At 71.4% G+C, this 111,812-nt stretch carries 97 protein-coding genes and 7 pseudogenes (1 of these 104 running past the window's edge); 46 read left to right on the plus strand and 58 right to left on the minus strand.

The annotated features are described in order from the left end of the window. The first annotated feature begins 277 nt into the window (after nt 1–277). Nucleotides 278–1,207 carry an IS110 family RNA-guided transposase gene (locus FPZ22_RS06735; protein WP_144890969.1) on the plus strand — a complete coding sequence of 310 codons (930 nt, stop codon included), beginning with the start codon at nt 278–280 and terminating at the stop codon, nt 1,205–1,207. A 16-nt stretch (nt 1,208–1,223) separates the two neighbouring features. Here the strand turns inward: FPZ22_RS06735 and FPZ22_RS06740 are convergent, their stop codons facing one another. From FPZ22_RS06740 to FPZ22_RS06750, 3 genes are read right to left on the minus strand one after another with little or no spacing between them, the layout of a single operon-like run. Further along, nucleotides 1,224–2,141, minus strand: a complete 918-nt coding sequence (locus FPZ22_RS06740; RefSeq protein WP_144894005.1) for an alpha/beta fold hydrolase — start codon at nt 2,139–2,141, stop codon at nt 1,224–1,226. 56 nt (nt 2,142–2,197) lie between these two features. Continuing rightward, entirely contained in the window at nt 2,198–3,004 is an 807-nt protein-coding gene (locus FPZ22_RS06745) for a glucose 1-dehydrogenase (RefSeq protein WP_144891551.1), read from the minus strand. 12 nt (nt 3,005–3,016) lie between these two features. Beyond that, a complete protein-coding gene (locus FPZ22_RS06750) occupies nt 3,017–3,868 on the minus strand; it encodes a CPBP family intramembrane glutamic endopeptidase (protein WP_144891553.1) in 852 nt (283 codons plus the stop codon). Between the two features lie 130 nt (nt 3,869–3,998). Between FPZ22_RS06750 and FPZ22_RS06755 the strand changes: the two genes are divergently transcribed. Further along, nucleotides 3,999–4,727, plus strand: coding sequence for a UPF0149 family protein (locus FPZ22_RS06755; RefSeq protein WP_144891555.1), 729 nt, complete (start codon nt 3,999–4,001; stop codon nt 4,725–4,727). A 166-nt stretch (nt 4,728–4,893) separates the two neighbouring features. On the opposite strand, the gene FPZ22_RS06760 is transcribed toward FPZ22_RS06755, so the two are convergent. The 4 genes from FPZ22_RS06760 to FPZ22_RS06775 all read right to left on the minus strand — a co-directional run bounded on the left by FPZ22_RS06760 (nt 4,894) and on the right by FPZ22_RS06775 (nt 10,121). Further along, nucleotides 4,894–5,679: a TSUP family transporter gene (locus FPZ22_RS06760; RefSeq protein WP_144891557.1), complete on the minus strand. Its 786-nt coding sequence runs from the start codon at nt 5,677–5,679 to the stop codon at nt 4,894–4,896. A 107-nt stretch (nt 5,680–5,786) separates the two neighbouring features. Next, entirely contained in the window at nt 5,787–6,803 is a 1,017-nt protein-coding gene (locus FPZ22_RS06765) for a 3-oxoacyl-ACP synthase III (protein ID WP_144891559.1), read from the minus strand. 114 nt (nt 6,804–6,917) lie between these two features. Continuing rightward, a complete protein-coding gene (locus FPZ22_RS06770) occupies nt 6,918–7,223 on the minus strand; it encodes a DUF4156 domain-containing protein (protein WP_144891561.1) in 306 nt (101 codons plus the stop codon). 33 nt (nt 7,224–7,256) lie between these two features. Next, entirely contained in the window at nt 7,257–10,121 is a 2,865-nt protein-coding gene (locus FPZ22_RS06775) for a M16 family metallopeptidase (RefSeq protein WP_425462992.1), read from the minus strand. 106 nt (nt 10,122–10,227) lie between these two features. Between FPZ22_RS06775 and FPZ22_RS06780 the strand changes: the two genes are divergently transcribed. Then, the gene (locus FPZ22_RS06780) at nt 10,228–10,941 is read left to right on the plus strand and encodes an SDR family oxidoreductase (protein ID WP_144891565.1); all 714 of its coding nucleotides are present in this window, start codon (nt 10,228–10,230) and stop codon (nt 10,939–10,941) included. A gap of 29 nt (nt 10,942–10,970) precedes the next feature. Further along, nucleotides 10,971–11,435, plus strand: a complete 465-nt coding sequence (locus tag FPZ22_RS06785) for a tRNA (cytidine(34)-2'-O)-methyltransferase (RefSeq protein ID WP_144891566.1) — start codon at nt 10,971–10,973, stop codon at nt 11,433–11,435. Between the two features lie 23 nt (nt 11,436–11,458). Here the strand turns inward: FPZ22_RS06785 and FPZ22_RS14420 are convergent, their stop codons facing one another. From FPZ22_RS14420 to FPZ22_RS06800, 4 genes and pseudogenes are all read right to left on the minus strand, one after another. Further along, a complete protein-coding gene (locus tag FPZ22_RS14420) occupies nt 11,459–12,085 on the minus strand; it encodes a metallophosphoesterase family protein (protein ID WP_144891567.1) in 627 nt (208 codons plus the stop codon). Next, nucleotides 12,051–12,233, minus strand: a pseudogene (locus FPZ22_RS14425) (hypothetical protein); the annotation flags it as partial. The gene FPZ22_RS14420 and the pseudogene FPZ22_RS14425, both read right to left, overlap by 35 nt. Nucleotides 12,234–12,282: 49 nt before the next feature. Then, nucleotides 12,283–13,320: pseudogene (locus FPZ22_RS14025) on the minus strand (fibronectin type III domain-containing protein); the annotation flags it as partial. 74 nt (nt 13,321–13,394) lie between these two features. Beyond that, nucleotides 13,395–16,394, minus strand: coding sequence for a TonB-dependent receptor (locus FPZ22_RS06800; protein WP_168198960.1), 3,000 nt, complete (start codon nt 16,392–16,394; stop codon nt 13,395–13,397). A gap of 385 nt (nt 16,395–16,779) precedes the next feature. Here FPZ22_RS06800 and FPZ22_RS06805 point away from each other — a divergent pair, with 385 nt between their 5' ends. Then, a complete protein-coding gene (locus FPZ22_RS06805; RefSeq protein ID WP_144891570.1) occupies nt 16,780–17,334 on the plus strand; it encodes a porin family protein in 555 nt (184 codons plus the stop codon). A gap of 812 nt (nt 17,335–18,146) precedes the next feature. On the opposite strand, the gene FPZ22_RS06810 is transcribed toward FPZ22_RS06805, so the two are convergent. From FPZ22_RS06810 to FPZ22_RS06830, 5 genes are all read right to left on the minus strand, one after another. Further along, nucleotides 18,147–19,175 (minus strand): NAD(P)H-dependent glycerol-3-phosphate dehydrogenase, encoded by a 1,029-nt coding sequence (locus FPZ22_RS06810; protein ID WP_144894007.1) that lies wholly within the window; start codon nt 19,173–19,175, stop codon nt 18,147–18,149. Nucleotides 19,176–19,193: 18 nt separating this feature from the next. Next, the gene (gene secB, locus FPZ22_RS06815) at nt 19,194–19,736 is read right to left on the minus strand and encodes a protein-export chaperone SecB (protein ID WP_144891571.1); all 543 of its coding nucleotides are present in this window, start codon (nt 19,734–19,736) and stop codon (nt 19,194–19,196) included. A 58-nt stretch (nt 19,737–19,794) separates the two neighbouring features. After that, a complete protein-coding gene (locus FPZ22_RS06820) occupies nt 19,795–20,235 on the minus strand; it encodes a rhodanese-like domain-containing protein (protein ID WP_144891572.1) in 441 nt (146 codons plus the stop codon). A 67-nt stretch (nt 20,236–20,302) separates the two neighbouring features. Further along, a complete protein-coding gene (locus FPZ22_RS06825) occupies nt 20,303–20,734 on the minus strand; it encodes a hypothetical protein (protein WP_246120655.1) in 432 nt (143 codons plus the stop codon). Nucleotides 20,735–20,768: 34 nt separating this feature from the next. Beyond that, a complete protein-coding gene (locus FPZ22_RS06830) occupies nt 20,769–21,227 on the minus strand; it encodes a YiiD C-terminal domain-containing protein (protein ID WP_144891573.1) in 459 nt (152 codons plus the stop codon). Nucleotides 21,228–21,299: 72 nt separating this feature from the next. Here FPZ22_RS06830 and FPZ22_RS06835 point away from each other — a divergent pair, with 72 nt between their 5' ends. From FPZ22_RS06835 to FPZ22_RS14035, 4 genes and pseudogenes are all read left to right on the plus strand, one after another. Beyond that, a complete protein-coding gene (locus tag FPZ22_RS06835; RefSeq protein ID WP_144891574.1) occupies nt 21,300–22,076 on the plus strand; it encodes a uroporphyrinogen-III synthase in 777 nt (258 codons plus the stop codon). A 31-nt stretch (nt 22,077–22,107) separates the two neighbouring features. After that, nucleotides 22,108–23,175 carry a uroporphyrinogen-III C-methyltransferase gene (locus FPZ22_RS06840; RefSeq protein ID WP_246120656.1) on the plus strand — a complete coding sequence of 356 codons (1,068 nt, stop codon included), beginning with the start codon at nt 22,108–22,110 and terminating at the stop codon, nt 23,173–23,175. A gap of 55 nt (nt 23,176–23,230) precedes the next feature. After that, a pseudogene (locus tag FPZ22_RS14030) lies at nt 23,231–23,551 on the plus strand (heme biosynthesis HemY N-terminal domain-containing protein); the annotation flags it as partial. Between the two features lie 271 nt (nt 23,552–23,822). Beyond that, nucleotides 23,823–24,476, plus strand: coding sequence for a heme biosynthesis protein HemY (locus FPZ22_RS14035; RefSeq protein ID WP_246120657.1), 654 nt, complete (start codon nt 23,823–23,825; stop codon nt 24,474–24,476). A gap of 35 nt (nt 24,477–24,511) precedes the next feature. Here FPZ22_RS14035 and FPZ22_RS06850 read toward each other — a convergent pair whose 3' ends face one another. After that, nucleotides 24,512–25,789, minus strand: a complete 1,278-nt coding sequence (locus FPZ22_RS06850) for an acetyl-CoA C-acetyltransferase (RefSeq protein ID WP_144891577.1) — start codon at nt 25,787–25,789, stop codon at nt 24,512–24,514. Between the two features lie 78 nt (nt 25,790–25,867). Here FPZ22_RS06850 and FPZ22_RS06855 point away from each other — a divergent pair, with 78 nt between their 5' ends. Next, nucleotides 25,868–26,794: a hypothetical protein gene (locus FPZ22_RS06855; protein WP_144891579.1), complete on the plus strand. Its 927-nt coding sequence runs from the start codon at nt 25,868–25,870 to the stop codon at nt 26,792–26,794. A gap of 1 nt (nt 26,795) precedes the next feature. Here the strand turns inward: FPZ22_RS06855 and FPZ22_RS14430 are convergent. The 4 genes and pseudogenes from FPZ22_RS14430 to FPZ22_RS06875 form a co-directional block, all read right to left on the minus strand. Further along, nucleotides 26,796–27,423, minus strand: a pseudogene (locus FPZ22_RS14430) (superoxide dismutase family protein). Between the two features lie 5 nt (nt 27,424–27,428). After that, nucleotides 27,429–27,986: a superoxide dismutase family protein gene (locus FPZ22_RS06865; RefSeq protein WP_144891582.1), complete on the minus strand. Its 558-nt coding sequence runs from the start codon at nt 27,984–27,986 to the stop codon at nt 27,429–27,431. 71 nt (nt 27,987–28,057) lie between these two features. Beyond that, complete coding sequence (ntrC, locus tag FPZ22_RS06870; RefSeq protein WP_144891584.1) at nt 28,058–29,539, minus strand: nitrogen regulation protein NR(I); 1,482 nt, start codon at nt 29,537–29,539, stop codon at nt 28,058–28,060. After that, complete coding sequence (locus tag FPZ22_RS06875) at nt 29,526–30,581, minus strand: two-component system sensor histidine kinase NtrB (RefSeq protein ID WP_144891587.1); 1,056 nt, start codon at nt 30,579–30,581, stop codon at nt 29,526–29,528. The genes ntrC and FPZ22_RS06875 overlap by 14 nt, the downstream gene beginning before the upstream one ends. 220 nt (nt 30,582–30,801) lie before the next feature. Between FPZ22_RS06875 and FPZ22_RS06880 the strand changes: the two genes are divergently transcribed. Continuing rightward, nucleotides 30,802–31,656: a hypothetical protein gene (locus tag FPZ22_RS06880; RefSeq protein ID WP_144891589.1), complete on the plus strand. Its 855-nt coding sequence runs from the start codon at nt 30,802–30,804 to the stop codon at nt 31,654–31,656. A 13-nt stretch (nt 31,657–31,669) separates the two neighbouring features. On the opposite strand, the gene FPZ22_RS06885 is transcribed toward FPZ22_RS06880, so the two are convergent. After that, nucleotides 31,670–32,665: a GlxA family transcriptional regulator gene (locus FPZ22_RS06885; RefSeq protein ID WP_210412647.1), complete on the minus strand. Its 996-nt coding sequence runs from the start codon at nt 32,663–32,665 to the stop codon at nt 31,670–31,672. 94 nt (nt 32,666–32,759) lie between these two features. Here FPZ22_RS06885 and FPZ22_RS06890 point away from each other — a divergent pair, with 94 nt between their 5' ends. Further along, nucleotides 32,760–33,845: an alpha/beta hydrolase family protein gene (locus tag FPZ22_RS06890; RefSeq protein WP_144891591.1), complete on the plus strand. Its 1,086-nt coding sequence runs from the start codon at nt 32,760–32,762 to the stop codon at nt 33,843–33,845. Between the two features lie 58 nt (nt 33,846–33,903). On the opposite strand, the pseudogene bla reads toward FPZ22_RS06890, so the two are convergent. Beyond that, a pseudogene (gene bla / locus FPZ22_RS06895) lies at nt 33,904–34,832 on the minus strand (subclass B3 metallo-beta-lactamase). A gap of 104 nt (nt 34,833–34,936) precedes the next feature. Here bla and FPZ22_RS06900 point away from each other — a divergent pair. Continuing rightward, entirely contained in the window at nt 34,937–35,797 is an 861-nt protein-coding gene (locus FPZ22_RS06900) for a LysR substrate-binding domain-containing protein (protein WP_144891593.1), read from the plus strand. A 21-nt stretch (nt 35,798–35,818) separates the two neighbouring features. On the opposite strand, the gene FPZ22_RS06905 is transcribed toward FPZ22_RS06900, so the two are convergent. Further along, a complete protein-coding gene (locus tag FPZ22_RS06905) occupies nt 35,819–36,580 on the minus strand; it encodes an N-acetylmuramoyl-L-alanine amidase (protein ID WP_144891595.1) in 762 nt (253 codons plus the stop codon). A 700-nt stretch (nt 36,581–37,280) separates the two neighbouring features. Here FPZ22_RS06905 and FPZ22_RS14435 point away from each other — a divergent pair. Both FPZ22_RS14435 and FPZ22_RS06920 read left to right on the plus strand, forming a co-directional pair. After that, nucleotides 37,281–38,816: pseudogene (locus FPZ22_RS14435) on the plus strand (sensor domain-containing diguanylate cyclase); the annotation flags it as partial. Nucleotides 38,817–39,006: 190 nt separating this feature from the next. Continuing rightward, entirely contained in the window at nt 39,007–39,678 is a 672-nt protein-coding gene (locus FPZ22_RS06920) for an EAL domain-containing protein (protein ID WP_168198961.1), read from the plus strand. Here FPZ22_RS06920 and glnA read toward each other — a convergent pair. Beyond that, a complete protein-coding gene (glnA, locus tag FPZ22_RS06925) occupies nt 39,666–41,075 on the minus strand; it encodes a type I glutamate--ammonia ligase (RefSeq protein WP_144891599.1) in 1,410 nt (469 codons plus the stop codon). The genes FPZ22_RS06920 and glnA overlap by 13 nt on opposite strands. Before the next feature lie 266 nt (nt 41,076–41,341). On the opposite strand from glnA, the gene FPZ22_RS06930 reads away from it, so the two are divergent. After that, a complete protein-coding gene (locus FPZ22_RS06930; protein WP_144891601.1) occupies nt 41,342–42,142 on the plus strand; it encodes an undecaprenyl-diphosphate phosphatase in 801 nt (266 codons plus the stop codon). Between the two features lie 54 nt (nt 42,143–42,196). On the opposite strand, the gene FPZ22_RS06935 is transcribed toward FPZ22_RS06930, so the two are convergent. The 14 genes from FPZ22_RS06935 to FPZ22_RS07000 form a co-directional block, all read right to left on the minus strand. Then, complete coding sequence (locus tag FPZ22_RS06935) at nt 42,197–42,808, minus strand: YbhB/YbcL family Raf kinase inhibitor-like protein (RefSeq protein ID WP_144891603.1); 612 nt, start codon at nt 42,806–42,808, stop codon at nt 42,197–42,199. A gap of 17 nt (nt 42,809–42,825) precedes the next feature. Continuing rightward, complete coding sequence (locus FPZ22_RS06940) at nt 42,826–44,895, minus strand: tetratricopeptide repeat protein (RefSeq protein ID WP_144891605.1); 2,070 nt, start codon at nt 44,893–44,895, stop codon at nt 42,826–42,828. Nucleotides 44,896–44,946: 51 nt separating this feature from the next. After that, entirely contained in the window at nt 44,947–45,939 is a 993-nt protein-coding gene (locus FPZ22_RS06945) for a YheT family hydrolase (protein WP_144891607.1), read from the minus strand. Further along, a complete protein-coding gene (locus FPZ22_RS06950) occupies nt 45,936–46,736 on the minus strand; it encodes a lysophospholipid acyltransferase family protein (protein ID WP_144891609.1) in 801 nt (266 codons plus the stop codon). The genes FPZ22_RS06945 and FPZ22_RS06950 overlap by 4 nt, the downstream gene beginning before the upstream one ends. A gap of 53 nt (nt 46,737–46,789) precedes the next feature. Next, the gene (locus FPZ22_RS06955; protein WP_144891611.1) at nt 46,790–47,227 is read right to left on the minus strand and encodes a hotdog fold thioesterase; all 438 of its coding nucleotides are present in this window, start codon (nt 47,225–47,227) and stop codon (nt 46,790–46,792) included. A gap of 69 nt (nt 47,228–47,296) precedes the next feature. Continuing rightward, a complete protein-coding gene (locus FPZ22_RS06960) occupies nt 47,297–47,494 on the minus strand; it encodes a hypothetical protein (protein ID WP_144891613.1) in 198 nt (65 codons plus the stop codon). A 128-nt stretch (nt 47,495–47,622) separates the two neighbouring features. Beyond that, a complete protein-coding gene (locus tag FPZ22_RS06965; protein WP_144891615.1) occupies nt 47,623–49,494 on the minus strand; it encodes a phospholipase D family protein in 1,872 nt (623 codons plus the stop codon). Next, on the minus strand, nt 49,491–50,057 hold the full coding sequence (locus FPZ22_RS13630; RefSeq protein ID WP_168198962.1) for a YceI family protein: 567 nt from the start codon (nt 50,055–50,057) through the stop codon (nt 49,491–49,493). Before FPZ22_RS13630 ends, FPZ22_RS06965 begins: the two co-directional genes overlap by 4 nt. Then, the gene (locus tag FPZ22_RS06975) at nt 50,054–50,542 is read right to left on the minus strand and encodes a SixA phosphatase family protein (RefSeq protein ID WP_144894013.1); all 489 of its coding nucleotides are present in this window, start codon (nt 50,540–50,542) and stop codon (nt 50,054–50,056) included. Before FPZ22_RS06975 ends, FPZ22_RS13630 begins: the two co-directional genes overlap by 4 nt. Nucleotides 50,543–50,574: 32 nt before the next feature. Next, nucleotides 50,575–51,210: a ParA family protein gene (locus tag FPZ22_RS06980; protein WP_144891619.1), complete on the minus strand. Its 636-nt coding sequence runs from the start codon at nt 51,208–51,210 to the stop codon at nt 50,575–50,577. Nucleotides 51,211–51,313: 103 nt separating this feature from the next. Next, nucleotides 51,314–52,366, minus strand: a complete 1,053-nt coding sequence (locus FPZ22_RS06985; protein WP_144891621.1) for a hypothetical protein — start codon at nt 52,364–52,366, stop codon at nt 51,314–51,316. Between the two features lie 89 nt (nt 52,367–52,455). Continuing rightward, nucleotides 52,456–54,177 (minus strand): gamma-glutamyltransferase, encoded by a 1,722-nt coding sequence (gene ggt, locus FPZ22_RS06990; RefSeq protein WP_144891623.1) that lies wholly within the window; start codon nt 54,175–54,177, stop codon nt 52,456–52,458. A gap of 73 nt (nt 54,178–54,250) precedes the next feature. Further along, entirely contained in the window at nt 54,251–54,886 is a 636-nt protein-coding gene (locus FPZ22_RS06995) for a tetratricopeptide repeat protein (protein WP_144891625.1), read from the minus strand. A 63-nt stretch (nt 54,887–54,949) separates the two neighbouring features. Further along, nucleotides 54,950–56,770 (minus strand): putative bifunctional diguanylate cyclase/phosphodiesterase, encoded by a 1,821-nt coding sequence (locus tag FPZ22_RS07000; RefSeq protein WP_144891627.1) that lies wholly within the window; start codon nt 56,768–56,770, stop codon nt 54,950–54,952. Between the two features lie 174 nt (nt 56,771–56,944). On the opposite strand from FPZ22_RS07000, the gene FPZ22_RS07005 reads away from it, so the two are divergent. Continuing rightward, entirely contained in the window at nt 56,945–60,724 is a 3,780-nt protein-coding gene (locus tag FPZ22_RS07005) for an indolepyruvate ferredoxin oxidoreductase family protein (RefSeq protein WP_144891629.1), read from the plus strand. Between the two features lie 138 nt (nt 60,725–60,862). Continuing rightward, nucleotides 60,863–61,633: a DUF2189 domain-containing protein gene (locus FPZ22_RS07010; RefSeq protein ID WP_168198963.1), complete on the plus strand. Its 771-nt coding sequence runs from the start codon at nt 60,863–60,865 to the stop codon at nt 61,631–61,633. 12 nt (nt 61,634–61,645) lie between these two features. On the opposite strand, the gene FPZ22_RS07015 is transcribed toward FPZ22_RS07010, so the two are convergent. From FPZ22_RS07015 to FPZ22_RS07035, 5 genes are all read right to left on the minus strand, one after another. After that, complete coding sequence (locus FPZ22_RS07015) at nt 61,646–61,882, minus strand: hypothetical protein (protein WP_144891632.1); 237 nt, start codon at nt 61,880–61,882, stop codon at nt 61,646–61,648. A 108-nt stretch (nt 61,883–61,990) separates the two neighbouring features. Next, a complete protein-coding gene (locus FPZ22_RS07020; protein ID WP_144891634.1) occupies nt 61,991–62,938 on the minus strand; it encodes an aldo/keto reductase in 948 nt (315 codons plus the stop codon). A 54-nt stretch (nt 62,939–62,992) separates the two neighbouring features. Further along, the gene (locus tag FPZ22_RS07025; RefSeq protein WP_144891636.1) at nt 62,993–63,961 is read right to left on the minus strand and encodes a CHAD domain-containing protein; all 969 of its coding nucleotides are present in this window, start codon (nt 63,959–63,961) and stop codon (nt 62,993–62,995) included. 15 nt (nt 63,962–63,976) lie between these two features. Further along, nucleotides 63,977–64,582 (minus strand): DUF938 domain-containing protein, encoded by a 606-nt coding sequence (locus tag FPZ22_RS07030; protein ID WP_246120660.1) that lies wholly within the window; start codon nt 64,580–64,582, stop codon nt 63,977–63,979. Then, nucleotides 64,579–66,240: a M28 family peptidase gene (locus FPZ22_RS07035; protein WP_144891638.1), complete on the minus strand. Its 1,662-nt coding sequence runs from the start codon at nt 66,238–66,240 to the stop codon at nt 64,579–64,581. Before FPZ22_RS07035 ends, FPZ22_RS07030 begins: the two co-directional genes overlap by 4 nt. 128 nt (nt 66,241–66,368) lie before the next feature. Between FPZ22_RS07035 and FPZ22_RS07040 the strand changes: the two genes are divergently transcribed. Beyond that, nucleotides 66,369–66,794, plus strand: coding sequence for a barstar family protein (locus FPZ22_RS07040; RefSeq protein WP_168198964.1), 426 nt, complete (start codon nt 66,369–66,371; stop codon nt 66,792–66,794). 98 nt (nt 66,795–66,892) lie between these two features. Next, nucleotides 66,893–67,219 (plus strand): hypothetical protein, encoded by a 327-nt coding sequence (locus FPZ22_RS13635; protein WP_168198965.1) that lies wholly within the window; start codon nt 66,893–66,895, stop codon nt 67,217–67,219. A gap of 10 nt (nt 67,220–67,229) precedes the next feature. On the opposite strand, the gene folE is transcribed toward FPZ22_RS13635, so the two are convergent. After that, on the minus strand, nt 67,230–67,826 hold the full coding sequence (folE, locus tag FPZ22_RS07050; RefSeq protein ID WP_144891644.1) for a GTP cyclohydrolase I FolE: 597 nt from the start codon (nt 67,824–67,826) through the stop codon (nt 67,230–67,232). 148 nt (nt 67,827–67,974) lie between these two features. On the opposite strand from folE, the gene FPZ22_RS14050 reads away from it, so the two are divergent. From FPZ22_RS14050 to FPZ22_RS07065, 4 genes are all read left to right on the plus strand, one after another. Beyond that, nucleotides 67,975–68,307, plus strand: coding sequence for a hypothetical protein (locus FPZ22_RS14050; RefSeq protein ID WP_246120661.1), 333 nt, complete (start codon nt 67,975–67,977; stop codon nt 68,305–68,307). Beyond that, nucleotides 68,231–69,862: a DUF885 domain-containing protein gene (locus tag FPZ22_RS07055; RefSeq protein WP_246120662.1), complete on the plus strand. Its 1,632-nt coding sequence runs from the start codon at nt 68,231–68,233 to the stop codon at nt 69,860–69,862. The genes FPZ22_RS14050 and FPZ22_RS07055 overlap by 77 nt, the downstream gene beginning before the upstream one ends. 217 nt (nt 69,863–70,079) lie before the next feature. Further along, nucleotides 70,080–70,424: a YkgJ family cysteine cluster protein gene (locus tag FPZ22_RS07060; protein WP_246121015.1), complete on the plus strand. Its 345-nt coding sequence runs from the start codon at nt 70,080–70,082 to the stop codon at nt 70,422–70,424. A gap of 12 nt (nt 70,425–70,436) precedes the next feature. Next, on the plus strand, nt 70,437–70,655 hold the full coding sequence (locus FPZ22_RS07065) for a hypothetical protein (protein WP_144891646.1): 219 nt from the start codon (nt 70,437–70,439) through the stop codon (nt 70,653–70,655). A gap of 64 nt (nt 70,656–70,719) precedes the next feature. On the opposite strand, the gene FPZ22_RS07070 is transcribed toward FPZ22_RS07065, so the two are convergent. Continuing rightward, nucleotides 70,720–74,196 carry an amidohydrolase family protein gene (locus FPZ22_RS07070; protein WP_246120663.1) on the minus strand — a complete coding sequence of 1,159 codons (3,477 nt, stop codon included), beginning with the start codon at nt 74,194–74,196 and terminating at the stop codon, nt 70,720–70,722. A gap of 177 nt (nt 74,197–74,373) precedes the next feature. Between FPZ22_RS07070 and htpG the strand changes: the two genes are divergently transcribed. From htpG to FPZ22_RS07090, 4 genes are read left to right on the plus strand one after another with little or no spacing between them, the layout of a single operon-like run. Next, nucleotides 74,374–76,305, plus strand: a complete 1,932-nt coding sequence (gene htpG / locus FPZ22_RS07075; protein ID WP_144891648.1) for a molecular chaperone HtpG — start codon at nt 74,374–74,376, stop codon at nt 76,303–76,305. A gap of 28 nt (nt 76,306–76,333) precedes the next feature. After that, nucleotides 76,334–77,494, plus strand: coding sequence for a cytochrome P450 (locus FPZ22_RS07080; protein ID WP_144891650.1), 1,161 nt, complete (start codon nt 76,334–76,336; stop codon nt 77,492–77,494). Next, nucleotides 77,491–78,363 (plus strand): type II toxin-antitoxin system RelE/ParE family toxin, encoded by an 873-nt coding sequence (locus tag FPZ22_RS07085; protein ID WP_144891652.1) that lies wholly within the window; start codon nt 77,491–77,493, stop codon nt 78,361–78,363. Before FPZ22_RS07080 ends, FPZ22_RS07085 begins: the two co-directional genes overlap by 4 nt. Before the next feature lie 31 nt (nt 78,364–78,394). After that, nucleotides 78,395–79,666, plus strand: coding sequence for an amidohydrolase family protein (locus FPZ22_RS07090; protein ID WP_144891654.1), 1,272 nt, complete (start codon nt 78,395–78,397; stop codon nt 79,664–79,666). 60 nt (nt 79,667–79,726) lie between these two features. Here FPZ22_RS07090 and arsH read toward each other — a convergent pair whose 3' ends face one another. After that, nucleotides 79,727–80,485: an arsenical resistance protein ArsH gene (arsH, locus tag FPZ22_RS07095; protein ID WP_281287393.1), complete on the minus strand. Its 759-nt coding sequence runs from the start codon at nt 80,483–80,485 to the stop codon at nt 79,727–79,729. 17 nt (nt 80,486–80,502) lie between these two features. On the opposite strand from arsH, the gene FPZ22_RS07100 reads away from it, so the two are divergent. The 5 genes from FPZ22_RS07100 (at nt 80,503) to FPZ22_RS07120 (ending at nt 85,471) form a co-directional block, all read left to right on the plus strand. Continuing rightward, nucleotides 80,503–80,835: an ArsR/SmtB family transcription factor gene (locus FPZ22_RS07100; RefSeq protein ID WP_144891655.1), complete on the plus strand. Its 333-nt coding sequence runs from the start codon at nt 80,503–80,505 to the stop codon at nt 80,833–80,835. A gap of 36 nt (nt 80,836–80,871) precedes the next feature. Next, entirely contained in the window at nt 80,872–81,411 is a 540-nt protein-coding gene (locus FPZ22_RS07105) for an arsenate reductase ArsC (RefSeq protein WP_144891657.1), read from the plus strand. A 3-nt stretch (nt 81,412–81,414) separates the two neighbouring features. Next, nucleotides 81,415–82,701 (plus strand): arsenic transporter, encoded by a 1,287-nt coding sequence (locus tag FPZ22_RS07110; RefSeq protein WP_144891659.1) that lies wholly within the window; start codon nt 81,415–81,417, stop codon nt 82,699–82,701. A gap of 93 nt (nt 82,702–82,794) precedes the next feature. Next, complete coding sequence (gene dcp / locus FPZ22_RS07115; protein ID WP_144891660.1) at nt 82,795–84,948, plus strand: peptidyl-dipeptidase Dcp; 2,154 nt, start codon at nt 82,795–82,797, stop codon at nt 84,946–84,948. Between the two features lie 169 nt (nt 84,949–85,117). Beyond that, nucleotides 85,118–85,471 (plus strand): VOC family protein, encoded by a 354-nt coding sequence (locus FPZ22_RS07120; RefSeq protein ID WP_342779207.1) that lies wholly within the window; start codon nt 85,118–85,120, stop codon nt 85,469–85,471. Between the two features lie 43 nt (nt 85,472–85,514). Here FPZ22_RS07120 and FPZ22_RS07125 read toward each other — a convergent pair whose 3' ends face one another. Further along, on the minus strand, nt 85,515–86,525 hold the full coding sequence (locus FPZ22_RS07125) for a zinc-dependent alcohol dehydrogenase family protein (protein ID WP_144891664.1): 1,011 nt from the start codon (nt 86,523–86,525) through the stop codon (nt 85,515–85,517). A gap of 103 nt (nt 86,526–86,628) precedes the next feature. Then, on the minus strand, nt 86,629–87,846 hold the full coding sequence (locus FPZ22_RS07130; protein WP_168198966.1) for an RtcB family protein: 1,218 nt from the start codon (nt 87,844–87,846) through the stop codon (nt 86,629–86,631). 159 nt (nt 87,847–88,005) lie between these two features. On the opposite strand from FPZ22_RS07130, the gene FPZ22_RS07135 reads away from it, so the two are divergent. The 3 genes from FPZ22_RS07135 to FPZ22_RS07145 are packed head-to-tail and all read left to right on the plus strand — an operon-like array spanning nt 88,006 to nt 89,371. Continuing rightward, a complete protein-coding gene (locus tag FPZ22_RS07135; protein ID WP_144891668.1) occupies nt 88,006–88,371 on the plus strand; it encodes an ArsR/SmtB family transcription factor in 366 nt (121 codons plus the stop codon). Further along, complete coding sequence (locus tag FPZ22_RS07140; RefSeq protein ID WP_144891670.1) at nt 88,368–88,919, plus strand: SRPBCC family protein; 552 nt, start codon at nt 88,368–88,370, stop codon at nt 88,917–88,919. The genes FPZ22_RS07135 and FPZ22_RS07140 overlap by 4 nt, the downstream gene beginning before the upstream one ends. A 26-nt stretch (nt 88,920–88,945) precedes the next feature. Next, a complete protein-coding gene (locus FPZ22_RS07145) occupies nt 88,946–89,371 on the plus strand; it encodes a hypothetical protein (RefSeq protein WP_144891672.1) in 426 nt (141 codons plus the stop codon). On the opposite strand, the gene FPZ22_RS14055 is transcribed toward FPZ22_RS07145, so the two are convergent. The 7 genes from FPZ22_RS14055 to FPZ22_RS13785 form a co-directional block, all read right to left on the minus strand. After that, nucleotides 89,334–89,471, minus strand: coding sequence for a hypothetical protein (locus tag FPZ22_RS14055; protein WP_246120664.1), 138 nt, complete (start codon nt 89,469–89,471; stop codon nt 89,334–89,336). The genes FPZ22_RS07145 and FPZ22_RS14055 overlap by 38 nt on opposite strands. 276 nt (nt 89,472–89,747) lie before the next feature. After that, the gene (locus tag FPZ22_RS07155; RefSeq protein ID WP_144891676.1) at nt 89,748–91,028 is read right to left on the minus strand and encodes an AAA family ATPase; all 1,281 of its coding nucleotides are present in this window, start codon (nt 91,026–91,028) and stop codon (nt 89,748–89,750) included. A 272-nt stretch (nt 91,029–91,300) separates the two neighbouring features. After that, the gene (gene recD / locus FPZ22_RS07160; RefSeq protein ID WP_144891678.1) at nt 91,301–93,196 is read right to left on the minus strand and encodes an exodeoxyribonuclease V subunit alpha; all 1,896 of its coding nucleotides are present in this window, start codon (nt 93,194–93,196) and stop codon (nt 91,301–91,303) included. Next, nucleotides 93,193–96,822 (minus strand): UvrD-helicase domain-containing protein, encoded by a 3,630-nt coding sequence (locus FPZ22_RS07165; protein WP_144891680.1) that lies wholly within the window; start codon nt 96,820–96,822, stop codon nt 93,193–93,195. Before FPZ22_RS07165 ends, recD begins: the two co-directional genes overlap by 4 nt. Then, nucleotides 96,819–100,199: an exodeoxyribonuclease V subunit gamma gene (recC, locus tag FPZ22_RS07170; RefSeq protein WP_144891682.1), complete on the minus strand. Its 3,381-nt coding sequence runs from the start codon at nt 100,197–100,199 to the stop codon at nt 96,819–96,821. Before recC ends, FPZ22_RS07165 begins: the two co-directional genes overlap by 4 nt. 20 nt (nt 100,200–100,219) lie before the next feature. Further along, nucleotides 100,220–100,897, minus strand: coding sequence for a hypothetical protein (locus FPZ22_RS07175; RefSeq protein WP_144891684.1), 678 nt, complete (start codon nt 100,895–100,897; stop codon nt 100,220–100,222). Beyond that, nucleotides 100,894–101,439 carry a hypothetical protein gene (locus tag FPZ22_RS13785; RefSeq protein ID WP_210412650.1) on the minus strand — a complete coding sequence of 182 codons (546 nt, stop codon included), beginning with the start codon at nt 101,437–101,439 and terminating at the stop codon, nt 100,894–100,896. Before FPZ22_RS13785 ends, FPZ22_RS07175 begins: the two co-directional genes overlap by 4 nt. 175 nt (nt 101,440–101,614) lie before the next feature. Here FPZ22_RS13785 and FPZ22_RS07185 point away from each other — a divergent pair. From FPZ22_RS07185 to FPZ22_RS07210, 6 genes and pseudogenes are all read left to right on the plus strand, one after another. Continuing rightward, nucleotides 101,615–102,394 (plus strand): annotated as a pseudogene (locus tag FPZ22_RS07185) (ABC transporter ATP-binding protein); the annotation flags it as partial. A 107-nt stretch (nt 102,395–102,501) separates the two neighbouring features. After that, nucleotides 102,502–103,251, plus strand: coding sequence for an MlaE family lipid ABC transporter permease subunit (locus FPZ22_RS07190; protein ID WP_144891688.1), 750 nt, complete (start codon nt 102,502–102,504; stop codon nt 103,249–103,251). Nucleotides 103,252–103,282: 31 nt separating this feature from the next. Beyond that, complete coding sequence (gene mlaD, locus FPZ22_RS07195; protein WP_425462993.1) at nt 103,283–103,819, plus strand: outer membrane lipid asymmetry maintenance protein MlaD; 537 nt, start codon at nt 103,283–103,285, stop codon at nt 103,817–103,819. A 14-nt stretch (nt 103,820–103,833) separates the two neighbouring features. Continuing rightward, entirely contained in the window at nt 103,834–104,490 is a 657-nt protein-coding gene (locus FPZ22_RS07200; protein ID WP_425463039.1) for an MlaC/ttg2D family ABC transporter substrate-binding protein, read from the plus strand. Continuing rightward, nucleotides 104,471–104,767 (plus strand): STAS domain-containing protein, encoded by a 297-nt coding sequence (locus FPZ22_RS07205; protein ID WP_144891691.1) that lies wholly within the window; start codon nt 104,471–104,473, stop codon nt 104,765–104,767. Before FPZ22_RS07200 ends, FPZ22_RS07205 begins: the two co-directional genes overlap by 20 nt. Before the next feature lie 22 nt (nt 104,768–104,789). Beyond that, a complete protein-coding gene (locus FPZ22_RS07210; protein WP_144891693.1) occupies nt 104,790–105,911 on the plus strand; it encodes an MlaA family lipoprotein in 1,122 nt (373 codons plus the stop codon). Between the two features lie 165 nt (nt 105,912–106,076). Here the strand turns inward: FPZ22_RS07210 and FPZ22_RS07215 are convergent, their stop codons facing one another. Then, a complete protein-coding gene (locus tag FPZ22_RS07215; protein WP_144891695.1) occupies nt 106,077–107,456 on the minus strand; it encodes a DNA recombination protein RmuC in 1,380 nt (459 codons plus the stop codon). Between the two features lie 53 nt (nt 107,457–107,509). Here FPZ22_RS07215 and FPZ22_RS07220 point away from each other — a divergent pair, with 53 nt between their 5' ends. After that, entirely contained in the window at nt 107,510–107,863 is a 354-nt protein-coding gene (locus FPZ22_RS07220) for a DUF488 domain-containing protein (RefSeq protein ID WP_144891696.1), read from the plus strand. Nucleotides 107,864–108,380: 517 nt separating this feature from the next. Here the strand turns inward: FPZ22_RS07220 and FPZ22_RS07225 are convergent. Next, nucleotides 108,381–109,547, minus strand: a complete 1,167-nt coding sequence (locus tag FPZ22_RS07225; RefSeq protein ID WP_144891698.1) for a class I SAM-dependent rRNA methyltransferase — start codon at nt 109,545–109,547, stop codon at nt 108,381–108,383. Between the two features lie 127 nt (nt 109,548–109,674). Here FPZ22_RS07225 and FPZ22_RS07230 point away from each other — a divergent pair, with 127 nt between their 5' ends. The 3 genes from FPZ22_RS07230 to FPZ22_RS07240 all read left to right on the plus strand — a co-directional run. Continuing rightward, nucleotides 109,675–110,457 (plus strand): rhomboid family intramembrane serine protease, encoded by a 783-nt coding sequence (locus FPZ22_RS07230; RefSeq protein WP_144891700.1) that lies wholly within the window; start codon nt 109,675–109,677, stop codon nt 110,455–110,457. Between the two features lie 79 nt (nt 110,458–110,536). After that, the gene (locus FPZ22_RS07235) at nt 110,537–111,733 is read left to right on the plus strand and encodes a serine hydrolase domain-containing protein (RefSeq protein WP_144891702.1); all 1,197 of its coding nucleotides are present in this window, start codon (nt 110,537–110,539) and stop codon (nt 111,731–111,733) included. A gap of 29 nt (nt 111,734–111,762) precedes the next feature. Continuing rightward, nucleotides 111,763–111,812 carry the 5' end (the start) of a M28 family metallopeptidase gene (locus FPZ22_RS07240; RefSeq protein ID WP_144891704.1) on the plus strand. The gene runs 1,648 nt beyond the window's last position, so 50 of the gene's 1,698 nt are visible here — the first part of the coding sequence; it begins with the start codon at nt 111,763–111,765; its stop codon lies beyond the right edge, outside the window.

A 111,812-nucleotide genomic window follows, 5' to 3' on the forward strand; every position in this document is an offset into this window, starting at 1 on the left:
GATGCGCGGCATCCGATCCCGCAGGAGCAGCGACAGCTGTGATCCCTGGCGGCCATCGCAGCTATAGCTGCTTGTGTCTTCGCTTTGGCCTAGCGTGCAGGTGAGAGCGGAGTGCGGGACGCCGACAAGCTGGGGTGCCCTGAAGCACGTGTAGGAGCCAGGGCGCCCGCACTCCACGCTCTTGCCAGAGCCCGAACAGTTGAACGAGTCAGCAGCTCGCACTGCACAAGCATGGGCCGGCAAGAGTGCTCTCCCGTCCAGTCTAGGAGAGAAGCAGATGTCTGTGTTCGTGGGGATCGACGTGGCCAAGGCCACGCTGGCGGTGGCGCTGCGGCCCAACGGAGAGGTGTTCGAGGTGGCCAACAGCTCGGCCGGGCACCGGTCGCTGGCGCAGCGGCTGCGGAAGCTGCCGGTGGAACGGGTGCTGCTGGAGGCGACCGGCGGCTACGAGCGGGCGGTGATGGCTGCCCTGCAGGATGAATGGCCGGTGGTGCGCGTGCCACCGCACCGGGCGCGCTCGTTTGCCACTGCGATGGGCCGGACCGCCAAGACCGACCCGATCGACGCGGCCATGCTGGCCCATATGGCGGAGGTGACCGAAATGCCGCCGGCCGCTGCGGAAACGCCGCAACAGCAGCGGCTGCAGGCGTTGGTGCAACGCCGTGCGCAGGTGGTGCAGCAACGCGACGACGATCGGCGTCGGCTGCAGCAGGTACAGGGCCAGCCGCTGGTGGTGGCCAGCCTGAAGCGCCTGCTGCGCGCGCAGCAGGCGGAGATCGCGCTGCTGGACAAGGCCATCACCCAAGCCGTGGCTGACGCCGACAGCGAGCGTTCCGCCCAACTGCGGGCCGTACCCGGGATCGGCCCGGTGACCGCCGCCACCCTGATCGCCTTCCTGCCCGAGCTGGGGCAGATCGAACGCCGGCAGATCGCCGCCCTGGTCGGCGTTGCTCCCTACAACGCCGACAGCGGCGGCAAGCGCGGCTTGCGGCGCATCCAGGGCGGCCGTGCCGGAATCCGGCGCGTGCTGTACATGGCCACATGGAGCGCCATCCGCGCCCAGCCCGCCCTGAAGCGACGCTATGAGGCTCTAAGGAGCCGCGGCAAATGCGCCAAGGTGGCCCTGGTTGCCTGCATGCGCGCCTTCCTCGGGCAGATCAACGCCATGCTCAGGGATGGCAAACCCTGGCAGCCAGCCTCGGTCTGAAAAAAGACAGTTGCTCCTACAGGGGGTTGCGGTCCAGGAACGCGCGGATCGCCGGCACCAGCACCTCGTGCCTGTCCTCCAGAACGTAGTGCGCGGCGTCCTCGAACGCCATCACCTCCGCGCCCGGCAGTTCGGCCTGGAAGCGCTCCAGGAAGTGTCGATCGAACACGAAGTCCTTCAGCCCCCAGCCGATGAAGACCGGCAGGCCCGCGTACTCGTGCAGGCGACGGCCCGATTCTTCCAGCAGCGGCCACGCGCGGTCCTTCGGCGACAGCGGGATGTCCTGCATGAAGCGGATCGTTGCGATGCGGTTCTTCCAGCTGTCGTAGGGCGCGACATAGGCGCGGCGCACCTCGGGCGGCATCCGCCGCGCCACGCCCAACCACGACGCGCCGGCGGAGAACGCGTTGAAGCCACGGATCACCATCTCGCCGAGGTCGTAGTCGCGGCCGAGCGCGATCTGCCAGGGCATGGCCTTGGCCCCCGGCATCGGGAACGCCGCCGTGTTGAGGATCACCAGCCGCTTCACCTGCGCCTGGTGCGACAGCGCCCAGCCGAAGCCGACCATCCCGCCCCAGTCGTGCACAGCCAGCGTCACCGGGCCGTCGATGCCGAGATGGTCGAGCAGGGTGGCCAGGTCCTCGACGCGCGACTGCAGCGTGTAGTCGTAGCGCGGCACCGCGTTGCGCGCGTCGTCGGGCTTGTCGGACAGGCCCATGCCGACGTGGTCGGGGACGATGCAGCGGTACCCCTTGCCGGAAGCGGGATCGGACAGTCCCGCCACCAGCGTGCGCCAGTAGTAGCTCCATGACGGGTTGCCGTGGAGCATGACCACGACCTCGCCGTCACGCGGGCCCTCGTCGAGATAGCTCATCTCGATGCCCGGGCGGACCTGGAGGCGGTGGCGGGTGGCGGGGTAACCGGGGAGATGCATCGGCGCGCGGAAGACTGCAGTGGCCGCCATTGTAAGTCCGCGGCCGCGGGCCGGGCCTAGTGCGAAGGGACGGCCACGGAACCGGCCAGGATGCCGCCGTCGATGTTGAGCTCGGCGCCAGTGATGTAGCAGGCCTCGTCCGAGGCCAGCATCACCGCCATCGCCGCGACCTCCTCCGGCGTGCCGAAGCGCCTGAGCGGCGTGTCCTGGACGAACATCGCCATGTTCGCGTCGCGCTCGGGGCCCGTCCCCAGCATCGGCTCCCACATCGGCGTGAGGATGGCGGCCGGATGGATCGAATTGCACCGCACCTGCATGCCCTGCCCGGCGCAATACAGCGCGACCGTCTTGGTGTGGTTGCGCACGCCGGCCTTGCTCGACGCATAAGCCGCCGCCGCGGGGATGCCGACCAGGCCGGAGCGCGACGAAATGTTGATGATCGACCCGGTTCCGGTGGCGCGCATCGCGCGGATCGCGTGCTTGCAGCCCAGGAACACCCCGTCGAGGTTGGTTTCGTGGACCGACCGCCAGGCCGCGAGCGAGGCGTGCTCCGGATCGTGCGGGCCGGCATGGCCTTCGAAGCCGGTGATGCCGGCATTGTTCACCACCACGTCGAGCCGCCCGTGCGCCCGCAGCACCGCGTCGGTGGCCTCGCGCCAGTCGGTTTCATCGCGAACGTCCAGCCGAAGGAATTCCGCGCGATCACCCAGGGAGGCGGCGACCCGGGCGCCCTGCTCCACATCGATGTCGGTGACCTGCACCCACGCCCCTTCGGCGACGAAGGCCCTCGCGATGGCCTCGCCGATTCCCCGCGCCGCCCCGGTCACCAGGGCCACCTTGCCCATCAGTCGCTTGTTGCCCATGTACTCATGTCCTCATGCCAATGTCGTTCGTGGCGGCACGCCGGCTCCGTCGGCCCGCTGGTGCCACCACCACCACGCGACCGCGAACACGGTCGAGGCCGCCAGCAGCACCATCGTCGGTTCCGGTCCGCGGGCCTCGAACAGCAGGGTGGGCGCGTTGCCGAGCGCATGCACGCCGACGACGAAGAACAGGCTGCGGGTGGCGGCATACATCAGCGCCAGCACCAGCCCGGTCGCGAACAGGGCCAGCACCATGCCGGCCAGTTCGGCCGGAGCGGCACCGGCCGCCAGTCGCGCCGGCACGTGGAGCAGGGCGAACAGCGCCTGCGACAGCAGCAGGGCCAGCATCCAGGCCCAGCGCACCGGAACGCGGCTCGCGGCCTGCAGCGCCAGCTGCGGCCACAGCCACGCACGGAAGACGGTTTCCTCGACCAGCGCGGTGCCCAGCAGCTGCGCCAGCAGCGCACCGGGCAGCATTCCACCGCGCGCCCAGCCGGCCTGCCAGGTGGGCGGCACGCCTTCCAGGCACGCGGCGAGGATCGTGGATGCCTGCATCGCCAGCCACAGCAGCAGGGTCGCGGCCAACGCGGGCGGCAGCGCGTCCAGACGCCAGCCCAGTCCACCGGGCCGTTGCCGGCCGGGCCCGAATACCAGCCCGAGCATTCCCAGCCCGAGCAGCAACGCCAGCCCCAGCGTCGGCTGGAGCCAGCCCCCGCTGGCGTCCTGCAGCGCCTGGAGCAGGTGCATCGGCAAGCCTGCAGAGAACGTCCAGGCCGCGAAGGCCGCACCATAGAGCAGCACGGCCACCACCACCCAGGGCGGCGACGCGATCGCGGAGCGCAGCGGGTAAGCGTTCGTGGCCACGGCCGGTTGCCAGGGAGTCCGGTGAACGCGCGATGTTCTGCCGCCGCCGCCCCGGCCTCGCGGGCCGGAAGTCACGCGCGCAGCGGCCGCAGGGCTACCATGCGTGCCCCCGTCCGACTGGCCCGCCTCCGTGACCGCGACCCCGCCCTACCTCGACGACGCGCAGATCGAGCGCCTGTCCGAACTGCTCGACCGCCGCGCTGTCCCGTTCAAGGGCTTCAACCTCGAGGCGCTGGACGGTTTCCTGACCGCGCTGGCGGTCTCGCCCTCGCTGGTCCTTCCCAGCGAATGGCAGCCGGTGGTCTGGGGCGGCAAGCCGCCGCGCTGGCAGGACGAGGACGAGGCCCTCCAGGTCCAGCAGCTGCTCATGGGCCACTGGAACATGTGCACCGCCCGCGTGCGCCACGACGACAGCGACCTGCCCGACCACTTGGCGCCGCTGATGTGGCTGCCCGAGGATCCGGAGCTCACCGGCGACGCCCTGCGCGAGGACGAGCTCGACGTCGGCAGCGACTGGGCCCACGGCTTCTTCGAGGGCGTGGCGCTGCGCGAGAACGAGTGGGATGCGTGGCTGGACGCGCACGACTGGATCGAGGACGTCTTCGACGCCATCGACCGGCTGCTCACAGGTGAGGCGCTCAATCCCGACGACCCGACCGCGGAGGCGATGCCGGTCGACTACCGCGAGCGGCTGGGGATCATCCTGGACATCCCGGGGATGATGGCCGACCTCAACCACCACCGCGTCCTGGCGTTGACCCCGCGCACGCCGATCCGGCGCGAGGTGGAGACGGGGCGCAATGATGCGTGTCCTTGCGGGAGCGGGAAGAAGTACAAGAGGTGCTGTGGGCTGAACTGAATCAACGCACTACCGCGCTCGGGTTTCACCGTCCCACTCGCGGGCGAAGGCGCGCGCGGTCGAGGATCTCGGTGAGGCTCAGCGACATGCGATGGGAGTCCTGCTCTCGACTCGCGCGCGCCCGTGACGGCTTCAAGGAAAATTGAATACCATTGAGGCCACCGGATCAGATCGACCTCGCCCACTCCACCAGCGGATTCCCCGGCTCCATCAGCAGCTTCGTCGTCAGCACCAGCGACATCACCACCAGCAGCGGCCGGATCAGCCGCGCGCCGGCCCGGCCCAGCGCCAGATGCGCGCCCAGCTGGCCGCCGGCGATGCTCGCCACCGCCATCACCAGGCCTACCGACCACAGCACCTTTCCGCCGATCACCAGCGTGGCCAGCGCCGCGACGTTGCTCGCCAGGTTCAGGAGCTTGGTATGCGCCGTGGCCGACACAAGGCCCATGCCGAACAGGGCCACCAGCGCCGTGGCCATGAACGATCCGGTGCCCGGCCCGAAGAAGCCGTCGTAGAAGCCCAGCGCGAACATGATGGTGACCAGCGCCGCATGACCCAGCCGCGCGTGGCGCTCGGCTTCGCTGGCCTTCGGGCCGAGCAGGAAATACGCCGCCATCGCCACCAGCAGCACCGGCACCAGGCCGGAGAGGAAGGACGGATCCACCCGCTGGATCGCGATCGCGCCGCCCACCGAGCCCGTGAACGCACCCACGACGGGCCACAGGAAGCGCCGGAAATCGATCCGCCCCTGGCGCGCGAAGGCCAGCACGGCGCTCGTGGTGCCGAAGCTCGACTGCAGCTTGTTGGTGGCGATCGCCTGCACCGGCGGGATGCCCGCGGCCATCAGCGCGGGGATGGTGATCAGCCCGCCGCCGCCGGCCAGCGCATCGATGGTGCCGGCGACGAAGGCCGCCAGCGCCAGCAGGGCCAGCACCTCGAAACCGAATTCCATGGCGCCTCGCGACCTCCACCGCGCTGACGGCGCGGACAGGCGCGCCCCCCTGAAACGACGCGGGGCCGGACAGGCCGGCCCCGTTCACACTGCGATGTGGCCGGGCCTTACCAGACCACCTCGGCCATCGAGCAGTTCAGCCCGGAACCGATGCCCAGCAGGGCCACGCGGTCGCCCTTCTTCAGGCGGCCCATCTCGCGCAGCTTGCTGAGCACGATCGGCACCGAGGCCGGGCCGATGTTGCCGTGCTCGCCGAAGATGGTCATGACCTTCTTCGGGTCGATGCCCATGGCCTTGGTGAAGGCGGCGGTGTGCACCTTGCTGACCTGGTGGATCACGAACTCGTCGAGCTCGGCGGCCACCCAGCCCAGCTTCTGCTTGGCGACCTCGAAGGTCTTGGTCGCGAGCTTGATGCCCTCGATCAGGAGCAGGCGGGTGTCGGTGATCATGCCGTCGAGGTTCCCTCGGCAGAGCTTGTTCCATTCGGTGGCCGCGCGGGTCACGCCGCCCCTGTAGCGCGGCGCGCCCGGGACCAGCTCGGCGCGGGCCAGCACCATGGCGGCGGCACCGGAGCCCAGCGTCAGCGTGGCCAGCTCGTTGCGGAAGTCCTCGTCGGTGACGTCGGCCCGTGTCATCCGCTCCAGGGTCTTCTCGTAGGCGAGGTCCGCGGTCTCGCCGTCCACGACCAGGGCGTAGTCGATCTCGCCGCGCTCGATCATCCGGCTGGCGATGTCCATGCCGTTGATGAAGGCCAGGCAGGCGTTGGCGATGTCGAAGTTCTGGCAGGTGTCGGGCAGGCCCAGGTTGCCGCTGACGATCGAGGCCGTGGACGGCTCGAGGTAGTCGCGGCTGACCGAGGTGTTGACCAGCAGGCCGACCTTGTCCGGATCGATCCCGGCATCGGCCAGCGCCTTCACGCCGGCCAGCGTGGCCGCGTCGGAGGCCTGCATGTCGCCATCCCAGAGACGGCGGGCATGGATGCCGGCGATATCCCTGAGGACGTCGGTACGGATCTTCAGCCGCTCGAGCGTCGGCTTCAGGCGGGCGTTGATCTCGTCCGACGACAGGCGCCGCGGCGCGTCGATGTGGGCGAGACCGGCAATGGCTACGTGCTGGAACAACATGGGCGTGCCGCCGATGCGGGAACAAAGACCGCCTAGGGTACTGGCTTCGCGCCCCGGGCGCACTGGCCGGCCGCGGAACCCGGTCACATCCCCATTCACCCCGGGGTGCGGGGTTCAGCCGCCGCAGCGCCAGGCGGCCCAGCGCTGGGCGCCGCGGATGGGATCGGACAGCGGGTGGATGGTGTCCGCGCCCAGGCCGGGCGCCTCGTTGCGGGCCAGCGTCTCCAGTTCCTCGCGGACGCGCAGCGGGTTGCGTTCGATGAACGCGATGCTGTGCTTCACCGAGACCTCGACCTCGCCGCGCTTCTCGCAGCCCGGGGGCGAGGACACGATGCGGACGGCGGACGCGCCCGGCGCCATGTGCACCCAGGTGCAGGCCGACAGGGCGAAAAGGAGGGGAACGAACAGCAGCTGGCGCATGGATCGACTCCGTCTGGACTCCCCGATTGTGCCCTATCGCTGCCGGGCCACGGGCCTGCCGTCGGCGTCGAGCACGGTGACCTCGCCGAAGCCGAGCGCGCGCACCGGGGCCTCGATCTCGGACAGATCGCCCACGACCACCCAGGTCAGGGCGCCGGCGTCGAAGCTCTTCGCGGCTTCGGCCACCTGCTCCCGGGTCATGCCTTCGATCTCGGCCTTGCGCCGCAGCACGTAGTCGTCCGGGCGGCCGTAAAGCACATTGCCGGCGATGGTCGAGGCCACCGAGGCCGCGGTCTCGTAGGCGCCGGGCAGGCTCAGCGTGTTGATGGCGCGGATGCGCTCGACCTCCTCCACCGTGGGCGGCGCCTCGCCGCCGGCGAAGGCGGCGATCTCGCGCCGCATCTCGGCCATCGCATCGGCGGTCCTGTCGATCTGCACCGGCGCCGAGGCGAGCCACGGGCGCTGGCCCAGGGCCGGGGATGCACCGCTGCGGACGCCGTAGGACCAGTGCTTGTCCTCGCGCAGGTTCATGTTGAGCCGTGCGGTGAAGTCGCCGCCCAGCACGCCGTTGGCGATGTCGAAGCGCACCGCGCCCTCGTCGGTGGTCGGAGGCACCAGCTGGCCGGCGTAGATGCTGGCCTGCACGGCCCCGGGCTGGTCGATCAGGAACACGCGGGCCGCGGCCGGACGGGCCACCGCGGGGATCGCCGGGGCGGCCGCGGCGGCCTGGCCGCTGCCGGACCAGTCGCCCAGGTGCTTTTCGAGCAGCGGCAGGATCTCGGCCAGCCGGGTGTCGCCGACCACGACCAGGGTCGCGCCCTCGGGACGGATCCGCGCCTGGTGGAAGGCCACCAGGTCGTCCCGGTCCAGCGCGGCGATGGAGGCCTCGGTGCCGCTGCCGGTGAACGGCATCGCATAGGGATGGCCCTCGCCGTAGAGCAGCGGCGGCAGCACGCGCAGGGCCGCAGTCTGCGGCCGCGCCTTCTCCTGCGCGATGTTCGCGATCCAGGTGGCACGCACGCGCTCGATCTCGGCCCGGGCGAAGTCCGGACGGCGCAGCATGTCCGCGAACATCGCCAGCGAGGGCTCCAGTTCGCTCTTCAGCGAGGACAGCCAGACCGTGCCCGCGTCCAGCCCTGCGCCCGCGCCCAGCTGCGCACCCAGCGCCTCGGCGCGATCGGCGAACTCCAGCGCTCCCAGCCCGGCCGCACCTTCGTCGAGCATGCCCATCGTGAAGCCCGCGGTACCGGCGCTGCCGCCGGCATCGGCGCTGTAGCCCGCTCCCGGGAACTGGTAACGCAGCTGGACCACCGGCACTCCCGTGCGGCGCGCGAGCACCACGGTGGTGCCGTTGCCGAGCGTGGCGCGCTCGACCTCGGGGAACGTCAGCTCCGGGAATTCCTCCGGCAGCGGCACGCCCAGGCTGCGGTCCACCGCGGACGGCTGCACGACGTAGCGGGCGTCGACCTCGGGCAGGCTCCAGGGCGCGGGGGTGACGGTCGGGTCCTCGGCCAGCGGCGTGCGCGCCCCGGGCAGGATCACCAGGGTGTGGTCGCCCCCGCCCAGCCAGGCGCGGCCGGCGGACTGCACCTGGGCGACGGTGCTGGTGCCGATGATCCTCAGCGACTCGCGGAAGCAGCCCGGATCGCCGGCATAGACCGCGCACTCGGCCAGCGTATCCGCCTTGCCGCCGAAGCCGCCGATGCGTTCGATGCCGCGGATGAAGCCGGCGCGGAACACGGTGCGCGCTCGTTCCAGCTCGTCCGCGGTGGGACCTTCGGCCAGCAGGCGGTCGATCTCTTCGTCGATCACCGCTTCCACCTTCGCCGGGTCCACGCCCTGCCTGACGTTCGCGATCACGATGAAGTTCGAGCCCAGCTGCTTGACGTAGGTCCCGGCGCTGATGCTGTCGACCAGCTGGTCACGGTGCAGCAGGCGCGCGTCCAGGCGCGAGGAACGGCTTCCGCCCAGCACCTGGGCCAGCAGTTGCAGGCGCTCGAGGTCGGGGTCGCCGACCTGGGCCACGTTCCAGACCCGGTAGATGCGCGCCTGCGGCACCTTGTCGTGCATGGTCTCGCGGGTCGACTCCGTGCGGCGGGCGACGTCCACAGCGGGCTGTGCCATGTCCGGACCGGCGGGAATGTGGCCGAAGTACTTCGCCACCTTCTCTTTCGCCGTGGCCAGGTCGATGTCGCCCGCCAGTACCAGGACCGCGTTGTTCGGGCCGTACCAGGCGCGGAACCACTGGTGCACGTCGTCCAGGGTAGCGGCGTCGAGATCGTTCATCGAGCCGATCACGCTGTGGCTGTAGGGATGGCCTTCCGGATACAGGGCCTTCATCAGCCTGGTCCAGGCCTGGCCGTAGGGCTGGTTCTCGCCCTGGCGCTTCTCGTTCTGGACCACCCCGCGCTGTTCGTCCAGCGCCGCCCGGGTGACCGCGCCGAGCAGGTGGCCCATGCGGTCGGACTCCATCCACAGCGCGGTGTCGAGCGCGGTGGTGGGCACGTTCTGGAAATAATTGGTGCGGTCGGTGCTGGTGGTGCCGTTCTGGTCGGTCGCGCCGACCCGCTTGAAGGGCGCGAAGTACTCGCCGTCGTGGTTCTCCGAGGCCTGGAACATCAGGTGCTCGAACAGGTGCGCGAAGCCGCTGCGGCCCAAGGGCTCGTCCTTGCTGCCGACGTGGTACCAGATGTTGACCGCCACGATCGGCGCCTTGCGGTCGGTATGTACCACCACGCGCAGGCCGTTGGGCAGGGTGAATTCCTCGTAGGGAATATCGACGCCTGCGGTGGCCGGGGCCGGCGGTGCCCCGGCCCATGCGGGCGCGGCCGCCGCACCCAGGCCAGCGGCCAGCGCGAGGGCGAGGACGGCGCCGCTGTGACGGGGAGGCGTGGACATCGGCATGGGGCTCTTCCTTGACTGGGCAGCCTTTCATGGTAAGCCGCGCGCGCCGCCGAACGTGGTCCGATGGTCCCGGAACGGCGGGATGGTGCATGCTCGCGCCATGGACACCCGCCCTCGCACATCCCTGGTCACCGGCGCCAATCGCGGCCTCGGACTCGAATTCACCCGCCAGCTGCTCGCCCGCGGCGACCACGTCGTGGCCGCCTGTCGCGATCCCGGGCATGCCCATGCGCTCAACGCGCTGGTCGGCGAACACCCCGGCCGCCTGCACGTGCTGCCGCTGGACGTGGCCGACGCCCGTTCACGCACCGCCTTCGCCGCGGAACTGCCGCTGGTGCTCGGCGACGACGGGCGCATCGACCTGCTGCTCAACAACGCCGGAGTGCTGCATTCCGGAGAGCGCTTCGGAACGCTGGGCGAGGCCAACCTGGAACACAGCTTCCGGGTCAATGCCTCGGGCCCGCTGCTGCTGGTCCAGGCGCTGGAACCGCAGTTGGCCGACGGCGCGCGGGTGGTCAACATCTCTTCGCGCCTGGGATCGATTGCGCTGACCGAGCGCTTCGGCACGCCCAGCTACAACATCAGCAAGGCCGCGCAGAACATGGCCACGGCGCTGCTCGCACAGGCACTCGCGGGTCGCGGGATCGTGGTGGTCGCGGTCAGTCCCGGCTGGGTGCGCACGGACATGGGCGGCAGCGATGCCGAAGTCGCGCCCGAGGACGCCGTGGCCGGCGTGATCCGCCAGGTCGAAGCACTGGGCGAGGGTGACAGCGGGCGTTTCCTGGGCACCGACGGCGAAACCATCGCCTGGTAAACGGCCGCGGGCGGGTACGCTTCGCGACCATGATCGACATCATCCTCCACCAGCCCGAGATCCCGCCGAACACCGGCAACGCGATCCGGCTGTGCGCCAACACCGGTGCGCGCCTGCACCTGGTGCGGCCGCTGGGCTTCGACATGGACGACCGCCAGCTCCGCCGCGCCGGCCTGGACTACCACGAGTACGCGCGGGTGGCGGTACACGACAGCCTCGACGCCGCGCTGGCTGCGATCGCCCCACCGCGCCTGTTCGCGCTCAGCGCGCGCGGTCGCGTGCGCTACGACGCGCCGCGCTATCACGCCGGCGACGCGTTCCTGTTCGGCCGCGAGACGTCCGGCCTGCCCGAGGCGGTGCTCGAAGCGGTACCGCACGACCGCCGCCTGTTCCTGCCGATGCGGCCCGGCAACCGCAGCCTCAACCTGTCGAACGCGGTGGCGGTGGTGGCCTACGAGGCATGGCGGCAGCTGGAGTTCGCCGGAGCCGGCTGAAGCGCCGGCCCCGGCAAGCCACGTCACTTATCGATGGTGAACGCGTCCATCACCCGGCCCTGCACGTCATAGGCCGTGTACTGCAGGCGCCCGCCGTCGATGTCGATGACCTGGTAGGTCGCGATGTCGGTGAAGCGCTTCGCGATGTACGGCGCGTCGGACTGGCGGTACATCTTGGTGCCGGACACGGCGTGGATGTAGATCGGGCCGTCGGCCGGCGAGTCCACGACCCGGTCGCCCTTCATCGGGAAGGTCCGCAGGTAGGCGTGGTCGTCGCCCTGCAGCACCAGGTCCACGCCATGCTTCTCGAACAGCGGCGCCCATGCCGCCTTCAGCTCGGGCTGGCCGCGGTCGTCGGGCTTGGTCGAGTACAGCGGATGGTGGTACACGACGAACTTCCAGGTGGCCTCCGAGGTGCCCAACGTGCGGTCGAGCCACTCGACCTGCGGCTCCGGGGGCAGGTTGGAATCGAGCACCACGAACAGTGCGTCGCCATACTCCAACGAGTACACCCGCTCGGGCTCGATGCCCTCGGGGCCGTTTCGCGGCAGGTCGAGCTGCTCCACGTACAGCGCGGCGCGACCCCTGGTCGACTTCGTGGTTGCCGATCGCCGGCACCAGCGGGCGGGTGTCGTAGACGCCGGCCGCATTCTGGAACAGCAGGTCCCAGTCGTCGCGGCGCTCGCCCCAGTTCACCAGGTCGCCGGCCATCACGTAGAACGCCGCCTGCGGGTGCGCGGCGTGCGCCTTGCGCACCAGGGTGCCCCAGGTCTCCAGGCCCACCTGGGCGTCGCCCATGTAGATGAAGCTGAAGGGTCCGGGGCTGCGCCGGCGCGGTGGTGAAACTGCGCGCCTCGCCCCAGGCCTGGCCGTCGCCGATCGCGTAGCGGTAGGTGGTTCCAGGCCGCAGGCCTTCGAGGGCCACGGTATGGCGCATGACCTTCGGGTCGTTGGCCACGTCGGGCGTCTGCAGTGCGGCGCTGGCCGCGGAGACCACGGTCCATGCGGCGTCATCGCCTTCGGCCGCGTAGCGCAGGCGCGCGTGGGCGCTGCCGGGCGCGGTGCGCCACTGGATCGACTGGCTGGTCGCGGGGTCACCGGCCCAGGTCAGCACGACGTGGTCGGCGTCGGCGCCGGCCGGGTGCGGCGTGTCGCGGAACCAGCCCAGCAGCGCGGCCTCGTTCTCGCGCTTCTCCAGCGTCTGCAGCAGCGCCAGACCCTGCAGCGCGGGATCGATCGCATCCAGGGTATCGGTGTCGTCGGCGAAGACCCGGGTGCCGGCCACCGCGGTGGCGATGCCCATGCGCTCCGGGAGCAGACCGGACACCACCGGCTGCTCGCCACCGTCGGCGGCCGGCCCGACCAGGACGAAGTAGGGCTTCACGCCGCCCTCGATGGAATGAACGCCCAGCCCGACCTCGCCGGCTTCGAAGGGCTTGCGCCAGGCGCGGAACGTGTCCTCGGCGTCCACGGTGGCGACCAGCCCGGTGCGCTCGAAGCCCTGCGCGGCCAGCCAGAACGGCTCTTCGTCGGAATCCGGCGAGAGCATGACGTAGACCATGGCCGGAGCGTCCACGGAGAAACCCAGGAAGCCGGTCGACAGCGCCTGCAGTTCGTCCTCGTCCGCCAGGGCCAGCACCTCGGCCGGGGTCGCATCCGCCAGGCGCTCCGCAGGGATGCGGTCGAGCATGCGGGCGCGGATCGCGTCCACTGCGGTCGCGACTTCGTCCGGGACGCCGGTCGCGGAGGCGCCGGCCACGCTGGCCGCGGTCTGCCCGCCGCTGGCGTCGGTCTGCGTGCCTGTCGGCGACTGCTGGCAGGCGGCGAGCAGCGCGATGGCAAGCACGCAGGGGATCAGTGCGCCGGATGCGCGTCGGAAGGCCATGTTCGTACTCCGTGGTGCAAGAAAAGAAAAACCGGCCCGCGCGTGCGCGGGCCGGCTCCGGGTCGCCCCTGCGGTCAGAAGCTCATCCGCACGCCGATCATGAAGCGCTTGCCGAAGCGCTCGAACTCGGTGGAGCGGCGCTGGATGCCCTGATAGCGGATGCCGGGCTCGTTCAGCAGGTTGTTGGCATCGAAGTACATCTCGACGTGGTCGTTGAAGGCGTAGCGCATGGAGAAGTCGAGGCGGCCGACCTCGTCCCAGTACGCGTCGCCCATGACGTCGCCGTCGCCGATGCTGTCGATCCATGCGTCGCGGTACTGCCAGCTCAGGCGCGCGGACAGGCCGTGGGCCTCGTAGTACAGCGAGGTGTTGTAGATCAGGTCCGAAGCGCCCGGCAGGGCCACGTCGCGGCCGTCCGGCGTGGTCGCCTCGCTGTCGTTGAAGGTCACGTTGGCGGTGAGGCCGAAGTCGCCGACCCACAGGGGCAGGTCCAGGCGTTCGGCCAGCGGCGCGAACTTCTGCGACCAGGCCAGTTCAAGTCCACGGATGTAGCCGTCGCCGCCATTGGCCAGGGTGAAGTAGGTGTACTGGGAACGGTCGAGGCCGGCCGCGTTGAGGTCGTCCCTGCCGAAGCGCGGGATCTCGACGTCGAACAGCACGTCACGCAGGTCCTTGTAGTACACGCCGGCGGAGAAGAAGCCCTGCGGGCGCATGTACCACTCGAAGTAGGCGTCCAGGCCGATCGACTTTTCGGTGTCCGCGTAGGGGTTGCCGCCGTCGATCTCCTGCTCGTCGTCGTTGATCGAGAAGTTCGGGCGCAGGTCGGTGTAGTCCGGGCGCGCGGCGCCGGTGTTGGCCGAGAAGCGCAGCTTCATCTCGTCATTGAGGTCCCAGTTCAGGTGCACGCTGGGGAAGAGCTCGACGCCGCTCTCCCTGACCGTGACCCTCCGGTACCCGTCGTCGTCCTCGGCATGGGCGGAGGACTCGTTGCGGGTGTACTCGCCGCGCACGCCGTAGACCATGTTGCCCCAGTCGAAGTGGGTGGTGGCCATGCCGTACAGCGCGCCGATCTGCTCCTGCACGTTGTACCAGTTGTCCATCACCACGCTCTCGTCCATGCCGCCGGCGCCCTGGGCGCGCAGGCCGTCCAGCAGCGCCCAGGCCCTGTCTTCGTCGTGGTACCTGAAGCTGTAACCCAGCGGCAGGTTGCCCTGGTAGGGCTTGTCGGAAGCGAAGTCGGCCATCGTCGGCTGGGCGATGCCCATGGCCGCCAGCTGCGCGGCGGTGACCTGCCAGCGGGTCTGGTCGTTCTCCTTGGTGCGGTCGTCGTACTGGAAGCCGAACTGCAGCTCGGTCGGGCGGCCGAACAGTTCGGTGTCGCGGAACAGGTCGAGGCGGGCGCTGTAGGCGTCGGTGATGGCCTTGCCTGCGTTGGAGCGGAGATTGACGAAGTTGTAATCGTGCGAATCCAGCGAGCGCTTCAGGTTGCCCTTGGAGAACGAGCCGTCCGCGTTGCGGATGGTCTCGAACAGGGTCACGCGGTGCAGCGCGCGGTTGGTGAAATCGTAGTCGACGGTCGGGCGCAGGGTGCGCTCGGACGGGCTGACCCAGGTGGAGTTGAACGACGGGCCGGAATCCTGCTCGGCCTCGGTGTAGTTCAGGCGCCAGCTGGCGCGCCAGTCGCCCAGGTTCTGGTCACCGCCGAGCGTGGTGGTGAAGATGCTCTGCACGGTGTTGCCGATGTTCTGCGTGCTGTCCATCTCCACGCCATACAGGGTGCCCTGCCACGGCGTGTTGCCGGTGCGGACGTCGGCGTAGCCGGTGCGCTGGGCCTCCGACTGCGGGCGCGTGTCCGTGGTGCGCACGGCGTTGGCGTCGAAGTCCCACTCGATCGCGTTGCGCAGCTCGTGGTCGCTGAACTCGGTGTAGATCGAGCTCAGGAAGAAGTGATGGTCGTCGCTGGGGCGGAACTCGAGGCGGCCGCTGACCGACTCGTTCTCGCGCGTGAGGCGGTAGAGCTTGTTCTGGTGGGCGTCGAACCACACGCGTTCGCTGCCGCCCGGCTCGCGGTCCTCGGAGGCCACTTCCGGGTCGGACTCGAAGTTGTCGGTGACCATGTCGCGCGAGTACTTGGAGGCCGAGACCAGGAGGCCCCAGCGATCGTCGGCGGACTTGTTGGACAGGAAGCCGCCCCAGTTGTACTGCTTGCCGCCGCCGAGGTCGTTGTAGCCGATACCGACGTCGGCGCCGATCTTCAGGCCTTCGTAGTCGAACGGGCTGCGGGTGATGATGTCGATGTTGCCCGCCAGCGTCTCGCTGGGCATGGCCGCGGTGATCGCCTTGCGGGCGATGACCTGGCTCGCGATCGAGGACGGAATGGTGTCCAGGCGCGCGGTGCGCCCGGCCGGGCTGATCACGTTGACGCCGTCGAAGGCGATCGTGGTCCAGCGCGCGGGCGCGCCGCGCAGGTTGACGTAGCGCTCCTGGCCCTGGTCGCGCTCGACCGCGATGCCGGGCAGGCGGCTGAGCGCGGCGGCCACGTTCTGGTCGGGGAAGCGGCCGATCGAGTCGGCGGCGACCACGTTCACCAGCGAGGTCGACGAGCGCTGCGCCTGCAGCGCGGCGAACTCGGACTCGGCGATCGGCTCGGCGCGGACGACGACCGAGTCGAAGTCGGTGGCGGCGGCGCCGGTCGCGGACACGGCGATCTGGACGCTGGCGACCTGCCCGGACGCGACCTCGACGGATTGCGTCCGGTCGGGGCGGCCGACGTAGCTGACCGTCAGCTCATGGCGGCCCGCCGGCACGCGCTGCAGCGTGAAGCGGCCGTCGGAACCGGTCACGCCCACCACGTCCAGCCCACCGATCCGGACTTCCGCACCGGCAAGGTAGCCGCCTCGCCCGGCGTCGGTGACCACGCCGTTGATGGAGCCGGTCCCTGCAGGCACGGCCTGCTGGCCGGCGCCTGCGCCCGTCGCGGCAACGGCATGGCCGGAGGGATTCTGGGCATGGGCCTGCGCATGCACGGTCAGGGCCAGGGCCAGCGCCGTGGCGAGCGTCGTCGTCTTGTACATCTGCATTTTCCTGGGTAATGGGTGCCCCACTGCCCGGCGTGGGCCGGGCAGGGCGGGGACACGTGGGGGGTGTCGCGCTGTTCCTTGGGGAACGGCCCATGGCCTGGCGACGCGGGACGCGCACACCTCCCCTGGCGGACCGCGCAAGTCTGGAGGAGGGGGGTGACACCTCCCTGACATGAATGTTCGTTTTTTGTTACGGAAGACCCGGTGGCCGGAAAGTTCCTGCACCGGCAGGTTCATTATTCAGGCGAGGTTGCCGTCGCGCCGCGAGAATGCATCCACCGGCCACGGGCGGTTTCCGATTTCCCCGATCGGTTCTCTCCCCTCCCCAGCCCCCGTGGCCGGTCCTCTCCACAGAACAGAAGAAAAGAGGAATCCCCTGATGAAGCGCACCCTGATCGCCATTGCCATGGCGGCATCCGTTCCGTTCGCCGCGAATGCGGCCGAAGGCGTGTCCTACAACTACGTCACCGCCGGCTACCAGGCCTCCAACGGCGACGTGGATGCCGACGGCTATGCGGCTCGCGGCTCGTTCGCATTCCACGACAACTTCCACGTCTTCGGCGGCTTCGGCAACCAGGAGATCGACCACACCCCCCTGGATTTCGACCGCTACAACATCGGCGTCGGCTACAACCTCGAGATCGCCCCGCGCACCGACCTGCTGGCGCGCGTCGCCTACCAGAAGCTGGACGGCGGCCGGGACCTCGACTTCGACGGCTGGAGCACCGAAGTCGGCGTCCGAGGCCTGCTGGCCCGGAACTTCGACGGCTATGCGCTGGTCGGCTACGAGGACTACGACGGCGGCATCGACGGCGATTTCTACGGCCGCCTGGGCGCCAACGTGAACTTCAACGCCAACTGGGGCGTCAACGGCGACGTCAAGTTCAACGGCGACGTGACCGAATGGTTCGTCGGTCCGCGTTTCACCTGGTAGACCTCCCGCGGAAAACCCGCGTGTCATCGCCGGGCTCGTCCTCTCTCCCCCGCCCAGCGATGAATGACCCCGGCCGCAAGTCCGGGGTCATTTTTTTGGTTCTTCTCCAGACTCCGGGGGCGATGGCGTGCAGTTGGCGCGCTGTCGCGCTTCTGGGGCAGCGTCGCGCCTTGGAGTCGCCTCGTTGGGGTCCGCGCAGCCCGTCCCGCGGGCGGTGGGGCCGCTTCGTTGGGGCCCGCGCCGCCCGTCCCGCGCACGGTGGGGCCGCCTCGTTGGGGTCCGCGCCGCCCGTCCCGCGCACGGTGGGGCCGCCTCGTTGGGGTCCGCGCCGCCCGTCCCGCGCACGGTGGGGCCGCCTCGTTGGGGTCCGCGCCGCCCGTCCCGCGCACAGGGGGTGTGCTCCCCGGCCGTCTCCGCGTCCTGCTCCCATCGGCCGGCCGCCGGCCATCCATGGCCGGCTGTCCGCACACCCCCTGTGCGCGGGTCGGGCTCCACCGTTGTGCGGCTTCGGGAGGGAAGATCAAGAGCAGGAGCGGTCGCGAGCAGGGCAGACCCTGGTCACGACACCCCGTTTCGACGCGGAGGTCGACGTGGCCCTCGTCCCGACCGCGACCAAAGGTCGTGCCCGCCGCGGATGCAGGGGGGATGCCCAGAGCCGGCCATGGATGGCCGGCGGCCGGATCTGGCAGCAGGACGCGGAGAATCCGGCTGGGCATCCCCCCTGCGTCCGTGGCGGGCGGCCAGGACTTCACCGGAGCGCCCGTGGCGGCCCGGACTCGGACGGAGCGTCCCCGCGATGGGGAGATCGTCCGTCAGCCGATGAGCCGGCCGGCGTACTCGGCCTTCTGTTCGCGGGCGAGCAGGCGCGCGAGGCCCTCGGCGGGGGTGATGTCGCCGTGCAGCACGTCGCGCACATTGACCGAGATCGGGAGCTCGACCCCGTGGGCGTCGGCCTGGCGCATCACCTCGTCGGCGGTCTGCACCGATTCCACCACCTGGCCGATCTCGCGCACGGCGTCGTCCAGGCTCTGGCCGCGGCCGAGCGCCAGCCCCAGGCGCCGGTTGCGCGACAGGTCCCCGGTGCAGGTCAGGACCAGGTCGCCCAGGCCGGCCAGGCCCATGAGCGTTTCCGGCTGGCCACCGATGGCGGCATTGAGGCGCAGCATCTCGTTCAGGCCGCGGGTGATCAGGCCGGCGCGCGCGTTGAGCCCCAGTCCCATGCCGTCGGCGACGCCGGTGGCGACCGCCAGTACGTTCTTCATCGCACCGCCAAGCTCGGCGCCGCGCATGTCGTTGCCTGTATAGGCGCGGAAGGTCGGGCCATGCAGGATGTCGGCCACCGACTGGGCGAAGGCTTCGTCGTCACCGTGCACGGTGACCGCGGTCGGCTGGCCGGCCGCGACCTCCTTCGCGAACGAAGGGCCTGTGACCACCGCCAGCGGCACGTCGGCGCCGAGCACCTCGCCGGCGACCTCATGCAGGAAGCGGCCCGAGCCGGGCTCGAAGCCCTTGGTCGCCCAGGCGACGCCGGCATGTGCCGGCCGCAGCGGCGCCAGCGCACGCAGTGTCACGGCGAAGGCATGCGAAGGCACGACAACGAGCACCAGGTCGGCGCAGGACAGCGCCTCCGCCAGGCCGGTGGTCGCGCGCAGCGACGGAGGCAGCCCGATGCCGGGCAGATAGCGCGGGTTCTCATGGCGCGCGTTGATCGCAGCGACCACGGCGGCATCGCGTCCCCAGAGCAGGGTCGGGTGGCCGTGGCGCGCGATCAGCGCGGCGAGCGCAGTGCCCCAGGAGCCGGCGCCGAGCACCGCGACCGCCGGTTTCGCCGGCGGCGCGATGGAAGGCTGCGTCTCCACTCAGGCGTTGCCGCCGGTCCCGCTGCTGGCCAGGTCGGTGCCACCGTCGGCCTGCTGGCCGGCCTGGGCGGCGCGCTGGCGCAGACCCTCGGCATACAGCGCATCGAAGTTGATCGGCTGCAGCAGGAAGGGGGCGAAGCCGCCGGCCTGGATCAGGTCACCGATGGTCTGGCGCGCATAGGGATACAGGATGGTCGGGCAGTGCGTGCCCAGCATCGCGTCCAGCGACTGGTCGTCGAAGCCGGAGAGGTTGAACAAGCCGGCCTGCTGCACTTCGACGAGGTACACGGTGCGCTCCTCGTCCAGCTTGCACGTCAGGTTGATGCCCAGCACCACCTCGAAGGTCGACTCGGCCACGCGGGTGACGCGGTGGTTGAGGTTCATCTGCAGCTGCGGCTGGCCCTGCTCGGCAAAGGCCTGGGGCGTCTTGGGGGCCTCGAACGAGACGTCCTTGACGTAGATCTTCTCGACGGTGAACTGCGCACCGGTGGGCTGCGCGCCGGCGGCGGCACCGTTCGCGTTCATGGCTTCCTGGTCGGACATCTCGGGCAACTCCAGCGGAAATTCGGGAAAGTCGGTGATTATCGCACGGCGCCGATGACTACTTGCCGCGCCCCTTGGCCAGCGGCAGGTCGGCCTGCTGCCAGGCCCCGATGCCGCCCTCGAGCACGTAGACCTTCTCGAAGCCGGCCTTGCGCAGGCGCTTCGCGGCATCCACCGCCGTCATCCCGGCCTTGCATACCGCCACCACCGGCAGCGACTTCGCCTTGGCCAGGGCCTTGTTCTCGGGGTCGAACTGGGCCATCTGCACGTTCTTCGAACCGGGAATGTGGCCCTTCTCGAACTCGGCCGAGGGGCGCAGGTCGACCACCAGCGCGTCCTCGCGGTTGATCAGCGCCGTCAGTTCGGCGGGGCGCAGGCCCTTGAAGCCGCGGAACGCCCGCATCAGCTCGGTATAGACCAGAGCCACCGTGATGCCGGCCAGGGCCAGCGACAGCATGGGATTGCGGCCCAGGAAGGCCCAGATTTCTTCGAAGTTCACGGTGTCCAGGCTGGTCGGCGGCGGGTGGCGATTGTCGCCCAGCGCAGGGGGTGGCGCAAAGCCGCGGTTACTCCCCGCGCCAGAAGTCCGGCAGGCCGCCGGTGATCCACCAGCTGCGCGCCTCGGGGTCGTAGCGCCAGGTCTCGCGGTAGCGCAGGCTGCGCTCGGCCATGGTGTGGCGGTTGACCACGCCGATGTCGATGTCGCGCACCACCGTGTCGCCGGTGGTCTGCGCCGCGCCGTCGCGGTAGTGCGAGACCTGGATGTGGCGGTAGCGCTCGAGTTCGAGCTCGCTCATCGGGTTCTGTTCGCGGTACTCCGGGTCGACCAGGTTCCAGGCGCCCTCGAAGTCACCCCAGCGGATGGCCGCCGACCACGCGTACTGCGCGCGCTGCAGGGCCTCGCCCTTGCTCCCGCCGCTGGCGCAGCCGGTGGCCAGCAGCACGCCGGCGACAAGCGCCATGAGGAGGGAAGCGGGTCGGAAGCGCATCGGTCTCATGGGCGGATCCACGGGGCGTCGGCGGGCATGCATGCTAACCCCTGGCGATGGCCGCGTAACTGGCGCGCAGGGTGGTGGCGACGCCGCCCGAAGGCAGCGGCACGGTGGCGCCGATGCGCACGCGGGCACGTCCCCGGCTGCGCAGCGCCTGGTCGAACAGGCTCCAGCCGCTGCCGTCGGCGAGCGTGGCGCTGGCCTGCAGATCGTCGTACAGCGGGGCCAGGTAGCGCACTTCGCTGTCGGCCACGTAGACGTCGGCATCGATGCCGAGCTGGCGGCAGCGCAGGGTCACCAGACCCCAGCCGGCCAGGGTCATCAGCGAAACGAGGCTGCCGCCGAAGGCGCAGCCCTTGTCATTGACGTTCAGCGCCAGCGGGGCCCGCAGGGTGAGGGTGTCGCCCTCGCGCGCTGCAATCGTGATGTCCATCGCCGCCACCGGCGGCATCGAGCGGTAATGCGCGTCCAATGCGCGGAGTTCTTCGTCCACCTGCATGCGTGGGGATTCCGTGGTGTTGGGGGGGGGCGACGCCTTGCGGGCGTTTGCGGAAGGCACCAAGCTGGCGCGATGCCTGCACACGCCGTCACCGGGCGACTGTCCGGATGCTACGTCATCTCGCTGCGGCCGGTCGGCGGCCACGGTGCCGTGCGGCATGCCGCCGCGACCATGGGTGCGCGCGTACTGGCGCTCTCGCCGTGGCGCATCGAACGGCTTGCCGACCCGCGCGCGCGCGCCGACCTGCGACTGGCCCTCGATTCGCCGCGGGTGGTGTTCACCAGCCCGGCGGCGGTGCCTGCGGCGGCGGCGCTGCAGCCGCTGCGACCGCAGGCCGGACAGGCCTGGGTGGCGGTGGGCGCGGGCACCGCCCGGGCCCTGCGCCGCGCCGGCATCGGCCGGGTCGACTCGCCGGTGCGCATGGACAGCGAAGGCCTGCTCGCCCTGCCCGTGCTGCAGGATGTGCATGGCCTCGATGTGGGCCTGGTCACCGCACCCGGCGGGCGCGGGGTGATCGCGGCCACCCTCGCGCGGCGCGGCGCGCGCGTGCGGCGTGCCAACGTCTATGCGCGCGTACCGGTGGCGCCCTCGCCGCGGGCGCTGGCGGCGCTGCGCACCCTCGACGCGCCGGCATGGCTGCTGCTGAGCAGCGGCGAGGCGCTGGAACACGTGCTGGCCACGGTGACAGGGGAGGCGCTCGCCCGCCTGCGCACCTCCCGCGTGGTGGCCGCCAGCGAGCGCCTGGCCGGACTCGCCCGCGGCCACGGGCTGGTGGTGGCGGCGGTGGCCGCCAGCGCGCAGCCCTCGGCGATGCTCGCGGCCTGCGCCGGAGGCTCCGCGAAGTCCTAACATGGATGCCCCCGCATCCTGCCCACGCCCCGTGAACACCCCGTACCCCCCGGCGCCCGAGCCTTCCCTCCAGCCTCCGCCCCAGGCGCCCACCGGGCGCCGCACTTCCGGCTTCGCGTGGCTGGTCCTGGTGATCCTGCTGCCGATCGTCGGCGCCCTCGGCTGGCGGGCATGGGAGGAGGAAGTGCACGTGCGCCGCCTCGCCGAGGCCGAAGAGGCCCAGCGCCTGGACGCGCTCGAGCAGCGCCTGGCGACCCTTCGCGAAGGCCAGCAGGCCCAGGGAAAGCGCCTGCAGCAGTCCGAGGCCACCAACCGGCTGCTGCGGGACGAGCTGCTGGCGATCGGCCAGCGCGCCGCCCTGCTGGAAGAGAGTGTGCAGCGCCTGGCCGACCCTGCGCGCGACGCCGCGCGCGCACTGCGCCTGGACGAGATCGAACTGCTGCTCGCCCAGGGCCAGCAGCGCCTGTTCCTGGCCGGCGACCTCGACGGAGCCCGCCGCGCCTACGCCCTCGCCGCCCGCCTGCTCGACGCATTGACCTCCCCTGGCGACATCGATCTGCGCCAGGTGCTGGCGCAGGAACGGGCCGCGCTCGATGCGCTGGGCGTGGATCCGCGGGTCGCCGCCATCGTCCGCATCGATGCGTTCGAGGCCGGTCTCGACGCCGCGCCGGCGGGGCGTGACGAGGGCGCTGGCGGAAGCGGTCCGGGCGCGGATCCAGCCGCGCGGGATCACTGGTGGCAGCGTCTGGCGCAGCGCATCGTGGCCGTACGACGCAGCGACGACGCCCTCGCCGTCGACGCGGGCGAGCGGGCCGCCGGGCGCGCGGCGCTGGGCCTGGAGCTCGCACTCGCCCGCGCGGCCGCCGAACGCCGCGACGCCAGGGGCCATGCCGCCGCGCTCGTCCGCGCGGCTACCTGGCTGCCGCGGCTGTGGCCGGACTCGCCCGCGCGCGCGGCGCGGCGGAATGAACTCGAGGCGATCGCGGCCATGCCGCTGGACCTGGCCGTGCCCGAACTCGGGACCACCCTCGACCAGCTGCGGCGGCAGCGCGCCGGAGATGCGGATGTCCACGCGGCGACGTCCGCCGCTGGAGAGTGAACACGGCCACGACACCATCGCCGCTACGGTGGCCGGCGCATCTGGAGGCCCTGCCATGAACCTGTTCCGCAACCTGCTGATCTGGATCCTGCTGGCGATCATCGGCGCACTGGCCTGGCATCTCCTGGCCCAGGATCCCGGCTACGTGCTCGTGCGCTACCGCGGCTGGGACTACACCACCAACCTGCTCTGGGTGGCGGTGGCCGTGGTGCTGGCCCTGTTCGCACTGTGGCTGCTGTGGTCGCTGGTCGCGCTGCCGCTGCGCGCATTCCGCCGGCGCCGCGACCAGCAGTCGCGTGCACGCCTGGGCTCCGGCCTCGAGGCCCTGCACCAGGGACATTACGCCCGCGCCGAGAAGCTGCTGCCGCAGGCCAGCGACCGGAGCGATGCGGCGGTCGCCCGCCTGGCCGCGGCCCGCGCCGCCATGGCCCGCGGCGATCATGCGGCGGCGCGCGCCCACCTCGACGCGATCGACGCCACCCATGCCCTGACCCGCGCGATCGGCCGCGCCGAGCTGGCGCTGGCCGAGGACCGCCCTACCGATGCCCTGGTCGCGCTCGACGATCCGGGGGCGCAGCCCCTGTCGCCGCGCGGTCTGGCACTGCGCGCCGACGCCCTGGCCGCTTCGCGCCAGGCCGGCGACGCCTATGAACTCCTGGGCGCACTGCGCCAGCAGCAGGCCCTGCCCGGAAGCGGTGCTCGCCGAACGCGAACGACGCTGGGCGGCCCAGTCGCTGGCCGAGGCCACGGACTCCAACGCGATCGCCGATCGCTGGGAACGCCTGCACAAAGCGCTGCGCAGCGACCCCCTTGTCGTGGCCGCCTATGTCGAACGCGCCGCCGCCCTGGGCTGGGAGGATGCCGCGACCTCAAGCATCGAACACGCGCTGGACGCACGCTGGGACGAGGGCCTGGCCGCGCGCTATGGCCGCCTGCCGATCGGCCGCATCGACCATCGCGAGGCGACCGCCGAACGCTGGTTGCGGCGACACCCGGGGAGCCCCGCCCTTCTGCTCACCCTGGCCCTGCTGGCGCGGGCCCGCGGCGACTGGGCGCAGGCCGAGGACCGGCTGCACCGCGCACTGGCCCAGGGCGCGGGTCCGGACGCCTGGGAGGAACTGGGCCACGGCCATACGTTCGCCGGCGACGACACCCGCGCCCGCATCGCCTATGCCAATGCCCTGCGGGCTCGCCGCGGCGAGCCCGTCGAGCCGCTGCCGGCCGAAGCGTCAGGACCGGGCATCGAGGATCCGGGCGTAGCCGAAGACCGGGACGCGCATGGACTCCCCCGCATGTCGTAGGCCGCTCCCGCGTTCGGAGCCGGAACCCCGGCGGCTCAGCGTTCCAGGATGGCGACCACGCCCATGCCGCCGGCGGTGCAGATCGACACCAGCGCGCGGCCCCCGCCGCGCTCCTGCAGCTGGCGCGCCGCGGTGGCCACCACCCGCGCGCCAGTGGCCGCAAAGGGGTGCCCCGTTGCCAGCGACGAGCCCACCGGGTTGATCTTCGCCGGATCGATGCGGCCGAGCGGAGCATCCAGGCCCAGCCGGCTGCGGCAGTAGTCCTCGCTTTCCCAGGCGCGCAGCGTGCACAGGACCTGGGCGGCGAACGCCTCGTGGATCTCGTAGATGTCGAAGTCCTGCAGCGACAGGCGGTTGCGCGCGAGCATCTCGGCAACCGCCACCGTCGGGGCCATCAGCAGGCCCTCGCCGTGCACGAAATCGACCGCGGCCACGTGCGCATCGCGGATGTGGCACAGCACCTCGTGGCCCCGGGCGGCCGCCCATTCGTCCGTCGACAGCAGGCAGGCGGCCGCGCCATCGGTGAGCGGGGTGGAGTTGCCGGCGGTCAGGGTGCCGCGGCCGGACACGCGGTCGAAGGCCGGCTTCAGCGCGGCCAGCTTCTCCATCGTGGTGTCGGCGCGCAGGGTGTTGTCGCGCGAGACGCCGCGGAAGGGCACCACCAGGTCGTCGAAGAAGCCGCGCTCGTAGGCCTCGGCCAGCCGGTGGTGGGAACCCACCGCGAACTCGTCCTGCAAATCGCGGGGGATGCCCCATTCCTTGGCCATGTCCTCGCAGTGCTCGCCCATCGACTTGCCGGTGCGCGGTTCGACGACGCCGGGAAACTCCGGCCTGAGTTCCCGCAGGCGGAAGCCGCGGAGCTGCGCCAGCCGGTCGCGCGTGGTCCTGGCCGCATTTGCCGCCAGCAGGCGCCGGCGCAGCGACTTGCCGTAGACGATCGGCACATCGGAGGTGCTGTCGCTGCCCCCGCCGATTCCACTTTCGATCTGCCCGGCCGCGATCCTGTTGCCGATGGTGATGATCGAATCCAGCGACGTGCCGCAGGCGCGCTGCAGGGTGATGCCCGGGGTCAGCGGCGACAGCCCGGACGACAGTGCGGCCTCGCGGCCCAGGTTCCAGTCGCTGGAGTGCTTGATCACCGCGCCCATGGCCACTTCGCCGAGGCGCCGGCCGTGCAGGCCGAACTTCTCCACCAGCGCGCCCAGGGTGCGCACCGACATGCCCAGGTTGCCGACGTCGGCATAGGCCGTGTTCTGGCGGCAGAACGGGATGCGGACACCGCCGAGGACGGCGACCGGGCGACCATGCAGCATCTGAGACCTCGCGCGACGACCCGCCGACCATGGCAGGCATAATGGTGGCGAGTTTAGCGCCGCCCACGCGCAGGGCCAATGAACCAGATCACAGCGAACACTCCCCGGACCGACCGCGTGCTAGGCGCGCTGGCGCTCGAGCTCACGCCCGGAAGCGGGGCCGCGCGCGACGCCGTGCCCCAGGCCGAAGCCGGTGCGCTGGCGGCCCTGGTCGCCGCCGACCTCGCCGCATTCGCGCCGGAGGCCGCAGCCCTGGACTGCAGCCTGGTGGCCGCGCACTTCGATCCGGTCGAACTGCTGCGTCCGGGCTGGCCGCTGCACCAGGAGCTGTGGCAGCTCGCCGCCAAGGCGCCCCGCGCTCCCGGCGGCGGCGCCCGCATCCTCGCCTTCGGCAGCCACCAGGGCCGGCTCCCGGGCGCGCTGTCGCCGTCGGCGGAACATGCCGGCGGCCCGCTGCGCCTCCTGCCCTTCGTGCTCGATGGCGATGCCGCGGTCGCGGCGCGGGTGTCCGCCCGCTGCGAGGCCGACCTGATGGAAGAAGGCATGGCCGGCGCCGGTACCGCGCTCGCCATGCAGGAGGCCTTCGGACTGCGGGTCGAACACGCCCGCTATCTCACCGTCCACGATCTCTGCGCCCTGACCGCCATGCAGTACGAGCACGCGGGCCTGGCGCCGCTGTGGCCGCTGCTCGAGACCGCGCTGCTGTCGCCGGCGCGGAAGGCCTGGCTCGATGCGCCCCCCGAACCGCTCCTCCACTACGCCGGCGACGGTACGGTGCGGATGGCGCTGTTCACGCCCGCCGCATGGCGCAGCCGCCACGCACCTGCGGCGACGGTCCCGGAAGAGGACGAAGAGGCCCACGCGCGACTCGCGCGCATGTTCGGGCATTACGAGGCACGCCAGCGCCAGTTCGCCGGCGTGCTGCGGGCCCATGGCCTGGCAGTGGAGTTCGTCCACTGCCAGGACGGTGCGCGGGCGGAGCTCGCGGCCCCGGCCCCGCGCTGATTCACATCGCCCGCGAGATCACGCCGCAGGCCAGTCGCGCGCCGGCGTTGCCGGTGGGCTGGGTGGTGTAGTCGTCCGGATCCGCGTGCACGATCACGCTCTTGCCCATGATGTCGGTCGGCGCGCCGTCGCCGAGAGTGGCACCTTCGAGCCGGGTATCGATCATGGCCACGCCAGTGTCGTCGGCGACGATGTTGTCGGTGTCGCCGACATGGTGTTCGCCCTCGCCGACGCGACCGTGCGCGCTCGCCTGCGGATTGAAGTGGCCGCCGGCGCTGCTCGCGTCGGGCGCGCTGCAGTCGCCGTTCTCGTGCACGTGGAAGCCATGCTCGCTGCCCGGCGCCAGGCCGTTGACCTGGCCGCTGATGGCGACGCCGCCGTCGATCGCCATGGAAGCCGAGCTCGCCGGTGACCGAATTGCCCTCGGTCGCAGCGAGGACGGCGTGGGCGCCGGCGTTGGACATGGTGTCCATGGCGGGCGCCTGGCTGGCCGGAGTGTCGGCGCTGGCGGGAGCGGCGGGAGCGGCGGGCGGGGTCGCCGCCTCGTCCACGCCATCCTTCGGTGCACCGCAGGCCGCGAGCGCGACCGCCAGCGAGGCAGCGAGCAGGGAGAGGGAAATGCTGCGCATGGGTTCTACTCCTTCGAAGACGCGCCTTCGGGCGCAATGGTGATGACGCCACAGGCGATACGTGCGCCGGTCGCGCCGGCCGTGGATCCGAGAACCACCAGTGACTTCCCGGCGATATCGTTGGGCGCGCCGCCGCCGAGCACCGCGCCGGTGACGAGCTGGTCGACGCGGGCCACCCCGCGTTCGCTGGCGATGATACGGTCGCTGCCGCCGCTGGCCGCACCGGCGCCGCTGGCGTCGAAGTACGGTCCCGCACTGGAGGCGTCGATGGCGCTGCAATCGCCGCGCGCGTGCACCTGCAGCACATGGGCACCGTTGCGGCTCAGGCCGCCGACCTCGCCGGACAGGCGCACGCCTCCGGACTCCGCGCGCAGGGTGATGCGTCCGCTGGCCAGGGTGGCCGAGGCGGAGGAGAGGTTCGCATGGGCCAGGCTGGCGCTGCCGGCGGCCGCGCGCGGGGACGGCGGTTCCCGCGACACGGCGGACGCAGGAGCGGACGGTGGTGTGCCGGCACAGGCGGCGAGCAGGCCTGCGGCGAGCAGGGCAGCGAGTGGACGGTGCATCGTGTCGATGGACGGCAGGCGGAAGCCGCAAGCGTAGCCCGTGCCGGGTGGCGGGCGCGTGAGCCGCGCGTTCAGGCCTTCGGCCCGCGCGCGCCGAGCTTGCGCGTGAGCGTGTTGCGGCCCAGCCCGAGGCGTGCGGCGGCTTCGCCGCGGTGACCGCCGGTATGTTCGAGCGCGGCCTCGAGCAGCACGCGGTCCAGGCGTTCGCGGGCGTCGGCATGGATGTCTTCGGCCTCCTCGTCCAGACGGGTGTGCGCCCACCGCCGCAGCGCGGTCTCCCAGTCGTCCGCGGCCGGTCCCTGCGTTCCCCGGCGGGCAGCCGTGGCCGATCCCGCGCCGGCCTCGACACCACTCACGCCCGCCGCGGTGTCCAGGCGCAGCATCCCGTCGAGGTCCGCCGCCCCCACCCGCTCCCCCGGCGCCAGCGCGGCCAGGCGCCAGCAGAGGTTCTCCAGTTCCCGCACGTTGCCAGGCCAATCGTGCGCCTGCAGCCGCTCCAGCGCGGACCGCGACAGCCGCTTGGCCGGCGCCCCGAAACGGACGGCCGCCCGCTGCAGGAAGCGCTCGGTGAGCTGCGGAATGTCGCCGGCGCGCTCGCGCAATGGCGGCAGGCGCAGGCGCACCACGTCCAGCCGATGCAGCAGGTCGGCACGGAAGCTGCCATCGCGGACCTTCGCTTCGAGGTCCTGGTGGGTGGCGGCGATCACCCGCACGTCCACGGTGATCAGGTTGCGTCCGCCGACGCGGAAAAACTCGCCCTCGGCCAGCACCCGCAGCAGGCGGGTCTGCAGTGACAGCGGCATGTCGCCGATCTCGTCCAGGAACAGCGTTCCGCCGTCGGCCTGTTCGAAGCGCCCCACGTGCCGGCGCTGGGCGCCGGTGAAGGCGCCGGCCTCGTGGCCGAACAGCTCGCTCTCCAGCAGTTCGGCGGGGATCGCCGCGGTGTTGAGCGCGACGAAGGGCCCGCGCGCGCGCGGCGACTCGCGATGCAGTGCGCGCGCCACCAGCTCCTTGCCGGTACCGGTCTCGCCGGTGACCAGCACGGACAGCGGCGCCTGAGCGAGCCGGCCGATCGCACGGAACAGCTGCTGCATGGCCGGAGCGTCGCCGACCAGCACATCGTCGGCGGCGTGAGCATCGCCGGCGGCCTCGCCGGGCGCCGCGGCCTCCGCGTCGACCTCGCCCAGCGCGCGGGCGGCGAGCGCCACGGCATCGTCGAGATCGAAGGGCTTGGAGAGGAACTCCTGCGCCCCGCCGCGGAACGCACCGGCGGTGCTGACGACATCCGTATGCGCGCTCATCACCACCACCGGCAGCGCCGGAAGCCTGCGCTTGAGCGCATCAAGCAGGGCCAGGCCGTCGTCGCCGGGCATCCGCACGTCGGTGAACAGCAAGCGCGGCCGCGGGCCGCCGCGGTCGAGCGCGGACAGCACGTCGGCCGCGGACTCGAACGCGGTGACCTCGTAACCCGCCTCGCGCAGGGCAGTGGCCAGCACGAAGCGCACCGCGCGGTCGTCGTCGACCACCCAGACCAAGGGTTCACTGCGCGTCATCGCGGGCCTCCCGTCCTTCAGGTGGATACGGCAGCAGCAGGGTGAACACCGTGTGTCCCGGGCGCGAGCGGAACGCCAGGCTGCCCTGGTGCTCGCGCGCCACCTGTTGCGCCAGGGCCAGCCCCAGTCCGCTGCCTTCGGCGCGACCCGAGACCAGCGGCAGGAAGACCTGCTCGGCAAGTTCCCCGGGCACGCCCCGGCCGTCGTCCAGGATGTCCAGGCGCAGGCCCAGCGCGTGCGCGGTCGCGCCGATGCGTATGCCGTGTTCGGCGCGGGTGCGCAGCACGACTTCGCCGGCACCCGCCTCGATGGCGTTGCGGACGAGATTCCAGACCGCCTGCACCAGGCGATCGGGATCGCCCTCGAGTCCGGGCAGGCTCGGGTCGTAGTCGCGCACCAGCTTCACCGCCCAGCCGGCCTCGGCCTCCGCCAGGCGCAGCACGCGCTCGAGCACCGCATGCACGTTGAGCGGCACGTGCGCGCGCGGCGGCGCGGGATCGAGCAGACGGTCGACGAGGTGTGCCAGGCGGACGACTTCGGAGTCGATCAGCTCCACCAGCTCGCGCGACGCGGCATCGTCGCCGGGAAGGCGTCGTGCCAGCAGCTGGGCCGCACCCTTCAGGCCCGCGAGCGGGTTGCGCAACTCGTGCGCCAGACCCTTGAGCGCGGCCGACAGCGCCAGCGGCAGCGCGGCCACGGGATCGTCGCCGGGAAATTCATCCACCGGGTGCAGCTCGAGCAGCCAGCCGCCGTCATCGACCGCAGTGAGCCAGGCGTCGGCGAAGCGCGGCGCGCCGCCCGGAACGGACAGCGCCAGGCGCTGGAGGCGCGCCGATTCACGCGGCGCGCCGGCCGCGGTCAACCGGGCAAGCGTGTCACCTTCGAACTCGAGCGCCGCCAGCGGCATCCGCGCAAGGCGCCGCGCACTGGCCACCAGCCACTGCGCGCAGGCGGCATTCACGGCAAGCACGATGCCGTCGGCGCCCACCGTCAGCACCGGGGTGCTGAGCTGGTCGTAGGCGGAAGGGGCGGCGGTGGGCATTGCACCAATCTAGTGCAACGAGGGCCGGCCGACCATGGGGACCGATCCGGCCCCACGCTCACTGGGCAAAGCACCGCCGCGGGGCAAGGCCCCTGCCCGGAAGCTGACTGTCCAAGCGGCCAGAACCAGCCGGTACAGGCTAAGCCGAAAACTCGTTGGCCGCACTCGAGGAGTTCCGGCGTTGCCAGCACTATCGGTCTATTTCGATGAGAACGACATCATGAAAGCGGTCCTGCAGTGCGCTTGCCTCCTCATCGGTGGAGCGCTGTCTGTTTCGACGGCGGAAGCGTCCCTCGTGTCGCATAGCTACATTGGCACCATCACCGAAGTGAGAGGTCCCCAGGCTGCCGAAGCTCCGGTGGGAGCCACCATCCACCTGTCGTATACGGTAGACGCCGCGACGGATGACGAACACCCGCTCCCCGACCAGGGAATATTCGTTCGCGCCATGCAGTCGCTTCGCGTGGAACTGCCGGGTCACGAGCCCACCCTGCTGGTCAGCGGCGGCACGGTGCAGACATTCGACAACGTTGTGCTGTCCGGGGTCACCCTGATTGACCAGGTACTCATGTTCGGCGGCAGGATCAATGAATCCAGTGAGTTCGGGGGACTGCCCATCTTCGATTGGCAATTGATCTTCGAGGAAGTCACTTCGCTTGACGTGACTCCCACCATGCTCGCCGGTGACGTATTCCCGACCGAACCCATCGCGGCCCCACAGGTTTATCTGGAACTGCAAACCACCCCCGGCCTTGTAACCACGCTCACGTTGCAACTCGAGCCTGCCGAACCAACAACGGTTGCCGAGGTCGTCACCGACGCCAAGCTACGCATCGACGCGCTGGTCGAGCAGGGGCGGTTGGGCGCAGGTGTCGCCCGGTCCATCATCGCCAGGCTCGACGTGGTCCTGCAAGCCGCCACTACGCGGAGAAACGGTGTTTGCGGCCCGCTGGCGGGGCTGCGCAACCAGGTACACAATCTGCCTCGGCGTCATGCCGAAGTCGCCGTCGCGGATGAACTTGCCGCGCTGGTGACGGTACTGACGGAAGCGGTGGGTACCTGCAGGAACGAGTGATTGCGGGGACCCGTCACGCCGCCGTGGTGTGTCGCCGGTATGCCTGCGGCAGCACGCCCAATTGGCGCCGGAACGCACGACGCAAGGCCTGCTCGTCCGCGAAACCACACTGCCTGGCGATGTCCTTCAACGACGCGCCCCCCTCTTCCAGTCGCCGGCAGGCCTCTTCCACGCGAAGCCGCAGGACGAACGCGGCCGGTGTTTCCCCCATACGCGCGCGGAACTGGCGGGAAAAGTTGCGCACGCTCATGGCCACCACCTGCGCCAGGCGCTCCACCGACAGGTCGCCGCCGAGGTGGTCGAGGATCCACAGCTGCAGCTCGCCGAAGCGGTCTCCGCGACGCTCCGCCTCCAGGAACCGGCTCACCTGTGCCTGGGCGGCGGTGCGCCGGCGGTACACGACCAGCTCCCGGGCCACCGCCACCGCGACCGCCCTGCCCCAGTCCTGCTCCACCAGCCCCAATGCCAGGTCGATGCCGGCGGTGACACCGGCCGAGGTGTAGACGTGGCCGCTGCGGACGTAGATCGCTTCGCGGTCGACGCGGCACCCGGGAGCCTGTGCCGCCAGCAGGTCGAGATAGTCCCAGTGCGTGGTCGCCGCCCGGCCATCGAGCACGCCCGCGGCGGCGAGGACCAGCGCGCCGGTGCAGATCGAGCCCAGGCGCGGGACCCGTGCCGCGTGCCGCGCGACCCACGCCATCAGCGCCGCGTCCCGGCAGGCGCTCGCGTAGCCGATGCCGCCGGTGACCAGCAGGGTGTCGAACGCCTCCTCCGTCTCGAAACCGTGGCGCGCCACCACCGCGATGCCGCTGGACGTGGCCACCGGCCCGGCGCTGGCCGCGACCAGCTCGACCGAATAGGCGGGCACCGCCAGGCATCGCCGCGCCTGCAGCCAGCGCGCCGTGCGCGCGAACACCTCCAGCGGACCGGCGATGTCCAGGAGCTGCGCGTCCGGATAGACCAGCATCCCGACGCGATGTGGCACCTCCATCGTGCGGTCGGGATTCATGGCCGGATCTGACGCCTCGTCGTCCTCGCCCCGGGATGGTGGCGACCGTACGTTCTACCAGCGAACCGCCCGTTGACGAAGAGGCCCCGCTCCAATGCATCGAACGACATCCCGCAGGCTGTGCTTCCTCCTGCCCTGCCTGCTGCCGCTGGCGGCCGTGGCCGCCCAGCCGGACTGGCCGCAACCGGCACGACGCATCGTCGACCCCGAATCCGGCCAGCCCTATCGGCTCGAGCGCGTGTTCGTTCCTTCCGGCCCCCACCGCATCGCCGCGACCCTGCTGCGGCCCGACGACGACGCCAGGGTCCCGGTGCTGGTGTCCGTGTCCGGTTCCCGCGACGGCATCTCGCCCGCCGAAGGGCCCTTGCAGCGACGCCTGGTCCGGCGTGGCATGGCCGTGCTGACGCTGGGCAAGAAGGGCGTGGGCGCCTCCACCGGCGACTGGCGCAAGGAAGACTTCGCCGATCGCGCCGACAACGTGCGCGCTGCGCTGGACTGGGTGGCCGCCCGCCCGGACCTCGATGGTTCGCGCAGCGTGCTCTACGGACACAGCCAGGGCGGATACGTGGTGCCACTGGTGGCCGACGACCCGCGGGTGGCCGCGCTGATCCTCGCCGCCGGTCCGGCGGAGCCGGTGCATGCGCAGATCGCCAGCGAGCGGTTCGAAACCCTGCGCCGGAACGGGACACCGGAAGCGAGAGCCCGCGCCGGCGCACGTCGGCAGGCGCGCTGGCTGCGTGCGCTGCTCTCGGGTTGCGGCCTCGTCCCGTACCACTATCTCTGCCGGGTCTACCGCCACGATCCCGTGCCCGCGCTGTCAGCGGTCCGGCAGCCGGTGCTGGCGCTGTTGGGGGAGAACGATCCCCTGGTGCCCCCTGCAGCCAACCTCGCGCCGATGCAGGCCGCGCTCGCGGCCAATCCCGGGGCCGAGATCCGGGTCCTGGAGCGCAGCAACCACCTGTTCTGGGAGAGCACCAGCGGACTCCCCGAGGAATATCCACGCCTGCTGCAGGATGACGCCCCGTTCCCGCACGCCGACGCCGACGATCCCGACCACGAGCGCCTGCGCCGCTGGCCCTACAACCGCGCACGGTTCGCACCCGGCTATTTCGAAGCGATCGAGCGCTTCCTGGAGCGCCACCTGATACTGGCGCGGGCGCCGACGGACGCGACGCCGTGACGTCCCCCGCTACGCGCTGCCGACCGGTTCTCCCGAACGGCGACTCGGCCGCCGGAACTCACGGCGCCGCACGCCGCTCCGCGTCGATGGCCGCCTGCAGCGCGCGCTCCGCGATGTCGGCATAGCCGCGGCAATCGAGGGACTGCACGCGTTCGAGCGTGGTGCCGTAGCGCCAGCCGCTGGCGCCGGGGTGGGGGGTCAGCAGCAGGTCGCAGGGCAGCGAGCGCAGCGTGGCCAGGCTGGCGCGATAGTCCTCGACGATGCCGGGGTAGCGGGATTGTCGAGCAGCCGGTACCCGGGCGCGCTCATGCTGTCGGCGTAGACGATCCGCAGAGGCGTGCCGTCCGGGGCGCGGTCCTGCCAGCTCCAGCTCATGCTTCCCGGCGTGTGTCCCGGCGTGAAATGCACCGTGAGCCGCAGTCGTCCCAGCTCGACGGTTTCCCCGTCCTGCAGCAGGCGGTCCGCCTGCACCGGCGGATACACCATCGCATCGCCGTAATGGATGTCCTCGGCACCGCCACGCGCCAGCAGCGCCGCGGACTCCGCATTGGCCAGCACGCGTGCACCGGTGGCGCGTTTGAGTCCGGCCAGCGGCCCGACGTGGTCGACGTGGGCGTGGCTGTGGAGGATCAGCTTCACATCCGCAGGCGCGAGGCCCAGCGCGCGGACGTTGGCCAGCACCTGCCCCGCCGCCTGCGGCATGCCACCGTCGATCAGGATCGCGCCTTCATCACCCACCAGGAGCAGCACGCTGAGGCCGGCGGTACCGATCTGCCAGGTGTCCTCCGCGATGCGCAGCGGCGCCACGGGCTGCCGCCATGGCTCGGGTGCCTCGTAGGCGCGCAGCTGCGGGAGCGGCGTCGCGGCCTCCGCTCCGACCGCGCCCGTCGGCGCCCCCGGCTCGAGCGCCTCCACTGCCGCGCTGCCCAGCAACAACAGCGCCAGTCCAACCGCCGGGCCTGCGGCGCCAGCACCTCCTGCACTCATCGCTCGCCTCCTCTCAAGCCATCGGGAATCCGATGCTGGAGGCGTCGCCACCCCGCCACAATCGACAGGATCTCATCGCAGGCATGAGCTGATCTAATGGCTCGATGGACAATCCCCACCTCCCGCTGACCGGCCTGCGGGCGTTCGAGGCCGCGGCGCGCCACCTCAACTTCACGAAGGCGGCGCTGGAGCTGCGCATCACCCAGGCAGCGCTCAGCCACCGCATCCGGTCGCTGGAGGCGCGCCTCGGCTGCCGGCTGTTCCGGCGCCTGCCACGCGGTGTCGCCCTGACCGACGAGGGTGAAGCGCTGTTCCCGGCACTTCGCGATGCCTTCGGGCGCATCGCCGGCGCGCTGGCGCGGTTCGAGTCCGGGGCCGCGCGCGAAGTGCTGACGGTGAGCGCGGTGGCCACCTTCGCCACCGGTTGCCTGCTGCCGCGCCTGGGGGAGTTCGCGGCGACGTATCCGGGCATCGACCTGCGACTGCTCACGCACAACAACCGCATCGACCAGGCCGGCGAGGGCCTGGACCTGGCCGTCCGGTTCGGCGATGGCAACTGGCTGGGGCTGGATGCGGCCTTCCTCTGCGCGGCGCCGTTCGCACCGGTCGCCGCGCCGGCGCTGGCCCGACGCGTACGTCGCCGCCGCGACCTGCTGGACCTGCCGCTGCTGCGCTCCTACCGGCCCGACGAATGGTCGCGCTGGTTCGCCGCCGCCGGGCTGCCGCCGCCGGCCCTGCGTGGCCCGGTGTTCGATTCCTCGCTCGCGATCGCGGCCGCCGCGGCATCCGGCGCCGGCGTCGCGCTGCTGCCGCTGCGCATGTTCGAACAGGACCTGGCCAGCGGCCGCCTGGTCCGCCTGTCGGCGACCGAGGTGGACGTGGGCGGCTACTGGCTCACGCGCCTTCGCACGCGGGGTGAAACCGCGGCCATGGCCGCGTTCCGCGACTGGGCCTGCGACGCCTGAGCGCGGGACGGACGCCAGCCGCTACTGCCCGGACACGACCGGCTCCGCGATGCCGGCACCTCCCGGCATCGTCAACGCATGCAGGATGCGCAGGTCCTCCGCGTCCAGCGCAGTCCCCGCATCGCCGCGGAAGCGCAGGCGGAAGGCGCGGATCGTGGCTTCGCCATGGGCGATGTCGTAGCCCACCTGCTCCAGCGCGCGCAGCGCGTCGAAGCCCTCGGGTGCCGGCGGCGCGTCGTCCGCCGGCCAGACGCCGAACCCGGCCTCGGCCAGTCGCTTCCAGGGGAACAGCGGGCCCGGGTCGATCTTGCGCGAGGGCGCCAGGTCGGAGTGGCCGATCACCTGCGTGCGCGGGATGCGCAGGCGCGCGGTCAGGTCCTCGAGCAGCCGCAGCAGGGCCTGCACCTGCGGCTCGGTGAACGGCTCGCGGCCATCGTTGTCGATCTCGATCCCGATGGAGGCCGAGTTGACGTCGGTGATCGTTCCCCAGCGGCCGCCGCCGGCATGCCAGGCGCGGTGGGCATCGGCGACCAGCTGGTAGATCGCGCCATCGTCGCCGACAAGGTAGTGCGAGCTGACCGGCCCTCCGCTGTTGCGGGTGCGCAGCGTGTCCAGGCTCTTGGCGACCGAGTCCTGCTCGGTGTAGTGCAGGACGATGACGACCGGGCGGCGCTCGTCGTGGTTGGGCGACGGCACCCAGTGCGCCATCGGGTTGCGCGGCGGCGAATGGACGCAGGCCGCGAGGGCCAGGGTGCACAGGAGCAGGATGGTGGTGCGGAACATCGCGGACCCTCTCGCATCGGCATGCCATTACAACCCATTTCCAACGGCTGGACACCCGCCTGGGGGGGGCGCGCGAAACGGCTTAGACTCCGCTGCAGGCTCAGGCTCAAGAACCGGGCGCCCCGGCCGATACCGCAACACATTGCCGCGTCAGAAGATCCATGCAGCAGGCAGGCCCCGCTCCCGATGACCCACGCGCCATCGCCGCCCGGCAGCGGGATCTCCGGCTGAGCGCATGAACGCGCGCCTTTCCCTGCCGGTCCACGCGCAGCAGGCACTGGACTGGCGCCAGCAGCTGCTGGAGGCAGACGGGCCGGAGGCGCTGGCGACCACCATCCGCGGCATCGCCTGCGCCCTGCCTGGAGTGGCCAGGGCCTGGCTGGCCCACGCAGCTCCCGACGTTCCGGGCGATCCTGCGCCGCTCGCGGTGCCGATGCCGGGCAGCGGTGCCGTCCTGCTGCTCGAACCATCACCCGATGCGGATGCCGAGGCGCTGCTGGCGGCGCTCGCGGTCCCCGTCCGGACGGCGGACCGGCTGCTGGCACGGGAGCTGACGCTGACCGACCTGTCCCGCGAGGTCGAGCGCCTGCAGCACTCCGAACAGCTGCAGCGCGCGCTGTTCGCCATTTCCGAGCTGGCGGTGTCCAGCCTCGACATGGCCGAAGTGCTGCGCGGCATCCACGACATCGTCGGCACGCTGATGTACGCGGAGAACTTCTACATCGTCCTGCGCGACCCGGCCGCCGACACCCTCGAGCTGCTGTATTTCGTCGATGTCCAGGACCCGGCCCCGTTCGTCGGCAAGCTGCCGCTGGAACAGCTGCGCCACACCTGGACCTGGCACCTCCTGCAGGGCCAGCGCGCGCTGCGCGGGGACGCCACGCGCCTGGCGCACCAGGTGGACGGTCCGCTGCGCGCGGTCGGCAGCGAGTGCATCGACTGGCTCGGCGTGCCGATCCTGCGCGACGGCGTGGCGCTGGGCGCGATCGTGGTGCAGACGTACACGCCCGGCGTGGACTTCGACGCCGAGGACCAGGCTCTGCTGGAGTTCGTGGCCAGCCACATCCTCACCGCGCTCGAGCTCAAGCGCAGCACCGACCTGCTCGAACGCAACGTCGAGGCGCGCACCCGCGAACTGGCCGCGGTCAACCGCGCGCTGCAGCAGGAAATCGTGGAGCGCGAGCGCGCCGAACGACTCCAGGCGGCACTGTTCCAGATCGCCAAGCTCGCAAGTGCCGACATCGGCTCGAATCAGTTCTACCCCCGCATCCACCAGATCGTGGGCCAGCTGCTCAACGCCGACAACTTTTTCATCGCCCTGCGCTCCGAGGACGGCACGCGGCTGGAGTTCCCCTACTACGTGAGCACGCGGGATCCGAACATGCCCGAGGGCCGGCCGCTGGGCCGCGGATTGACCGAGCTTGTGCTGCGGCGGGGCGAGCCCTTCCTGGGCGGACCGCGCGAGGTGCAGGCGCTGGAGGACGCGGGTGAACTCGTCCTGGTGGACACCGGGCCGCGCTCGCTGTGCTGGCTGGGCGTTCCGCTGGGCTCGGGGAGCCACAGCATCGGCGTGGTCGCGGTGCAGAGCTATACCAGCGAAGTGGAGTACACCGCGGCGGACCAGAAGCTGCTGTCCTTCGTCGCCTCGCAGATCGCGACCAGCCTGCTGCGCCTGCGCGCCGCCGACTTCCAGCAGCAGGCGTACGCGCAGCTGGAGGAACGGGTGGCCGAGCGCACGGCCGAACTGCGGCGCCAGATCCACGAGCGCGAACGCATCCAGCAGCGTCTGCGGCACGAGGTGATGCACGACGCCCTGACCGGCCTGCCCAATCGCGGCCACCTGCATCGGCGGATCAACGAAGCGCTGCTGTGGGTGCACGGCGAGCCCGGCCGGCGCTGCGCGCTGCTGTACCTCGACGTGGACCGCTTCAAGATCATCAACGACAGCCTCGGGCACCTGGCCGGCGACGAGTTCCTGCGCGAGATCTCGCGTCGCCTGCAGGCCTGCGTGCGTGAACCCGACCTGGTGGCACGGCTGTCGGGCGACGAGTTCGTGATCCTGCTGGGCGAGATCGCGCTGGACCGGGCGGGCCGGCCATCGGCCGCCATCGCGGTGGCCCGGCGCGTGCTGGACCAGCTGACGCAGCCGGTGACGATCGCCGGTCGCATGCTCGAACCCTCGGCGAGCATCGGGATCGCGGTCGCCGACGAACGCTACCGGCAGACCGACGACCTGGTCCGCGATGCCGACACCGCGCTGTACCAGGCGAAGGCGCTGGGCGGCAATCGCTGGCATCTGTTCGACGATTCGCTGCAGCGCACAGCGGTGGACGAGCTGACCATGGAGGCCGAGCTGCGCCTGGCGCTCAGGCGCGACGAGCTCGAGCCCCACTTCCCAGCCCATCGTCGACCTCTCCGACGGCACCGTGGTCGGCCACGAGGCGCTGATGCGCTGGAACCACCCGCAGCGCGGCCTGCTGCGCCCCGGCGACTTCCTGGAAGTGGCCGAGGCCAGCGGCATCATCGAGGCGATCGACTGGCGCATCTTCAAGCGCGCCTGCAGCCTGGCGGCGGCCAGGGAGGGCTCAGGCTACCTGTCCATCAACGTCTCCCCGCGCCACCTGCTGCGCAGCGACTTCTCCGAGCGCCTGCTGGGCCTGCTCGGGCGCACGGGGCTGGCCCCGTCGCGGCTGCTGATCGAGGTCACCGAGGGATCGCTGCTGAACAATCCGGAGCAGGTGCGCATGCTCCTGCAGGAACTGCAGGAGCACGGCGTGGGCGTGGCGCTGGACGACTTCGGCACCGGCTACTCGTCGCTGAGCTACCTGCACACCTTCCCGCTGCGCATGCTGAAGATCGACCGCACCTTCCTGGAGGCGCTGGACCGGCAGGACAACAGCGCGGCGGTGATCGACGCCGTGCTGTCGCTGGCACGGGCCCTGCGCATGGAAGTGGTGGCCGAGGGCATCGAGGCCGAGGAGCAGCGGGCGGCGCTGGTGGCGCTGGGCTGCCGTTACGGGCAGGGCTACCTCTTCGGGCACCCGGAGGCCGTGCGGCAGACCCCCGATGCCGTTCCCTCCGACGGTCAGATGGCGTAGTACATCTGGTACTCGAGCGGGTGGGTCGCCGCGCGGAACGCGGTGACCTCCTTCATCTTCAGCGTGATGTAGGCGTCGATGAAATCGTCGCTCATCACCCCGCCGGCCTTGAGGAACTCGCGGTCGGCGTCGAGCGCTTCCAGCGCCTGGTCGAGCGAGTGGCAGACGGTCGGAATGCCCCTGGCCTCTTCGGGCGGCAGGTCGTAGAGGTCCTTGTCGCTGGGGCCGCCCGGGTCGATCCGGTTCCGGATGCCGTCCAGCCCGGCCATCATCAGCGCGGTGAAGATCAGGTAGCCGGAGTTCATCGGGTCCGGAAAGCGGAATTCGATGCGGCGCGCCTTCGGGTTGGAGACGTAGGGGATGCGGCAGGAGGCCGAGCGGTTCGAGGCCGAATAGGCCAGCATCACCGGCGCCTCGAAGCCCGGCACCAGGCGCTTGTAGCTGTTGGTGCTGGAGTTGGCGAAGGCGTTGATCGCGCGCGCGTGCTTGAACACGCCGCCGATGTACCACAGTGCGGTCTGGCTCAGGCCGCCGTAGCCGTCGCCGGCGAACAGGTTCACGCCGCCCTTGGCCAGCGACTGGTGCACGTGCATGCCGCTGCCGTTGTCGCCCACCAGCGGCTTGGGCATGAAGGTCGCGGTCTTTCCGTTGCGGAAGGCGACGTTCTTGATCACGTACTTGGTGGTCAGCAGTTCGTCGGCCTTCTGCACCAGCGAGCTGAACTTCGTGCCGATCTCGCACTGGCCGGCATTGGCGACCTCGTGGTGATGGACCTCGACCTCGATGCCGACGGCCTCCAGCGTCTTGCACATCTCGGCGCGGATGTCGTGCAGCGAGTCCAGCGGCGCCACCGGGAAATAGCCGCCCTTCACGCCCGGGCGATAGCCGGTGTTGCCGCCGGCGTACTCGCGGCCCGAGTTCCACGCCGCCTCCTCGGAATCGACGTGGAAGAAGGTGTGGCCCATGTCGTTGGCGTAGCGCACCGAGTCGAAGATGAAGAACTCGGGCTCGGGGCCGAAGAAGGCCTGCTCGGCGATGCCGCTGGCCTTGAGCCAGGCCTCGGCACGCTTGGCGATGCCGCGCGGGTCGCGGTTGTAGGCCTGCATCGTGGTCGGATCGAGCACGTCGCAGGTGAGGACCAGGGTCGGATCGGCGGTGAAGGGATCGAGGAAGGCGGTGCCGGCGTCGGGCAGCAGCACCATGTCCGACTGGTGGATACCGCGCCAGCCGCCGATCGAGGAGCCGTCGAACATCTTGCCGTCCTCGAACAGGCCGGGCTCGATGATCGACTTCGGGAACGTGACGTGGTGCTGCACGCCGCGCATGTCGCAGAAACGCAGGTCGACGAATTCGACCCGGTGGTCGCTGATCAGCTTTTCGACGTTGTCGAAGGACATGGTGGCTCCGATGTGGGGATGAGGCGGGAGGTCCGGGCGCGCCCGGTGTCGACATCCATGACGCAAACCTCATGCCACCGTCCAGGTGACTGATTTTGCTGGCCGGGTGTGAAACCCGCCCGATATTCTGCACCATGCAAGTGCACGACGGACGCTGGATTCACCATCATGGTGCAGTCCATGGATCGGCTATGCTGCCGCCCTGCTCATATCCTGCACGCCCGGCTCCGGCCGCGGCCCGATCCACGGACCCACGGACCCTGGCGATGACCGACCCGCTGGCCGCCCTGCTGCTGGGCATCCTCGAAGGCCTGACCGAGTTCCTCCCGATCTCCAGCACCGGCCACCTGCTGATCGCGCAGCGTTGGCTCGGCGCGCGTTCGGACTTCTTCAACATCGTGATCCAGGCCGGTGCGATCCTCGCCATCACCCTGGTGTTCCGGGAACGCATCGTCGCGCTGGCGACCGGCCTGGGGGATGCACGCAACCGCGACTACGCCATGAAGCTGGCGGCGGCGTTCATCGTCACCGCGGTGGTCGGCCTTCCGGTGCGGCTGCTGGGCTGGGAACTGCCGGAGACGGTGACGCCGATCGCCTGGGCGCTGGTGGTCGGCGGGGTCTGGATGATCGTGGCCGAGCGCCTGGCCGAGCGCCGCGGCGGCGGCGACGGCACCTCGGTCACCTGGACAGTCGCCCTCCTCGTCGGCCTGGCGCAGGTGGTGGCCGGCGTGTTCCCGGGCACCTCGCGCTCCGCGGCGGCGATCTTCGTCGCCATGCTCGCCGGACTCAGCCGGCGCCGGGATGCGGCCGAATTCGTGTTCCTGGTCGGGATCCCGACCATGTTCGCGGCCAGCGGCTATGCCTTCGTCGAGCTGGCCGCGGACGGTGCCCTCGGCGGCGAGGCCTGGACCGACGTCGGCATCGCCTTCGCCGCGGCCACGATCACCGGCTTCCTGGTCGTCAAATGGCTGCTGGGCTATATCGAGGACCACCGGTTCACCGGCTTCGCGGTGTACCGGATCCTGCTCGGCGCGGCCCTGCTGCTCTGGCTGCCGGCGGGCGACTGAGGCCGGCCCGGACCACCACGGCCGGTCGCACGCCCGGCCGCGCGACGTCGCCTCCTACCGGTTCGCGGGATGGAGGCTGTAGCTGCCCCAGGTCGCGGCTTCCGCGAGCACGTGGCCCTGCATGGCGCGCAGCACGTCGCCGCCGGTGAAGCGTGCCGGCACGTCCAGCCGTTCGACATCGAGGGCGAACACGCGGAAGAAGTAGCGGTGCAGGCGCAGGTCGTGCGCCGGCGGATACGGGCCGTCGTAGCCCAGCCAGTCGCCGCCCATCTCCGCATCACCGGCGAACCAGCCGGTGTAGTCGTTGAGGCCCTGGCGCGCGCTGGCCGGACCCGGCGGGTTGCGCTTGCCACGCGGGGTCACGCCGTCGCTGCAGCTGCCGGCGGCGATCGAAGTGACCTGCGACGGGATGTCGACCATCGCCCAGTGCGTGAAGTCGCCCCGCGGGTGCTCCACCGGGATGTCGACGTCGGCATTGGCGACCAGCGCCGGGTCCGTGGGCACGTCGGCGTCGATGCACAGCAGCGCGAACGAACGCGTGCCCGCCGGCGCGCCGCTCCAGGACAGCTGCGGGTTGCGGTTGCCGCCCAGTCCGTCGGGGGTGCCGAAGGCGAATTCCGCGGGGATGGGCCGGCCGTGGCCGAAGCTTTCGCTCTGGATGCGCATGGTCGTGCTCCTCGTGGTCAGGCGTCGGGGTAACCGAAGCGGCGCGCCACCGGCGCCAGCGCCGCGAACGGCTCCGCCAACAGGTCGGCATAGCTGCGCCAGGTGCCGGCGGCGAAGCGCGGCGCTCCGAAGTACCCGGCGGGGGGCTCGGGCAGGGTGATGCCGAGCGCGTCGCCGAGCTGCGCCGCCATCGCCTTCGCATCCTCGCCGCTGTCGTCCACCTTCAGCAGATGGTGGCGCACCAGGTCCTGTTCGTGGAGGCTCGCCAGCTGTCCGAGCGCGGCGGCCAGCCAGTCGGCGGCGTCCTGCGGCGACCGGGCCAGGAACGGCGTGTGCGAGCCGAAGGCGAGCCAGTCCAGCAGCATGTCGCGCGGATCGCGCAGGACCAGGAGCAGTTCGGCCTCGGGCAGCGCGGCACGCATGGCCGCGGCATAGACGTTGTCCCACCAGGGAAGCCAGTCGACCACGGGACCGCCGATGGCGCGGGCCGGAAGCACCGCTCGCCAGCTGGCCACGACCCGGTCGGCCGTGATCTCGCCCGCGGCGATCCGGGGCCAGGCGTCCAGGTCCTGGAAGAGATCCGCCGGCGCCCGGGAGCTGAAGCGGTCGGCGCGGAACGTGGGCAGCACCGGCTCCAGGATCGCCGCCGCGCGCTCCACGAGCGAACCGGGAAGACCCACCAGGAAGGCGGCTGGCGGCGCGTCCGGCGCCGCGGCGGCCGGCTCGGGCCACTGCGCAGGCGCAGGCGTCGCGGGAGGCAGGGGCAGGCGTCCCTGGATCTCCTCGGCGCCGTGCCGGGTCCAGGCCTCGAGGGCCGCGGCGAAGTCGCCGGCGCGGTGCCGCGCGACGCCCAGCCAGGCAGTGACCAGGCGCTGCTCCTCGGGACGGGCGAGGCGGGATTGCAGTTCCTCCAGGTGACGGACCGCTTCGGCGGGATCCCGCCCCAGCAGCGCGTCGGCCACACGCAGCTCCGCGCCCAGGTGCCCGGGCGCACGCTCCAGCAGCGCGCGCGCCGCGGCCTCGGCCTCGGCGGCCTGGCCTGCGCTGGCGTGCAGCAGCATCGCGGTCTCCAGGGCTTCGATCGAATCCGGCCTGGTATTGCGCCAGCGCGCGACCACATCGGCGGAGCCCGGTCCGTCCGGCGCGAAGGCCAGCCGTGCGCGCCACAGCCCATCGTTGTCCGGTGTCGCATCGAGCGCGGCGTCGAGCGTTCCGCGGGCGTCGTCGAACGCACCCAGCCGGCGCCAGGCATCGGTGATCGCGGTCATCGTGCGCGGCTCCCCGGGCAGGCCGGCCAGCGCCTCGCGCAGCAAGGGCAGCGCGCGCTCCGGGCGGCCGGCGACAAGCTCGAGCTCGCCGGCGAGGCGGCGCACTTGCGGCGGCGAGCCGGGAGCATCCTCCAACAGCGCCGCCACCTCGTCGGCGGCGTCACCCGGACGCCCCTGCCGGAACTGCAGCTGCGCGATCATCAGCCGCAGCGTCTTCGCCGCGGGCAGCCGCTCGACCAGCTTGCGCAGGGTCTGCTCGGCGAACGCAAAGTGCCCCTTGGCCAGGTAGGCGAAGGCCAGCGCGTGCAGCGTCACCGCATCCTCCGGCGCGCGCTCCGCGGCGGCGGAAAGCAGCTTCAGCGCCTCGTCGGCGTTGCCGCGGCGCAGCGCGATCGTGCCTTCGAGCGACTGCAGCGTCGGATGGTCCGGAGACACCCGCGCCGCCAGACGGGCCAGGCGTTCGGCTTCCTCGAGGTCGTTGCGGCCCATCGCCAGCTCGGCCTGGAGCACATAGGCGCCGAACTGGTTGGGATCGATGCCGATGGTGGTGTCCAGTGCCTGCGCGGCCGCCTCGAGGTCGCGGGTGCCGAGCAGCAGGCGGGCGTGCTCCAGGTGCAGGCGGGCGTCGTCGGGCGCCAGCGCGATCGCACGCTCGATGGCTTCGCGCGCTCCCGCTGGATCGCCGCTGCCGCGCAGCGCCAGCGCCAGCAGGCGCTGCGCCCCGGCGTCATCCGGGGTTCCGGCGGCGAAGGCGCGGGCCATGTCCAGGGCGGCGGCGGTGTCGCCGCGGCGCAGCGCGTCGAAGATCTGTTCCTGCATCGGGCTGTCCTGCCGGCGCGGCGCGCCGAAAACCGCGATTGTAGCCCGCGCTCAATCCGTGCCCGCGAGGCGCGAGACCGCCCAGCGTTCGGCGTAACCGCCCAGGCGCCGATCCTCGAGGAAGCCGCAGTGCCCGCCCCAGTCCGCGAGCTCCAGATGTGCGTGGCCGGGCAGCCGCAGGCGAAGGAAACCCTCCACCGGAATCACCGGATCGTCGGCGCTGGTCAGGATGGAGACCGGCACCGTGAGTCCCGCGAGGCGGTCGCCGGCGATCGAATAGCGGTCGAAGTAGGCATCCAGGCTGCCGAAGTCGGTGTGGCGCAACACCAGCCATTCCGTGAGCGCGCGCATGCGAAGGCGCAGCACCGCATCGTCCACCTGCACCCGCTCCGGGAACAGTTCGCGCTTGCGCACCAGCGAACGCCGCCAGCTGCGCTCGAAGTGGCGTACGTACAGCGGCAGCCCGCGCTCCATCGCCTCCATGGTGCGCGCCGGATCGAGGACGGGGCAGACCGCGGCCACCCCATCCAGCGCCAGTCCGGCCGCCGGGGCGCGCAGCGCGACGCGCAGGGCGAAGTTGCCGCCCAGCGAGTGTCCCGCCACGACCAGCCGCGACCGCGGCATGCGCGCGGCGATGTCGCGGGCCGCGTGCACGACTTCGTCGATGCGCGCGGAATGGAAGATGTCGGGGTTGAGATGGTGGGTGCCGCCGTGGTCGCGGAAGTTCAGCCGGAACACGTCCCAGCCCCGGGCCAGGAAGCCGGCCGCGGTCAGGCAGGCATAGGCGGACTCGGCGCTGCCCTCCCAGCCGTGCAGCAGGAGCGCCATGCCCCGGGGCTCCACCCCCGGCACCGCGCTGTGCAGGCCGAGCAGGCGCACGCCATCGCCGCCATCGACGATCACCGGCCGGGTCAGCGCGCCGGTCGCGGCCAGCGCCGCGAACCCGCGCCGCCGGCGCGGCGGGCTGCCGGCGAGCGCCGACTGCAGGTGGGCGTTGCGCAGCCAGCGCGGAGGACGGTAGCGGCTGGCGACCGGCCCGCTCACGGCTCCCGCAGGGCGGCGACGATGCGCTCGCGCGCGCGCCGCGCGATCGCGGCACGACCCTCGGCATCGCCCGGCGCCAGCGGCTCCAGGAACACCACCTCGACCACGCGCGGCGGTTCGCCCAGCAGGCGCAGGAAGTTCTGCGCGAAGTTCTCGTGCGGCCGGAACGCGACTTCGCGCTGGCCCTCGCCGCCCGCCCCGTAGCGCAGCGCGACCGGCTGCACCGGCGCCCCGGATTCCACCGCCGCCAGGAAGATGCGGGCGTGGAACGGGCCGACCTCGGTGCCGTCGCGGGTGCGTCCCTCGGGAAACACGCCCACCGAACGCCCTGCGCGCAGCCGCTCGATCATCTCGCCGAGCACACCGCCCAGCGATTCCTGGCTGCCGCGCTGGTGGAAGATGGTCTCGCCGCGACGCGCCATGCGCCCGACCACCGGCCAGCCGTCGATCTCGCGCTTGGCGACGAAACCCATCATCCGCTGGCTGTGCAGCGCCGGGATGTCCATCCAGCTCACGTGGTTGGCCACGAACAACGCGCCGCCCGGCATCGGCGTGCCGACCCGGCGCGAACGCATGCCGAAGACGCGCATCAACCCGCCCTGCCAGGCGCGGACCAGGCGGTCGCGCAGGCTCTCGCCTCCGAGGTCGATGCGGTCGCTCGGGAGGGCGAGGGCGATCATCAGAGGAGGCAGGTGGACCAGGACATGCCACAACAGCAACGGCACGCGCAGGGCATAGCGGCCCGCGCGCGCCAGGCGGCCGCCGGCGGGCGCGGTGTGGATCGTGGGGGAGCGCATGGCGGAACGATACCGGATGCCCGCCGGGGGCGGGTAGAGCAGCGCCGCCCGCCTCAGGCGGCGGGCACGACCGCGAGCGTCAGCCGGGACACGCAGGCCAGGCGGCCGCGCGCGTCCTCGATCCGGATCTCCCAGACCTGGGTGCTGCGCCCGAGGTGGAGAGGGCGCGCGGTTCCGGTGACGATGCCTTCGCGGACGGCGCGCACATGGTTGGCATTGATCTCGATACCGACGCAGACCTCGCCTTCCGCGATGCACATGTTGCCGGCGCTGCTTCCGAGCGTTTCGGCCAACAGGACCGAAGCGCCGCCGTGGAGCAGGCCGTAGGGCTGGCGGCTGCGGGCATCGACCGGCATGGTCGCGACCAGGTGGTCGGCGCCGATGCCCGTGAATTCGATGCCGAGGGCCTCGATCGCGGTGCCCCTGGAGAGGGCGTTGAGCGCGGCCAGGTCCTGGTCGCGGCGGAAAATGGTGGTGCCGGGGATGCTCATGGGCTCCGATGGCCAGGCTGGCGGCGGGGGCGCGCCAGCCTGGGCCTTCGGTCCCCCCGGGTCAATCGGTCAGACCATGCGGAAGCGCGCGGCGGGCTGGCTGCCCGGGGTGTAGCGGCGGGCGGCGGCGTAGCCGCTGCTGTTGCCATAGCCGGAACCGTAGTCGCGGGAGCGGTAACGCGCGGGGCGCGCCGTGGGGAGGCGGCGGTCGGCGGCGTTGAGGACGTTGGCGTTCAGGACGTTGGCGTTGGAGTCGATGCGGGACATGGCGGTTTCCTTGGGGGGTGTGGGCTGGTGTGTTGGTAAAGTACCACACCACCCCCCTACTGCAATAGGCCAAAGGTCACGCACGCCCGCGCCGGCATGTCCTGCCGACGAACGGTGCCCGGAGGTGTTCAGAGGATCGGGGCCAGCCCGACGCCGAAGGCGGTGAAGATCCGCGTCAGCAGGGTCCTGAGGCCGGTGCGGACCTCGGGAAAGTCGCCGACCGGCTCGTGGCATCCGCGGAACCGCGGGTCGTGCAGCGGCGGCGGCTCCAGGCATCCCGGCCCGGGCCGGAATTCGTAGCTGGTCGCGTAGCGGTTGGGCCACAGGTCGAACACCGGCAGCGATTCCGAGACCTTGCCGAGGGAATAGTCCAGGCCCGACAGCACCACCGGCCGGTCGCGGGGCGCGATGACCCAGGCGTTGGCCGGCGCCATGTCGCGACGGAGGCTCGCGGCCAGCGCGTGCGCGAACGACGGATCCTCGATCACCACCGCGCTCTCGGTGTTGTAGTTGTCGCCACGCGGGTCGAAGTTGTGGGTGCCGACCACGCCGACGCGCTCGTCCACCACCAGCGATTTCGCGTGCATCCCGAAGCGCACGCCGCCGCGGAGCAGGGGCACCCGTTCGTGGGCCGAGAAGCCGGACCAGCGCAGCGCCGAATACTCGCGCTCGAGCGGCCGTGCGCGCCGGCGCCCATGCGTGGACTCCGCTGCCTCGAGGTCCACGGTGCCCGTGGCCTCGACGTCGATCGGCGCATCCTGCGGGAACGGCTTGTACTCGTGGATCTCGAAGCCGAACTCGCGCAGGTGCCGGCGCTTGTACTTGTACGACAGCGCATAGGTGATGAAGGCGTCGGTGGCGGCCAGGCTGTTGGTCGAGACCCGCACCCGCGGCGGATCGTCGCGCTGGCGCAGCTCGCGGAAGAGATCCTGCGCCGCGGGCGAGAGCACCAGGTAGGGCGTCTGCAGCAGCACTTCCTCGCGCGCGCCCTCGATCAACTCGCGCAGGCCGCGCGTGGACGGCGCCACGTCGCCGTAGTCACGGCGGTGCTTTTCCGGCGGGTCGGAGATGAAGACCACCTCGCCTACCGGAAGGGCCTGCGCGGCAAGCGCGTCGACCAGCCGTGGATCGTCGGCGTCGCGGGAGATCCGCTCCACCCGCGCCGGCAGCTTGAAGGGTTCGTGCGGCAGCGGCGGCACCCCGTTGCGCAGCAGCAGGCGGCCGACGTCCCTGAGCCCCGGCAGCGTGCGGGTCAGGCGCGCGTTCCAGTATTCCTCGAAGCTGGCCGCCATCTCCGCCACCACAGGCCCGGCCACGAAGAGGTCGCGGTCGCGGAAGTTGTACTCCGGGTCCCAGTCGAAGTAGCTGTCCTGGTAATTGCGCCCCCCGGTGATGCCGGCGATGCCGTCCACCAGCAGCAGCTTGTTGTGCATGCGCTGGTTGAGCCGCCGCCAGCAGCAGGCCGCGGCCAGCACGTACTGGGGGTAGGTGATGCGCGCGCGCCCGAGCAGCGGGTTGTAGATGCGCATCTCGAAGTTGGCGTGGGCACCCGACAGCGCCGCCAGCGTCTGCACCTCGCGCAGCGCCGAGAGCTGGTCCACCAGCAGTCGCACCCGCACCCCGCGCCGCGCCGCGGCCAGCAGTTCGTCGAGGAACAGGTGGCCGGCGTCGTCCTCGTCGAAGATGTAGGTCTGCACGTCGAGCGCGCGCTGCGCCGAGCGCACCAGGCTCAGCCGCGCCAGAAGGGCGTCCTGACCGTAGTCGATGATCAGCGCGTGGTGGCGCGGTGCACCGGGGGCGCTGCCGTCCAGCGCATCCTCGCCCAGCGCGCGCAGCGCCGAGGGCGTGGCGCAGGCGTCGTCGCGGGCACAGTCCACCCGTACCGGGCGCGCGGCCTCGGCCACGCGCGAGGCGGCGGCGCCCTGCTCGGGCGTCAGGGTGGCGCAGCCGCCGGCGGCCAGCGCCGCGACCAGCGCCAGCAGCCTGAGCAGCGGACTCATTCCGCCTCCCCCGCCAGATGGATGCGGAACTCGAAGCGCACCTTGCCGGCGATGGCGAACGTCCAGCGGTTCATGCCGTAGTGCCCGCGGTCGATCACGCCGGCCACCCGCACCGGACAGTCCAGCGCCGGCCGGTCGCAGGCCGAGGGCGCCACGATGAAGACCTCGCGGCGCTGCACGTCGCGGATGTGGAGCACGCCCGGGAGCGGCCCACCTTCGGCGAGCAGGCGCGCGTCGAAGGGATCGGACTCGAAGGTCACCCACGGATAGCGCTCGGCGTCGAAGAAGCCGCGGCCGCGCGCGAAGTAGCTGTGGCGGCGGCTGCCCACGATCTCGACATGGGTCGCCGACAGCGACACCCGCACCCGCCGCCGCCCGTCGTCGAGCCGGGTCAGCCGGCCTTCGAGGACCGGAAAACGCCCCAGGACCAGTTCGCCCCAGCGCGTGACCAGCTCGAAGCCGGCCTCGGACGCGAGCGGATCGATCTCGGACGCGCGGGCCGGCAACGCCGCCAGCAGGACGACGAGGAGGAATGGCCAGACGGTCGCACAGGCACGGCTCACGGCCACCAGAAGTCGACGAGGCTGGCCGCGCCGGGTTCGACCTCGGCGCCGACCTGCAGCCGCAGCAGGGCGATCGCGCCCGGCGGCATCCCGCGGTAGTCGCCCGACTGGCCGCTGTACAGCAGCGCGGCCAGGCGCTCCAGGCCCGGGTTGTGTCCGACCAGCATCAAACGCCCGACGTCGCGGTAACGGTCGGCCAGCGCGGCCAGGGTGCCCGGCGTGGCCTCGTAGATGGCCGGCTCCAGCCGCTGGTCGACGTAGCCGACCACCGAGAGCACGGTTTCCAGGGTTTCGCGCGTGCGCCGCGCCGGCGAGCACAGCACCTGGTCGGGTACCAGCTGGCGTTCCAGCAGCCAGCGGCCGGCGGACTCGGCCTCGGCCTGTCCTTCCGGCGACAGCGGCCGATCGAAATCCGCCTGTCCCGGGCCGGCCTGCTCCGCGTGGGCGTGGCGCAGCAGCAGGATCTCCCTCGTATCGGTCGCCATGTTCCTGTCCTTTCCTTGCGCGCCGGTGACGCTCAGGCCCTGCGCAGCCATGTGAGCAGCGTTTCCCAGTCCTCCTGGTGGCCGCGGACCCGGGTCGAGCGGTAGTCGAACAGGCTGCGCCCCAGCCCCACGAGCAGAACATAGGCCTGGCTGTCCCGCAGCGAGGCCACCACCGGATAGGGCCATTGCGCGAGCAGGTCGAGCGTGGCCTGGGACGCGCTGGTCCAGGGCTTCATGCGGTTGGCCACCAGGCCCACGCGCAGTTCGCCGCGCCGGACCCGTGGGTGCTGGGCCAGGGTGTTGAGGAAGGGCACGGTGGCGTCGAGGTCCAGCGCCGAAGGCTGCACCGGCACCACCACCGCGTCGGCGTGCTCGAGCCAGGCGTCCAGGTCATCGGCCATGGAGCCGGCCGGCGCGTCGATGATCACGCGCTGGGTGTCCTCGGGCAGCGACTTCCACGTCGACTTCGCGCGGCGGGCGCCGGCGATCGGCAGCACCGCGCTGTCCATTCCGGCGCGGCGCTCCGCCCAGCGCATGGAGGACTGCTGCGGATCGGCGTCGATGATCGCGGTGCGCAGACCGTCGACCGCCGCGTGCGCGGCGAGGTGGGTCGCGACCGTGGTCTTGCCCGCACCGCCCTTGGAACTGGCCACCAGCACCGTCTTCATCCGAGCTCCTGTCAGGGCTTCCACATCGCACGATCGAGGGTACACCGCCCCGCGTGACGCCGCGCACCCGGAGTGCCTCTCCCTCCCACCATCGCGGGCCCGCTCAGCGCGGCGGGCGCTGCCAGGGCGCGCGCCATGCGGCCGGGGGCTCCTGGGCCAGGCCGGCGGCGGCGAGCGTGCGGCGCACGATCGCGTCCTCGGTGTCGATCGCGGGATCGGCGAGCAAGCGCGCCTGGCGCTCCGCGGCAGCCGCATCACCGTCTTCGCGCGCGGCCAGTTCCGCCAGCTGCTCCTGGCGCCAGTCCACGCCGCGGCGGCGCGCGTCCAGCGGCGCGCGCTCGGCAGCGCTGCGCGTGAGTGCGCGCGCCATCGACAGGCCGATGCGCTCGTCCAGCACCGTCTGCGGCCGCGCCAGCAGCAGGTCGGCCATGTGCCGGCAGGCTTCGGGGCGGCCGGCGGCGCGAAGCCCGCGCCCGGTGCAGGCGCCGAGCACGTCGCGGTAGTCGGGCTCCAGCAGGCCCTGCAGCGACGAGGCCCAGATCGCCGCGTTCGCGGCCGCGGACGGCGGGGCACCGTCCCCCAGGGCCGCCCATTCGGCCGCGCCGGGCGGATGGCGGGCCAGCGCCGACGTGATCCAGTGCAGCACGGGGTACGGGTCCGGAGCGTTGCGGCTGGACCGCGCCGCCGCGGCAAGCACCTCCTCCGCGCCGAGCCCCTGGTGCATGAGCGGTGCCAGGTTGCCGGGCGACAGCGACTGCCAGCGGCGTGCGGCCGCGGCCGCGGCGGCCTGGTCGCCGGATGCATGGCCCGCGGCCATGAGCAGCTGCTGGGTGATGGTGTCGCCCGCGCCGCCGGCCACGGCTTCGAGACGCCAGCGTTCGACATCCGCCGCAGCGACACCGCCCTCGCCCTGGCTCCGTACCGTCGCCTCGATCAGCACGGCAAGGGCGAGGTCGCGCGCACCGTCCGAGCGTCCCAGCGCCCGGGCCACGCGCAGTCCGTAGGCCTGCCAGGCGGCGGCGCGCGCCTGCGCACGCTCCGCCTCCCGCGCGTCCGGCCGCGATTCCGGCGCCGGCCGGAGATCCGGCATCTGCGCGAACGCGGGCGCCGCGAGCAGCGTCGAGGCCAGCAGGGGCAACAGGACACGGATGCGCATGTGCGGCTCCATCGGCGGAAGAGTCGCCGCAGCATATCCGCGGTCCGCGTCGCGACCGCGCCATCGCGGCCGCACGCTGCATGCGGCGTTCAGTAGCCGGCGGCCTGGCCGTCCTTGCGGGACTCGCTGGCGCCGGTCCAGCCGCCCTGGGGGTTGGCCATGATCGCCTGGTACCCGCCGTAAGGGCCCTGCGCCCAGCGCACCGAGTGCCCGAGATCCATCAACGCCCGCACGGTGGCCTGCGGGAAGCCGGATTCCAGCTCGATGCGGCCGCCGTCGCTCATCACCGTCGCCCGCCCGGCCGGCTCGGTGGAGCCGTCATGGTGGATCCGCGGCGCGTCGCCGGCCTCCTGCAGGTTCATGCCGAAATCGATCATGTTGAGCAGGATCTGCACGTGGCCCTGCGGCTGCATCGCACCGCCCATGACGCCGTAGGACAGCCAGGGCGCGCCGTCCTTCGTGACGAAGGCCGGGATGATGGTGTGGAAGGGCCGTTTGCCCGGCGCGTAGGCGTTGGGATGCGACGCGTCGCCGAGCACGAACTGCTCGCCCCGGTCCTGCAGGATGAAACCCAGTCCCGTCGGCGCCATGCCGCTGCCCATGCCGCGGTAGTTGGACTGGATCAGCGAGACCATCATGCCGTCGGCATCGGCGGTGGTGAGGTAGATGGTGTCGCCCTCCTCCAACTGCCGCGGCGTGCCCGGCTGGGCCTCGCGCAGCACGCGGTCGGGCGAGATCAGCCTGCCGCGCTCCCGTGCGTACTCCTTGGAGATCAGCTTCGCCACCGGCGCCGGATGGAAGGCGGGGTCGGCGTACCAGCGCGCGCGATCGGCGAAGGCGAGCTTCTTGGCTTCGACGAACAGGTGCACGTGCTCCGGGCTGCCGAAACCGTACGAAGCGAGGTCGTACGGCTCCAGCAGGTTCAGGATCTGCAGCGCGGCGATGCCCTGGCCGTTGGGCGGCAGCTCCCAGACGTCGTAGCCGCGGTAGCGGGTCGACACCGGCTCGACCCATTCTCCCCGGTGCGCGGCCATGTCCTCGTACGAGAGGAAGCCGTCGTGCGCCCTGAAGTACGCATCGATGGTGCGCGCGATGTCGCCGGCGTAGAAGGCATCGCGGCCACCGTCGGCGATCTTCTGCAGGGTGTCGGCCAGGTTCGGGTTCTTCCAGGTCTCGCCGGTGCGCGGCGCGCGGCGGCCCTGGCCGTCGGCGACGGTGAACTGCTCGCTGAAGCCCGGCCACTTCGACAGGCGCGGCACCGAGCGCGCCCAGTAATAGGCGATGGTCTCGTGCACGGGATGCCCGTCGCGCGCATAGCGGATCGCCGGGGCGAGGTTCTGCGCCATCGTGCGTCGACCGAAGCGCTCGTGCAGGGCGAACCAGCCGTCCACCGTGCCCGGCACCGTGACCGGCAGCGGCCCGTGCGGCGGGATGTCGTCGAGCCCGCGGCGCGCGAACTCGGCCGCGGTGAGCGACTTCGGCGAGCGGCCCGAGCCGTTGTAGCCGTGCAGCTTCCGCGTCTTCGGGTCCCAGACGATGGCGAACAGGTCGCCGCCGATGCCGTTGCCGGTCGGCTCCATCAGCCCCAGTGCGGCGTTGGCGGCGATCGCGGCGTCCACTGCCGAGCCGCCCGCCTTCATCACGTCCAGCGCGATCTGGGTCGCCAGCGGGTGCGAGGTGGCGGCCATCGCGCTGGGCGCGTGCACCTCGCTGCGGGTCGCGAAGGGCTGGCCGGTGATGCGGTCGGCGGCGCCTGCCGGCGCGAGCGCGAGCAGCAGGACGGGAAGCAGGACTCGGATGCGGACGGACATGCGGGCACGGAAGCAGCGGCGGGACTGCGACCTTAGCAAGGCGGCCCGCCTTCCGGGCCCCGCGGCAGGCCGGTCAGGGCCAGGCGGGCGGGTCCGCCTGCCAGGCGGCGGCGACCTCGGCCAGCACTGCACGGTCGGCGTCGGTCCAGTCCGGCAGCAGGCGGGCCAGGTCGGGCGAATGCCACAGCTGCGGCTCGGTGCGCACGGCGGCGGCATACCAGCGCACGGCTTCCTCGCGGCGCTCGAGCCGCCACAGGCCAAGGGCCAGGGTCGGAGGCAGCCATGCCGGCCCCTTCAGGCGATCGGTGCCGGCGATGCGCCACTGCTCCAGCGCGCCGGCCACATCGCCGCTGCGGTACAGGTCCCAGCCGTGGTTCCAGTGCAGTGCGTCGCGCTGGCGCGTGTTGTCCGGGCGCTGCCTGGCCTCCGCATAAAGCGAGGCGCCGATCTCGCTGCGGCCGCCGGCATACGCGATCCGCGCCAGCTGCGCGGTGGCCAGCACGGCGTCGCGGCGGCCGCGCTCGCGGACCTTGAGCAGGCGGTCGACGGTCTCGTCGTCGCTGCCGGGATACAGCTCCAGCGGCCGCGCCACATGGACATCGGGCTCGAAGTAGAACTCCTTCGGCCCCGGGATCTCCTGCGCCCACAGACCCAGCGGAACGGCCGCGAGAACGACTGCGCCGATCCGGCGCGCGATGGTGAGATTCATTGCTTCACTGCGATGACGGGGCCCCTCTCCCCGCAAGCATGGTAGCGGCTGCTGCCCGCGGATTCAGCCCGGACGGGCGAACATCCCGCGCAGGTCGGCCTCCGGCATGGCGCGCCCGTAGTGGTAGCCCTGCGCCTTGACCACGCCGCATTCCAGCAGCGCATCCGCCTGGCGCGGGGTCTCCACGCCCTCCGCGACCACGACCAGTCCGGCCTTGTCCGCCACCGCCACCACCGAGCACACGATCGCCATGTCCAGCGGATCGTCCGGCAGGTCGGCGACGAAGTCGCGGTCGATCTTCAGGCCGTCGATCGGCAGGTGCTTGAGCCGCGCGAACGAGGAGTGGCCGGTGCCGAAGTCGTCGAGGACCATGTGCACTCCCAGCGCGCGCAGCCGCCCCAGGGCGTCGATCGCGATCGGCGTGTCGGGAAGCAGGGCCGTCTCCGTGAGCTCCAGCCACAGCCGGCCCGGCGCCAGGCCCGAGGCCTCGAGCGCGGCGGCGACGTCGGGGACCAGTCCCGGCTGTGCGACCTGGCGCGCGGACACATTGACCGAGAGCTGCGGCGGGGGCTCCCCTTCGACGCCCTGCCACGCCGCCGCCGCCGTGCAGGCTTCGACCAGGACCCAGCGCCCCAGGGGCACGATCAGCCCGGAAGACTCGGCCACGTCGATGAACTCGCAGGCCGGTCGCCAGACGGCGCCGTCGTGCCAGCGCAGCAGGGCCTCGGCGCCACGGATGCGGCCGGCCGCCAGGTCGACCACCGGCTGGTAGTGCACGTGCAGATTGCCGCGCTCGTGCGCCTCGCGCAGCGCGCGCTCGGTCCGCATCCGCTTCAGAAGCCCGCGGTGCCGGCCGGCATCGAACACTTCGCAGCGCTCCAGCCCGCCCATGCTGCGAACGCGCTGTACGGCGAGTTCCGCGTTGCGCAGCAAGCGGTCCGCCGAGGGTTCGGCCAGGTCGTGCGAGAAGGCGATTCCGGCCCAGGCGCGCAGCCCGCTCGGCGTCCCCGCCTGTTCGGCAAGCTCCATGCAGCGGCCGGCCAGGTCCAGCGCCGCCACTCCGCGCAGGCTGCGGTGGGGGACGAGGGCGAAGGCATCGTCGCGCACCCGTGCCAGCGTCGCCTCCGCGCCGATGCCGTCGCGCAGCGCCGACGCCACCGCGGCGAGCCCGGCCACGCGATCGCCCTCGTCGATCTCGACCTGGAGATGAATCACGGTGACCGCGCGATCCGCGGTGCGCAGCGCGCTGTGGACCACCTCCAGCAGGTGGTCGCGATTGGGCAGGTTGGTCTGCGGGTCGTGCAGTTCGAGATAGCGCAGGCGGCGTTCCGCGGCACGGCGGCGGCAGATCTCGGCCAGTATCACCACGCAGTCCGCGATGCTGGCGGCGAAGGCCCGGTCGGCGACGCTCCAGGCCCGCTGGCGGCCCACCTGTTCGTGGCCGACCACGCCCAGGAGCTCGCCATCGCCGCGCACCGGCGCATCCAGCAGCGAGGCCACGCCGTGGCGCTCGAAATAGTCGCCCAGCGCCTCGCGCGAAGCTGTCAGGGCCTCGTGCTGCTGCACGTCCTCGGCATCGATCAGTCTCACGTCGTCGAGCCAGCGGCGGTATTCGCGGACGTCGAGGGTCTCGTCGTAGCCCGGCGGATTGTGGACGCCGCCGTTGCGCTGGTCGTAGGAATGGATGCAGCGGAGCACGTGCCGGTCCGGATCCAGGCGCCAGACGTTGACCCGCTCGACCCCCAGGGTCTCGGCGGCAACCTCGCAGATCCGGGCCAGTCCCGACTCCAGGCTCTGCTGCGTCGAGATATCGCGGGTGAGCGCGACCAGCGCCCGGCCATACCGCCGCGCGCGAGCATCTTCTTCGAGCACCCGTTGGGGCATCGGACCATCTCCTCCCCCGGAGAATGGCTCCGGGCAGGCATCTAGCACCCGCGGGTGTTAAGCCGGAATCATGGAAAACGCACCCGCTGCTAGAATCCGCGCCGCTTCGCGTGCCCGCCGGACCGGCACGGGCGCACCCTCCGCCAGCGTCCTGCCTGCCACGGGCCTCCGTTCATGACCAGCACCGCCGAACTCTCCTCGCCCGCCTCCGCGAACACCTCCCTGACCCGGGGCGTGACCGATCCCGACTACACGCTCGAAGACAAGTACACGCGCACACAGGGGCGGATCTACCTGTCCGGCGTCCAGGCCCTGGTGCGGCTGCCGATGATGCAGCGCCTGCGCGACCAGGCCGCGGGACTCGATACGGGCGGCTTCGTGTCCGGCTACCGCGGATCGCCGCTGGGCGGCTTCGATCTGGAACTGTGGCGCGCCCGCAAGCACCTGGACGGCGCGAACGTGCGCTTCCAACCGGGCCTGAACGAGGACCTCGGCGCGACCATGGTCTGGGGCACGCAGCAGACCACCCTGTTCCCGGGCGCGACCGTCGATGGCGTGTTCGGCATGTGGTACGGCAAGGGTCCGGGCGTGGACCGCTCGGGCGACGTGTTCAAGCATGCCAACGCCGCGGGCACCTCGAAGCACGGCGGCGTGCTGGCGCTGGCCGCCGATGACCACGCCTGCCGCTCGTCCACCCTGCCGCACGGCTCGGAGGGCGAGTTCACCAGCGCGCTGATGCCGATCCTCAACCCGGCCGGCGTCCAGGACATCCTCGACATGGGCCTGGTCGGCTGGGCGATGAGCCGCTACACCGGGCGCTGGATCGGCTTCAAGACGATCGCGGAGACCGTGGAATCCTCGGCTTCGGTCGACGTCGATCCGTTCGCGGTCGAGATCGTGACCCCGGACGACTTCGACCTGCCGCCGGGCGGCCTCGGCATCCGCTGGCCGGATCCGCCGATGGAGCAGGAGATGCGCCTGCACCGGTATGCGGTGAAGGCGGCACAGGCCTTCGCCCGCGCCAACCGCATCGACCGCGTGGTGATCGACTCGCCGGATGCGCGCCTGGGCATCGCCACCACCGGCAAGAGCTACCTCGACGTGCTGCAGGCCCTGGAGTACCTGGGTCTCGACGCGCGCGCCTGCGCGGAGCTCGGCATCCGTGTCTACAAGATCGGCATGACCTGGCCGCTGGAGCCGGTGGGCATCCGCGCCTTCGCGCGCGGCCTCGAGGACATCCTCGTCGTCGAGGAGAAGCTGTCCTTCATCGAGAGCCAGATGAAGGAGCTGTTCTACAACTTCGACTTCGGGCTCGACGGCGGCCGCCGTCCGTCGATCGTCGGCAAGCACGACGAGTCCGGCGAGTGGATCCTGCCCTCCACCGGCGAGCTGACGCCGGCGACCATCGCCGGCGTGATCGCGCGCCGCATCCTGCGCTTCATGCCCGAGGGCAGCGATGGCGCCGCGCGCATCCACGCGGTGCTGCGCTGGATGGAGGAGAAGGAAGGCGCGCTGGCGCTGCCGCGCGCGCAGTTCCCGCGCGTGCCTCACTACTGCTCGGGCTGCCCGCACAACACCTCGACGAAGGTGCCGGAAGGCTCGCGCGCCATGGCCGGCATCGGCTGCCACTACATGGTCACGTGGATGGACCGCAGCACCGACACCTTCACCCACATGGGCGGCGAAGGCGTGACCTGGTCGGGGCAGGCGCCCTTCACGGACACGCCGCACGTGTTCCAGAACCTCGGCGACGGCACCTACTTCCACTCCGGCACGCTGGCGATCCGCCAGTCGGTCGCGACCGGGGTCAACATCACCTACAAGATCCTCTACAACGACGCGGTGGCGATGACCGGCGGCCAGCCGGTGGACGGCACGCTGTCGGTGCCGCGGATCGCGCACCAGGTGCGCAGCGAGGGCGTCGAGGCGATCGCGCTGCTCTCCGACGAGATCGAGAAGTGGAGCGACCCTTCGATCTTCCCGGCCGGCGTCACCTTCCACGACCGCAGCGAGCTCGACGCCGTGCAGAAGCGCCTGCGCGAAGTGAAGGGCACCAGCGTCCTCATCTACGACCAGACCTGCGCCACCGAGAAGCGCCGCCGCCGCAAGCGCGGCAAGCTGCCGGACCCCGACAGGCGCGTGGCGATCAACTCGCTGGTCTGCGAAGGCTGCGGCGACTGCGGAGTGAAGTCGTTCTGCGTCTCGGTGCTGCCGAAGGAAACCGAGTTCGGACGCAAGCGCGAGATCGACCAGTCCGCCTGCAACAAGGACTTCAGCTGCGTCGAAGGCTTCTGCCCGAGCTTCGTCACCGTGCACGGCGGCAAGCCGCGCAAGGGCAAGCCGGCAACCGGCCTGTCGAAGCTCGCCAACCTGCCCGACCCGGTGTTCGCCAGCGACGGCTCGCGGCCCTGGAACATCCTGGTCACCGGCGTCGGCGGCACCGGCGTGGTGACCATCGGCGCGCTGCTGGGCATGGCCGGGCACCTGGAGGGCCGCGGTGCGACCGTGCTCGACCAGACGGGGCTCGCGCAGAAGGGCGGCGCGGTGACCACCCACATCCGCATCGCGCCGAGGCCGTCGGACATCCACGCCGTGCGCATCGCCGCCGGCGAGGCCGACCTCGTGCTGGGCTGCGACATGGTCGTGGTCAACGACTACTGGACGCTCTCCAAGCTGCGCGCCGGCCGATCGCAGGTGGTGATCAACAGCTACGAGGCGATGCCCGGCACCTTCACCATGCGCCCGGACATGCAGTTCCCGGCCACCGACATCATCAGCGCGGTGCGCAAGGCGCTGGGCGGCGGCGAGGACGTGGCGATGAGCGAGGCCGCGGCCGCCGCGCGTGCGCTCAACGTCGTCGATGCCACGCAGCTCGCCACCGCGCTGCTCGGCGACGCGATCGCCGCCAACCTGTTCATGCTCGGCTACGCCTGGCAGCGCGGCCTGGTGCCGCTGTCGCTGGATGCGCTGATGCGCGCGGTGGAACTCAACGGCGCGGCGATCGACATGAACAGGACGGCCTTCGCCTGGGGCCGCCTGGCGGCGGTCGACATCGAGGCGGTGTACGAGGCCGCCGGCATCGTGCGCAACCCGCGCACCCTGGCCGAGGCCACGCCCTCGCTGCTCGACCCGCTGCCGCCGGGCGACTGGGAGGGCAACGAGTGGGGCGCGACCAGCGCGCCGAAGCCGCAGCGCCGCGACGACGGGCTGCGCCACCTGCCGGCGAGCGCCGCCGGCACCGCGCCGGCCGGCGCCGACAACGTCGCCTTCCTGCCGCTGGACGACGCCCGCCTGTCGCGCAGCCTCGACGAGCTGGTCGCCCGCCGCACCGCCTTCCTCGCCGACTACCAGGACGCGAAGTACGCCCGCCGCTACGCCGACTTCATCGCCCGCGTGCGCACCGCCGAGGAGACCCGCGCGCCGGGCAGCACGGACCTCACCGAGGCCGTGTCGCGCTATTTCTTCAAGCTCATGGCCTACAAGGATGAATACGAAGTGGCACGGCTGTACACCAGCGGCGAGTTCGAGCGCCGGCTGAAGCAGCAGTTCGAGGGCGACTTCAGGCTTGAATTCCACCTCGCGCCGCCGCTGCTGGCCAGGCGCGACGCCCAAGGCCGGCTGCGCAAGCGGGCCTACGGCCCCTGGGTGTTCAGTGCGTTCAAACTGCTGGCGAGGCTCAAGGGACTGCGCGGCACGCCGCTGGACGTGTTCGGCTACACGGCCGAGCGGCGCATGGAGCGGCAGCTGATCGCCGACTACGAGCGCACCGTGGGGGGCCTGCTGGAGACGCTCGACGGCGGCAACGTCGACCTGGCGACGGAGATCGCCTCGATCCCCGAGCACATCCGCGGCTTCGGCCACGTCAAGCATGCGCACCTGGAGAAGGCGAAGGTGCGCGAGGCGGACCTGCTGCGGGAGTGGACGAACCCGCTGCGGATCGTGCAGGCGGCCTGAGCCTGCGCGGCGCCGCCTGTCGGCGTGATGAAGCCGGACACGGCCGTGGTGATAAAATCGCCACGACAAGCCCCCGCCGTCCATGCGGGCGGAACGCGGCTTCGGGTGGCTGGTCCTGTCCACACTCCGGAGGACGCCATGAAGACCTTGCACCCGGGCACACTGCCCTCGCATCCGGGCCACGGAGCGACGCATATCCGTTTCGGCGAACCGTTCCGATGGCTTTCCCACGGGTTCGGTGACTTCCTGCGCACACCTTCCGTCGGCCTCGTGTACGGCCTGATGGTCACCGTGATGGGCTGGCTGGTCCTCGCGCTCGGCAACCACCCCTATTTCATCGCCGCGGCGGTGTCCGGCTTCCTGCTGGTCGGCCCGATCCTGGGCGCGGGACTGATCGAGGCCTCGCGCGCGATGGAGGCCGGCGACACCCCGACCGTCGACACATCGCTGCGCGGCCTCGGCCGCAACCGCTCTGCACTGGAGCGCTTCGCCATGGCTTCGCTGGCGCTTGCGGCCGCGTGGCTGGTGGTCTCCACCGTGGTGCTGAACGCCACGCTGGGACCCATCGCTCCCAACGTCGAACGGACGCTGTGGGACAGCGCGCTGCCGATGATGTCCTCCAGCCAGTGGCTCGCCTGGGCCGGTATCGGCGGCGTGCTCGCGGTGGTGGGCTACGCGCTCTCGGTCATCGCCGTGCCGCTGATGCTCGACCGGCACGCCAGCGCCGGCGACGCCATGCGTGGCAGCCTGCGCGCCGTGGCGCGGCATCCCCTGGCGAGCGCCGAGTGGGCGCTGCTGATCGCGCTGCTCACGGCGATCGGCATCGCCACCGCACTGGTGGGGCTGATCGTGCTCTACCCGGTGCTCGGGCATGCCAGCTGGCATGCGTACCGGGCGCTCCGCGAATAGGCGCGGGAACTCTCAGCCGCTGCAGCCCCCGCAGCACACCGAAGGCTGCTGCTCGACTTCGTCGGGCAGCACGTGGCCACCCACGCCGTTCAGCAGTTCCACCAGCTGGGCGGCGTCGATCGCCGCGTTCACGCGCAGGCCCTGCACCAGGTCGAGGTCGACCACCGACGCGGGATCGAACGCGAGCAGCGCGTCCTCGATGATCGCCAGCGGCGGCAAGGGCCGCGACGCGCGTACGTGGAACTCCATCCTCGTCTCCTGCACGCGGCGCCCATGGGCGCCGATGGCCCATGTTCACGCCACGCCGGGAGTGGCGCGCTGACCCAGGTCAAGCGCGCCGGGGCTCCCGATGCCCTTTCAGCCCAGCGCCTCGATGTGTTCGACCATGCGCCGGCGCACCGCCTCGTCCGGCAGCCGGCCGATGGCCGCTCCCAGGTTGTCGACGACGTTGCGCGGCTGGCTGGTGGACGGCGTGGCCACGGTCACCGCGGGGTTGGAGACCACGAACTTGAGGAAGAACTGGCCCCAGGTGGCGATGTCGTATTCCGCCGCCCAGTCCGGCAGCGCGCGGCCCTCCACCCGCTCCCACAGACGCCTGCGCCCGAACGGCGCGTAGGCCAGCACGCCGATGCCGCGTTCCCGCGCCAAGGGGAAGATGCGCTTTTCCATCGTGCGGTTGTCGACCGCGTAGTCGACGCCGATGAAGTCGAGCTCCTCCTGGCGCATGTGGCGCTCGAGGTCGGCGTACTGCTGTTCGAAGGTGGTGGTCAGGCCGATGTAGCGCACGCGTCCCGCGGCCTTGGCCTCGCGGAGGATGGCGAGCTGCGTGGCCACGTCGCCCAGGTTGTGCACCTGGACCAGGTCGATGGGCGATTTGCCGATGCGGGCGTAGGACTGTTCCAGCTGCGCGCGCGCCGCCGCCGGATCCGCCGCGCCGCCGTGGCGTCCCGCGACGTTGAGCTTGGTCGCCCAGAACAGCTTCTCGGCGAGGCCCGCTTCCTGCGCCGCGCGTCCGGCCACCTCTTCCGAAGCGCCGTAGCCCGGCGCGGTGTCGAACACGCGACCGCCCTCGCGCACCAGCGCCTCCAGGATCCCGCGGATGCGGGCGGTGTCGCCTTCGCCGGCAACGCGCGAAAACGAGGCCGAACTGCCCAGTCCCACGACCGGCAGCTGCTCGGTGGTGCCGGGAATGGCCCGGGTGATCAGCGCGCGCGGGCTGTCGTCGGCCAGCAGCAGCTTCGGGCTGATGGCGAGAGCCACGCCGGCGGCTGCCGAGAGCTTCAGGTAGTCGCGTCGCGTGATCATGCGCAGGTCCTCGGAGGCGGTGTGGGCCGCCAGTTCTAGCACGTACCGGGCGGGTCAGACGTGGTCCGTGGCCGGAGCGCGCGCGTCCAGCCAGGCTTCCACCGCGGAGAGTCCGGCGAACAGCGCGGGCTCGCCTGTGAGCCAGTACTTGCGGATGTCCCGGAAGCGGCGGGCGCCGCGCTTCCCGATCCGCGCCACGATCCGGTCCAGGCCCTGCCGGACAGCGTCGTCGTGCGCCTCCTTCCCGGCCTCGCGGACGATGTCGATCCACACCAGGCCGTCGGTGAAGTCGCCGAGCAGGTCCTGCAGCGTCCGCAGCCGCTGCAGGCATTCCGGCACCCCGGGCACCGCGGCGGCCACCGGCTCCAGGTGGTAGCGCAGGCGCTTGCCGGCGATGCGCGCGCGATGGATGGCCTTGCCGTCATCCTCGCCCGCCACCGCCGTCACGCGGCGTCGCAGCTCGGCCACGTCCAGGCGCAGCAGCGCGGCCAGGCTGGCCGCGAACGACACCACCTGTTGTCCGCGCTCGACGTGGTGCAGGCTCCGGTACCAGGGCAGGCTGTCGTCGAGGAGTTCCATCGACCGGGCGTACTCGCGCTCCACCTTCCCGCCGACCCCGGGGTCGCTGCGCGATGCCCGCGCCCCGAGGACAGCGAGCACCCAGTCGGCCGCCGCGCGCTCGTCCCCGGACAGCGCACCGAGCCGCCCGCGCAGCCACTTCGCGAACACCTCGTGGTCCCGGCTGGCATTGGTCGCCTTTGACACCTTGCGCAGCCGCTTCAGCGCCCGCTCCGGGACCATCCTGCCCGGCAGAACCACGTCCATGTCCAGCCAGCTGCGCAGCCGCCGGACCGCGACGCGGAAGTCGTGCAGCGCACTTCTGTCCCCAGGGTCGCCCAGGCGCGCATGGGCGGCGCGGATCCGCGCCTGCAGCTCGATCGCCACCAGCCTCGCGGCCCGCTGGGCGTCATCGCCCAACAGCGGCCCGATGTCCGGAAGACCCTTGTCGGCCGGGGCGCCCATGCCCCGGATATTGCCTCATCCCTTTTCGCGCGAGAACACCAGGCAGCGGTTGTTGGCCGGCATGGCGACGTCGGCCATGCGCCCGAGGCCGGCGGCCGATGCGAGCGCCTCCACCGCTTCGGCATCGCGGATCGCCGACCGCGGATCGCGCGCGGCCAGCCAGGCGTCGAAATCGCGGTTGCTGTCGCTGGTGTACGCGCCGCCGTAGTTGAATGGCCCGTAGACCACGAGCTTCCCTCCCTGCGCGCCATCCAGCAGGCGGCCGGCGCCGGCAAAGAACGCCTCCACTTCGGGCCAGCCCATGATGTGCAGGGTGTTGGCGGTGAACACGGCGTCGAAGCGGCCGGACTCCGGCCACGGACCACGGGCGACGTCGAGCTCGAGCGGTGCCGGCGTGTTCGGCAGCGCAGCCTCGTCGAGCCACAGGCGGATCCCCGCAAGCTGTGCGGCGACGTCCGAGCACTGCCAGTCCAGCCACGGCAGGGCCGCGGCGAAATGGACCGCATGCTGGCCGGTGCCGCTGCCGATCTCGAGCACCCGGCGGCGGTCGGCGAAATGCTCCCGCAGGACGGCGAGGATCGGATCGCGATTGCGGTCGCAGGCGGGGGCGTGGGGTTTCACTGCACTCCCGGCCGGCTCGCCGCGCTCTCTTCCCGGGCCGCGCGGAACTCGCTCCCCTCGTCCCATGACGGCCACGCCCCGGACTCCGCCACTTCACGCGCCAGCCGCAGCACCACCTCCGTGTCCGCCACCGGTCCGCGCATGTCCCAGCCGTCGTCGAACTCGTCGCCGGGCTGGTGGTAGCGCGTGGCGAAATAGGCCGCGCGCGCGGCCCTGCCGCCTTCCACCCCGCCGTCCAGCTGGTCCATGCCCGGACCGATGGTGATCGCGGGCACGCCGGCCTGGGCGAAGGCGAAGTGGTCGGCGCGGTAGAAGAAGCCGGCCTCGAGGTCCGGATCGGGCGACCAGGTCCGGCCCAGCGCCTCGGCGGCGGCCGCCAGGTCACGCTCCAGCGAGACCTTGCCCAGGCCCCAGGACGAGATGTCGCGCGTCGGACCGTCCGGACTCCACATCTCGAGGTTCAGCACCGCGGCGGTGGTCTCGAGCGGGCGCAGGGGATGCGCGGCGTAGTGCGTCGCACCCAGGAGGCCGCTTTCCTCGGCGGTGAGCGCGAGGAACAGCACGCTGCGCGCGGGGCGCGGGCCGGCGTGCAGCGCGCGCGCGACCTCGATGATCGAGGCCACCGCGGTGGCGTTGTCGACGGCGGCGTTCATGATCGCGTCGCCGGTTCCGTCGGGCGCGCCGATGCCGAAGCCGTCCCAGTGGGCGGACAGGATGACCGTTTCGTCCGGCCGCGAGGCGCCCGGCAGCAGGCCGGCGACGTTGTGGCTGGTGATCCGCGAGCGCGCGACGTCGAAGGCGGCGCTGAAACGGGCATCGTCAAGAGCGTGGGCCCTGAAGCCCTGCTGCTGCGCGGCGCGCTTGGCCTCGTCGAAGTCAAGGCCCGCGGCGGCGAACAGCCGTTCGGCGGTCGCGCGCTGGATCCAGCCGCGCACGCGCAGGTGGTGGCTGTCGGCGTCGTCGCGGACGATGTCGAACTGGGGCGCGGCGCGGCCGTTGCGGACGGTCGCCCAGGGATACGCGGCAGGTGCGGTCTCGTGCACGATCAGCACGCCGGCGGCGCCGCGCTTCGCGGCCTCCAGGTACTTGTAGGCCCAGCGTCCGTACCAGGTCATGGCGCGGCCGCCGAACTTCCCGGGTGCGGTCTCGAAATCGGGATCGTTGACCAGCACCACGACCACCTTGTCCTTCACGTCGAGACCGGCGTAGTCGTCCCAGCCGAGCTCGGGCGCGGTGATGCCGTAGCCGGCGAAGACCAGCGGCACGCCCGCGAGGTCCACGCGCGGGGCCGGGTGCAGGGACTCCAAGGCGATGTCTTCGCCGTTGGCCAGAGGCATGGCGGTTCCGGCGACGGTGAACGAGGTGGTGACATCGCCGCCGATTTCGCTGCGTTCCAGGGTCACGGCCTGGAGCCAGGTGCCGTTGTCGCCGGCCGGCTCGAGGCCGGCGGCTTCGAACTGCTCCGCGATGTAGGCGATGGTCTTCGCCTCGCCGGGCGTGTCCGGAGCGCGGCCCTCGAAGTCGTCCGAGGCGAGGGTGCGGATGTGGCGGGCGAGGTTGGCGCTGTCGACCCCCGGAGCGGGGGCGGGGGCGTCCTTTCCGCAGGCGGCCAGCATCAGGCCGGCGATCAGGAGTCCCGCGATCGTGGTTCGCGTCATGGCAGCGCTCGCTTGGAAGTCCGTGCATTGTGACCGGAACGCCACGCCGGATGGACGACGGACACGGAGCCGCGGCTTCACGGCGGGTCCACGACGCATGCCCGGCGCGCATGCGGCATGATCGCGCCATGACCGACATCGAGACCGGAGCGCTGCTGGCCGACGCCAGCCAGGCGGCCGCCTACTACGTCCACATCCACGACCGCGCCGCGCTGGTGGAGGCCGCGAACGCGCTGGACTTCGCAGTGGTGGCGGTGGACCTGGAGTTCGCCGACGACAGGAGCGCCCTGCTCGACGCGCTCGCGGCCGCGCTGGAGCTGCCGCCGGGCTTCGACGCCCGGTGGGACGCGCTTGCCGACAGCCTGGGCGACCTGTCCTGGCTGCCCGCGCCCGGCTACCTGCTGCTGCTCGACCACGTCGGCGGCCTGCGCGAATCCGCGCCGGAGGATTTCGACATGCTGCTGGAGATCCTCGACGAAGCGGCGCGCGCGCATGCCGCAGCCGGCGTCCCGTTCTGGGCGCTGATCCCGGTGGCGTCGCCGCAGGCACCCTGAGCGCAGGCCCGCGCGCACGGCGCCTTAGCGGAAAATGGACGCCCTGCACACGTCGCCGCACCGAGACTGGCCGGAAGCCCATCGACCAGGGACCCGCGATGAAGCGACTGCTGCCGATTTCCTGCGCCGTACTGGCGCTCGCGCTCACCGCCTGCAGCGACCCCGGCGAGGCCTACACCCCGGTGAGCGAACTGCCTTCCGAGCGGACGCCTGCGGATGACACGGCCAAGGACACGCCGCGCAGCCCGCCGCCGACCGACCCGCTGACGCCACCGCCCGTGGATCCGGACCTGCCGCCGCCGGTCGACCCGTCCCTGCCGGCGCCGGCCGAGCCGCCGATCGACGAGACCCAGAGGCCGCCACCACCGGTCGACTCGCCCATGATCAGCCCGCCGGAAAAAGAGCCCGCCGCGCCCACCGGCTGAGTCCGCAGACTCAGCCGCGCGGGTCGCCGATGAAGCGCAGGAACTCCTGGCGCGTGCGCGCGTCGTCGCGGAAGCCGCCCAGCATCTTCGAGGTCACCATGCTGACTCCGCGCTTGTGCACGCCGCGGGTGGTCATGCATTCATGGCTGGCCTCGATGACCACGCCCACGCCGCGCGGCTTCAGCACGTCCTCGATCACCGCGGCGATCTGCGCGGTCATCTTCTCCTGCACCTGGAAGCGGCGCGCATAGGCCTCGACCACGCGCGCCAGCTTGCTGATGCCCACCACCTTGCCGTCGGGCAGGTAGCCGACGTGGGCCCTGCCGATGATCGGCGCCATGTGGTGCTCGCAGTGGCTCTCGAACTGGATGTCGCGCAGGACGATCATCTCGTCGTAGCCGCAGACCTCCTCGAAGGTACGCTCGAGGTATTCGTGCGGCTCCTCGCCATAGCCGCTGAACCAGTCGCCGTAGGCCTCGACCACGCGCTTGGGCGTGTCCAGCAGGCCCTCGCGCGTCGGGTCGTCGCCGGCCCAGCGCAGCAGCGTGCGCACGGCCTCCTCGGCCTGGTCGCGGCTCACGCCGTGGCGCTCTTCGTGGTCGGCCATGGCCGCTGCTCCGGATGACGTGGGCCGGCCATGGTACAGCGGGAACCGCGCGACCTTCCCGTGCCGCCAGTCCGGCCATGACCAACCGCCTGCACGCGGCGCCGCGGCTGCGGACACAATGCGGCTTCCTGCCAGCCTGGAAGCCACCATGCGACCTGTCATCGCCAGCACACCCCTCGCCATCGCCCTGGCCCTGCTCCTGCCCCTGGGCCTGGCCGCCTGCGACCGCTCCGGCGCCACCGGTGCATCGCGCACCGCTCCGGTCGCGGTCACGGCCGAAGAGCGCCAGGCCGAAACGGCACGCCTCAATGCATGGTTCGAGGAACAGTTCGAGGAACAGCTGAAGCTGAGCCCGCTGCGCCTGACCTTCCTGGGCCGCAAGGAGCTGTACGACCAGCTCGACGATGTGTCCGACGCCGGTATCCAGAGGCAGCTCGACTGGCTGGAGGCCTCGGTGGAGGAAATGGAGGCCCGCTTCTGACCACGACCGCCTCGAGCCCGAGGCCCAGCTTTCCTGGGCGCTGTGGAAGAAGCAGTACGAAGAGATGCGCGATGGCATGCCCTTCCTGCTCGACGGTTACGTCTTCGACCAGATGAACGGCCTGCACAGCGTGGCGCCGACCTTCATGATCAATTTCCACCGGGTCGACGAAGCATCCGACTACGAAGCCTACGTCGCCCGCCTGCACAAGCTGCCCGACCTGTTCGACACCCTGATCGAGCGCGGCCACCGCGCCGCCGCGGCCGGCATCCGGCCGCCGAAGTTCGCCTGGGAAGGCGTGATCGACCAGTCGCGCAAGGTGATCTCCGGCGCGCCGTTCGACGGCGGCGCCGACAGCGCGCTGTGGGCGGACGCGCAGGCCAAGGCCGACGCCCTGCTGGCCGCGGGCAAGATCGACGCCGCGCGTGCGGCCGCACTGAAGGAAGAGGCGCGCCGGGCCCTGGTGGACGACGTGAAGCCGGCCTATGAGCGGATCATCGCCTTCGCCTCCGGAGAGCTGCCGGCCTCCGCGGAGAATCCCGCGGGCGTGGGCACCACCCACCCGAACGGCGACGCGTACTACGGCTGGCAGCTCGCCCGGCACACCTCCACCGACATGAGCGCCGAGGCCATCCACGAACTGGGCCTGTCCGAGGTCGCGCGCCTGCGCCGCGAGCTGGAAAAGGTGCAGGCGCAGATCGGTTTCAAGGGCGACCTGCAGGCCTTCTTCCGGCACGTGCAATCCGACCCGGCACGCCTGTATCCCAACACCGACGCCGGCCGCCAGGCCTACATCGACGACGCCACCCGCGCCATCGACAACATCGAGCGGCACCTGCCGCAGTACTTCGGACTGCTGCCGAAGGCCGGCCTTGAAGTGAAGCGCGTGGAAGCCTTCCGCGAGCAGGACGGTGCCGCCCAGCATTACTACCCCGGCACGCCCGACGGCTCGCGCCCCGGCATCTACTACGCGCATCTCTCCGACATGAACGCGATGCCGAAGACCGAACTCGAGGTGATCGCGTACCACGAAGGCCTGCCCGGCCACCACATGCAGATCTCGATCGCGCAGGAACTGACCGGCGTACCGACCTTCCGCACGCAGATGTTCGACACCGCCTACACCGAAGGCTGGGGCCTGTACTCCGAGTGGCTGGCGAAGGAGATGCCGGACACCTACCAGACCCCCTACTCCGAGTACGGCCGCCTGATGTCGGAGATGTGGCGCGCGATCCGCCTGGTCGTCGACACCGGCATGCACGCCAAGGGCTGGACCGAACAGCAGGCGGTGGACTACTTCCGCGCCAACAGCTCGATCCCCGAGGCCGCGATCCGTTCCGAAGTGCAGCGCTACCTGGTCAATCCCGGCCAGGCCACCGCGTACAAGGTCGGCATGATCCGCATGCAGGACCTGCGTCGGAAGGCGGAGGCCGAGCTGGGCGAAGCCTTCGACATCCGCGGCTTCCACGACACCATCCTCGGCGGCGGCGCGATGCCGCTGGACCTGCTGGAGCAGCGCGTCGACCGCTGGATCGCCGCCCGCAAGGCGGGTTGAGGCCCTCCTGCGGCACCGTCCCGCCTTCAGGGCGGGACGGCTTTCCTGCCAGGGCCGGCGCGGGGATTGGACGGCCCGGTTGCGCGGCGCTCACGTGCAGGGCCGAGCGGTCGCGTAAGATGGCCCGGCCCCCCCTGCGTCCGGCCGCAACCGCGCCCGCTGCGCCTTGTTCCGCGTCGCTGCCGCAAGGACGCCCTTCCGGAGCGCCCATGCCGACCTGCATGACCTGTACTTCCCGCTGGCCCCTGCGCGCGTGACGCAGGACGCCGTTCCGCTCTGCGCCCGCTGCGATGCCGTCTGCTGTCGCCTGACGGTGGTCGTGCAGCCGGAAGACCGCATCCCGGCCCATCTCACCACCTTCACCGAGGCGGGCCTGGAAGTGATGGCCCGCGACGAGGAAGGATGGTGCGTGGCCGTCGATTCCGCACACATGCGCTGTTCGATCTACGACAGCCGACCCGCGGTCTGCCGTCGGTTCGTCATGTCCGGGCCGTACTGCCTGGACGTGCGCGCCGACCACAGCGACCGCACCGCCCGGCGCGTTCCACTGCGCCTTTACTGACTGGAGAGACCATTGGCAAAACCCAACTACAGTTTCGAGAAGCGTCAGCGCGAACTGGCGAAGAAGCGCAAGCAGGACGCCAAGGACGCAAAGAAGCGCGAGGCCCGCGAGGCGGCCTCCCCGCAGTCGGCCGCGACCGCACCTCAGGCAGCGACGCCGGAATCCGGCGAGCCCGCCGAAACGGCCCCGGCGGCGCCGGCCCCGCGCGTCCACCTGCGTTCGCCGGAGTAGCGCGCGGCGGGCCGGCGTGAGGGCGGCGCCGCGGGCCAGGCCCGCCATGCGCCGCCCCCGGCGGTCAGTGCACCCCGTGGCAGACCGACGTCGGGCCGAAGCTTTCGCCGAACAGCTGCCCCTGGCGATGGTGCTGCCAGTAGAACGTCGGCGCCGGCACCGCCTGGTTGCCGATCTCCGCCATACCGGCGGCGACGTCGAACAGCCGCCCGTCCACCATCACGTAGCGCGTGTCCGCGGTGTGGCGGATGTTCTCGAGCGGGTTGCCGTCCAGCACCACGAGGTCGGCACGCTTGCCGACCTCGAGCGAGCCCAGCTGCGAGGCCATGCCGAGGTAGTCGGCGCCGTCGATCGTCGCCGCGCGCAGCGCCTCGAAGTTGCTGAAGCCGCCCTGGGTCAGCATCCACGCCTCCCAGTGCGTCGCCAGGCCCTGGAGCTGGCCGTGGCCGCCCACCTGCACCTTGACCCCGGCGTCGCGCAGCTTCTTGAGTGACTTCGCCACCTCGATGTGGTGGTAGTCCCAGTCCGGCGCGGTCTCGCGGCGGATCGAGCGCGCATCCAGCGTCTCGCGCGGGAAGAAGCGGTTGAGCTTGGGATCCTCCCAGACGTTGTCGCGGGCGTAGAACCAGTACTCGCCCGACAGACCGCCGTAGCTCACCACCAGCGTCGGCGTGTTGCGCACGTCGGTGGCCTTCCACAGATTGACCACGTCCGAATACAGCGGCGCGATCGGCAGGTTGTGCTCGATGCCGGTGGCGCCGTCCAGGATCATGGTCATGTTGTGGTGGAAGGTGGAACCGCCTTCCTCCACCACCAGCATGCCGAGCTCGCGCGCGGCCTGGTTGACCTGCTGGCGCTGTTCGCGCCGCGGCTGGTTGTAGCTCTTCACCGAGAACGCACCGTGCGCCTGCATCCGGCGCAGGTGGCTGCGGGCGTCGTCGAGCGAATCGATCTCGGCCTTGAAGCCGCCGTCGGCGCCGTACAGGATCGTGCCCGTCGAGAACATGCGCGGTCCGACCATGCGACCGGCCTGCAGCAGCTCGGACTGCGAGAACACGAACTCGGTGGTCGCCGAGGGATCGTGCAGGGTGGTCACGCCGAAGGCGAGGTTGGCGTAGTAGGCCCAGTTCTGCTGCGGCACCACGCCCTGGCCGAAGTTCGAGGCGTGCGCGTGCACGTCGATGATGCCGGGGATGATGGTCTTCCCGGCCACGTCGATGACGCGCGCGCCGGACGGAACCTGGACCGCACCGGCGGCGCCGATGGCGGTGATGGTGTGGCCGTCGACGACGATCGTGCCGCCCTCGATCACTTCCTGCGCGTTCTCCGCATCGCGCATGGTGACGATGCGCGCGTTGGTGAACGCGACCACGTCGCGCGGCGCATACACCGGCGCCTCGAGGCCGACGGCGACGCCGCCGCCCGGCGCCGGTTTCGCGATCTCGGCGGGCGCGCCCGGGAGGAAGTCGAAGGTCTGGTCCAGGCGCCGCGAGTGGTAGCGGTCGCCCACCATCCAGTGCAGCGACTTCGAGTCCGCGGCCCAGTGCAGGTAGCTGCCGACGTCGGCGCTCACCGGACGCACCGGCAGCGCCTTGGTCTTGCGGTCGAGCGTGATGGTGCGGCCGGTCTCCGGCATCGGCGCCACGTAGGCGTTGAACAGCTCGGTGAAGGCGACCCACTGGCCGTCGGGGCTGACCTGGACCGAATCGACGTACTTGAGGTCGAACACCTCGCGCGGCTCCTCGCCGTGCAGGCCGACCGACATCAGCTTCTTCTGCATCCCGCCGCCCGCCAGGTACAGCACGCGGGTGCCATCGTGGTTGAACTGCGGCGACTGCCCGGTCTCGGCCACGCGCACCGGCGTGCCGCCGGCGGTCGGCACCACGTAGATGCCGCGCTCGCCCGACCACAGGCTGCCGGTCAGGCCGCCGCCGCCGCTGCGGCTGTAGACCACGTGCCGGCCGTCCGGCGAGAAGCGCGGGTGGTAGTAGAAGCCCGGCTGCTGCGTGAGCTTTCGGCCCTCGGCCGTGCCGCCCGCGCCGCGGATATGGATCGCGCCCAGGCCGTCGTCGGTCCAGCTGGTGTAGAGCAGCTGGCGGCCGTCGGCGCTGAAGCTGGGCTGGTATTCGTACACGCCCCGGCTGCCGGTCAGGCGCACCGGCGTGCCGCCCGGCAGCGGCTTGCGCCACAGCTGCCCCAGCGCGTGGAAGACCAGGCTGCCGCCGTCGGCCGACGTCGCGACATCACGGATCATGCGCGGGCTGAAGCGGCCCTCGGGCAGCGACTGCGCGAACCTCAGCGGCTCGGACACCATCTGCTCGACCTGGGCGGTGAACGGGATCTTCGTCGCGGCGCCGCTGCCCATGTCCACGCGCCACAGCCCGCCCTGGGCCGAGACCACCACCGCCTTCGAGTCCGGCGTCCAGTTGAAGCCGGTGTAGGGCCCGAAGATCGCCCAGGCCTCCTGCTGGTCGTGGCTCAGGCCGTCCCACACCGGGCGCACCTCGCCGCTGGCGATGTCGAGGTGGTGCAGCACGCTGGCGTCGCGCACGCGCTTCACGAAGGCCAGCGACCGGCCGTCCGGCGACACCTGCGGCCGCACCGCGCCGCCGGGCGTGGCGACCACGGTCTCGGTCTTGCCGGTCTGGCGGTCGAAGCGCTTGATCGCGTAGATCACGCCGTGCGGATCGCGGTTGTACTCGAAGCTCGGGCCGCGGCTGACGTCCTGCGAGAAGTACACGTAGCGGCCGTCGGGCGAGACGCTGGGCTCGCCCAGGTCCTGCTGTTCGTTGGGCTTTTCCACCAGCTGGATGCCGGCGCTGGTGCCGGCCGCGTGGTACATCCACAGCTCGCCCGCGCCCAGCGAGCGCGTCGAGGTGAAGTGCTTGCGGGCGACGATGTACCGGCCGTCGGGCGTCCAGGTCGGATTGTTGACGAGGCGGAAGCTCTCCTCGGTCACCTGGCGCGCATCGCTGCCGTCGGCGGCGATGGTCCAGACGTTGTTGGCGCCGCCGCGGTCGGAGGTGAAGGCGATGCGGCGACCGTCGGGCGACCAGCGCGGCTGGACGTCCCAGGCGCGGCCGGTGGTGATGCGGGTGGCGGCGCCGCCGGCGACCGGCATGCGGTAGAGGTCGCCCAGCAGCGAGAACACCAGCTGGCGGCCGTCGGGGGAGACGTCCACGTCCATCCAGGTGCCTTCGCTGGTCTCGAAGCGCACGGTCTTCGGCGTGCCCTGGGTGGTCTCGACGCTCCACTTCGCGGCCTTGTCGTCGCCGTTGGCATCCCGGCGCAGGCCGCGCGCGCTTTCCAGCGGGGCCTCGGCCGGGTCCAGGCCGGCGGCGTCGAGCGCCTCCTGCTCGAGCTCGACGTTGTCGGTGCGGTCCTGGTCCTGCTTCGCGGGCGGAGCGGGCTGCGGCGTCGGCTGCGGCTGGGGAGCGGGCTGGGGAGCGGGCTGGGGCTGGGGCGCAGGCGGGTTCTGTGCAAGTGCGGGCGCCGAGACGAGCGCGGCGGCGAGGGCGAGGGCAAGCGTGGTTCGGGTCATGCGATGCGGCGTCCGGAAGGGCAAACCCCGCCAACATAGCCGGGCCGCCCGCCACCGCGCCCGGTCCGAAAGTCGTGTCCCGGCGGCCCGACGTCGCGTTCCGGCGTCCCCGCGGTTGAAATCGACGCCCCGGGCACGCATATCCGGCGCCAGTCTCAGCCTTGCAGGGAGCACCCGATGACCGCCACCGCCGCCGAAACCCGCCGCTTCGAAGCCGAGGTCGCCCAGGTCCTGCACCTGGTCACGCATTCGCTGTACTCGCACAAGGAGATCTTCCTGCGAGAGCTGATCTCGAACGCGTCCGACGCCTGCGACAAGCTGCGCTTCGAGTCCATCGCCAGCCCCGACCTGCTCGCGGGCCAGCCGGAGCTGCACATCGACGTCAGCCGGGACCGGGACGCGCGCACGATCACCATCCGCGACACCGGCATCGGCATGTCGCGGGACGAGGTGGTGGCCAACATCGGCAGCATCGCCAGCTCCGGCACGCGCCGCTTCCTGGAAGCGCTGGGCGCGGAGCAGAAGGCCGACGCGCGCCTGATCGGCCAGTTCGGCGTGGGCTTCTACTCCGCCTTCGTGGTCGCCGACCGCGTGACCGTGCTGACCCGCCGCGCGGGCGCGGCGCCGGGGGAGGGCGTGAAGTGGGAAAGCGACGGCCGCGGCGAGTACACGCTCGAGGCCGTGGAGCTGCCGGAGCGCGGCACCACCGTGGTGCTGCACCTGAAGGCGGACGAGGACGAGTTCCTCGACGGCTGGAAGCTGCGCGCGCTGATCACGAAGTACTCCGACCACGTCGCCTTCCCGATCCGGATGCCGAAGGACGCCGCGTCCGATGCGGGCGACGACGATGCCGATGACGCGGGCGAGGCCGGCACCGGGGCCGACGCCGCGAAGCCCGCGCCCGCCTGGGACACGGTCAACGACGCCTCCGCGCTCTGGACCCGCCCGAAGTCGGAGATCAGCGACGACGAATACCAGAACTTCTACAAGTCGCTCGGCCACGATTTCAACGACGCCGCGGCCTGGAGCCACAACCGCGTCGAGGGCAGCCAGAGCTTCACCACCCTGCTCTACATCCCCTCGCAGCCGCCGTTCGACCTGATGATGGGCGGCCGCGACGAGCGCAAGGGCCTCAAGCTCTACATCAAGCGCGTCTTCATCATGGACGCCGCCGAGGAGCTGCTGCCGAACTACCTGCGCTTCGTGCGCGGCGTGGTCGACGCCGACGACCTGCCGCTCAACGTCAGCCGCGAGATCCTGCAGCACAACCGCCAGCTCGAGCGCATCAAGGGCGCCTGCGTGAAGCGTGTGCTCGACATGATCGAGCGCCTGTCGCGCGACGAGCCGGAAAAGTTCGCCGCCTTCCTCAAGGCCTTCGGCAACACGCTCAAGGAAGGCATCGTCGAGGACCACGGCAACCGCGAGCGGATCGCGAAGCTGCTGCGCTTCGCCTCGACCCGGGGCGAGGGCGATGCCCGCACGGTCTCGCTGGACGACTACATCGGCCGCATGCAGGAGGGCCAGGACGCGATCTGGTACGTCACCGCCGACGGCCATCGCGCCGCCGCCGGCAGCCCGCAGCTGGAAGCCTTCCGGGCCCGCGACATCGAAGTGCTGCTGATGTCCGACCGCATCGACGAGTGGATGCTCGGCCACCTGCGCGAATACGGCGGCAAGCCGCTGAAGCACGTCGCCAAGGGCGAGCTGCCGCTGGACGAGGCGGAGAAGCAGAAGCTCGCCGACGCCGCCGGCGCGGCCGCACCGCTGCTGGAGCGCATCAAGGGCCTGCTCGGCGACCGCGTCGAGGACGTGCGCGTGTCGGCGCGCCTCACCGATTCGCCCTCGTGCCTGGCGCTGTCGGAATGGGAAATGGCCCCGCACCTGGCGCACCTGCTGCGCGAGGCCGGCCAGGACGTGCCGGCGCAGAAGCCGACGCTCGAGGTGAACCCGCAGCACGCGCTGCTGCGCAGGCTGCAGGGCGAGACCGACGAGGCCCGCGCCAGCGATCTCGCCAGCCTGCTGCTGGAGCAGGCGGAGCTCGCCGCGGGCGCACCACTGCCGGATCCGGCGGCTTTCGTGCAGAGGATGAACCGCCTGCTGGCAGACTAGCGCTCCCTCTCGCCCGGCTCCGACAACGATGCCCGACCACATGCCCGACGATCTGTCGGCCTCCGGCCGCGACCTGCGGGCCTTCACCGACGCGCTGCGCCCGCGCCACCGCGTGGTACGCAACGTCGGCGGCGAATGGGTGCTGCTCGGCCACGATCTGGTCGTGGAGGCCGCGCGCGACGACGTCCGCTTCTCCAGCGCCGTGTCGCGCCACCTCCAGGTGCCGAACGGCATCGACGGCGAACGGCATGCCGCATACCGGCGCGCCCTGGACGTGTTCCTGGGCGCCGATGCTTTGGCACCCCATCACGCGCAGTTCCGGCGGATCGCGGCCGGACTGGTGGCCTCGCTGCCCAGGGACGAGGCCGTCGACGCGGTGTCGGCGATCGGCGTCCGTTTCGCGGTGCGCGCGCAGTGCGCCTGGCTGGGCTGGCCCGCCAGCCTCGAAGGCCGGCTGGTGGACTGGGTGGCCGAGAACCACGTCGCCACCCGCTCCGGCGACCGCGACCGGACCCGGCGCGTGGCCGAGGAGTTCGACGCCATCATCCAGTCCGTGCTCGCGCCGCGGCGCGCGGCGGGCGCCGACGCCCCGGATGACGTCACCACCCGGCTCATGCGCACCACGGTCGACGGCCGGCCGCTGGACGACCCCGAGATCGTCTCCGTGCTGCGCAACTGGACCGGCGGCGATCTGGGCTCCATCGCCCAGTGCGTGGGCGTGCTGCTGCACCATCTGGCGACGCATCCGGAACTGCAGCAGCGGCTGCGCGACGGTGTCGACGACGACGCCTTCGATGCCGTGATCGACGAGATCCTCCGCATCGACAATCCCTTCGTATCCAACCGCCGGATCACTACCTGCCCGGTGGACATCGGCGGCGTGACCCTGCCGGAAGGCGCACGGGTGAAGCTCAACTGGACCTCGGCCAACCGCGACGAGGCCGTCTTCGGCGATCCCGACGCCTTCGATCCCGCGCGCAACGCGCCGCACAACCTGGTCTACGGCATCGGTCGCCACGCCTGCCCCGGCCGCCTGCTGGCGACGCTTGAACTGCGGATCGTGCTGCGGGAACTCCTGGCCGCGACCCGCTCGATCACGCTCGACCCGCTCCAGCCGGCCGAACGCGCGGTCGCGCCCGTGGGCGGCTGGGCGCACGTACGCGTGCTGCTCGCGTCGCCGGCTGGATGACCCGCGCGCCGCGCCCGTCCGGGACCGGGACCGGATCCCGGATCGAACGTCTGCAACCGTGGATCGCTGCGCTCCTGAGCGCGGCGATCCACGGGCTGCTCCTGGTGCTCGCGATGCTGTCCGAGCCGCTCACGGTGTCGACGCCGCAGGGCAGCGCCGCCGGCGCCCGGGCGATCCAGGTGGTCTATATCGACGAACCGGCGGACTCCGCGGAGGCCGAGGACGCGCCGCCGGCCAGCCCGACGCCCAGGCCTGAGCCACAGCCACAGCCACGCCCGCGGCCCGACCCGGCCGAAGCGAGGCGCGACGCGACGCGCCTCCAGACCACGCCGGTCCCCCGCGCCGAGGATCTGCCGCCGCCGGAGACCGCCGAATCGAAGGACGCCGCCCGCCCGACCCCGCCCGCGGCGGCGCAGGCCTCCGCGGTACGCCCGCCGCGCGCGACCGGGCGCCCGCGGCATGCCTGGGGCCAGCCGCCGGGCATGCTCCAGGAAGAACACGCGCCGGTGAATGCGGGTCCCGCACCCAGTCCCGCCGTCCACCAGGGCCGCCGGTACGACGCCTCGTCCGGCCAACCGAACCTCGAGGTCGGCGGCTACCAAGTGCTTTACGACCTGATGAGCGAGGACCGAGCGCGCGCCTGGCGCGAGCAGGGCATGACCGAGATCTTCCTGCCCCTGCCCGGCATCCGCCAGTACATGGTCTGCCCGCTGGAGACCGCGATCCGGCGCGAGTCGGGCCCGTGCCGCCTGGTGGAACCGGACGACCCTGCGCTGATGGACATCGGCGACGCGCGCGACGTGATCAGCATGGAGCGGGTCTACCGGCGCGGCGAACTGGTCTGGCGGGGGCCGGGAGCTTATCGATAAAGTGCCGCTGCCTGAATGGAGGAGTCGCGCCTTGGATACCCGCATCCGTCTTTCCCGTCGCTTGCGCGCGCTGGGCGCCCTCGTGGCCTTCGCCATCGCGCCGGCGGTGGTGGCCGCACCCGGCGGCACCGTCGAATTCCACAACGCGTACTGGTTCGACGGCGACGGATTCACCAGCGGCAGCCGCTACGTGATCGACGGCGTGATCACTGAAGCGCTTCCGGCCCGGATCGACCGGCGCGAGGATCTTGGCGGGCGCTGGGTCGTGCCCGCCTTCGCCGAAGCGCACAACCACAATCTCCAGAACGCGTGGGGCGCGGGCCGGTGGCGCGACATGTACCTGCGCGATGGCGTCTTCCACGCCGCGATGCTGTGCGGCGACGCGGAGGGCAACCAGGCCGTGCGCGAGGCGCTCGCCGGTCGCGATGCCCCGCGGGTGGTGTTCACCAGCTGCGTGTCCAGCTCCGATGGCCATCCGCTCCGGATGGCCCTGCGTGAGTATCGCCAAGCCGACCCCGACACCGGCCCCGAGGTGGTCCACGACCGCCACTACGTGGTGATGGACACACCGGCCGACGTGGCTGCCAAGTGGCCGCTGGTCCAGGCGGCGCGGCCGGACCTGGTGAAAGCGATCCTGCTGCACTCGGAGGACCCGACCCGCCGCGGCGATCCCGCGATGTACGGCGTCAACGGACTCGAGCCGGAGGTGTTGCCGGTGCTGGTCGAACGGGCACGCGCCGATGGCCTGCGGGTCGCCGCACACACCGAGTCCGCCGCGGACTTCGCGGTCGCGGTCGGCGCCGGCGTCGACATCATCGCGCACCTGCCGGGCTACCGCTTCTGGCCGGGCAAGACCGGCGGCGACTATCGTATCGACGATGCCACGATCGCCGCGGCGGCGGCGCGCGGCGTTGTGGTGGTGCCGACCGCAAGCATCGCCGAGCTCGTCGCCGGCAACGACCTCGAGGCGCTGGCGGCGGTGCAGGCGGTGCAGGCCGACAACCTGGCGCGTCTCAAGGCCGCCGGCGTGCCCCTCGCGATGGGCAGCGACCGCTTCGACGCGACCTCGATCGTCGAGTACGACTACCTGCTGGCCGGTGGCCTGTTCGACCGGCGCGAGCTGCTGCGCATGCTCAGCGTCGACACCCCGCGCCTGCTGCAGCCGGATGCACGCGTCGGCTGCCTCGAGGACGGCTGCGTCGCCAGCTTCGTCGCGCTCGATGCTGACCCCTTGGCTGCTGACGACGCGATCCACCGGATCGGCGCGCGGGTGCTCGAGGGACGGGTGCTGGAGATCGACTAGAGGCCACAAGACTGGCGCGATGACGACGGAGGCCACCTCGACCTCATCCGCAGCCCCCGATCACGCAGGCGCGGAGTCCGCACTCGTCACGGCACCCGAAGCCGCCGCCACCCGCCGCGCCTCCTCCGCCCCCTTCCTCTCGCTGTAGCGATCGACGAGGTAGTCGCTCCGCCCGCGCACCAGCAGGGTGAACTTCACCAGCTCCTCCATCACGTCCACCACGCGGTCGTGGAAGGGCGACGCGCGCATCCGGCCGGCGTCGTCGAACTCCTGCCAGGCCTTGGCCACCGACGACTGGTTGGGGATCGTCACCATCCGCATCCAGCGACCGAGGATGCGCAGCTGGTTGACCACGTTGAACGATTGCGATCCGCCGCAGACCTGCATCACCGCCAGCGTCCTCCCCTGCGTGGGGCGTACGCCGCCGTCCTCGAGCGGCAGCCAGTCGATCTGGTTCTTGAACACGCCGGTGAGGGTGCCGTGGCGTTCGGGCGACACCCACACCTGGCCTTCGGACCACTGCGACCATTCGCGCAGCTGCCGCACCTTCGGATGGTCGCGATCGACGCTGTCGAGCATCGGCAGCCCGTGCGGGTCGAACACCCGGGTCTCGGCGCCGAGGCGGCGCAGGATGCGCTCGGCCTCGAGCGCCAGCTTGCGGCTGTAGGACTGCGGCCGCAGCGAGCCGTAAAGCAGAAGGATGCGGGGCGGATGCGCGCCGGCATCGGCGCCGAGCGCGTCGTGCCGCGGGCCCGGAAGGAGATCGGTGTCGACGTGGAGAAGGTCGGGGGAGTCGGGGCGTTGCCGGTCCATATTCATTCGACTATTCTAGAACCGTGGAAACGAACCAGGCAATCGCGGCGCTGACGGCGCTGGGCCATGCGACGCGTCTCGCCGCGTTCCGGCTCCTCGTCGAAGCCGGACCCGGCGGCCGCATGGCGGGCGAGATCGGAGAAGCGCTCGGCGTGCCCGGCGCGACTCTCTCCTTCCACCTGAAGGAACTGGTGCAGGCCGGCCTCATCGGCAGCGAGAGCCAGGGGCGCAACGTCTGCTACCGCGCCCGCTTCGACGCCATGAACGCCCTGCTGGCCTACCTGACGCACAACTGCTGCGCCGGCTCCGACGGCGACGACTGCGCCCCCGGCGCGGCGCCGCCCCGCGGCTGCTGATCCCACCCGACCACTCCACCCACACGAGGCATTCCGATGAAGCGTCGCGTCCTGTTCCTGTGCACGGGCAACTCCGCCCGCAGCGTGCTTGCCGAAGCCACCCTGCGCGCCTGGGCGGGCAACCGCTTCGAGGTCTTCAGCGCCGGCAGCCAGCCCACGGGCACGGTCAATCCTTGGGCGCTGGGTCAGCTCGCGGCCGAAGGCATTCCCACGGCGGGCCTGCGCAGCAAGTCCTGGGACGAGTTCACCGCGCCGGGCGCCGCGCCGCTGGACCTGGTGATCACGGTCTGCGACTCCGCCGCGGCCGAGACCTGCCCGATCGTGCTCGGCGACTTCCTCCGCGCGCACTGGGGCCTGCCGGACCCCGCCGCGGTGGAGGGCGACGACGAAGCGAAGCGCGAGGCGTTCCGCCAGGCCCACCGCATCGTCAAGGCGCGCCTGCACGCGCTGCTCGCCCTGCCTGCGGACGCATGGGACGATCGCGCGGCGCTGAAGGAGGCGCTGGACCGCATCGGCTTCGTCGAGCCCGACGACGAGGCATCGACCGACGCCGACGCATCCGCGCACAAGGCCTGATCCATGCTTGCAGCGCTGCTGATCTTCGTCGTCACCATCACACTCGTCATCTGGCAGCCGAAGGGCCTGGGCGTGGGCTGGAGCGCCAGCTTCGGCGCGCTGCTCGCGCTGCTGACCGGTGTGGTCGCGCTTTCCGACATCCCCACCGTCTGGGGCTTCGTCTGGAACGCCACCTTCACCTTCATCGCCGTGATCATCATCAGCCTGGTCCTCGACGAGGCCGGATTCTTCGAGTGGGCGGCGCTGCACGTGGCGCGCTGGGGCCGGGGCAACGGGCGCAGGCTGTTCGCCCTGCTCGTGCTGCTCGGCGCCGCGATGTCGGCCCTGTTCGCCAACGACGGCGCCGCGCTGATCCTCACTCCCATCGTGATCGCCATGCTGCTGGCGCTGCGCTTCAGCCCCGCGGCGACGCTGGCCTTCGTGATGGCGGCCGGCTTCATCGCCGACACCGCGAGCCTGCCGCTGGTGGTGTCGAACCTGGTGAACATCGTGTCCGCGGACTACTTCGGCATCGGCTTCGCCGAGTACGCCTCGGTCATGCTGCCGGTGAACCTGGTGTCGGTCGCCGCGACCCTGGGCATGCTGCTGTGGTTCTACGGCCGCGACATCCCGGCCGCCTACGACGCCGGCGAACTGCGCGAGCCGCGCAGTGCGATCGTCGACCCGACGACCTTCAAGGCCGGCTGGGGCGTGCTGGCCCTGCTGCTGGTGGGCTTCTTCGGACTGGGCCACACCGGCGTGCCGATCAGCGCCGTGGCCGGCGCAGGCGCCCTGGTCCTGCTGGCCGTAGCCGCGCACGGACACCGGATCTCGACGCGCAAGGTGATCAAGGGCGCCCCCTGGCACATCGTCGTCTTCTCGCTCGGCATGTACCTGGCGGTCTACGGCCTGCGCAATGCCGGCCTGACCGACCACCTGGCCGTGCTGCTGGACGGCTTCGCCGGGCACGGCGTCTGGGGCGCGACGATGGGCACGGGCCTGCTGACCGCGTTCCTGTCATCGGTCATGAACAACATGCCGACGGTGCTGGTGGGCGCGCTGTCCATCGACGCCAGCCAGGCCGAAGGCGGCGTGCGCGAGGCGATGGTCTACGCCAACGTGATCGGCAGCGACCTGGGCCCGAAGTTCACCCCGATCGGCAGCCTGGCGACCCTGCTCTGGCTGCACGTGCTGGCGCGGAAGGGGATCCGGATCACCTGGGGCTACTACTTCCGGGTGGGCGTGGTGCTGACGCTGCCGGTGCTGGTGGTGACACTGGCGGCGCTGGCGCTGCGGTTGAGCCTCCTGTAGATCGACTCCGTCGAACGGCACCTCCCCGGCCGCCCGCGGAGGGCGCATGCTTGGGCCCGTCCCCTTGCCTTCGCCCATCCGGGAGCCCATCCAATGCTGCGTCCCCTGCTGCTTTCTTCCGCGCTCGCCCTCGCCCTGGGCGCCTGCGACCGCACCGCCGCCGAGCCTCCCATGCCCGATACCGCCGCTCTCCCCGCCACGTCCGCACAGGGCGAGAACCCGTTGTTCGCCGCGAGCACGCTGCCCTTCCAGGCCCCCGTGTTCGACCGCATCCAGGACGCCCACTACCAGCCCGCGATCGAAGAGGGCATGCGCCAGCACCTGGCCGAGGTGCGCACGATCGCCGACAGCGCCGAAGCCCCCACCTTCGCCAACACCATCGAAGCGCTCGAGCGCAGCGGCACGCTGCTGACCCGCGCGCACGCGATCTTCTCCGCGATGACCTCGGCCAACACCAATCCGACGCTGCAGGCGGCCGAAGAAGCGCTGGCCCCGAAGCTGGCCGAGCACGCCGACGCCATCCACCTCGATCCGGCGCTGTTCGCCCGGGTGAAGTCGCTGTACACGCAGCGCGCGACGCTGGGCCTGACGCCCGAACAGCTCACCGTGCTCGAACGCACCCATGAAGACTTCGTCCGCGCCGGCGCCGAACTCGATGCCGGCAAGCAGGCCGAACTGCGCAAGCTCAACAGCGAAGAGTCCTCGCTGACCACCGCGTTCTCGAAGAAGCTGCTCGACGCCAACAACGCCGGCGGCGTGCTGGTCGACGACGTGGCGAAGCTCGACGGCCTGGACGAAGGCACCATCGCCGCGGCCGCCGAGGCCGCCAAGGCCGCCGGCAAGGATGGCCAGTGGCTGCTGGCCCTGCAGAACACCACCCAGCAGCCGGTCCTGGGCTCACTGAAGGACCGCGCCCTGCGCGAACAGGTGATGGCCGCCTCGCTGGACCGTGCCGGGAAGGGCGACGCCAACGACACCCGCGCCACCATCCAGCGCCTGGCCGAACTGCGCGCGCGCAAGGCCGAACTGCTGGGCTATCCCAGCTACGCCGCCTACGGCGTCGCCGACCAGATGGCCCGTACGCCGGAGGCGGCGCTGAAGCTGCTGACCGACACCGTGCCCGCCGCCACCGCCCGCGCCCGGGCCGAGCTGGCGAAGATCCAGGCCGTGGTCGACGCCCAGGGCGGCGGCTTCACCGCCGGTGCCGCCGACTGGGACCTCTACGCCGAGCAGGTGCGCAAGGCCGAGTACGACCTCGACGAGGCGCAGATCAAGCCCTACTTCGAGCTCGACCGCGTGCTGAAGGACGGCGTGTTCTTCGCCGCCGAGCAGCTGTACGGCATCACCGCGAAGGAGCGCACGGACCTGCCCGTCTACCACCCCGACGTGCGCGTGTTCGACATCTTCGACGCCGACGGCACCCAGCTGGCGCTGTTCTACCTCGACCCCTTCAAGCGCGAGAGCAAGCAGGGCGGCGCCTGGATGGGCAACTTCGTCGAGCAGAACGGCCTGACCGGCGACATCCCGGTGATCTACAACGTCGAGAACTACACCAGGCCCGCCGCCGGCCAGCCGGCGCTGTTGAGCTGGGACGACACGACCACGCTGTTCCATGAGTTCGGCCACGCCCTGCATGGCCTGTTCTCGAAGACTGCGTATCCCAGCGTGGCCGGCACCAACACGCCGCGCGACTTCGTCGAGTTCCCCTCGCAGTTCAACGAACACTGGGCGCTGGACCCGAAGGTGTTCGCGAACTACGCGAAGCACCACGAGACCGGCGCGCCGATGCCGCAGGAACTGGTGGACAGGATCGTCCGCGCCCGCACCTTCAACCAGGGCTACGCGACCACCGAGTACCTGGCGGCGGCGCTGCTCGACATGGCCTGGCACACGCTGCCGGCCGGCGACGCGAAGAAGGACGTGGACGCGTTCGAGCGCGAGGCGCTGGCGAAGTACAAGGTCGACATGGCCGCGGTGCCGCCGCGCTACCGCACCAACTACTTCAGCCACATCTGGGGCGGCGGCTATGCGGCCGGCTACTACGCGTACTTCGCCGCGGAGGTGCTGGACCATGACGCCTTCCAGTGGTTCCGCGAGAACGGCGGCCTGACGCGCGAGAACGGGCAGGTGTTCCGCGAGAAGATCCTGTCGATCGGGCACTCGCGGGACCTGGCGGTGGCGTATCGGGAGTTCCGCGGGAAGGAGCCGAGCGTGGAGCCGCTGCTGGAACATCGCGGGCTGAAGTGAGCCCGCCCTGGCTGGGCCGGGTCCGGCACGACGAGGAAGGCCCGCGGTCGCGGGCCTCGGGATACCGTCAGCGCCGATAACGCCGGGATTACAGGTTGGGGCGCATGCTCGGAGCAGGCCCCGACCAACCGCAGGCCCGCCCATGCTCGCCAATGCCCCCGTGACGACGATGCTCCCCGTGATCGACATGGATCGGGCGAGGACCTTCTACGAACAACGCCTGGGTTTGACCCCGGGCGGCTTCCGGCCTGACGGAAAGTTCATCTACGACGCCGGGGGCAGCACGCTCGCGCTCTTCCCGAAGCCGGAGGGCACGAAAGCCGAACACACGGCCATCAGCTTCCGGGTCGCGGACATCGCCGCGAGCATCGCCGACCTGGAGAAGACCGGCGTGGTGTTCGAGGACTATGACCTCCCCGGCTTCAGGACGGTGGACCACGTCTGTGTCCTGGGCTCGGAAAAGGCGGCCTGGTTCAAGGACACCGAAGGCAACATGCTCTGCATCCACGAAGAGCTCGCGTAGCCCGGAGCCCGGCCCCGACGGCGCCGGAGCCCGGTCCCGAACGTCAGAGATCGAGCACGATCTTCCCGAAATGCCGGCCGCTGGCCTGGTACTCGAAGGCCGCGACCAGCTCCTCGAGCGGGAAGTGGCGATCGATCACCGGGCGCAGATCGCTGGCTTCCAGCGCGCGGATCATGTCCTGCTGCTGGCGCCGGCTACCGACGACCAGCGCCTGCAGCCGCAGCTGCCGGCCCAGCGCCAGGCCCAGGGGCAGCTGGCAGTCGACGCCGCTCAGCACGCCGATCAGGGACACGTGCCCGCCCACGCGGGTGGCGAGCATGGACTGCGCCAGCGTGTCGGGGCCGCCGACGTCGAGCACGTGGTCCACGCCACGACCGTCGGTGAGCCGGCGCGCGCTGAGGCCCCACTCGGGATCCTCGCGGTAGTTGATCACCTCGTCGGCGCCGAGCTCGCGCAGCCGCGCCAGCTTGTCGTTGCTGGACGAGGTGGCGATCACCCGCGCCCCGGCCAGCTTCGCCAGCTGCAGCGCGAAGACCGACACGCCACCGGTGCCCTGCACCAGCACCACTTCGCCGGGCTTGAGCGCGCCATCGTCCATCAGCGCCCGCCACGCGGTCAGGCCGGCGGTGGTGAGCGTCGCGGCCTCGGCATGGCTCCAGCCGCGCGGGGCACGCGTGAACGCCGTGGCCGGCGCGGTCACCTGCTGGCGCGCATAGCCGTCGATGCCATCGCCGGGAACCCGCCCGAAGCCCTCCGCCTGCGGCTCCCCGTCGAGCCAGTCGGGGAAGAAGGTGCTCACCACGTGGTCGCCGACCGCGAACTCGCTGACGCCCTCGCCCAGCGCGATGACCTCGCCCGCGCCGTCGGACATCGGGATGCGCCGCTCCTTCGGCCCGGTGATGCCCTTAACCACCATGTAATCGTGGAAGTTCAGCGAGCTGGCGCGCAGGCGCACGGTGATCTCGCCGGGGCCGGGCTCGACGGCGTGCGAGGTCGCAAGCGTCACGTGGTCGAAACCGCCGCCGGCGGGAATGTAGAGCGTCCGGATGGTCATGGGCGTGCCTCGAGTTCGGGGGGCGTTCCATGCTGCACGAAGTGGAGCGAACGCGCGGGCAACGGAGCTTCCCGGTGGCCTGGCCCGGCCCCACGGCCTGCCCTCACCCCTTCACGCACACCACCTGCCGCAGCGTGTGCACCACCTCCACCAGGTCGGCCTGCGCCGCCATCACCGCGTCGATGTCCTTGTACGCGGCCGGCGACTCGTCGATCACGCCCGGGTCCTTGCGGCATTCGACGTGCGCCGTGGCCTCGCGGTGCTGCTTCAGCGTGATGCTGCTGCGCGCCGCGGTGCGGCTCATCACCCGGCCGGCGCCGTGGCTGCAGCTCTCGAAGCTCTCGGCGTTGCCCAGGCCGCGGACGATGAAGCTCTTCGCGCCCATGCTGCCGGGGATGATGCCGAGCTCGTCCCTGCCGGCACGCACCGCACCCTTGCGGGTCACGAACACCTCCTGCCCCGCGTGCGTCTCCTTCTGCACGTAGTTGTGGTGGCAGTTCACGGCCATCGCCTGCAGCCTGAACTTCGGCAGCTCCGCGCGCATGGCGTGCAGCACGCGCTGCATCATCGCCTCGCGGTTGGCGCGCGCGTAGTCCTGGGCCCAGCCCACGGCCTCCACGTAGTCGTCGAAGAGTTCCTCGCCCTCCATGAAGAAGGCCAGGTCCCTGTCGGGCACGTGGTAGCCGAGCACGCGCTTGCCCAGCACATCGCGCGCCAGCTGGATGAAGTACGTGCCGATCAGGTTGCCGGTCCCGCGCGAGCCGGAGTGCAGCATCACCCACACCGCCCCGCTCTCGTCCAGGCAGACCTCGATGAAGTGGTTGCCGCCGCCGAGCGTGCCCAGCTGCTTCTCCACCTTGTCCAGCCGGATGCGCGGGTGCTTCGCCTTGATGCGCTCGAGCCGCTGCCACAGGCCGGAACCGGCGAGCGCGGTCTCGACGCTGTCGGGCGTCCTGCGGTGCTCGCCGCCCGGACCGTTGCCGACCGGGATCGCGCGCTCGATCGCCGAGCGCAGCCGCGCCAGCGAGTCCGGCAGGTCGCGCGCATTGAGCGTGGTGCGCACCGCGGCCATGCCGCAGCCGATGTCGACGCCGACCGCCGCCGGGATGATCGCGCCGCGCGTCGGCACCACCGAGCCGACCGTGGCGCCGATGCCCAGGTGCACGTCCGGCATCACCGCCACCCAGGGCCCGACGAAGGGCAGGCTGGCGATGTTGCGCAGCTGCGCGTGGGCCTGCGCTTCCAGCGGCACGCCGCGGATCCAGCCCTTGATGGGGGTTTCGCCTTCGTGGTGGAGGAGTTCGTAGTTCGAGGTGTCCATGGGCCACATGATGGCGGGGGCCACCTTGCCCCGGCGTGCGCGGATTTCGCGGATTGCGCGGACACATCGCACCCTGGGCGCAGGCGAAGGCGCCGCCTCGCCCACGACACTCAACCACCCAGTTGACAATCGCCCAGGGGCGGCGCGACACTCAACCCCATGGTTGAACAAGACCTCGACAGCACCTTCACCGCGCTGGCCAACCCGACCCGCCGCGGGATGCTCGCCGACCTGATGCTGGGCGAGAAATCCATCGGCGAACTGGCCGCGCCGCACCGGATGAGCTTCGCGGGCGCCTCCAAGCATGTCGCGGTGCTGGCGCAGGCGGGGCTGATCGAACGCTGCAAGGTGGGCCGGCAGCAGGTGTGCCGCATCCGGCCGGAACGGCTGAAGGACGCCAGCGACTGGCTGGGCCAGTGGCAGCGGCTGTGGACCACCCGCCTCGACGCGCTCGAGCGCGCCCTGAAGGACGACGCCGCCGCCGGCGCACGCAGCCGGCACACCCCACGAGGAGCACGGCCATGACCGACACCCGGCACACCGACCAGGCCACCCCGGCTATGCTGCGCTTCGAGCGGCTGCTGGACGCACCCGTGGATAGGGTCTGGCAGTACCTGGTGGACCCCGACCTGCGCGCGCGCTGGTTCATGGCCGGCTCCACCGACGCCAGGGTGGGCGGCAGCATCGGCCTGACCATGGACCACGACCGGCTCTCCGACCGCGACGTGCCCACGCCGGAGCGCTACCGCCCCTACATCGGCCACAGCTGGAGCGAACGCATCACCCGCTGCGAACCGCCCCACGTCCTCGCCTTCACCTGGGAGAACGGCGATGCCGGAGAAGTCACCATCGAACTCGACGACGCCGGCAACGACAGGACGCGCCTGGTGCTCACCCACACCGGCCTGCGCGGCCGCAGCGATGCGCTGGACTTCGGGGGCGGCTGGCACTCGCACCTCGCCGTCCTGGAACGCCGCATCCGCGGGGAGGGCGTGGAGGACTTCTGGGCGCTGCATGCGGACGCGGAGGCGCGGATGGCGGAGATGCTGCCGGAGGGCGGCGGCGGCCGCTGAGCGGGCACGGTGGTCGAGACCGACCGATGGCCCTGCTTTTCCTCCTGCTCGCGGTTGCGCTGATCTGGGGTCTCGGCGCCCTGCAGCTGTGGCCGCGCACGCGCCGGGTCCGGGAGCTGCCGCTGTGGCTCGGCGGCGCGCTGGCGCTGGGCGCGGCCGCCTGCGTGGCCCGGGGCTTCGCGGGCGTGCTCCGGCAGGGCGACTGGCAGGCCCTGTCGACGGACCAGGCCGTGCAGCGGCTCTTCGGCCCGGGCGCGCTGTGGTTCCAGGGCACGGGCTGGGCGCCGCTGGACCGGCTCACGAACGCCTACGCGGCGCTCGATCTCATGCTGACGCTGGTGGCGCTGAGCGCCGTGTCCATGTACGGCTACGTGTTCTGGGCCGGCGTGGCCGAGCGCCGGCGGAAGGCTGCGTTCAGCGCTTCAGCGCGGCCACGATCTCCGACACGTTGAGCCCGATCTCGAGCTGCAGGCGCACGTACTCGCGCTCCTTGCGCGACAGCGGGCGCCCGACCTCCAGGCGCACGTCTTCCGCCTGGAGGATGCGCATCATGCGGGGGAGCGCCGAACCGATTGCATCGGGGCCGTAGCCGGCTTCGCGAAGGGCGGCGCGGAGGAGTGATTCAACGTCCATGCGACGCGAGGCTCGTTCTGGTGGGGTTGCATTGTGGACGCTCAGCGGGGAAAGGCTCCGCCTCCGTACAGCCCGCGTCCGTCCAGGCACTCGAAGCCGGACAACAACCGGGCGCCGCCTGGCCCTGCCTACAGTACCGCGCCTGCGACGCCACCCACTCTCTCGGATAGCTTCGCACCGCTGTACTTTAGCCTTCTAATCCTCATCGCTCGAGCGCTGGACGTCCGAACTTTTTCCCTTCTGCCCAGCCTTTGAACCAATCCTGTCGAGCGTGGCACCAAGGTCTGGGACCTTGTTGAGGGCCGCCTTGAAAGCGTCAGAGTTAATAAGCTCATGCCAAGGACTCCCATGACTTTCGTCCTCAACGAGCCGCAATGGCGCCTCTTCCAGCCGAGTCAAAGCAGAGTCAAACAGTCTGCTTTCGAAGTCCTCGTCAATGCGAGCAGCTTCCTTCCTATAGCCCTCATAAGCCTTAGCAACAGATGCCTTGTAACCATAGTCCTCGGCAAGTCGAAACCGCTGACCAATTTGCTTCGTTGCCAACCACGCAAACCACAACGGCGCACCTATGCTAACGACGGACAATATGATGTGGATCCAGATGATCCCCCAGTTGGGCGAACTGGAACTAAGGGCCTCCGTCAAAACTTGCACACGGTTTGCACCGATTGCGGTACCTCCACCCAAGGCAATCATCAAGCCGGCGACCCACCATCTCATTGACCAACTCAGCGAACGGGAGCGCTGATCGAATGCTCCAGCTAGTCCAATTGAAGTTGCGACACGGTAAGCTTCCTCTGTCTGCTTGACCAGCTTATCTGCTTCAACCGACTTCTGACTCATCGCCACAAGCAGCTTTTCGATCTCCTCCCACCGCTGCTTGATCTTTCCTTGGGTCGTGGCGGACTCTGAGGACAGATTCTCAATCTGGGTGCGCGCCTTGCGAAGTTCCTCCATGTCGGTCGGCAGAGAATCAGCAGCCTCGGTAGCTTCATTGATTAGCTTTATCTTCTCTTCAAGAGCATCCGTCTCCGGGGCAATCTCGTCCAACCGCGCACTCATTGCGCGCACTCGACGAGCCACTTTCGGCGGCATCTTGCTCGGATCTTCTGCAGCCTGCCAAGAAAGGACAGGCTCAAGCGCCATCTCCAACCAAACAAGCGTGGCCATATAGGCTGGAACCGCCTGCCAGCCATTACCCGAGTAAAATTGGGGAATGGTCTCGGACATGAGAAGTCTAATTTGCCTTGCTGCTCCATCGACTGAGCTCTGGACCGCATCTGGCAGTTCGTGACCGTCACACTCCCGAATTTTTGCTGCTAATAGATCAGCCATCTCAGCAAGATCATGGCGAGTCAAGGAAGGGTGGTGGTATCCCCAGTTCTCCTTAAGCGTGTTGTCGCCGCCCCAACCTTTAACAATGGCCGCAGAAACTTCATCCAGCGCATCGGCGATATCTTCAAGCGTCTCGTTCATGACCTTCCCCCTTTGACATATATTTCCAGCAGCTCCCCAACCACATCTCGACCACCCAGACGGAGTCCGCGCCTTCCCCTGCTTACTAACTGACTTGACTCCACGCTAGACGGCGGCGCGACGCCATCTGAGGTAGCTGATGCTAGAGAATACCCCCAAGCATCGCATGCCCTTTCAGCGACGAACGAAACACCTCGTTCGGGATTTTTTCGCTCAATTGGTCCAGCTGATCCTACAGCGGCCGAAGTTTGAGTGACGAAACTAACAGTCGGTCACTGGGACAGACGCCGGCCTAACCCCGACCATCGACTTGCGTGATTCGAAAGCATTCCCCGGATCACGCTTTCTCCTGCTCCCACATTCAACATCCGCCGCGCGCGCGTCAGCCCGGTGTACACCAGCTCGCGCGACCACACGCGATTGAACCGCTCGGGGAGCACCAACCACACCTCGTCGAACTCGCTGCCCTGCGCCTTGTGCACGGTCATCGCGAACGCGCTGTCGTGCGCCGGCAGCGCGGCCGGATGGAACGGCCGCGGATTGCCCGGGTCATCCCCCGGGAACCACGCCATCAAGGTGCCGCTGTCATCCCGCAGGCAGATGCCGATGTCGCCATTGAACAACCGATGCCGGTAGCTGTTCTCGGTCACCAGCAGCAGGCGACCATGGAAGTACCGGCCAGCAGCCGACGCAGGACCCGCGCCGCGGCGGGCACCGGCCAGCATCTCCTCGATGCGCGCATTGAGCCCCCGCGCCCCCTGCGGCCCTTCGCGCACGGCCGTAAGGACGCGCATGCGCCCAGCGCGTGCGAGCGCCTCCGCGGGGTCCCTCGCTTCGGCCAGTGACGCCCAGTGCGCAAGCAGCTGCTCGCGATGCGTCTGCAGCGGGTCGACGTTGCCTTCGTGGAAATGCACGCCGGACAGTCCGCCACCACGCAGCAGCGAAAGCGCGGTGTCGGCATCGCCCTCGCGCACGGCAGCGGCCAGCGGCGCGAGGTCGAGCGCGGCGCTCTGGCGCCAGCCGCGGGTGAGGTGGATGTGGCGGGCCGGGAAGCTGGCGGCGGTCGCGCGGGCTTCGGCGGCGCGCAGGATCCCGGCCAGCACGTCGCCCGCCTCCACCGACGGCAGCTGGTCGGGATCGCCCAGCAGCACCAGGCGCGCGCCGGCGTGCACGGCTTCGACCAGCTTGGCCATCAGCGGCAGGTCGATCATCGAGGCTTCGTCCACCACCACCACGTCGAAGGGCAGCGGGTTGTCGGCGTGGTGCCGGAAGCGCGGCGAGTCGGGGAGGGTGCCGAGCAGGCGGTGCAGGGTGGTGCCGGTGGTGGGCAGCCGTGCGCACAGCTCGGCGTCGACGCCGAGCGCGGTCAGCGCCTGCACGGCGTGGCGCACGCTCTCGGCCATGCGTTCGGCGGCGCGGCCGGTGGGCGCGGCCAGGGCGATGCGCGGCGGCGGGTGGCCGGACTCGATGGCCTGGGCGACCAGCAGCACCAGCACGCGGGTGATGGTGGTGGTCTTGCCGGTGCCGGGGCCGCCGGTGACCAGCAGCAGGCGGTGCCTGAGCGCGGCGGCGGCGGCGCGGGACTGGGGGTCGTCGCTGGTGGCGGCTTCGGGGAAGAGCCGGGCGAAGAGCGGTGCGAGCGATGCGGGGACGTGGGCGTCGTCGCCATCCGCGGGCGCCGGTGCGTCGTCGCTATCGGCAAGCGCCGCGCCGGCGCCCGCGCCTGCCGAACCTGCCGAACCTGCCGAACCTGCCGCGCCTGCGGCTCCATGCTGCGGCGGGGCGTGGCCGATGCGGCGCAGGCCGTCGGCCAGGCGGCGTTCGTACTCGCGGTAGCGGCGCAGGTAGACCAGGCCGTGCTCGAACACCAGCGGGGCGTCGGGCGCGGACTCGGCATCGCCGCGCTCGGGGCAGGCGACCCAGCGCGAGGCGCCCAGCGCCCGGCGCCACGTATCGATGTCGGGCCAGGCGATGGGCGCATCCATCAGCCGCTGCGGCTCGGCCGGGTCGAAGCCGGCGTGGCCCTCGGCCACGGCCAGCGAAGCGAGGGCGGCGGCGGCCAGCACGGCGTCGGGGGTGTCGGGGTCCAGCCGGCGCAGGCTCTGCGCGAGCGCGTGGTCGAGCGGGCGCAGCGCGCGTGCGCGGACGAGGGCCTGCAGCAGGCTCATGCGGCGGCCTCCCTGGGCTCGCCGGCGAACAGGGCATCGAGCGCGTGCACGAGCTCCGGCGCGAAGCGCCAGGCATGGATCCCGCGGTCGTCGCCGGCGGTCGCGTCGATGCCGCGGCAGAACAGGTAGCGGGCGCCGCCGAAGTCGCGCGCATAGTCGTACGCCGCGCCCAGGCGGAAGCGCAGCCAGCGGTGCAGGGCCAGGGTGTAGATCAGCGCCTGCAGGGTGTACTCGCTGGCCGCCATGGCCTGCTCGAGGTCGGCGGCGCCGTAGCCGGGCAGGCGGTTGGACTTCCAGTCGAGCACGTACCAGCGCCCGTCGTGCAGGTAGGTGAGGTCGATCAGGCCGGTCATCAGGCCTTCCAGGCGGCGGCGCAGGCCGAAGCCCTGGCGGCCGGTGACGAGGCCGTGGCGGTGCAGCAGGGCGAGCAGCGCGTCCACGCGCGTGGGCGCCAGCGCGAACTGGAACTCGATCTCGGGGCGGCGCTGCACGGCGGGCACGTCCACCAGCGCGCAGCCTTCCGGCAGCACGGCCGTGAGGGAGTGGCCGAGCATCGGCGTGATCACGGCCACGCCGTCTTCGATGTCGTCGGCGGCGTAGCCACCGCGGCCCAGGGCGGCGGTGATCTTCCGCAGCTCGCCGTCAGGGGCGGCGTCGCCGGGGCGCCAGCCGCGCCAGGCGGCGAAGTCGGCGTGCTCGAAGGCGTCGTGCAGCACCACGCCGAAGCGTGCGCCGCCGAAGCGCGGGTCGAAGGTTTCGGCTTCGGCGTCGGCCCGGGCGGTGGCGTCGACCGGCTCGTCGCGCCCGCCCGCGGCCGGCTGGGTGGCGGCGCTGGCGGTGTCGTGGCCGCCATCGGCATGGGCGAGCTGGGTGAAGCTGTAGACCCACCAGTCGCTGGCCAGCGCGCGCGTGGCGGTGCGGGCCGGCGGCACGTCCTCCGTGGAGTCGGCGCCCAGCCAGGGCAGCACGTCGAGGGGCGTGGCAGCGTCGATGGCGATGGTCCCGGCCGCGCGCGCGACCAGGGCATCGGCATCGGACACCATCGTCCACAGCGGCGACTGCTCGTGGTTGTAGAAGCGGCCGGTGGCCAGCCACAGCGCGTCGCGCGCGCGGGTGAGGCCGACGTAGAGCAGGCGTGCGTCCTCGGCGCGTTCGTGGCGTTCCCACGCCGCGAGCGCGTCCTTCCAGCCGCTGTCGGCTTCCTGCAGCTTCCAGTGCAGCACGCGGCCGTCGTCGCCGTGCACCACCACGCGGCCGCCGTGGTGCGGCGGCCTGCCGCCGATGCCGACGTAGGGCAGGAACACCAGCGGGTACTCCAGGCCCTTGCTCTTGTGCAGGGTGACGATCTGCACGCGGCGGGCATCCGACTCCAGGCGCAGCTGCTGGGCCTCGTCGTCGGCGCTGGCCCCGGCGATGGCGCGCGCCAGCCAGTCGAGCAGGCCGTGCAGGCCGAGCGCGGTGCGCTGCGCTTCCTGCAGGTGCTCGGCCAGCTGCAGGTAGTTGGTGAGGCGGCGCTCGCCGTCCATCAGGCCGAGCAGGCGCGGTGCGTGCCGGGCGCACAGCTCGCCCACCAGCGCCAGCGGGCCGGCCCTGCGCAGGCGCTCGCCCCAGGCCAGGGCCTCGAGCTGCTTCTGCTGCAGCACCTCGCCGTCGGCATCCAGCGCGGCGATGGCATGCGCGTCCTCGCCCACCAGCACCGTGGCCAGCGCGGCGCGCAGGCGGCGGTCGTCGGCGCCGTGCACCAGCGCCTGCAGCAGGGTGTGCAGCTCGCGCGCCTCGGCGGTGGCGAACAGGCTCTGCTTGCCGGCGGCCACCGCCGGGATGCCGACCGCGGCCAGCGCGTCGCGGATCATCACCGCCTCGCGGTGCTTGCGCACCAGCACCGCGATGTCACCGGGCCGCACGGGACGGCCCTTGAGCGTGGCGGTGCCGGCGCGGGCATCGCCGAGCACGCGGTGGATCGCGGCCAGGCAGGCGCGGGTGGCCAGTTCGCGCGAGCGGGGCGCGCTGTGCGGCTTCGGCTTTCCATGGCGGTCCGGCGCGGGCTCTGGTGCGCGCCACAGCGTGATCGCGGGCGCGGGCTGGCCTGCGCGCTGGTACTCGGCGTCGTCGCGGGCGCCACCGGGCTGCACCGGATGGAACGCGATGCGCGCATCGATGAAGGGCGGTGCGACCCTGTCCGGTTCGCCCTCATGCACGGCCTGCGCCTGGGCGTAGAGCGCCTCGATGCCGCGCAGCACCGCCGGGCGCGAGCGGAAGTTGCTCGCCAGCGGCGGCGCCATGGCCGCGGTGGCGCGGGCGGCGAGGTAGGTCTCGACGTCGCCGCCGCGGAAGCCGTAGATCGCCTGCTTGGGATCGCCGATCAGGAACAGCGCCGGCTCCGGGCTGTCGGCGCCGAACACGCGCTCGAAGATCGCCCACTGCCGCGGGTCGGTGTCCTGGAACTCGTCCACCAGCGCGATGCGGTACTGCGCGCGCAGGCGTTCGACCAGGGCGTCGCCATGCGGGCCCGCGAGCGCGGTCGCCACGCGATCGATCTGGTCGTCGAAGGTGAGCACGCGCGCCAGCTGCTTGTGCCGCGCCAGCCGGCGGCGCGCATCGTCGCGCAGGCGGTGCAGCAGCGCGGCCTGGCGGGCCTCGCGGATCCGATCGGCTTCGGCCAGCGCGGCGGCGTACTCCGCCACGGCATCGCACAACGGAGACTCGGGGGTACGACCGGCGCCGGCTTTGCTGGTGCAGTCCAGCAGCTTCTCGCGATGCAGATGGCCAAGCTTGTCGTGTTTGAAGCGCGACACGTGGTCGCCACGGTCGCACCAGCGCGCGAGCTGGTCGAACAGGTCCTGGATCCAGTCGGCCTTGTAGCTCTGGCCTTTCAACACTTTCGATTCGGTGGCGCGCAGCAGTTCGTCGCGGAAGCCGTCGCCGTGCGTGCGCGCGGCCTCGGCGAACGCCTGCGCGGCGGCGCGCAGCATCGGCCCGGGGTCGGGCAGCGCCGCCGGCGGCGCGGGCAGCAGCACGTCCTCGCGCACCAGCGGCGAGAGATCCTTCGCCAGCGCGTCCGGCCCCTGCGGCCACAGCGCGTGCAGGTCGTCGACGGCATCGGCGTCGACCGCGTGCGCACGCCACAGGTCGGCGGCGATCGCGGCGCGCAGGTCGGCGTCGCTGGCCAGCAGCTCGGGCGCGTCGAATCCCTGCCCGCTTTCCAGCGCGTGTTCGCGCAGCACGCGGGCGCAGAAACCGTGGATGGTGAAGATGGCCGCCATGTCGATGTCGTCGGCGGCGCGGCGCAGGCGGCGGCGCAGGGCGTCGTGCGATTCCCCGCCGCGCGCCAGATGCGCTTCGATCAGCTGCCGCATCAGCGCGGCCTCGGGCGAGGCGTGGCCGTCGTCGCCCGAGGCCACGTCCGCCGCCAGCACCAGGCGCTGGCGCACCCGCGCGCGCAGTTCCTGCGTGGCGGCCTCGGTGAAGGTGACGGCGAGGATCCGGCCCACGCCGAGCGCGCGCTCGAGCACCAGCCGCGCCAGCAGGGTGGCGAGGGTGAAGGTCTTGCCGGTGCCGGCCGAAGCCTCGATGGCGAACACGCCGTGCAGCGGCTGGGTGGCGTACGGATCCAGCGGCGCGTTCACTCGACCTCCTCGGGGTCATGCGCGCGGGCCAGGCCGGCGAGCGTGCCGGGATCGACGCCTTCGTAGGCCTGGCCGTCGCGCACGGCGAGGAAGACCGTCATCGCCGCGTCCGCGAAGCGCACCAGGGCCGGTTCGTCGGCGAAGGGATCGCAGCCGCGCAGCACCTGGCGCAGCGCGTCGCCCTGGCCTTCGGCGAAGCCGCCCCCGGCACCGTGCCACTGCTTGCGTGCCGCCTCCACCGCCTTGTCGGCGTTGTCGGCGCTGGCGTAGGCCCAGGCGCTGTAGGGCGCATAGGGCAGCGGCTCGCGCAGGCCCTGCGCGCGCAGCGCCAGCAGCCGGCGCAGTGCGTCGCGCGCCTCGGCCGGCGACAGCGGAGCGCGCGCATACGGCCCCACCGCGCCGGGATCGGTCTCGAAGAAGTCCAGGAACGGCAGGTCGATCCCCGCGGCGCGCGCGAGCAGCCAGTCGAGTCCGCTGCGGATCACGCTCGGGCCGTTCGGCTTGCCGAAGCGCAGGCGCGCGATGCCCTGCGGCCACGCATCCTGGATGCGCCCGTGCACGCGCACGCCGTCGATCTCGACCTCGGCCGGCAGCGACCGCGGCTGCGCGTTGCCGCGCCAGGCACCGAACGCCTCCAGCCACGGCGCGAGCACCTCGCGCTGATCGGCCAGCACCCGGCGGCCGGACGCGCCGGAGGGCAGCAGGCCGCGCGCGCGCAGCGTCGCGTGGATGCGTGCCTCGTCGTGGCCCTGCAGCAGCTCGTCGAACAGCGCGCGTTGCAGGACGCTGCGCTCCAGCCCGCGCTCCGGCGCGGCCAGCGGCTCGACGTCGTCGCCGTGCGCCTCGATCTCGACCAGCCGCAGGCCCATGCGCTCGAGCAGGCTTTCCGCCGGCTGCAGCAGGAAGCGGCGCAGCGCGCCGATCGGAAGCTCCGGTTCGAGGTCGTCGCCGGCGAGCGGCGCGCCCTCGAACCACGGCGGCAGCGGCACCCGGCGGTCGGCGGCGCCGGCCGCGGCCTGCTGCCAGCGCGCGTGGTAGGAAAAGCGGCGCGGCTCGTCCTTCGGGCCGAAGGCCTCGGCCGAGAACGGCTGCAGCGGGTGCCGCACCACCAGCGCCTCGGCGATGTCGTCCGCCGCATCCGCGGCGTGCTGGGCCGCGGCGGCGTCGATCAGCTCCGACACCAGCACCGAAGGCTCGCGCCGGCTGCCGTCGCGCGGGTCGGCGCCCTGCCAGCTCACGTAGAACACGTCCTGCGCCGCGGTGAACAGCTGCAGGAACAGGAAGCGGTCGTCATCGCGCGTGGAGCGGTCGCCGGCGCGGCGCCTGCCGGTGCCGAGCTCGGCGGTGAGGCGGTTGAGTCCGGGCGCGGGGTCGCGGCGCGGGAACTCGGCGTCGTTCATGCCCAGCACGCAGATCACGCGGAACGGCAGCAGCCGCATCGGCACCATGCGCGCGATGCTGACGCCGCCGGTGAGCAGCGGCGCACGCACGTCGGCCTCGGCCAGCACCGCGCCGAAGTGCGCGCGCACCGCTTCCGCCGGTACCGGCGCGTCGAAGCCGGCGTCACCGGCGTTGCGCGCGAACGCGTCCACCAGGGTGCGCAGCCGGTCCAGCGCGCGCTGGCCGGCGGCGCTCGCGGGCGGCCGCGGCAGCAGCGCATCGAGCAGTTCCAGCAGCCGCTCGCGCCACTGCGCCGGCGGCATCGCCTCGCCCAGCAGCTCGGCATGGCGCTCCAGCACCCGCAGCAGGCGCAGCAGGGTGTCGAGCGCGTCCATCGCGCCGCCTTCCAGGTCCGGCAATGGCGCGACCAGCCGGCCGTCGCTCGCGCGCACCAGCGCGTCGCTGCCGCTGGCGTGGCCGAGCAGCAGGCGGTCGAGCGCGAAGGCCCAGGTGTAGGCCTCGTCCTCCGGCGCGTCGAAGCGGGCGCGGTGGCGGGCGTCCAGGCCCCAGCGCGCGCCCGCCTCCGACAGCCAGGCCTGCAGCCGCTCGATCGCCGGCGCATCGAGGCCGTTGGCCTCGGCCAGTGCGGGGCTGGCCAGGAGGTCCAGGATCTCGTGCAGGCCGAAGCGCGACACCGGCAGCGCCAACAGGCGCAGGAACACCTCGGCCAGCGGTTCGTTGGCCAGCGGGCTGGCGTCGGCCAGCGCGTAGGGGATGGCATCGTCGGCGCCGCGGTCGCCGAACACCGCGCCGAGGTAGGGCAGGTAGGGATCGATGTCCGGCGCCAGCACCGCGACCTCGCGCGGCTGCAGCGGCGGGTCGAAGCGGTCGTCGTCGAACAGCGCGCGCATCTGGTCGCGCAGCACCTGCAGTTCGCGCAGGCGTGTGTGGCAGGCGTGCAGCTGCAGGCTGGGGTCGGTGCGGTCCACGGCCGGGCGCAGCGCGAAGCCGGGCTCGCCGCGGCGATGGAAGACATCCGACTGCATCCGCCGCAGCAGGCTGCCCTGCAGCGGGCCGCCGCCCTCGGCCGGATCGGCGTGCGCCCGGAGCTCGGCGGACGCGTGCACCACCTCGTAGTTGCCCACCAGGCGCATGAAGTCCACACCGGCTGCGCCCCAGGCCTGCAGCAACCGGCTCTCGCCGCCGGCCAGCAGTGCGCCCTCGGTGGCCAGCGCGGCTTCGGGCACCGTGCGCATGCGCTGCAGGTCGCCCCAGTACGCCTGCGAAGGGGAAGGCACGAAGCAATGGAGCGTCCCCACCCGCGCCTGCGTCGCCACCACGCGCAGCACGTCCGGCGAGACATTCAGCGTCGCGAACGCCGACAGTCGCGCCGGCAGCCCGGCCGGCAGCGCCGCATCCGGCGCCTCGAAGCGCTCCAGGTAATCCTGGATCCGCCGCGCCCGATGCCGCGTCCCGCGCGCCACGCGCCGCCACAGGATCGCCTGCGGATCGTCCGGGTCCGCGCCGCCCTCCCAGCGCAGCAGCCAATCGCGCCGCCAGGCCTGGTACTTCTCGAACACCGAGGCCAGCTCGCCGGCCAGCGACCATGGGCGCAGCGGATCGTCGCCGCCGACGTGCGCCGCGATCGCCGCCAGCGCCGGCTGCTCCAGCAACGCGCGGTCGGTCAGCGCGGCGTACAGGTGCCAGTGCAGCGTCCGCGCATCCAGCTCGCCGTCGGCCGGCCCCAGGTTGGCGTCCAGTGCCCGGCCCACGAATTCGCCCGGCGTCAGGAACTCGATGTTCGCCGCCACGCCGTGGCGCGCGGCCAGCGTCGCCTGCAGCCATCGCCGCATCGCCGCCTGCGGGATGAGCACGATGTCCGGCTCGAGCAGCCGCTCGCGCGAAACGGGCGCGCGCAGGACTTCGGCGAGGATGCCGGCCAGCACCTCGAGCGCGTTCGAGTGGTAGAGGCGGAAGCCCGCGCTCGTTGGACTCAAGAAAGTCTCCGAAGTCTGGATCAGGAGACAGGGTTACGGTCCGCGACATGCATGTCGTTTTGACCAGGGGAGCCGATTCCTCGAGCGCCCTTGTCCACGAGGAACCTCCCTCCAATGGCCCAGAGATAGACATCGAACACGCGCTCATGGAACCAGAGGCTCGACACAAGGTGCTCCAGTTCATCCTCCCCGTACGCGTGATGAAAATACCGATGGAGGCTGGTCAAACGCCCGCATGCAGCCGCGACCTGAGCTTCCACCTTCTTGAATTCGGAACGCCACACCTTCTCGAATTCGTCATAGCTTCGCGGAATTCGGCGCGAAGCAAGGGCAGACAGGGCCGTGACCGCATTGCGGTCATAGACGAGGAAAGGACTTCGGTGACGAAACCAGAGTAGCTTCGATGCGGCCGAGAGATTCTCCTTGCTGAACCTGTCTTCAAACTTGCTGGCGAGTTTGTTTACCGCCTTCGCGCCATCCTTTCCCACGCCAAGAAGGCTCTCAAGCACATATTTCCGATTCCCCGCTTCAGCAATTCCACGGAAACTCCTCGAAATGCGGAATGCATGCATCGCCTTCGTGAGAGCCTCAAGGGTGGGATTGTCGCTAGAGAGGTCGGTATGAAGGGCCTGATCCCCGCCTTCCCACAGCTTCAGATAGTGCAACGCGAAATAGTCGAACCTTGGCATCTCTTTCAACGGATTTCCCCTTTTCCGGTCCTGTCCCACACATCGCCGCCGCCCTCATTTGGCCGAGTTCTTACAGGGCCTCGCCTGATTGACCACGCCCATGCGCGCGAGATGCGCAGCGGATCCTTCGCCGGCGCCGTGCACAGGTAGCGCGGATCGGGGTGGATGCCCACCCGGCCGAGATCGAGACGATCGGCATCCCAGCACACCTGCACCACCGGATGCGCATCGACATGGCCGTCGCTGTGGCCCTCGCAGGCGGCCTTCAGTAGTGCCATCGATCCAGCATCGAGCACGATCACACCCTTGCGCCACAGCCAGTCCGCGTATTCCGCGGCACGCGGGCCGTGCTCGGGATCGTGATAGTCGTTGCGCCGCTGCGAGTCGTGCACCAGTCCGAACAGCGCGGGCACCCGCGTATCCAGTCCCAGCACCCGCGCCAGCGACACGCCGTGGAAACGCACCCGCGCCCAGTGCGACGCGCCGTGGATGCCAAGCCAGTCGAGGCGGAACTCCTTCCGCAGACGCGTAACCAGGCCAGTCCCGCCCATCCCAGCTCCTCTGTACCGGTGGCCATGATGCCGCAGCCCGGTCGCAGGCGCTGATACAGCGGCAGCGCCGGCGCGCGCGGCAACTTCGGCGATAATGTAGCGCCGACGCTCCGCCCGCGTTCAGCACCGCTACGCAATGCTTCCGCGGTTCCGTCCCCCCGATTCCGCCAGGCCCATGCCCCACACAGCGCCCGACACGAACGTGCCCGCCGTCCGCCTCTCCGGCGTGCGCCTGGACCGCGGCGTGCGCACGATCCTCTCGGGCATCGATCTCGAGGTGCCGCGCGGCAGCATCACCGCCATCCTCGGGCCCTCGGGCAGCGGCAAGTCCACGCTGCTGGCCGCCATCACCGGCGAGCTGGCCCCGGCGGCCGGAACGGTCGAGGTCTTCGGCCGGCCGGTGCCGCGCCACCACCGCGAACTGCTGGAGCTGCGCAAGGGCATCGGCGTGCTGCTGCAGGGCAACGGCCTGCTGACCGACCTCACCGCCGGCGAGAACGTGGCCCTGCCGCTGCGCACGCACACGAAGCTGCCGGCGCCGGTGATCGAGCAGCTGGTGCTGATGAAGCTGCACGCGGTGGGCCTGCGCACCGCGGTCGACCTGTACCCGCGCGAGCTCTCCGGCGGCATGGCCCGCCGCGTGGCGCTGGCCCGGGCGCTGGCGCTCGACCCGCCGCTGATGCTCTACGACGAGCCGCTGACCGGGCTCGATCCGATCGCGTCCGGGGTGATCATGTCGCTGATCGCGCGCCTCAACGCCACCCTCGGCCTGACCAGCATCATCGTCAGCCACCACGTACGCGAGACCCTGCCGATCGTCGACCAGGTGCTGGTCACCGCCAACCGCGGCATCGTCTTCGCCGGCACGCCGGCCGAGCTCGAGGCCAGCGAGGATCCGCTGCTGCGCCAGTTCCTGCGCGGCGAGCCGGACGGCCCGATCGCGTTCGACCCGGCGTCGGCGCAGCCCTCCGCGCGCGACGCCCTCGCGCGCGCCGCCGACGCCGCGCCCACGCGCCTCGCGGCCACCCCCGCCGCGCCCCGCATCGACGCCGAGGCCCGCTGATGCCTTTCGTCTCCAGCACCCGCTCCCTCGGCCGGGCCGGCCTGTTCTCGCTCTCGGTCTTCGCCGCGTCGAAGCCGACCGCGGACTTCTTCGCCGAACTGCTGCGCGAGATCTACAAGATCGGCGCGCGCAGCCTGCCGATCATCGCCGTCGGCGGCGCCTTCGTCGGCCTGTCGCTGACCCTGCTCGGCTTCCGCGCGCTCGAGACCTACGGCGCCGCCAACCAGGTCAGCGTGCTGATCGGCCTCGGCCTCTACCGCGAGCTGGCGCCGGTGCTGACCGCACTGCTGTTCATCGGCCGCGCCGGCTCGTCGATCGCGGCGGAACTGGCGCTGATGCGCGCCACCGACCAGATCCAGGCCCTGGGCCTGATGGCCATCGACCCGGTCGCCAAGGCCGTCGCGCCGCGCTTCTGGGCGGCGGTGCTGTGCGTGCCGCTGCTCACGGCGTTCTTCGTCAGCCTGGCGCTGAGCGCGAGCTGGCTGATGGCCGTGCACGTGCTGGGCGTGGAGAACGGCACCTTCTGGCAGACCATGCGCGACGCCGTCGACTTCAAGGACGACTTCCTGGTCGCCTTCCTCAAGTCGGCGGTCTTCGGCGGCACCTCGGCCCTGGTCGCCGCCTACGTCGGCTTCCACGCCGAACCCACCATCGAGGGCACCTCGGTCGCGACCACCCGCGCCGTCGTCAACGCCTCGCTGCTGGTCCTGATGTTCAACTTCGTCCTCTCCGCGGCGCTGTTCCGCTGATGGCGACGCACTTTTCCCCCGAGGTCTCCCGATGATCACGTCCCGTGGCCCACGACTCGAATTCGCCGTCGGCGCCTTCCTGCTGCTGGCGCTGGCCTCCATGCTGGTGCTGGCGGTGGCCTCGACCAACGGCAGGTTCGGCTTCGCGGGCGATACCTACGAACTGACCGCGCGCTTCACCAACCTCGGCCAGCTGCGCCCCAACGCGCCGGTGAAGGTCGGAGGCGTGACCATCGGCCACGTCGCCGGCATCGATCTCGACCCGGTGAAGTTCGACACCATCGTGACCCTGGCCATCGACTCGCGCTTCAACGAGATCCCGATCGACACCTCGGCGCAGATCCTCACCGGCGGCCTGCTCGGCGAGAGCTACGTCGGCCTGCTTCCCGGCGGCGACATGGAGGTGTTCCAGCCGGGCGAGGAACTGGTCTACACCCAGCCCGCCGTCGACCTGATGCAGATGGTCGGCAAGTACATGTTCAGCGGTGGCGGCGAAGATGGCGCGGGTGCCCGCGCCGCCGCGCCGGATGCGAACGACACCCCGCCCCCCACGGAGCCCACCCCATGACCATCCGCCCCCTGATTCCCTTCGTGCTGGCCTCGGCCGTGCTCGCGGCGGCGCCGTTCGCGCAGGCGCAGGCGCAGGCCCAGGCCGCGCCGCCGGCCGCCTCCACCATGCAGGGCGAGTCGCCCAGCAAGCTGGTGCTCGACAACAGCCAGCGCATCCTGTCGACGCTCGAATCGCGCCGCGCCGAGTTCACCGCCGACCGCGGCAAGCTGCAGGACTTCATCGCCAGCGAGTTCGACCAGATGTTCGACCGCGAGTACTCGGCCCGGCAGGTGCTCGGCCGCCACGGTCGCGGCGCCAGCGACGCGGACATCAAGGTCTTCGCCGACGCCCTGGCCGACAGCCTGATGCGCCGCTACGGCAGCTCGCTGCTCGACTTCAACACCCGCCTGCGCGTGCGCGTGAAGTCCGAGACCCCGCTGCCGCGCGGCCTCGGCGTCAAGGTCTCCAGCGAAATGCTGCGCCAGGGCGGCGAGCCGATCCCGGTCGACTACCTGATGCGCCGCGCCGGCAACGGCTGGCGGGTGTTCGACGTGATGGTCGAGGGCGTCTCCTTCGTGCAGACCTTCCGCCAGCAGTTCGACACCCCGCTGACGCGCAAGTCGATCCGCGAGGTCGCCGCCGACCTGAGCGCCGGCCGGATGCAGGCCGATGCCGGCGCCGGAAACTGAGGCCGGCGTCCGCCGCGACGGCGAGGCGCTGCGCTTCGACGGCGCCCTCGTCCGCGACGCGGTGCCCACGCTGTGGCGCGCCGCGCGACCGCAGGCCGCGGGCGTGCGCCGGATCGACATCACCGCCGTGACCGGCATCGACAGCGCCGGGCTGGCGCTGCTCTCGGCGCTCGCCGCGACCGCCGGCCCCGGTGCGGAAATCACCGGCGCGCCGCCCGGCCTCGCCGAACTGAGCGCCGCCTATCGCCTCGACGGCGCGCTGGGCTTCTCCCACTGATCCAGGACGGACAGCGATTCCCATGGACCTCCCGACCCTGCCGCACCGGCGCATCCTCGCCGCCGCCCTCGCGCTGGCCCTGCTCTCGGCGTGCGCGAGCGGTGGCACCGCGCCGATCGCGCCGGCTCCGGCTCCGGATGCGCAGGCTCGAGTGGTCGACGGCAGCGCGGACGGGGCGACGGCGGATGCCGCCGGCACCGGCGCCGCTTCCGCGCGCGCACCGGTCGCACAGGACGGGACCGCGGCGGCCTCGGACGGCGGAGAGCCGTTGCCGGGCGACGACGGCCAGGGCACCGACGACACCGTCATCGCCACCGGCGAAACCGTCGCCATCGACCCCACCCAGGCCGAACTCGACTACGCCGCCATCTACGGCGGCGAGGTCTACGACCCGGTCGCCGATTCCACGCTGCCCGACCCGGCCGCGCCGCCGCCGCCGGGCCATGACCCGTGGGAGCACTGGAACCGCAGGGTCCACGCCTTCAACATGGCCGTCGACCGCGCCGTCGCCGAGCCGCTGGCACGCGCCTACGTGAAGGTCGTGCCGCGCCCGGTGCGCCTGGGCGTGGGCAACTTCTTCTCCAACCTGGGCCAGCCGGTGAGCGCGCTCAATGCGCTGCTGCAGGGCAAGCCCGGCCAGGCCGGCCACTCGCTGGGCCGCTTCCTGGTCAACGCCACCCTCGGCATCGGCGGCCTGTTCGACCCGGCCTCGCGCATGAACATCCCCAACCGCAGCGAGGACTTCGGCCAGACCCTGGGCGTGTGGGGTTGGGAGCGTTCGCGCTACGTCGAGCTGCCGCTGTTCGGCCCGCGCACCGTGCGCGACGTCTTCGGCCTGGTCGGCGACGGCCAGGTCGCGCCGCTGCGCCAGATCGACGACGACGCCGTGCGCATCGGCCTGCAGGGCCTGCAGCTGGTCGACCTGCGCACCCAGCTGTTCGCCGTCGACCGCCTGCGCGAAGGCGCCGCCGACGAGTACGCCCTGGTGCGCGACGCCTGGCTGCAGCGCCGCGACTACCAGATCCGCGGCGACCGTCTGCGCGAGGACCAGGAGGACCTGCCCGACTACCTGCTCGAGGACGAGGGCAATCCGACGGTGCCGGTGGACGTGATGCCGATCGTGCCGGGCTCCACTCCGCCCTGACCTGCCATCCCCCTGCAGGAGCGGCTACAGCCGCGACCGGGGCCGCCGCGACATCCATCGCTCCTGCAGGAGCGGCTACAGCCGCGATCGGGGGCGCCGCGACATCCATCGCGGCTATAGCCGCTCCTACAGCTGCTCCTGCAGCCGCTCCGCTGCGCGGGGCGGTCATCCGGCGGGATCGTCTCCGACCGCGTCCGCCACCACGTCGCCCAGGAGTTTCCGCGCCTCCTCGCCCGGCAGCGTCTCCACGCCGCGCAGCTGGCGCTCGATCGCGCGCGTGCGCACGCCGGCCTGCTTGATGCTGTTCTGCACCGTGTCCAGCTGCCCGTGCGCCTTCTCCAGCACGGTGGCGAACTTGCCGAACTCGGACTTCACCGCGCCGAGCAGATGCCACACCTCGCTCGAGCGCTTCTCGATCGCCAGCGTGCGGAAGCCCATCTGCAGGCTGTTGAGCAGGGCCAGCAGCGTGGTCGGCCCGACCACGGTCACGCGGAAGTCGCGCTGCAGCGCCTCGAACAGGCCCGGCCGGCGCAGCACTTCCGCGTACAGGCCCTCGGTGGGCAGGAACATCAGCGCGAAGTCGGTGGTGTGCGGCGGTGCCAGGTACTTGTCGCGGATGCGCTTGGCATCGGTCTTCACCTGGCGCTCGAGCGCATTGCCGGCGCTGGTGATGGCTTCGGTCTCCGCGCGCTCCTGGGCATCGAGCAGGCGCTCGTAGTCGTCGCGCGGGAACTTGGCGTCGATGGGCAGACGGATCGACCGTCCCGCCTCCGCGCCCGGCAGGCGGATCGCGAACTCGACGCGGTCGTTGCTGCCCGGCACGGTGATGCAGTTGGTCTCGTACTGCTCGATGGTCAGCACCTGGTCGAGCAGGATCGCGAGCTGCACTTCGCCGAAGATGCCGCGCGTCTTGACGTTGCCGAGCACCCGCTTGAGGTCGCCGACGCCGGTGGCCAGCTCCTGCATCTCGCCCAGCCCGCGCTGCACCTGCTCCAGGCGCTCGGAGACCAGCTTGAACGAAGCGCCCAGGCGCGCCTCGAGCGTTGTCTGCAGCTTCTCGTCGACGGTTTCGCGCATCTGCTCGAGCTTCTGCGCGTTGTCGGCCTGCAGGGCCTTGAGCTGCGATTCCAGCGTGATGCGCATCTCGGCGATGCGCTGCTCGTTGCGCTGGGTGAGCTCGGCCAGCCGCTGGCCCAGGGATTCCGCGAAACGCTGCTGGACCTCGGCGCCCTCGGTGCGCGCCTTGCGCGCATCCTCGCCCAGGGCTTCGCGCAGCACGTCCAGGCGCTGGTCGGTGCGGGCGCTGAACTCGGTCAGGCGCGCGGCGAAGCCGTCGATCCGCTGCCCCTGGGCCATCCCCAGGCTGTCGAGCTGCAGCCGCAGCTCGCCGCGGCCGTCACGCTGCTCGGTGCGCAGCACCTCCTCCAGGTCCCGCCGCATCTCCGCCAGGGCACGCTCCGGTCGTCGCAGCAGCAGTGCCACCAGCAATGCGATGGCCACCGCTACGGCGCCCAGCACCAGCATCAACAAGGTCTCTACATTCATGCGCGCAGTGTATCCGTGGCCGGTCGCACCCGCCGCGACCGCACTCCCACGACATGAAGATCCACGCCCGACGCGTCTACTCCGAACCCGCCACCGGCGAGGGCCATCGGGTGCTGGTCGACCGCCTCTGGCCGCGCGGCAAGTCCAAGGCCGAGCTGGACGGCATCCCCTGGGTGAAGTCCATCGCGCCCAGCGACGGACTGCGCGACTGGTTCGGCCATGACCCCGACAAGTGGCCGGAGTTCAAGCGGCGCTACTTCGCCGAGCTCGACGCCAACCCCGGGGGCGTGGCCGAGCTGCGCAAGGCCCTGGGGCGCGGAAGCAACGCCACCCTGCTCTACGCGGCGAAGGACGAGGAGCACAACAACGCCGTCGCGCTGGCCGAATACCTGGGCCGGCACTCCTGAATCCCGGCGGTTTCCAGACTCCGAGGTGATGGCGTGTCGTTGGCGCGTTGTCGCACTCCTGGCGCACGGTCGCGCCTTGAAGTCGCTTCGTTGGGGTCCGCGTTGCCCGTCCCGCGCACAGGGGGTGTGCTTCCCCGGCAGTCTCCGCGTCCTGCTCCCACTGCCGGCCGCCGGCCATCCATGGCCGGCTGTCCGCACACCCCCTGTGCGCGGGACGGGCTCCGGCGTTCTCCGGCTTCGGGAGGGAAGATCAAGAGCGGTCGCGGCTCGGGCCGCTCCTGGTCATGACGACGCGACCGTTTCGGCGTTGACCTTCTTCCCGGCCGTGACCAAAGGTCGTGCCCGCCGCGGATGCAGGGGGGATGTCCAGAGCCGGCCATGGATGGCCGGCGGCCGGATCTGGCAGCAGGACGCGGAGAATCCGGCTGGGCATCCCCCCCTGCGTCCGTGGCGGGCAGCCCGGACTCGAACGGAGGGGCGCGACTGCCGCTCCCGGGTCGGGCCTTGCGACCGTCGCCTACACGACGCGGCAGAACACCGCCTTGAGGTAGCGCGACTCCTGCGCGTTGGCCATGAAGGGATGGTCCGGCCCCGCGCCCGACACCTTCAGCACCTGCACGGTGCGGTTGGAGAAGAACGCCGCGCGCCGCAGCATGTCCAGGAACTGGTCCTCGCTCACCAGCCCGGTGCACGAGAAGGTCGCGAACAGCCCGCCCGGCTTGACCACCGACAGCGCCAGCTTGTTCATGTCCAGGTATTTCTTCAGCGCCGGGATCACCTGCTCGCGGTCGCGGGTCATCTTGGCCGGGTCCAGGATCACCACGTCGTAGAGTTCGCCGGCGTTCGACGCGTCGCGCAGCCACGGGAAGATGTCGGCCTGCACGAAGCGCGGGCGCACGTTGTTCAGGCGCGCATTGCCCTTGGCGATCTCGATCACGTCGCCGTCGATGTCCACGCCCACCACCTCGGCCGCGCCGCGCACCGCCGAATACACCGCGAAGCCGCCGGTGTTGCAGCACAGGTCGAGGACGCGCCTGCCGTCCACGTACCGGCTCAGCCATTCGCGGTTCTCGCGCTGGTCGGCGAAGAAGCCGGTCTTGTGCGCGCCCGCCGGATCGGCGCGGAAGCGGATGCCGTGCTCGGTGATGACCGCCGGCTCGGTGCCCGGCGTGCCGTGGAAATCGAAGCTCTCCTGCTTCTGCACGTGCTCGTCGGCGAAGGCATGGAAGCGGCAGCCGGGGAACTGCGCGCGCAGCGCCTCCATGATCCATTCCCGGTGGCGGAACATGCCGGCGCTGAAGTACTCCAGTACCAGCAGGTCGGCGTAGCGGTCGACCACGAGGCCGCTGAGGCCGTCGCCCTCGCTGTGCACAACGCGCCAGGCGTCGGACACCGCGTCCAGGCGCAGCACCTCGCGGCGCAGGGACACCGCCTCGGCGATCCTGCGCGCGAACCAGCCGGCATCGACCGCGACGCCGGGGTCCGTCTCCAGGATCCGCACGGCGATCCGCGAATGGCCGTTGTAGAAGCCGCGGCCGATCCATTCTCCGTCAACGCCGACCACGTCGACGATGCTGCCGGGCTTCGGCCGCGGATTGGGCTTCTCGACCAGCTTCTGGAAGATCCACGGATGGCTCGACCGCCAGGCATTGCGCAGGCGGACCACGGGCAGGGCGTCGTTCATGGCGACGATTCTACCGGCTGGCATCGCGGGGCCGCGTCCGCGAATGGGAGTGCGCGCGCGCTGCCCCTGGCCGCGCGTCCGGTCACCGGCCCTTGCGTCGCGGTCTTCCGCCGCCATCCTTGGGGGCATGCATCTGCCCGACCACGATCATCCGCCGGACTCCGTCGCCCAGCGCGCCGCGGACTGGCGGCACTTCCGTCGCGCCGTGGGCGCCTCGCTGGCCTTCGTCGCGGTGCTGGCGGTGGTCCATGCCGCGCAGGCCGGCTTCGACGCGCGCCTGTTCTCGGTGGCGCCCGGCAGCGCCGCCGGACTGCTCGGCCTGCTCACCGCGCCGCTGCTGCATGGCTCGCTGGAGCACCTGGTCGCCAACTCGGTGGCCGTGATCCTGCTCGGCACCCTGGCCGGCTGGGTCTATCCGCGCGCCAGCCTGCGCGGACTTCCTCTCATGTGGCTCGGCTCCGGCCTCGGCGCCTGGCTGCTCGGCGATCCCGGCTCGTACCACCTCGGCGCCAGCGGCGTGACCCATGGTCTGATGTTCCTGGTGATGACCCTGGCCGTGCTGCGCCGCGACCGCGCCGCCATCGCCGCCTCCATGATCGGCTTCATGTTCTACGGCGGCATGCTGCTCACCGTGCTGCCCCGCGAGCCCGGCGTGTCCTGGCAGTCGCACCTGGGCGGCGCCGTGGGCGGGATCGTCGCGGCCTGGGTGTTCCGTCGACTGGATCCGGTGGCACCGCGCAAGCGCTACAGCTGGGAACTGGAGGAGGAGCAGGCGGCCATCGCCGCCGCCCGCGCGCAGGCCGAGCGCGAACAGTTCGAATCCGGCGCGCCCGACGACGTACCGGTGCTCTGGCACCGGCCGGAGGAGGAGCGCGGCACGATCCTCGAGTTCCCGCGCCGCGACCGCTGAGCGCAGGGTGCCGACACCGCGGGGCGGAAGGACCGCGGCACGGCGCCGCGCAGCGCCCGGCCGCGCTAGACTCCGGCCCATGCGCGCCACCGCCACCCTCATCCTGCTGCTGACGGCCCTGCCCTGGGGCGGCGCCCTCGGAAGCGACGCCATGGCCGACATCGACGCCCGCCTGCAGCCCTATACCGGCGACGTTCCGGGCGCCGCCCTGCTGGTGCTGCGCGACGGCGAGCCGGTGGTGCGCCGCACCGTGGGCCTGGCCGACGTCGGCGCCGGGGTTCCGGTCACGCCCGCCACCAACTTCCGCCTGGCCTCGGTGAGCAAGCAGTTCACCGCCGCCGCCGTGCTGCTGCTGGCCGAGGACGGCCGCCTGCGCCTGGACGATCCCGTGCGCCGCTGGCTGCCCGCGCTGCCGGCCAGCGCCGACGGCGTGACCCTGCACCACCTGCTCAGCCACACCTCGGGCCTGCACGACTACGAGGACCTCATGGCCGCGGAGTTCCAGGGCCAGGTGCGCGACGCGGATGTGCTCTGCCTGCTCGCGAGCGGCCAGCCCTGCGCGCTTGGCGACGCCACCGTCCGCGACGGGAACGGGGAATCCGTCGCCTATGCGGCCGATGCGGCCGCGAAGCCCCCGGCATCCCGTGCCGCCACGGCCGCCGCGGACACGGGCGAGCCGTACTTCCCTCCCGGCTCCGCCTACCGCTACAGCAACAGCGCCTACGCCCTGCTGGCCCTGGTCGTGGAGCAGGCCTCCGGCCGGGCCTACCCGGAATTCCTGCGCGAGCGCATCTTCGAGCCGCTGGGCATGGACCACACCGTGGCCTTCGTGGACGGCGTCAACGCCCCCGCGAACCGCGCCTTCGGCCACAGCGCCCGCGGCGACGGCTGGGCCCGCACCGACCAGTCCACCACCAGCGCCGTGCTCGGCGACGGCGGCATCTATTCCTCCATCGACGACCTGGCGAAGTGGGACGCCGCGCTCTACGACGAGCGCCTGCTGTCCGACGCCTCGCGTGCGCTGGCGTTCTCGCCGCAGACGACCACGCCGACCGGCGAGGCCGACGTCGCTGCCTACGGCTACGGCTGGCGCCTGGACGGCGAAGGCCTGATGTGGCACTCCGGCGAGACCATCGGCTTCCGCAACGTCATCCTGCGCTGGCCCGCGCAGCGGCTGACCGTGCTCATGCTGAGCAACCGCAACGATCCCGAACCCTACGCCGCCGCGCGCGCCATCGGCGACGCCTTCCTGCGCGAGACCGCCGGCACGCGCTAGGCTGGCGCATCGCACCGACAGGCCCCGCCATGCTCCTTGCCGCCGCACGCCGCCTGACGCCGGCCGCGTTCGTCCTCGC

This window comes from Luteimonas granuli, assembly GCF_007795095.1.
Taxonomy (GTDB): domain Bacteria; phylum Pseudomonadota; class Gammaproteobacteria; order Xanthomonadales; family Xanthomonadaceae; genus Luteimonas; species Luteimonas granuli.

What these genes read in the sequence shown, in the direction of transcription:
- FPZ22_RS06735 (WP_144890969.1), top strand. Translation starts at nt 278, where the DNA reads ATGTCTGTGTTCGTGGGGATCGACGTGGCCAAGGCCACGCTGGCGGTG.
- FPZ22_RS06740 (WP_144894005.1), bottom strand. Translation starts at nt 2,141, where the DNA reads ATGCATCTCCCCGGTTACCCCGCCACCCGCCACCGCCTCCAGGTCCGC.
- FPZ22_RS06745 (WP_144891551.1), bottom strand. Translation starts at nt 3,004, where the DNA reads ATGGGCAACAAGCGACTGATGGGCAAGGTGGCCCTGGTGACCGGGGCG.
- FPZ22_RS06760 (WP_144891557.1), bottom strand. Translation starts at nt 5,679, where the DNA reads ATGGAATTCGGTTTCGAGGTGCTGGCCCTGCTGGCGCTGGCGGCCTTC.
- FPZ22_RS06765 (WP_144891559.1), bottom strand. Translation starts at nt 6,803, where the DNA reads ATGTTGTTCCAGCACGTAGCCATTGCCGGTCTCGCCCACATCGACGCG.
- FPZ22_RS06770 (WP_144891561.1), bottom strand. Translation starts at nt 7,223, where the DNA reads ATGCGCCAGCTGCTGTTCGTTCCCCTCCTTTTCGCCCTGTCGGCCTGC.
- FPZ22_RS06775 (WP_425462992.1), bottom strand. Translation starts at nt 10,121, where the DNA reads ATGTCCACGCCTCCCCGTCACAGCGGCGCCGTCCTCGCCCTCGCGCTG.
- FPZ22_RS06780 (WP_144891565.1), top strand. Translation starts at nt 10,228, where the DNA reads ATGGACACCCGCCCTCGCACATCCCTGGTCACCGGCGCCAATCGCGGC.
- FPZ22_RS06785 (WP_144891566.1), top strand. Translation starts at nt 10,971, where the DNA reads ATGATCGACATCATCCTCCACCAGCCCGAGATCCCGCCGAACACCGGC.
- FPZ22_RS14420 (WP_144891567.1), bottom strand. Translation starts at nt 12,085, where the DNA reads ATGCGGCCGGCGTCTACGACACCCGCCCGCTGGTGCCGGCGATCGGCA.
- FPZ22_RS06800 (WP_168198960.1), bottom strand. Translation starts at nt 16,394, where the DNA reads ATGTACAAGACGACGACGCTCGCCACGGCGCTGGCCCTGGCCCTGACC.
- FPZ22_RS06805 (WP_144891570.1), top strand. Translation starts at nt 16,780, where the DNA reads ATGAAGCGCACCCTGATCGCCATTGCCATGGCGGCATCCGTTCCGTTC.
- secB (WP_144891571.1), bottom strand. Translation starts at nt 19,736, where the DNA reads ATGTCCGACCAGGAAGCCATGAACGCGAACGGTGCCGCCGCCGGCGCG.
- FPZ22_RS06825 (WP_246120655.1), bottom strand. Translation starts at nt 20,734, where the DNA reads ATGAGACCGATGCGCTTCCGACCCGCTTCCCTCCTCATGGCGCTTGTC.
- FPZ22_RS06830 (WP_144891573.1), bottom strand. Translation starts at nt 21,227, where the DNA reads ATGCAGGTGGACGAAGAACTCCGCGCATTGGACGCGCATTACCGCTCG.
- FPZ22_RS06835 (WP_144891574.1), top strand. Translation starts at nt 21,300, where the DNA reads ATGCCTGCACACGCCGTCACCGGGCGACTGTCCGGATGCTACGTCATC.
- FPZ22_RS14035 (WP_246120657.1), top strand. Translation starts at nt 23,823, where the DNA reads ATGAACTCCTGGGCGCACTGCGCCAGCAGCAGGCCCTGCCCGGAAGCG.
- FPZ22_RS06850 (WP_144891577.1), bottom strand. Translation starts at nt 25,789, where the DNA reads ATGCTGCATGGTCGCCCGGTCGCCGTCCTCGGCGGTGTCCGCATCCCG.
- FPZ22_RS06855 (WP_144891579.1), top strand. Translation starts at nt 25,868, where the DNA reads ATGAACCAGATCACAGCGAACACTCCCCGGACCGACCGCGTGCTAGGC.
- FPZ22_RS06865 (WP_144891582.1), bottom strand. Translation starts at nt 27,986, where the DNA reads ATGCACCGTCCACTCGCTGCCCTGCTCGCCGCAGGCCTGCTCGCCGCC.
- ntrC (WP_144891584.1), bottom strand. Translation starts at nt 29,539, where the DNA reads ATGACGCGCAGTGAACCCTTGGTCTGGGTGGTCGACGACGACCGCGCG.
- FPZ22_RS06875 (WP_144891587.1), bottom strand. Translation starts at nt 30,581, where the DNA reads ATGCCCACCGCCGCCCCTTCCGCCTACGACCAGCTCAGCACCCCGGTG.
- FPZ22_RS06880 (WP_144891589.1), top strand. Translation starts at nt 30,802, where the DNA reads ATGAAAGCGGTCCTGCAGTGCGCTTGCCTCCTCATCGGTGGAGCGCTG.
- FPZ22_RS06885 (WP_210412647.1), bottom strand. Translation starts at nt 32,665, where the DNA reads ATGAATCCCGACCGCACGATGGAGGTGCCACATCGCGTCGGGATGCTG.
- FPZ22_RS06890 (WP_144891591.1), top strand. Translation starts at nt 32,760, where the DNA reads ATGCATCGAACGACATCCCGCAGGCTGTGCTTCCTCCTGCCCTGCCTG.
- FPZ22_RS06900 (WP_144891593.1), top strand. Translation starts at nt 34,937, where the DNA reads ATGGACAATCCCCACCTCCCGCTGACCGGCCTGCGGGCGTTCGAGGCC.
- FPZ22_RS06905 (WP_144891595.1), bottom strand. Translation starts at nt 36,580, where the DNA reads ATGTTCCGCACCACCATCCTGCTCCTGTGCACCCTGGCCCTCGCGGCC.
- glnA (WP_144891599.1), bottom strand. Translation starts at nt 41,075, where the DNA reads ATGTCCTTCGACAACGTCGAAAAGCTGATCAGCGACCACCGGGTCGAA.
- FPZ22_RS06930 (WP_144891601.1), top strand. Translation starts at nt 41,342, where the DNA reads ATGACCGACCCGCTGGCCGCCCTGCTGCTGGGCATCCTCGAAGGCCTG.
- FPZ22_RS06935 (WP_144891603.1), bottom strand. Translation starts at nt 42,808, where the DNA reads ATGCGCATCCAGAGCGAAAGCTTCGGCCACGGCCGGCCCATCCCCGCG.
- FPZ22_RS06940 (WP_144891605.1), bottom strand. Translation starts at nt 44,895, where the DNA reads ATGCAGGAACAGATCTTCGACGCGCTGCGCCGCGGCGACACCGCCGCC.
- FPZ22_RS06950 (WP_144891609.1), bottom strand. Translation starts at nt 46,736, where the DNA reads ATGCGCTCCCCCACGATCCACACCGCGCCCGCCGGCGGCCGCCTGGCG.
- FPZ22_RS06955 (WP_144891611.1), bottom strand. Translation starts at nt 47,227, where the DNA reads ATGAGCATCCCCGGCACCACCATTTTCCGCCGCGACCAGGACCTGGCC.
- FPZ22_RS06960 (WP_144891613.1), bottom strand. Translation starts at nt 47,494, where the DNA reads ATGTCCCGCATCGACTCCAACGCCAACGTCCTGAACGCCAACGTCCTC.
- FPZ22_RS06965 (WP_144891615.1), bottom strand. Translation starts at nt 49,494, where the DNA reads ATGAGTCCGCTGCTCAGGCTGCTGGCGCTGGTCGCGGCGCTGGCCGCC.
- FPZ22_RS06975 (WP_144894013.1), bottom strand. Translation starts at nt 50,542, where the DNA reads ATGGCGACCGATACGAGGGAGATCCTGCTGCTGCGCCACGCCCACGCG.
- FPZ22_RS06980 (WP_144891619.1), bottom strand. Translation starts at nt 51,210, where the DNA reads ATGAAGACGGTGCTGGTGGCCAGTTCCAAGGGCGGTGCGGGCAAGACC.
- FPZ22_RS06985 (WP_144891621.1), bottom strand. Translation starts at nt 52,366, where the DNA reads ATGCGCATCCGTGTCCTGTTGCCCCTGCTGGCCTCGACGCTGCTCGCG.
- ggt (WP_144891623.1), bottom strand. Translation starts at nt 54,177, where the DNA reads ATGTCCGTCCGCATCCGAGTCCTGCTTCCCGTCCTGCTGCTCGCGCTC.
- FPZ22_RS06995 (WP_144891625.1), bottom strand. Translation starts at nt 54,886, where the DNA reads ATGAATCTCACCATCGCGCGCCGGATCGGCGCAGTCGTTCTCGCGGCC.
- FPZ22_RS07000 (WP_144891627.1), bottom strand. Translation starts at nt 56,770, where the DNA reads ATGCCCCAACGGGTGCTCGAAGAAGATGCTCGCGCGCGGCGGTATGGC.
- FPZ22_RS07005 (WP_144891629.1), top strand. Translation starts at nt 56,945, where the DNA reads ATGACCAGCACCGCCGAACTCTCCTCGCCCGCCTCCGCGAACACCTCC.
- FPZ22_RS07010 (WP_168198963.1), top strand. Translation starts at nt 60,863, where the DNA reads ATGAAGACCTTGCACCCGGGCACACTGCCCTCGCATCCGGGCCACGGA.
- FPZ22_RS07015 (WP_144891632.1), bottom strand. Translation starts at nt 61,882, where the DNA reads ATGGAGTTCCACGTACGCGCGTCGCGGCCCTTGCCGCCGCTGGCGATC.
- FPZ22_RS07020 (WP_144891634.1), bottom strand. Translation starts at nt 62,938, where the DNA reads ATGATCACGCGACGCGACTACCTGAAGCTCTCGGCAGCCGCCGGCGTG.
- FPZ22_RS07025 (WP_144891636.1), bottom strand. Translation starts at nt 63,961, where the DNA reads ATGGGCGCCCCGGCCGACAAGGGTCTTCCGGACATCGGGCCGCTGTTG.
- FPZ22_RS07035 (WP_144891638.1), bottom strand. Translation starts at nt 66,240, where the DNA reads ATGACGCGAACCACGATCGCGGGACTCCTGATCGCCGGCCTGATGCTG.
- FPZ22_RS07040 (WP_168198964.1), top strand. Translation starts at nt 66,369, where the DNA reads ATGACCGACATCGAGACCGGAGCGCTGCTGGCCGACGCCAGCCAGGCG.
- FPZ22_RS13635 (WP_168198965.1), top strand. Translation starts at nt 66,893, where the DNA reads ATGAAGCGACTGCTGCCGATTTCCTGCGCCGTACTGGCGCTCGCGCTC.
- folE (WP_144891644.1), bottom strand. Translation starts at nt 67,826, where the DNA reads ATGGCCGACCACGAAGAGCGCCACGGCGTGAGCCGCGACCAGGCCGAG.
- FPZ22_RS14050 (WP_246120661.1), top strand. Translation starts at nt 67,975, where the DNA reads ATGCGACCTGTCATCGCCAGCACACCCCTCGCCATCGCCCTGGCCCTG.
- FPZ22_RS07055 (WP_246120662.1), top strand. Translation starts at nt 68,231, where the DNA reads ATGTGTCCGACGCCGGTATCCAGAGGCAGCTCGACTGGCTGGAGGCCT.
- FPZ22_RS07070 (WP_246120663.1), bottom strand. Translation starts at nt 74,196, where the DNA reads ATGACCCGAACCACGCTTGCCCTCGCCCTCGCCGCCGCGCTCGTCTCG.
- htpG (WP_144891648.1), top strand. Translation starts at nt 74,374, where the DNA reads ATGACCGCCACCGCCGCCGAAACCCGCCGCTTCGAAGCCGAGGTCGCC.
- FPZ22_RS07080 (WP_144891650.1), top strand. Translation starts at nt 76,334, where the DNA reads ATGCCCGACCACATGCCCGACGATCTGTCGGCCTCCGGCCGCGACCTG.
- FPZ22_RS07085 (WP_144891652.1), top strand. Translation starts at nt 77,491, where the DNA reads ATGACCCGCGCGCCGCGCCCGTCCGGGACCGGGACCGGATCCCGGATC.
- arsH (WP_281287393.1), bottom strand. Translation starts at nt 80,485, where the DNA reads ATGAATATGGACCGGCAACGCCCCGACTCCCCCGACCTTCTCCACGTC.
- FPZ22_RS07105 (WP_144891657.1), top strand. Translation starts at nt 80,872, where the DNA reads ATGAAGCGTCGCGTCCTGTTCCTGTGCACGGGCAACTCCGCCCGCAGC.
- FPZ22_RS07110 (WP_144891659.1), top strand. Translation starts at nt 81,415, where the DNA reads ATGCTTGCAGCGCTGCTGATCTTCGTCGTCACCATCACACTCGTCATC.
- dcp (WP_144891660.1), top strand. Translation starts at nt 82,795, where the DNA reads ATGCTGCGTCCCCTGCTGCTTTCTTCCGCGCTCGCCCTCGCCCTGGGC.
- FPZ22_RS07120 (WP_342779207.1), top strand. Translation starts at nt 85,118, where the DNA reads ATGCTCCCCGTGATCGACATGGATCGGGCGAGGACCTTCTACGAACAA.
- FPZ22_RS07125 (WP_144891664.1), bottom strand. Translation starts at nt 86,525, where the DNA reads ATGACCATCCGGACGCTCTACATTCCCGCCGGCGGCGGTTTCGACCAC.
- FPZ22_RS07130 (WP_168198966.1), bottom strand. Translation starts at nt 87,846, where the DNA reads ATGGACACCTCGAACTACGAACTCCTCCACCACGAAGGCGAAACCCCC.
- FPZ22_RS07135 (WP_144891668.1), top strand. Translation starts at nt 88,006, where the DNA reads ATGGTTGAACAAGACCTCGACAGCACCTTCACCGCGCTGGCCAACCCG.
- FPZ22_RS07140 (WP_144891670.1), top strand. Translation starts at nt 88,368, where the DNA reads ATGACCGACACCCGGCACACCGACCAGGCCACCCCGGCTATGCTGCGC.
- FPZ22_RS07145 (WP_144891672.1), top strand. Translation starts at nt 88,946, where the DNA reads ATGGCCCTGCTTTTCCTCCTGCTCGCGGTTGCGCTGATCTGGGGTCTC.
- FPZ22_RS14055 (WP_246120664.1), bottom strand. Translation starts at nt 89,471, where the DNA reads ATGATGCGCATCCTCCAGGCGGAAGACGTGCGCCTGGAGGTCGGGCGC.
- FPZ22_RS07155 (WP_144891676.1), bottom strand. Translation starts at nt 91,028, where the DNA reads ATGAACGAGACGCTTGAAGATATCGCCGATGCGCTGGATGAAGTTTCT.
- recD (WP_144891678.1), bottom strand. Translation starts at nt 93,196, where the DNA reads ATGAGCCTGCTGCAGGCCCTCGTCCGCGCACGCGCGCTGCGCCCGCTC.
- FPZ22_RS13785 (WP_210412650.1), bottom strand. Translation starts at nt 101,439, where the DNA reads ATGGGCGGGACTGGCCTGGTTACGCGTCTGCGGAAGGAGTTCCGCCTC.
- FPZ22_RS07190 (WP_144891688.1), top strand. Translation starts at nt 102,502, where the DNA reads ATGCCTTTCGTCTCCAGCACCCGCTCCCTCGGCCGGGCCGGCCTGTTC.
- mlaD (WP_425462993.1), top strand. Translation starts at nt 103,283, where the DNA reads ATGATCACGTCCCGTGGCCCACGACTCGAATTCGCCGTCGGCGCCTTC.
- FPZ22_RS07205 (WP_144891691.1), top strand. Translation starts at nt 104,471, where the DNA reads ATGCCGGCGCCGGAAACTGAGGCCGGCGTCCGCCGCGACGGCGAGGCG.
- FPZ22_RS07210 (WP_144891693.1), top strand. Translation starts at nt 104,790, where the DNA reads ATGGACCTCCCGACCCTGCCGCACCGGCGCATCCTCGCCGCCGCCCTC.
- FPZ22_RS07215 (WP_144891695.1), bottom strand. Translation starts at nt 107,456, where the DNA reads ATGAATGTAGAGACCTTGTTGATGCTGGTGCTGGGCGCCGTAGCGGTG.
- FPZ22_RS07220 (WP_144891696.1), top strand. Translation starts at nt 107,510, where the DNA reads ATGAAGATCCACGCCCGACGCGTCTACTCCGAACCCGCCACCGGCGAG.
- FPZ22_RS07225 (WP_144891698.1), bottom strand. Translation starts at nt 109,547, where the DNA reads ATGAACGACGCCCTGCCCGTGGTCCGCCTGCGCAATGCCTGGCGGTCG.
- FPZ22_RS07230 (WP_144891700.1), top strand. Translation starts at nt 109,675, where the DNA reads ATGCATCTGCCCGACCACGATCATCCGCCGGACTCCGTCGCCCAGCGC.
- FPZ22_RS07235 (WP_144891702.1), top strand. Translation starts at nt 110,537, where the DNA reads ATGCGCGCCACCGCCACCCTCATCCTGCTGCTGACGGCCCTGCCCTGG.